The organism is Hymenobacter koreensis (assembly GCF_039541855.1).
Classification (GTDB): domain Bacteria; phylum Bacteroidota; class Bacteroidia; order Cytophagales; family Hymenobacteraceae; genus Solirubrum; species Solirubrum koreensis.
This window is the reverse complement of the sequence record NZ_BAABHA010000015.1, coordinates 729,079-840,352: the sequence shown is the minus strand read 5'-3', so window position 1 is coordinate 840,352 and position 111,274 is coordinate 729,079. Positions and strand designations below refer to the sequence as shown.

The window sequence follows — 111,274 nt, the reverse complement described above, 5'->3', positions numbered from 1 at the left end:
GAGAGTTGGCGGCATTTACGGCCGGGTTTAGCTGCCCGGATTTACCGGCCGCCATATTTCCTACTCGGTTTCCCCCCTACCGTAGGTAGATTTTTTTGCGGCCCTTTTGCCTGGTTCATTCAGCGACCAGCGTACCTGATTACGCCGCTTGGTTGGCCTCCGGTTCTTGCCGTTTCGCGTCGCATCTTGCGCTGTTTTCTCGCTCCTTTATGCCCACCGCCTTCCCTTCGGCGCGCCCCATGGCGTCGCGCATTCGCTCCATCGTCAGCGGCTCCATCGGCAACCTCGTGGAGTGGTACGACTGGTACGTGTACTCGGCGTTTGCCCTGTATTTTGCGCCGGCTTTTTTCCCGAAAGGCAACCTCACGGCGCAGCTGCTGAACTCGGCCGCCATTTTCGCGGTGGGCTTTTTGATGCGGCCCTTAGGCGGCTGGCTGATGGGCGTGTACGCCGACCGCCACGGCCGCAAAGCAGCGCTGCTGGCCTCCGTGCTGCTCATGTGCGCCGGCTCGCTGCTGATTGCCGTTACGCCCGGCTACGCCGAAATTGGGGTGGCGGCGCCGGTGCTGCTGGTACTGGCGCGGCTGCTGCAGGGCCTGAGCGTGGGCGGCGAGTACGGCACCTCGGCCACTTACCTGAGCGAAATGGCCGACCAGCGCAACCGCGGCTTTTTCTCCAGCTTCCAGTACGTTACGCTGCTGGCCGGGCAGTTGCTGGCCTTGCTGGTGCAGCTGGGCCTGCAGCGTGTGCTTACCGATGCCCAGCTCTATGCCTGGGGCTGGCGCATACCCTTCGCCATTGGGGCCGCGGCGGCGCTGTCGGCGCTGTACCTGCGCCGCAGCATGGCCGAAACCGAAGCTTTTACGCAGCAGCAATCCGCCGAACCGGCCGACGCCGTATTTGCCGGGGAAATGCCGCCGCCCGGCAAGCTGCGGCTGCTGTGGCAGCACCCGCGCGAGGTGCTGACCGTGGTAGGCCTCACGCTGGGCGGCACGCTGGTTTTCTACACGTTCACCACCTACACCCAAAAATTCCTCGTCAACACCACCGGCTTCAGCAAAGACCAGGCAACGCTGATTTCCTTTGGGGCGCTGGCCGTGGCCCTGCTAATGCAGCCGCTCATGGGCGCACTGTCCGACCGCGTGGGGCGCCGGCCGGTGCTGCTGTTCTTCGGGGTAGGCGCCACCCTGAGCACGGTGCCGCTGCTTACGCTGCTGGCCCGCGCACCCAGCCCGGCGGTGGCGTTTGGCTTGCTGCTGCTGGCGTTTTTCATCATGAGCGGCTACACGGCCATTAACGCCGTGGTGAAGGCCGAGCTGTTCCCCACCGAAATTCGGGCCTTGGGTGTGGGGCTACCGTACGCACTTACGGTGGCCGTCTTCGGCGGCTCGGCCGAGTACGTGGCGTTGCAGCTCAAAAGCTGGGGCATGGAATCGTCGTTTTACTGGTACGTAACGGTGTGCGCCGCCTGCTCCCTGCTGGTGTACTGGCGCATGCCCGATACCCAGCACACTTCCCGCATCGAAACCGACTGATGCTACCTGGCTGCCTGTGAGGGCCCCTAAAACCGCTGCCAGTAAACGCGAAAAAAGCCGCTGCCCAACGGGCCGCATCCCACCCTCCCTCATTGCCCCCTTTGCCGCTGGCACCGGCCTTTGCGTCGCGCAGGGGCCGGTTTTGGCCCTGTTGCGGCGCCGCAGGCGTGGTTACCCCCGTGGTTACCACGCGCTACGGCCGGGCTTATTTGCCCCGCGCTATACCAAACCCTTTGCTAATATCGTTGGTATACATCACCTTTGGTGTTACTAACATTATTAGCATGGTAACCTACACCGACTATTTGAAACACCCGTACCTCTGGCGCCGGGCCAGCCGCTCCCACCCCGAAACGGGCAAGGCACCCATCAGCCTGCGCATCGAAATCGAAGGCTTCGTCACCCGCACGGGCGCCCTGCAACGGGCCGAGCTGGCCGTGGGGGTGACGGCTACCGAAGCGGAGTGGAGCCAGGAGGCCCAGCGCAAAACGGCGCCGCGCGCAATGAGCAAAGCGGAGCGGGCGTTGCTCGACATGGACAACGACAAGCTGGCCGATTGGGTGAAGGCCGTCAAGCTGGCCTACCACAACCTGAAAAGCCAGACCGGCAACCCCTCCCCGGCCGATCTGCTGGCCGTGCTCCGGAGCGGGCACAGCAAGGACCGCCGCGACCGTTCGTTCGCGGCCGCGTTGGAGATGCACCGCCGCGACCGGGCCAAACCCACCTCCCAACGCCGGGCCAGCACCATCCGCCACGACCGGGAAAAGGTGTTGTGGGTGCTCATGTACATGGCCCACACCAAGCAACTGGACCTGCCGGCCGAGAGCGTGGACCGGGTGTGGTTGCGCGGCTTCGAGCGGTGGGCCGACAGCCGGGGGCAAGGGCCGCGCGGCATTCGCCACAGCATTCACTTTGCCTGCAACGCCATGCAGCTGGCCGAGGACGAAGGGCTGATCAAAACGAGCCGGGTGCAGGGCTACCGCTACCTGACGGATTTGCCCGTGCCCCAAAAGCGCCACCTCTCGGCCTTCGACCTGGAGCGGTTGGCCGTGTTCCCGTTCCCGCCCAAGCTGCAGCCCTTTGCCGACATCTTCGTGTTCATGGCCTACACGGGCTTGTCGTACAGCGACTACCACCGCTTTGCCCAAACCCCCGAACGGTTTCTCAAACGCGTGGGCGACACGCTGGGCATCGGCATGGTGCGGCAAAAGCTGGCCACGGACGCCGCCCCCTTCTGGGTGCCCTTGCTCGATCACGCCCTGCGGCTCTGGCACGAGTGGAGGTACGCCCCGCCGTCCTTTACGCTGCGCTACCTGAACGGGCGGCTCAAAACCGTGGGCGAAGCGGCGGGCCTGCCCTTGGAGGGGTTGAGCACGAAAGACGCCCGCTCTACCTTCTCGCAGTACATGCGCGACAAGGGACTGCCGGCCGAAATCGTAGCGGGCATGGCGGGCCACGACGAAGCCACCATGAACAAGCATTACAGCAGCGTCAGCCCCGACCGCATCGTGCGCGAAATCCTCGGCATGAAGCTCTCCGACCACTAACCACCCGAAACACTTACGCCTCCGACTGCCGCCACCGATGTCGACCACACCGCACGTCCTGCCCTTCGGCGGGATTTTGCTATTTATAGAGGGGTACCAGTCCCTCCCGTTCGTATGACGCCCTCCCGTACCCGTATGATGCTGCGCCGCTGGTGGCCGCTGTTTAGCAGGCAGATACCCCGTGGCCCCGATGCCCACGGCTTCAACCAAACGGCGGCCGATTGGGGGTTTGCTTCCTAGTCCTGTTGCGTTGCATTTGTGCTACACTGCTACACCATAAGGGAATTACAGTTGCCCGTTCCACCACAACACCAAGACCACCAGCCCCACCAGCACGGCGAAGGCGGCGGCTTTGGCCCAGAACGGGGGTTCGTCGGGATGGTTGTTGCCGAAGTTAGGCCGGATGCCGCCCATAGGGAGAGGAAGGGGTTAGGATTGTTGCCGGCGAAGTTCGGCGGTTTCCGTCTTTAGTTTGGCAATTTCTTCGTCTAACCACGCTTCAGTTTCGCGGCTCACTTCTTCCATGCGCCAAAAGGGCTTGCTGTGCCGGATAACAGCGGCTATTACGTCGCGCTCCCACCGGGCGAGGGTACGGTTACCCGAGTACATAGTAAGCAGCACCCGGCTCCCTTCGTAGGGAAGGCGCCACTTGATGCCGAACACAAAGACCCGAACCCACACCCACGCGTTGCCCAACTTGCGCGTGAGAGCGACAGGCAGGGCACGCCACAGCAGGTAGCCCGCTATGCCCACGGTCACGCCGATGAACACCCACACGAAGAAGAACCCGACCCAGTGATATACCTTATCCATAACTAGCGGCCTACTTGCAAGCTGGAGTTCTGAAGCTGGTAAAGGAACCAGCCGAACCACTTCACCACCATGCCTACTGTCAGCGGCTCCCACTCTTTGTAGTTGCGGTAGTACTCGGCTACGCGGTCAATCGTGTTGTGACTGAACGCTGGGGTGCCTTGGCAGTCGAGGCCCCACGCGCAACAACTGTAAGTGATGCGCTCTTCCCCGCACCAACGAACCGCATACCGGCCGGCGTTCTCTTTTCGGAATGCCTGGAAAGCTTCATCTGTAACCAGCCGGGAATGCTCCAAGACCGGAATATCAGCGGGGTTGAAATCACGCCAGAACAGCGGCTTGCCTTCGTGGTTGTAAACGTGCTCGTCTGCGGGCAGGCTGGCGTATTCGTTATCGACGGTTAGGCAGAATGCCGAATAGTCCGAGGTACGGACGCGGTTCCACTGCGAGTAAGATGCCACCACCACTTTGCCCGTCTTTTTGACCCTGCGCAAGGGCCGGAATACGACTGCTTTCATGCTTCAATTTACGCAATCAAAGCAGTGAAAGACAGTTATTTACCCTATATTTATCCACATTAAACTACTACTTTTCAACACCTTCCGCAGCCAAAAGGAGGTGCGCCGCACGCGGGTTTCGTGGAAGCGGAGTCGGCGGCTCATTGCTTCACGCGGTACCAACCGGGCCGGGTTCGACGTTTGTTCTTCATGGCTTGCGAAGGAAGAGCAGCGCGGCCGCACAGAGCAGCAGCCCCGCTAGTTTGAGGGCCGCGTACTGCCGGCCTGATAGGCCCCACCGGGCAACGGCTTTGTCGGCTTTGGCCGTGTTCGGGTCGGTGCCTACGTAATGCCTGCCGAGTTCCCGCCGCAGGTTCAAACGGGTGTCGAATCGAAGGGAGAACAGCAGCCCGCCCCCGATCAAGTACAGCGGGCTACTCAGCAGGGCTGCCGAGTAGTTGCCGAGTAGCGCATCACACAGGCAGGCCAGCACGGCGGCGGGGCCGATGCCCGCCAACCGTTCCCGCGTCTCCCATAAATGCGACACGTCATAACCACGGGCAATCTGGTACTCGTTGCTCCCAGCGGCTACACCAGCATACAGGAACACGGCGGCGAAGTAGGCCAGCGCCGGGGCGTAGGCGATCAGCAGCGCGTTCATCGGCACAGGGCGATGGGCGCCACCACGTAAAGCATGACCAACGCCCACGCCAGCGCCAACGCGCCCCAGCCCACGCAGTAGGCCAGGTGCGCACGGTCGAGCGGCTTCATTACTTCGTGTTGCGGTTGAAGCGCACCACCAACCACGTCACCACGGCCACCGCCCCGAAGGCAATGACGTACCCCAGCCAGTCCTCGCCAAGCGTGCCGTTCACGGCTGACGAAACGAGGAAGTAGGCGAACACCAGCGGCAGCACCACCAGGTAAAAGAATTTGAACAGGCCGGGCCAATTGAGTCTGGGCATTGCGGTAGGGTGAAAGGGTGAATGGGTTAGGCTGGGGTGGCGTACACACGCCAGTTCCGCAGTTGAAAGTGAGGGGCGTCGGGAAAATTCGGCCACGCGCCGCCCCATTCGATGCCCGCGTGCTTGGTCATGTAGGGGGCGAAGCGTTGGAAGTGAATCAGGCTCCAGTCCAGTGTCTTCCCGTCGGCTTTCACGAACGCCACATCCAAGGCGAGGGCCGGCAGGTAGTTGTGCGGGCTCTGCCCTCCTTTGGCGTTGGTGATGCGCCGCCCCGCTTCAGCCGCCCCGATAGCGGGCAAGCCGGCGGCTTTGCGCAGCAGGTTGACTTGCGCGGGCGTCATGCGGCCCTGCGCGAAGAAGGCGTTTTGCACGGCCGCGCTGCGGTGGGTGAAGGTCAGGCGCGGCCGGGGCTGGGTCGGGTGGTCGCGCAGGTATTCGGCTTTGGCATTCTCGTACGCCTTCTTCAGCGTCGGATGCAGTTGGTTGATGTCGACGGCCATGGGACTAAGCGAAGAGGCCACCCACCACCGGCAGGCGCTTGCGGTACACGTACACGGGGATGAGCAGCAGCAGCAACCACCACGGCGAAGGCCACGCGCTGGGCTTGGTCTGGGTGGCGGTGTTGCCTTCCCCGGCTTGGGCAATGCCGGTTTTGGAGGCGGCCACCTGCACCTGTGCGCCGGCTTCCGCTTGCGTGGTGGGGGCGTCGGGCTTGTAGGTGTTCTGCACCGGTGCGGAAGCGTTGGGGGCGTAGAGGCTGCCCTTGCCGAGCTTCCTGGGGCCGGCTACCGATTTGGCGTAGGCCACCTCTGCCGCTTCCCAGGCGTCTAGCTGCCGCTTGTGGGCCTTGTATTGGCGGCGGGTGGGGTTGCTGGGCAATACCGGCAACGGGTTTACTCTGACACCGGCCTGTCCTTCGGGGACATTTGCAGTAACATTTGCAGGGACATCCGGCGCGGTGCGGGTGCGCGGGGCGGGTTGCGCCGTGGCCGCTTCGGGTTCGGGCCGGGTGCTGCGGCAGCCGGTCAGGAAGCTAAAGCAGATGCTCACCACGCAGGCAAGCAGGAAGCCAACGAGAATCTTTTTCCAGGTAGCCATGCTATTCGGGGGTGTGGGGTGCGTTGGGGTTGGGCACTTGGTCCATGATGGGCGGCGTGTAGCCGGGCGGGTTCGGCACGGCCAACGGGTTGCCCTTGTCGTCGGCGGTCTTGCGGTCCTGGTACTTCTCGTACATCTTCAGGCCCTGCACCCCCAGGGCGTAGCCCAGTAGAAAAATGGCCGGCTCGGCACTCACGTCCCGGTTGGCGACCACGTCCGCCCCGGCCTTGATGAAGCACAAGGCGAGGCCCGCGTAAAAGGCTTGCGCCCGAAACAGGTCTTTGGCGACGGTGTGGCCGGGCGGGTTCTCGGTGATGTCGCGCCACCATTTGGGTATCAGGTTCATTACATTTGGTAGCTAAGCTCCAGGGCGAAATCGTGTAGCATCAGGCGCATTTCATCATCGAGCAGCCGGTCGCCCGTGTGCGGGGCGTGGTCGGCGCGGTACACTTCCTTGTCGCGCCAGCTGGCCTTGAACATGCCGATCACCCCGTTCGGGCGCCGGATGCAGACCGCCAAACAGGAGGCGTAGTCGCGTTCGGTCATCAGCTGGTTCATCTTCCAATCGTCGCACTTGCCCTGCCAGAGCAGCACGAAGGGCTCCATCACGGCCACCATCAGCAGGCGCGGAATGCTTTGGGCGTAGATGATGCGCTCCACTTCCATGTAGCGCGGGTCGCCCGGCCGCGACGCCTCGGCAATCATCACCAGCTTTTCCACCGAGTCGCCCGTGCGCAGGTACTCCCCGTTCTGCACTGCGTACACGCTCACATGGTCGCAGTCGAGTTCGATGCGCATGCGTTCGGCCGTTTGCTCCAGCAGGATGGCTTTGCGGGAGTTGTTGACCAGTTGCTGCGTGTTGGGTTCCTTGCGGGCCTGCAACAAGCGCCGGGTCAGGTGCTCGATGAATTGGGAGGCGGCTTTCTGCAGCGGTTCGCGCACCAGTTGGAAGACCATCCAGAGCACCAGCATACCCAAGCCGAGCCAGACGGGGAGCTTTTGCAGCCATTCGATTAGGGTTGGGGGTAGCACAAAGGCATGGCATCAGACGGTGGTGGAATGCGGTGTGGGTTGCGGGCGTGGCGGCCCTAGAAGCGGGTTACTTCAGCAAGCCGTCGATCACGATTTCGACGGTGCCCGAGGTGCATTTGGCCAGGATCGTGGCGGGCAGCACCACGTCGGCGGGCAGCGTTACCCCCGAGAGGCCGAGCAGCTCAATGGTGTTGCCCACGGCGGGCACGTTGGCCAGCGCCACCGTGCGGGAAAAGATGTTGTTGGCCGCCGCGTTGGTGCCGATCGAGACGGTGGTGGCCAGCGTCGGGGCCGTGAGCACCGTGACGGAAATCGAGCGGATGGCGTACTTGAGCGTTTCGCCCTCCACGTTGCGGATTTCGGGTTGGCCGGAACTCACCGGGTCGGGCGCCTTGGCCGTGGCCCCCACGCTTTTGAAAACCCGGTACGGGCGCCGCGCCCCGCCCTTGAGGCTTGAGGCCACCGACAGGACGTGCTGCTGCAGGCTTGAGGCGCTCGGCACCGTCTCGGCCCGCCGCACGCGGCTCAGGTGGGCCACGCGCACGCTGCCGTCCGGCCGGGTGTAGCACAGGCACCCGGCCGGCCATTCCCGGTCGGGGTAGAGGTAGCCGGTTTCGGTAACGCCGCCCAGCAGCCGCACGACCAACGGGTCGCCGCGCAGCGTGTTTTCGATCACAAAACGCTCGTTGTTCATGGCTAGGCCAGCAGTTTGATGGTGTCGAAGACGCCGAGCTTGTCGGCCAGTTGCACGGCGCGGATCAGGTAGACGCCGGGCGGCACGGCGCCGGGCGCCAGCGTGCCCACCTTCGTGTTCACCCCGCCGTACTGGTTGGTGTTGACGAGCACCGTGACGGTGGCCAGCAGCACGTCGTCGGGCGAGGAGCGGATGAGGTAGTCGAGCCCGATGGGGGCCGTGTCGCCGCAAAAGATTTCCAGCCCGTTGGCGCCGATGTAGCACAGGATTTCCCGCACCCCGCCGCCGGGCGAGGCGTTGAAGTAGCGGATGGGTTGCGAGAGGTACTCCGGCCCGTTGTAGAGGTCGGCTTCAAGCGCGCCCGCCGTGACGCTCCACCGGCTGTCGGTGGCCGTGATGTTCTGGCCCGGCACGGGGCCGGCGAACCCCGGCGGGGGGGTGTCGGTGCCGGCCGTGGGCCGCAGCAGCGAACGGGAGGCGGGCAGGAATTGGATGTTAGCCATAAAGAACGGTCACGATCAGGGTGGCGGGGTCGTTGGGCGCCACGGGGGCGGTGGCGATGAGCAGTTCGGCGCCGGCCGTGCGCTGGGCCTCGGTCACGGCGGCCAAATCGGCTTGCGCAGCCGGCACAGTCGTTCGCACGGCCCCGCCCGCCCACGCGCTGCCGGTGTAGGTGTTCACCTGGTAGGTGGCCCCGCCGGCGTTGTAGGCGGCCTTGGCTTCCACGCTCACCAGCGTCAGGGGTTTGTTGAGCTTGATTTCCGACACGCGCAGGGCCGAGGTGGTCAGGCACTGGATTTCGGTTTCGGCGTTGCTTTCGCCGCTCTCCCGCTCGTCCACCACCGTGCCGCCTTCGGGCGTGGTGTAGGTGCCGTCGTTGTTGTTGGTGAGCGTGGCCAAATAGCCGGCCGGAATCAGCGCACTGGGCTTGAAGACCAGCGTCACGCCCGCGTTGACCGCCCCGACGCCCCACCGGCCGAGCACGTTGACCGTGCCCGTGCCGCTGAAGGTGGCCGCCGTGCTGTTGGAAAAGAAGACCGTGGCCGCGTCCAACGTGAGCAGGCCGAGGCTGCTGTTGAAGTACGACGCCCCGCCCACCGCCCGCACGGGCGTGCTGCCCGCCACCAATTCGTGAACGGCGGCGTTGCTGCAGTCCACTTCTTCGCCGGGGTCGAGCAGGGCGCCTTGCCCGTAAACGGTGTTGCTCCCGAAGGAGCCCGGCACGGTGGCGCTCAGAAACTGTTGGTTGAGCACCACCGTGCCGTCGGAGTTGTTGGCGGCCACCGCCAACAGGTCATCGAGCGTGGCAAAGCCTTCGAGGCCCGCGCTGCCGAGGTAGTAGGCCGGGGATGTCAGGGCCGCCACGCGGGTTTGTTGGTCGGCCGTCAGCAGCCTCTCGCTCACCGCCTTCTGGCTCATCACCGCCGTGGTGCTTTGCCCGGTGGTTTGCACAACGGTTACCCCCGGGCCGCCGCCCGCAGGAGCGGGCATGAATAGGTTATTGGCCGCGTCGTAGCTGCCCATTTGCCACACCCCGTTGCTGAACAGCCACGCGTCGGGCGTGCCGGTGTCACTAGGCCGGAACCACCGCGTGTACACGTCGGCGTAATCCTGCCCGTCCACCACGTCGTTAGGATTCTGGGGGTAGCGGTCGGTAATGGTGTAGGTCGGGCCCACGCGCCAGCCCTTGCCCAAGTTGCTGGTAAACAACCCCGAAACCGCGGCCTGAGGCAAGATGATGTTGCTCTCGTAAGAGGAAACGGGCGGCGGTTCAGCCGTGTAGTTGTCGTCGCCGCCGATGGTCGGCTCGGGAATGGGCGTGATGCCGTCGTAGGGCAGCGGTACCCGGGTCGTGAAGAAGTACAGGTACCCCGACGAGGACAGCTTCAAGGAGGTACCCACAATGGGGTAGCCGCCTTGTTTGATGGGGTCGAATTCCTCAATGCCGGGCCCTTGGGCAGCGGGGCTCTCTACGGCTAACCAGGTGGCCTTCGCTTTCGCGCTGGTTCCTGCATTGGAGGCCCCGCCCCCGTTGCGCCACACGTTGAGCAAGCCGAAACGGGAGGCCGTCAGCACGTACTGCCCACCGGCCTTGAAGGTATTGGGGTTGGCTTGCAGATCCTCTTTGGCGGCCGTGTTGCGCACAGTGGCCGTTACCCCCAGGGACAACCCGTTCGGGAACAGGGTGTAGAGCTGATCCAACGCAATGGCCTGCGCGGGCATGCCCGTAAAAGCCTCCAGGTAGTCCACGATTTTGGGCACGCCGCGCAGCTGGTTGGCAAACGCGGTATCCAGCAACGCGCCGACCGGCGCCTCGTAGGTTTTGTCGTCGGTTTCGCTATAGACCGGAACTTTCCAATCCTGCGCCAGCGGCGTGGTGGCCGTGGTATGCGAATCCAGATCGGGAATGCGGTAGTTTCCGTTTTCGTCAGCCATAATTTAAACGCGCAGGAAGCCGCCGTTAACAATGATGAAGCCTTGTCCTTGGTTGATGTTGCCCAAATCGTCGCTGTTGCCCGCGCCCAGCCACTCGGCTTGCCAGAGCAGCACGCGCCCGTTCCAGAGCGGGTAGCGCTCCACGGGGGTGCGCTCGTACTTGCCGTTCTTGACCACCTCCAGCCCGTCGACCGTGACCAAGTCGTGCTTGAAGGCCAGCCCGAGCTTTTCGTGCACGTAGTTGGGCAGGGCAAACACATCCAGTTGCAGCACCCGCTTGGCCGTCGAGCGCAGCAGCAGCGTGCGCCCGTTGCTCTCGTCCAGCGTTTCGTCTTCCCCGTCCACGTCCCAATCCTGAAAGCGTCCCGTTACGCGCACCCGGTTCACCAACCCGGCGGTGTAGTTCAGGGCGTAGGCGTTGTCGAAGTTGCGCCAGGTGATTTCCACCGAATCGGGGTGGCTCGGTTGCACGTCCAAGGGTTCGGAGACGGCGCGGGCCGTGCCCAGCTCGGGGTCCGTGGCCGCAATGGTCGCCACGTAGCAGCCGTTGGCCACCGCCCCGAAGCTCAGCGTCACTTCGTAAGTGTCGAAGCGCTGCAGGTCGTAGGTGAGCGTAACCGAGGCGTCGAGGCGCTGCTGGGTGGTGGCTTGGGCATACGGGGCGTTGAGCAGCACGTAGGGCGCACCCGCCGCTACGTCTTCGCGCACGGCCACCACGGGGTACTCGCCGTCCAAGGCCGTGCCGGTGCCGCCGAGGCCCAGCCGCTGCCCTACTACAAAGGGATAGGGCAAGGTGGCGTACGCAAAGTAGAGACGGGCCTGGCTGGCGGACGTGTCGTGGGCCCGCAAGTAGCCAGCAAACGTGGCCGTGTTGCCCTGCCCCTGCACCAGCCGCCGCACCGGGAACGTGCGGGCTGGCCCGCCGTTGCACGGGCGCAGCTGCACGGTGTGGTTGGCGAAGTTGCTTTTGAACTGAATCGTGACGCTGTCGGCCTTGTTGACCTTTTGGCAGTAAGCTTTGGGGTTGATGCCCACTAGGTTACGGTCGGCAAACGCAACCCGGTCCAACGGATTGCGCGATTCGGGCAGGTAAAACCGCAACGAGCCGGACGGCGGCACCGAGAGCACGGCCGTTTGCGCAAGGGCTACCGGGTAGGTGCACGGCGCGTCCACGCTGGCCAGCGGGTCGTAGTTGAGGGCCGCGGGGTCGCGGCAGCCGACCTTGGCGAATTCGCCTACGGTCACGTCCATGTCGGCCAAACAGCCGCGGGGGTTGTCGTCGCGGGCCTGCACGTTGTATTCCCCGGCAATGAGGCCGGTGAAGACGAAAGCCCCCTGCGCGTCGGTGTTGACCCAGTCCTGTACCAACACCGCTGGGGTGGAGCTGCGGAACAAGCGCACCTGCAACCCGGCGGCGTTGTCCGTGGCCGCTTCCGCCGTAATGCTGCCCGTGGCGGTTAGCGGAGCCGTCGTGGGCGTGGCCTGCGAGGAAACCAGACGCACCGTGCAGGGCGCCGGCTCGGGGTCGGCGCTCAGGTCTATCGTGACGTAAGGGGCCGCGAAGCTGGCACGGAAGCGCACGCGCTGGCTGCCCTCGAACCGCTCGGAAATCAACTCGTCTTCGGCCCGGCCGCGCTGCGCTTCGGCCAAGGGCGAAGGCACCGGGAACTGGTTCGGGCTTTGCGTGAAGGCCAGCGTGCGGCCGGAAGCCGTGTAGCGCACGGTAACGGTTTCGCCGCCCGTCTCAAACGTATCGATGATCTCCCCGCCGGGCGGGTTGGGGTCGGCCAGCAGCGCATCCACCGGCACTTGGCAGCCCGCCGCGTCGCGCACGTAGAGCCGCTTGGACACGCCCGGCACCACCGGGTAGGTGGTTTGGTTGGCGGTGAAGGTGACGTTGTCGCTGCTGCTCTCCCACGGCGGGCTGCTGGTGGTGACGTTCAGCACGGCGAAGCTGTTGACCGTGTCGTAGCTCAGCGTCGCAATCAAGTCGCAGCCGGGCGGGTCGGTGCATTGCGGGGCATTGGGCACCAGCACCTGCTCGGCGTAGGGGTCGGCGTCGCGGGCCACCACCTGCAGCAGTTCCCCGGTGCGCTCCCCGTCCACGCCCAAGGCGCAGCTTTCGAGCAAGGCCTCCCCGTCGTTGATGCCGTCGTTGGGGCCGTTGAACTGGCCGGGGTCGGTGGGCTCTCCCGCGTCGATGGGCAGCAGGGCGAAGGCCACCACGCCGGTGGCCGGGTCGTAGGACACCACCCCGACGATGTTGCCGGCCGGGTACGGAAATTCGCGCAGGGTTTGAGCCATAGTTACGAAGCCCGTAAAAGGGTGAATTCCGCCAAGCGTTGAGCGGGGGAATAGTCCAGGCGCAGCAGGTAGCCGCTCAGGCGCTGGCCTTGGTTGTCGAGAAAGGAGATGCGGCCGTAGGGGGCGCGGCGCAGCGCTTGCACCTGGGCAAAGCGCAGGCGGGCGGTAAAGCGGTAGGTTTCGGCGTGGAAGTAGGGCCCGGGCAACTCGGCAGCCGGCACGTCCAGCGCTTCGTTGATCGGACGGGTTTCCGTTGTCAGGCGGGTCAGCAGCTGGTCGTTGGCTTCCACCACCCCGCGTTGCAGCACGGCGTTGGGTTCGCGGCGCAGGCCCGCCCGCAGCCACGCCCCGTGCCGCCGCAAACTCCGGCCGGGCGAGAGGCGCAGGTTGTAGGTGGTTTCGGGGCTCAGCACCCCTTGCGCCTGGGCAAAGGCTTCGTTGCGTTCCGTGGCCCACCCGCCCCCGGCCGTGCGGCGCAGGCAGATCAGGAAGTTCTGGCTGTCGTCTTTGCCTTCCGCGTCCGGGCTTTGGGCATACCGGTCGCGGCGGGTTTCTTCGATCAGGTACCCCGCGGCGGCAAGGGTTGAAATGGCCGTGTAGGCGTTTTTGTTTTGCGTCAGGGGCAAGACCCACGTGCGCGGAGCGTTGAATTCGCGCAAGCCGTTCTGGCTGCCCGACTTCCACTGCTGAAAGCCGAGTTGCACGGTGCTGTAGAGGTATTCGGGGGCCGCCACTTTCTTCAGCTCCGTTACGGGCCCGAGGGCAAGGGAAACGGACGCCGGGTAGAAATACGCCCGGGGCTCCACGCGAACCACGGTGCGGCCGTTGCGCTCTTCCAGGCCAACCCCGATGCAATCCACCGCGTCCAAGCTGTCGTAGAGGCTTCGAAACGAGAGGAACAGGCTTTTGCGGGCATCCATTTCGCCGGTGGCCGGAGCCGGGTCGGTGGGCAGCGGGAAGCCCCGCAACCAGTAGGCACAGGTCACCAGCCGCGCCGCGCCGGGTCCGTCCTGGGACGCCGCCGGAACCGCGTCGGGCCGGCCGTAGTAGTCGCTGTAAAAGGCGTTGGGCTGGTCGGTGGTGAGCGAGACGACCCGCGAAAAGGCTTCGTGCACGAGCAAGCCCGCGGCGGGGGTGGGGCTGGTGCTGGTGGCCGCTTCGAAGTTGAACACCCCGCCGGGCAGGATCTGGTCTTTTACCTCGAAGCGCACGCCTAAAATGCCGCCGTTGATGTCGTGCACGAACAAGTGGGCGTAGCAATACACCTTGCTGCCTTCCACCAAGTCGTAAGACTCGATGTGTTGTAGGGTCACGTAGCGGTTGTTGTAGCCGCCTTCCACGTTGGTGGCGCGCACGGAGGCCAGCAGCACCTGCGGGTAGCCTTCGGCGCGGAAGTAGTAGTCCACGTCTACCGCATCAAAGTCGCCGTTGCCGTTGCCGGTGCGGGCGATTTCCAGATCGTGCACCAAATCCACCTCAAACCGGTAGCGCCCCGACCCGGGAGAGGTGAAGAACGGCACGGCGGCGGTGGGTTGCTGGCCGATGAAAACCCCCGTGGGCAGTTGCCCCAGCTTGAACTCGTCCACGGCTTGCGGGTCGGTCAGGCCAAAGTAGATGACCGACGTGCGCTCGTCCGTTTGGTTGGTGATGAAGGTGGGCAGCGCCGGGGGCGCGGGGCTCGGCTGGGTGGTGCGGTAGCGCAGCAGCAGTTGCTGCGAGTGCATGAGCACCGACAACGGAAGCGTGGCCGACAGATTGCTACCTCCGAGCGTGGTGGTTTTGAGCACGTCCACGGCTACGTCGTCTAGTGACAATAGCTTTTGCGCCATGCCGCCTTCTCGCAACGGGGCCGATACGCCCACGGGCAAGCTCTGGTAGGCCGTTAGATCCAGCCGGCCGGTGTAGACCTCGTCCCAGCGCAGCTCGTTGTCGTTGTACTCGAACACGGTCAGGCGCACCAGTCCTTCGGCCCCGCGGGCTTCGTAGACGGTGCGCACGTACTCGGCCCCCTTCTTGACAAAGGTCAGATCCAGGCTCACTTCGAAGGCCACGCCGTGGTACTTGCTGTCTCGCACGAGGGCGTACTTGAGCGCCTCCCACCCGATGGGGTCGGTTTCCAGCAGGTAGGGCGCAAGGACGTCGGACGAGAGGTAGAAGCCGAACACGGGCAGCGGGACAACGCAGTGATTTACTTCCTGCAAGGATACGAAAACTAAAGTAATACTTTAACTTCGGGCAGCAAAAAAGGTGTGCCCATGAACCCGATCGATTTCCGCAAGTACCTCGTTGGCGACGAGGCCGTGAGTGAGGCTGCCAAAAGCGTGCGTGCCCTGAAAACCGGCGTTTCGGCCCTGGCCAAGGGCGTGGAAGAAGACGGCAAGCGCATCGAGGCCGGGTTGCAGCGGGTGAAAGACGCGGCCCGCGAAATCAGCGAGAAGCTGCCGCGGCTGCAGTTCGCCAACGAAGACGACCGCAAAGCCCTGCTGGCGTTGGGGTCGTCGTTGGAGGCGCTCAAAAAGCAGGGGCAAGACCTGAAGAAAGACGAAGAGGCCCGGGCCCGCACGCAGAAACAGTTGGCCGAAAGCACGGGCTTCTACACCAAGGAACTCAAAGCCCAGCGGGACGCGCTGAAAGCGGCCTACGATTCGGGGTCGGTGGAAGGCATCAAAACGGCGGCCAAGAACATTCAGGCCCTCAAGCAGGACGCCGAACAACTCACCAAAGCCGTGCGGGGTTCCGCCTCGGTGTTCAGCGCCGCTACCGGCTCCTACAACGAAGCCAATCAACGCTTGCAGTCACTCAGGGCCGAATACCGGGCGTTAGGTGACAACCTGGGTGCGGCCAATCCCAAGGCCGCCGAGTTGCGCCGGGAGATTCAGTTGCTCGACTCCGAACTGCGCATTCAAGACAAGATCATTGGGCAGACCTACCGAAACGTAGGCAATTACACCGCCTCAATTATCGAAGCGGTACAGGCTTTGGAAAAAGAAAAAGCCGTGCTGTTGCAGGCCTCTTCTGCCCTGCGCACCCAGGCCAACGCCACCGGACTAAGTGCCGAGGCGCAGGAGAAGCTGCAGCAGGAAATCAAGCAGACCGACCGGGCCCTAGGCGAGGTGAACGGCCAACTCAAGGGGTACGGCATATCAGCGGACCAAGGCGGGGCGAACACCGCTAGTTTCGCTGCCAAAGCCTTAGCGCTATACGGGGTGCTGATGCAACTCAAACAGGCCGGGGAACAAGTGTTCCGCTCCAATGTGCAGTACAGCGACCAACTGGCTGACGTTCGGAAGACCACCGGGCTTTCTGCTGACGAAGCCGAGCGCCTGGCCGATAGCCTCAAGCAGATTCCGACCCGCACCAGCCTAACCGGCTTGCTGGATATTGCCAAGGTGGGCGGCCAGATCGGCATTGCCAAGGACCAGATCGAAGGGTTTACAAAATCGGTTGACGTGGCCGTGCAAGCCCTCGGTGATGATTTCCAAGGCGGAGCCGAACAAATCGCCACCGAGCTGGGCAAGATTTCCAACGTCTTCAAGGCAGATTTGGGCCCCGACGTGGCGCAAAACCTGCTGGCCATCGGGTCGGCGGTCAATGAAATTGGGGCAGAAGGGGCCGCTACCGCTCCCTTCCTGACCACCGTCGCGTTGAAAGTGGGGCAAACCTCCGCCGCTTACGGCGTGGGGCTGAAAAACGTGCTCGCCTACGCGGCCGTGCTCGAAGAGTCGGGTACGCAGGCCGATGTGGCCGGCTCCTCCTTGAACCGGCTGTTTAGCACCATTGCCGGCAAAACCGAGGCCTCGTTTAAAATCGCTGCGCTTGGGGACTCCAACTTGACGCTGAAGCAGTTCACCAAGCTGGTGAACACCGACTTCAACGGGGCCATTCAGGCATTTCTAAAAGGCCTGAATGCCGGCGGCACCAGCACCACGCGCCTGAACAGCCTGCTCGAAACGCTCAAGTTGGAAAGCGGCGAAGCCAAAAGCACCATTTTGTCTTTGGCGCAGAACACGGACTTGTTTGCCGAGCGGCAGGCCGTGGCCAACCAACAGCTGACCAACGCTACTTCCTTGGCGGCGGAGGCCGAAATCAAGAACCAGAACCTAGCCGGCTCGTGGGAGCAGCTCAAGAACGTGATTCTGGCCAGCGTCACCAGCGGGGCGGTGGGCAACTTCTTCAAGTCCATCATCGACGGGGCCAACCAATTGCTTCGGGCCGGGGACAACGGCAAACTACAGGCGGCCAACCTGAACAGCATTCGTTCGTCGGGGGAATTGGCGCTGGCCAATCAACGCACGGCCAATTCGGCCAAAGACCTGTTGGCTACCTACGATGAGTTAACGGGGCAAATGGAGCAGCTGCAGGACCGTGGCCAGAAGCCCACCATTGCCCAAAAGCAGCAGCTCCAAACCGTCACGCTCAAGTTGCGGGATGCGCTCGGGGAAAACATCGGCAAGATCAACGCCGAAACCGGGGCGTTCGAACTCAACGCCGAGGCCGTGCGCGAAGCCATCAAGCAGCGCCTGCTGCTCTCCAACCAAGAAGCGAGCGGCCTAGCCCTGCGGCTGAGCAATCTTGATGCTGAAAAGAAAAAACAGGAGAACAACATTGTTCGACTGCGGGAGGAAACAGCCATTCGCGAACGCGCCCTTGCAGTAATCGGAAGAACGAAGCAGGATACGGAGTTCTTGCTTAAACAGCAATTAGAAGGGAAAAGAATTGGTCCTGGCTATTCCCCAAAGGAAATAGAGTCCATTTCACTCTTTGGCAAAAATCAAAGAGAGTTGGCCCAAGAGCAACAGAAGTTGTTTGACACCGAGGCGCAGCGGCGGTTGATTCTGCAGCAGTTGAACGAGCTTGGGTTCAAGGCCTCGGACGTAGCCAAGCTGTTCAGCGGGGCGCAAAAGGAGGCGGCCAAAGCCAGCAGCGACTTGGGAGACGAGTTGGACGACGAGAAAAAGAAGCTGGCGGATGTGGCACGGGCCCAATTCGAGCTGAACAAAGCCCGGTTGGAGGGCCGCATTGCCGACTTCGACCGGCAGGCGGGGAATGTAGCCAACAGCGAAGCCGTGCGCACCAGCGCCCTGCAAAAGGCCGCGGCCGACCGCATCGCATTGGCCGAGCTGGAAACCACGGAAACCATTCGGCAGGCTGTCGCTGCCAACAAAGACCTGGTCGGTGGCGATCAGGTGGTGGCGCTAACCCGCACCCGGTTGGCGGAGGAGTTCGGGCGCAAGAAGCTGGAGATCGGACGCACCTCCGACAAGGCGTTAATTGCGCTGCACAACGAACTGCTCAATGCGTTGGGCGAGGTAGATAAGCTGGTGCTCGAAAGTGAAATCGAGACGCTTGATCGTATTGCCGACAACGAGAACAACGGCGCGGCCGTGCGACAGCAGGCGCTGCTGGATGCCGCGGCCCGCCGCTTGGAGATTATCGAGTTGGAAGGGCTGGCTAAAATCCGTGCGGCCCAAGGCAATGCAGCCGAGCTGCTGCGCATTGAGAAGGAACTCGAAGTGAAGCGGGCCGCCGTGCTCAACGCGCCCGGCAAAGGCACGGCCTTCAAACTCTCCGATGCCGACAAAGCCAACTTAGACGAACAACTCAAGATTGAGGGCAAGCGCACGGCCGCCCGGGTGTTTGGGCTGGATTTCGAGCGGCAGTACCAAAAGGAGTTGTTCGACTCGGAACAGAACCGGCTGAAAGAACGGCTGGCCATCCTGCAGCAAGACCCCGAACGCGTGCGAGAAGCGCGGGAACTGGAGCTGGAAATAGAGCGCAACGCCAACAACCGCAGCCTGGAGATGGAGCGGGAGAAAGCGCGGGAGCGCGAAGCCATCATTCAGGAAAGCTTTGCGGCGATTGACACCATCGGCGGGGCGTTCTTTCAACTCCGTTCCGACCGTTTGCAGGAAGAATCGCGCCTTATCCGTCGGCAGTACGACTTGGAATTAGAGGGCGCAGGCGACAACGAAGCCCTGAAGGCGCAGGTACAGGAGAACTTTCGGCAAAAGGAACTTGCCAACCGGCGCAAGCAAGCCAAAGCCGAAAAGCAACAAGCCCTCTTTAGCATTGCACTGAACACGGCGCAGGCTGTTTTGGCTGTTAACTCCACAGGCGGCGGCACCTACTTTGCCGACTTCGGCATTTCGGCCGCGATTTTGACCGCATTGGTGTTGGCTCAAGGTGCCGCGCAGGCGGCCGTGGTGGCGTCTCGCCCTTTGCCGGCATTCTTCAAAGGAACCGACAACGCGCCCGAGGGCCCGGCTTGGGTAGCAGAACGCGGGCCGGAATTGATTGGCCGTAAGCGCGGTGGGTACGAGTACGTGGCCGAAAAAGGCATTGCTTACCTCGAAGCCGGGGATAAGGTGTTTACGGCCGATAAAACCACCGCTATCCTTCAAGCTGCTGCGAAAGCCGATGCCCTGCAACACGGGGCATTAGCTACCCAGCATAGCTTCAACGCCTCAACAGCAGCCATTAACGGTACCAGCGCAACGCGGGTGGCAGGCGGGTCAAATATTGAAAAGGCTCTGCAAAGCCAAACTGCGCAGATACTTCGCGGTTTGGACCGTAACGCCGAACGCACTGCGGAGGAAATTATGCGTCGGCGCCTGAAAATGGGCAACAGCAGCTTAGACGACCTCGTGAATGCACGGCAAGCACAACAACGCCGTGGGCCGTATTAGTTGTGCTCTTGTTGTACTAGACCCGAAGGGTAGACAACGAATGCTCCGTGTTGCGGAGCTGAACCGTCTTTGGGATAGTATTTGGCCTTCAACGACTGTCCTATAACCGACGAATCCTGCAGCTTTATCATTGCCATTCGGCGTTCATGCAGCCGCTGTTTAGCTGACTCTAGCCGGTCTGCACTATCATCCCATTGCTTAAGGCGTTGCACTTTTGCCATCGTTTGCCCTGATCCGTTGATGATACTGTCTTTGATAGCTGATATGGCTTCGGACCGCTGGTTGAGTGAATCTAACCGTATGCCATAACGCCAATCTTCCTCCCGGGCCGAATCGGTACGACTGAAGGCAATCGGCTTACCTAGTTCAACCACTTGCGAGTCACCGCGGGCCTGCAGGTACGCCAGCACTTGACGCTGCGGCTCGTTTTCGGGTACCGCAACCTTCCCTTTGCAACTCGCCGCAAGCAGACCACAGGCCAACACCAAGGCGTATATCTTTTTCATGGGGACCAATATAAACAAAAACCCCGCCGTGTTCGGGCAGGGCTTCGCGGGCTACAGGTTCTCGGTTTCCAGGGCTACGTACCCCTGCAGGTGCGGGTTGTAGCCCGACCCGGGCGCGGGCCCGGCGCCGGTAATCTGCCCGGTGCTGTGCACGCGTCCGTCAACGATAATCTCCATTTTCAGCACGGCCGTGGCGGGCGGGCGGGGCGTGGTGGTGGCGCGCACGTTGCGAAAGTTCACGTAGCCCTCTACCAAGTCTTCGGGTCCCAACCGGCCCAAGTCGAAGGTTTTGCTGGCGGTGGCGGCGAAGGCCTCGGTGCCGGTTGGTCCGGCGCCGTACGGCCCACGGATGTGGTTTTTAGCGGTGGCGTAGCTGATGTCGGCCCCGAGGCCCTGCAGGTTTTGCCCGGTTACCCGCAGGCTGACCGCGTACGATTTGGGCGCGGGCTTGGGTTCTTCTTTCTTGCCGCAACCCGCCAACGAGAGGCCAGCCATCAGATACAGGATAATGCGAAGGGTAGATAGTGTTTTCATGCCGACAAGGTAACCAAAAACCGCGCCGCCTTCCTACTCCCTCTCCGCCTGGGGCCGTTGGGACTCCAGGTAATCGACCCGGCTGTAAAACTGGTAGGCGGTTAGCTCCGATGGGTGGGCAATGCCCTTCAGCTCCAGGGCAATGCAGGTGCGCTCAAACGCTGCCCACACGGCCTGTCCGGTGTGCGCCGGGCCGGGGTTCATGCTCGGCGGGGCCAGCATCTGCAGCACCACGCGGTGGGCTTCCTGCGCCATGTCGGCATACGCCGGGCTGTCGTCGGCCAACGCCAGGGCTTCGTAGAGCAGCTGCTGGCGGACGCGTTCCGCTACGGGCTGGTCTTCGCGGGGGAACAGGCGGGGGAAGGCGGCTACGAGCGCCGCTGAAACTTTCCCCGCACGTGGGCGCAGGCCTCCTCTACCTGGGCTTGGGTAATGCCGGCCGCGTGCAATTGGGCGGCAATGCCGGTGTAGTCGTTGTCGGGCGGCACCGCTACGTCCACCCCGTTAATGCTCTTGACCACCGTGGCCAGCAGCAGCGTGCCCGTGTTGGCTTCCAGGTTCAGGCAGAGCAGGTAGTTGTTGAAGGCCGTGCGGCTGGCCTCTAATTCGCCGCCTTCCAGGAACAACTTGAGCCGGCCCAAGTGCTCGGTGGCGGCGTGCATGTCGGAGCCGACCGCCGAATGGTCGAGGCTGCGCACGTTGAAGGCGGTGTAGCGGTGGGCGGGCACGGTGTGGAGCGAGTCGTAGGCTTCCACTACGCCGCCGGGGGTGTTAATCGTGAGCATGCCGCGAGATAAGGTACTCAAACAGGTAGGCGCTGAACGGCGCTACCAACACGGCCCACCACCCCGCGGGCGTCAGCAGCCCGGTGGCTACAGCCGCGGGCAGACCGGGCACCCAGAAGGCCGTGCAGTAGGCACACGCGCCCGTGGGCTTGGCCGGCAGCCAACCGGGGCGGTACACCAGCCACCACTCCCAAGCAGGCAGCAGGAAGCCCAACAGGTGACCCGGCCGGGCGGCGCGCACCACACAGGCCAGCAACAGGGCTACGGAGCAGCTGATGAGCAGCACGGCGGTTAGGGCGTCCATCATGCGCGCAGGTTGGGGGCGCAGTCCAGCGGGCCGTTGAGCACCGCAAACGGGCCTTGGCAGGAGACGAGCCCGGGCGAATGGGCGAAGAACACCAGCCGGGCCGCCGCGTACGGATAGGTCATGAGTTGGTGTTGGGCCACGTCCCAGCCGTAGCGCCGGAACACTTCGTCGCTGCGCCGTTCGTCCGTCACCACTTCCGCGTTGGGGGCGGTTTGCGTGAGCACCCGCACCGCGTCCGATACCAACGCATCGGAGTAGTCGTAGCCGCGGTGGTCGATGGCGGGCAGGTTCGCCCACAATACCAAGGCCAGCGGGTGCGTCCAACTGCCGCTGATGCCGATGGCGCCTTCGTCCCACTCAAACGAGGAGGGGCCGTTGCGCTCAAAGAAGCACAGGGCTTGCATGCCCGCGTCGGGGCGGATGTCCAAGAGCCGGCCACTGCCGTCCTGCTGGTAGATCTGGGCGTAGCGTTCGGTACGGTTCTCGACTTTTCGCTGCCCGGTTTGCGCCAGCCCGTAGGCATGGGACAACCACGGCAATTCCGTAGCAAACGCAGCCAACAACTGGTGCACGGGCATTTGCGCCAGCATGGGGTCAGGAATCAGCAGGGGTTGGGGTTGGCACTCCATCGGCTTAGTTGGCTATGAGACGAATGTATTGCCCGCCGTAGCGCTGCTTGTAGCGGCGCCAGGCGGTAAGCACGGTTTGAAAGTCAGCTCGGATGTGCATGTGCCGCCCGCCCCATAGGACGCTGCACACCGGGCCGGTTACTTCGGGGAATTGCGGCGGCTCTACGGCCGTTACCACCCCCGAAGCCTGTTCCCACTCCCACGCACCGGCGCAGGACTCAATCAGGCCCGAGTCTTCGTTGCGCCATACCTGTTGCGCCATGAAGATTGTGCCGTTGTTGAGTTCCTTGAACTGGGCGGGGGCGTCGCTCATGCTTGATTCACATAAGACCGGCGCAGAACACCGGGTGTTTCTGTCGGTTTGTAGCCAAAGTTGGCGTACATCTTGGTCAGTTCCTCGTCTGTTTTAGGTTGTCCCGCATAGGCTTGCACCCATAAATACAGCACCTCGTTGGTGTAGGCTAAACCAACAGCGCGGAGCAGCTCACTCGCTAAGCGGTGCCCCCGGTAAGCGCTCTTTACCCACAGGTTTTTCACCCAGTACACCCCGTTTCGCTTTTCCACCGTGCATTCAGCCGCTGTTTCTCCGTCCGCATCGGTAATGCTGAATACATCTTGGCGAATGATGGCCGACAGTTCAACGGTCTTGCCTTCTTGGTTTGTATAGGTGCTCATGCGTTGAGGTACCGCCCCACAAAGGCGTCTAGTTCAGGTGTGAGAATGCTTTCCACGAAGTCGTTCAGGTCGGCTTCCCGAATACCCAGCAGTTCGCCGTACTTGGTCAGGAAGGCGTACTTCTCGTCCGTGGCAATCACGAGGAACTGCAACGTATCGACCTGATCCAGCTGCAGCGAGGCCAGAAAGGCGCCGGTTAGCTTCAAATCGACGTACGCGGTGTTCTTGAACGTGCCGTATTTGGCCTTGTACTTGGCGTAGGCGGGGCTGTAGCCGCTGGCCTGAATGGCTTGCGCGTCGACGGTTTGCCCGGCCTTTTCGATGTACTCCCGGTTAATATCCAGCAGCAGGCCCGACGCATCCACCACCAACCGCGATAGCTCCGCTCGCACGGCGGCGGGGAGGCGTTCGAGGCGCACGGCGAGGGCTTCGAGTTCTTCAACCATGTTACTTGGTTAAGTACCCCACGCTCACTCGGTCCCGCTTCGGGGCCTGGCACAGCACATCCAAGCCGGATAAGTCCAGCGTCAGGTTCTTGAGCAATGAGGGGTGGTAGTTGTCGGTGCCTTGTTCCTTGCCCCCGTACAGGCGGGCTTGGTAGTTCATCAGCAAGGCGTAGGCATCGGCCTGCACATCGGCCCGCTGCGTGAGCTGCGTCAGGCTCGGAGACGCCACGATGGCCGTCAGCACCCGAATACCCAAGGCCAGCTGCACGGCTTCGGCTACGCGCCGTTGGTTCTCGTCGGATTGCAGCGCGGTAACGATGTCGCAGTAGCTGGTGAGTTCCACGTTCAGCCCGAAGGTGCTGCCCTCGGTTACCACGGCGGCCGTATCAAACAGCGTGCGGTCGGCTTCCAAGGCACTCGCGGGCACGGATATGGCGCGGGGCCACAGGTGGTCTTTGAAGGACTGGTACGGGTCGTCCGTGCAGCCGCACGTGCCGCCGGTGAAGTCTTTGCGAATGGCCCGGGCCGTACCCAGATCATCCTCGTAATACCCGAGGTAGGCCGTAACCCCGGCTTGCGCGGCGAAGTCCACGTCCAGCGGTTCGCCTTCCACCGTTACCCAGGTCGGGAAGTTGGCCCGCGTGTTCTGCACCGGCAGGATGCGCACGGGGTCGGGCTCGTCGGAGCGGTAGAGGTACAGGTTCAGCGGCTCGGTGGTGACGCTGTCGAGTTGCAGGCTCAGGCGCTGCAGCAGCATCGTGACCCCGTCCCGGTCCCGCAAATCCAGCCGGAACCCCACGAAGCGCCCCAACGGGTTGACCGTGTGGGCGGCTTGGCCGGGGCCGTTGAGCAAGGCCGTGGGCTTGAGCAGCACCGGGCCCGTCAGGCTTTGTTCGGCCGCGAGGCGCACGGCGAATTTGCTCAGCGTGTCTTTGGTGATGCGCTCCAGCCACGCGTTCAGCAGTTCGCCGCGGGGCACGAGCTGCGCCACCACATCCAGGGCGCAGAGTTCGTTGAGGTCCGTGACGTAGAGGCCGGAGCGGCTCTCGGTTAGCTCGGTGGTTAGTTCGGGCAGGCAGGCATCTCCGGCCGGCAAGCGCCAGCCCACGAGGCCGTAGAGGGATTCCGCAAGGGCGTTGAGGCGCAGCATGGGCAGGGTCGGTAGCAAAACAGCCCACCACACCGGGCGGTGTAGTGGGCTGTAAGTTACACAGAAAGTTAAAGTATTGCTTTACTTTCTGGCTACGCCGTTAGGCTACCTCGTCCAGCACCTCGTACTTGTAGACGCCGGTGTCGCCGGTGGAGCTGTACGCCTCGGTGAAAGCGAATTCGGCCGAGAGCACGAAGCTCTCCACGTAGTCGGCTTCGCCGCCGGTTACGGTAGCCGAGGAATCGGCGCAACCTTTCTTCACTTTCAACTCCCACGTGATGCCCATTACCGGGTCGGTGAAGGTCGTCCACACGTCCGTGCCGATGTCCTTGCCGTCGCGGGCCAGTTGGTTGATCCACGGCATTACGCCGATGGTGCCGGGGGCAAAGACGTACGCGGTTGAATCCACGCCCGCACCGTCAGCGATGAAGCGGTCGAAGTACATGCGGTAGTCGTCCACTTGGAAGCCGAGGTTTTCGCCGTTGGCTTGCCCCTGGCGCTGCACGTAGTTCCACGCGTCGGCCAGGTTGGGCGAGGCCACGATGTCGGCCAGGCCGGCAAAGTCGTTGCCCATCATCTCCGTGGTCAGGCGACCGAAGAGGCGGTTGTAGTCGGCAAAGGGCACCCGTTTGGCGTTGGCCAGCGTGGTGCTGTAGCGCGTGCCGTTGTTGATGGTGGACTTGATGGTCTCCAAGTGCGCCACGGCCTGCACGTCCAAGCGGCTGTAGGCCGAACGCAGGCGCTCGGTCAACAGGAAGTTGAACTGGTTCTGGTAGTCCAGCGTGTTGGTGGCCGAGGAGAGGTACGAAACGGCAAACTCTTCCACGATGGTGGAGAAGGTCAGCGGCTTGAGGGCCGTGGTGCCCGTGCTGGTGCCGGCGCACTTGCGGGTGGTGCCCGAACCGTTGCTGCCTTTCACGCGCACCGGAATGCTGGTGGGCTGGCCGGTGTACTTGCGCAGGTCCGTGATGTCGAGGCCGGGAATCAGCAGGCCCGCGTTGTCGACGTGGGCGCGAAACGCGCCGAAGGTGGGCATGCGCAATTCGTTGCGGCCCATGGCGCCCGTGTTGGCGGCCTCAATGGCGGCGCGGGCTTCAAGCAGAGTGGTGGCGTCAAAAGCCATAAGAGTGGGTTATTTGAGGTCGGGGCGCTGCTTCTTGAATTCGCCGTAGAGCTTTGCGCCTTTCGGGGAGCCGGAGGGAATGCCCTGCTTGTTGAGGTCTTCCGCAAACTCTTTGAGGCTGCTGTACTTGCTGAAATCAAAGCCGCTGGCGTCGCCGTCGGTGTTGAAGTTGTTACCGGATCCTTTGTACCCACTTCCGGTTGTCGTGGACGCTTGTTTGAGACTCACCACTTGCGGGGCGAACTGCTCAATGAGGGCCTTTTCGGTGATGTAGTCCGCGGTTTTGGTGTCGCGCACTTCCTTGCCCGTGGCTTTCTCCTTGAAAATGGTTTTCCCCTCCACCACGTCGACGTCGTAGGCCTGCATCAGCTCCATCTTCACGAGCTTTCGGTGGCTGTCCAGGTACTTGTCTTCTACGTTGATGGGCAGGGCATTAATGGCGGCATCAAGCGCGGCGTTGATGCGGGCTTGCTTGGCATCGGTGGCGTACTTGACGTTCAACTGGTCCAGTTCCGTGGTTTTCTGGGTTAGCAGTTGGTCTTTGGCCGCAATGTCGGAGCGCAACCGCTTCAACTCTTCGCTTTCGTCGCCGGAAGGCTTGCCGAACTTCTCTTTGTAGGCGCGTTCTGAGTAGTCTGCCGTGCTCTCTCCCTCGGTCTTTGCAATGCCGGTGGCTTTCAGAATGCGCGTATCAATGGCGCCGTAGGTGTTGCCCGTTGCCGTGCGCGTGGCCTCCTGGGCAGCAATCTGCCGCTCGTTGGTCAGGCGCGTGTTAAAGTCGGTTTCGGAGAACACCTGCAAGGCGCTCAGTGAAGTGGCGAATGGTTTAACTTCTTCCGCCGCCGCAGCGTCGGTCAGAAACTTGGTGATGACTTCCGGCGTGGCGCCCAATTTGGTGGCCAGCGCGGAAACGTTTTCTTGAATGAGTTCCATGTAGGAGGCTCTGGTTTACTTGGTTTTAGCGGGCTTTTCACCGGCTGCTTTCTCTTCCTTGGCGGCCCCGCCATCGGCGGTTACCTTCTCCCACTGGCTACCGGGGTAGGCCAGCAGGCGCTCGGCGTGGTCGGGGGCGAACTTCTGCACCTTGTCAGAGTCCTTTGCCCGTAGCGTTACCGTGGCCATTACTTCACCTTGCCTTTGTGCAGCACGTCGGCTTTGAAGCCGGCCTGCTTGCTGATGGAGGTTTCGTACTGGTGCGGGTCGAAGGCTTTGATCTGCGGCTCTTCCAGCACTTGGCCGTTGAGTTGCGTGATGCGCACGTGGGTGTAGCCTTCTTCGCCTTCCGGCATCTTGAACTCGGCTTTGGCCTTCTTCAGGTCTTCGCTTTGGCCGGCCTTGGCTTGAGCCTTCTGTTCGGCTTCGATTTCCTTGCGCAGTTCCGCCTTAAGCTTTTCGCGTTCAGCATCCTGTGTCGCTTTGGCCTTAGCGGCGTCCGCTGCCTTTTGCTCAGACGACTGGTTGGGGTTCGGGTTGTCTGCCATTTTGCTTTTCGGTTAGGTACTCGGTGAATTGATCTTGAATGCGCTCAATCTTGGTGGCGTGCGGCAAGGCGCTGGCGAAGTCCAGGATGGAGCCGTTTTCGCGCTCGAACCGGGCCACGAAGTCGTTCAGGTACTGCTTGAGCAGCAAATCCTGCGGCGTGGCAATGCCGTTGTCTTTGGCTTCCTTGACGGTCTGCGTGGGAAACGGCGTTAACTCCAGCTTCAGCAGGTTGCGCTGCAGCTCCATTGGGTCGCCCGCGTATTTGGTGTAGATGATGTCTTCCAGGTAGCTGTAGAGCGTCGAATCGTCTAACCCGGCCGCTTTCGCTTTCTCGTAGGCGTATTCCAGGGCGGAGGCGTTGCGGACGTGGTAGCGGCGGCCGAAGTTGACTTGGGATTGCTTGTAGGAAGCGCGGTAGCGGTAGCGGGCGTGGGCGTCGATAACGAACTTCATGCAGAACTCCGCATTCTCCGACACGACGGCCAATCGGTCTTCTACCGGACCCAGATCCATTTCTTTACCCGCAGCGGTTTCCACCTTGGTCTGCATGGTCAGGATACCGTCCTTGCCCAGTACAGCCCGCTCAATCTTGGACTCGTTCACCTTCAGCTCATCGCCGAGGTACTTGAGGCTCTCCAAGTCGGGTATAACGTAACCAGCGGGCGGAGTGATTTGCGGTTCGCCTTGCTGAGGTGCTTCCACGATGTACCCCTCGTCCCGGTCGTAGGGGATGTAGCGGCCCTTGCCTTTGCAGCGCGGGCATCTAATCTTGCCGGTTGGGTAATACAACCAGCCGGCATTGCAGGCTGCGATGGGCGAATCGCCAACGGCTGGAGCCTCGTGAGTACATGCCACCCCGTAGCTCCACGGCTTGGGGTGGGCAAAGCGGGATTTACCCAGTTCGTGGTTGCAGAAGTCCCGCAGGTAAACATTAGCCAACCCCAGCGACTTGGCAATCACGGACGAGCGCAGCACCGGGCGCTGCAGGTTCGGCTTGATCGTGGTGATCGGACAGGCCGGCACATACCCTAGGGCGTGCTCGTTGTCGAGCGCAGGCAACCGGGTGTAGCTACCGTCGGCGTGACGCACGCGGAAGCAATAGCGGTCGTCCCAGACGTAAAAGTCGGTAAAGGTGTCGTAGCGCTCCTGCAGAATCAGGTACTCCACCTTGTTGCCTGTTACGGCCACGTCGTGGATCTCGGCCGAGGCCACGTAGCGAAAGAACGGACGGGGCAAGCCCTCTCCTGCTTCGTCGCTGGGTTCAGCAGGAAGATCCACCAACATCACACCTTGAAACCCAGTCAGGCTGGCCTTGAACCACGTCGCTTCGAAATCCCGGTAGAAGCTCGTGCCCGTGCGGGCCGTGTCCTTCAGATAGGCTTCGAAGTCCTGCGCCAGTTGCGGGTCGGTGAACTCGTGGTAGACCGTGGTGCCTGCGGCCGTGAAGACCTTGCTCAGGATGTTGGCAATGCCGTCATAGATGGGTGCCGTACCCGACTCGCGGGTCTTTTCCAACACCAGCTGCGACTCTTCGCTGGACATGGCCACGCGTTGGGCCCGCAGAAACTCCAGTACCAAGGCTGGTTCACCGTCGACGTGCAACTGGTGCTGACGCTCCAACGCCCGACCCGCCAGCAGGTCTTGCTGGTGGGCGGGCTTTTCACACAGGGCAAGTACCTGATCGGGAGTCAGTAGCACGGCGGGAGGCGTCAGGCAGGCTTAAGCGGCGTTAACCAAGCTCTTGATGTGCGGCAAGGCAGCGGCACTGATGGCGGGCTCGGCAATACTGTTGTAGGTGAGCGTAAGCGGGTAGTGCGCCGGAATAGCTTGGCCGATGCCGGGACGCTTGAAGACGCCGAACACCAGGGAAGCGTTTTCAATCGGGCCCTGCAGGTAGCCTTGGTCGTCCAGCAACCACGTGCGCAGGGTGCCGCCGCGGCTGTTGAGGGCGTTCACCGCCGTGTGGGTAGCGGCAGCGGGGTACTGCAGGCGCCCCGTTACGGTGCGGGTGCGGTCGGTCAGCTCCGAGGCACCGTAGGGCACGTCGTTGCCCGAGAGTAGCTGGTCCGAGGGGTCGGCCACATCGGAGGCCGCCACATTGTTGAGGATAAAAAGCTTATCCGCACCGACGGCTGTCATGGCTGCTTGGGCCGCTGATTCCGTGGTGAGCGTGGGCGCATCGCCAGCGCTGTCTTGGTAGAGGATGGCGACGATCTGCCGACCGTACGCCACTTTGGCGCAGGGGTCGTTGGAAACGGCTACCAGGGGAACGTTGCAAGCCATGATTCGGGAGGGTTGAAGCGTTGAAGTTGAACAACTTTGCAGCCGTAAATTAAAGCAATACTTTAACAACCACCAAGCGGTTTCTTTTTCAGCCGAGCAACCCGCGGCGGCGGGGGCTGGCGACCGGGGTGTAAACCGCGTAACGCATGGTATCCATGCCGTGGTCGTCCAGCTTCACCGGCACCTCTTTGTTGGGGCGTCCGTCCTTCTGCTGCTCCCACGTATAGCCGGGAAACTCTTCTTCGGTGCAGGCGGGTTTCTTCGCCTCCGTTAGGGCCCGGTCCCGCGTCTGCAGCGCCCCACGCATCACGTAGAGGCGGGCTTTGCCGTTGGCCTGCACGTTGAGCATGGATTGCACCTGCTGAATGCCGCTGCTCACGGCCTTGTTGGCGGCAATGGTCCGAATGCCGTAGCGCTCCAAGGTAGCGCGGTCTTCCGCGTCGTGGTCGGCGTAGGTGGCCTCAAACCGTTCGCCTTGGGAGAGGCGCAGAATATCTTTCGCGTGGTCTTCCACCAGCCGCTGCGTGTGGTAGATTTCCCGGTACAGGTACCAAATGTCATCGGGGCTGATGGCCCACCACTGGCACACGAACGGGTTGGTGTAGCCGAAGTCAATCGAGCGGATGCGGCGCCACTGCGGGGGGATCGGAAAGGCATCGATCACGTGCACGGCCGTGTCAAAGGTTTCGTAGATCAGCCCGTCGGCCGCGGCCCAAATGCCTTGTCGCAAGCGGGCATACCGAACCCCCGACAGGCGTTCGAGGGTTTCCATGTAAGCGCGGCCGGCCTGGGTCCACTCCCCGGTCGCGTGGTTGAACAGGCCGGGGTTGTCTTCGTGGCGGCTGACGTGCCGGTGGGTCTTGCCGCTGATGCAGCGCTGGTTCAGCCAGTGCGTGGGCGCGTCGGGGTTACAGTCGGCTAGTATTTGGTTGTAGGGAATGGCCGATACCTGCCCGGGGCGGTTGATGCGGCTGGCCAGCGACTCCCATTCCGCTTCCGTGAATTCGGTGGCTTCGGGAATGTAGATCAAGTCGAACTCGGTGGACATGAAGCGACTAGCCTTGTCCATGCCGCCCACCACGATGCTGCTGCCGTTGCGGTATTGGTAGCTGCGGCGGTTCTCCCGTTGCGCGCCGTCGGTTAGGTAACTTCCTTCCGGTAAAACCTTCTCTTCGAAAGTCACCAACACCGACTCGGTGCAACTGACGCGGGTCTTGCGCACGATCAACACCCGCGTATTTGGATATTTCTCACAGATCAGGTGCACCTTCTCTAAGTTTACCCGGCTTTTGCCCGTGCCCGCGGGTCCTTCCAATAGGACTTCTCCGTACTGGTCGTAGAGGTAGCCAATGGCGGCGCCGAACGGCTGGTAAGGCTTATGCTTCAGCTGCAGCTCCGGCGTCAGCGTTAAGCGCTGGCTCATACCTTGGCGGGGTCGAAGCCGGCGTACACCTTGAAGGGTTCGCCGTCGTTGGTGTGGTCGACCGCAATCTTCTCTCCGTACTTCTTTGGCGCCAACTTGCTCATGGCCCATTTGCGAGCGTCTACGCGCAGTTTGCTGCGGCCGATCCACTCGGTATCGGGGCGCGGCCCGAACTCGCCGTGAATGGTGTCGTGGGTCGTATCGTCGGCGATTTCGAAGATTTCATCCAGCAGCGTTTCGGCTTGGTCTTCGCGTGCCTGCGCGTATTGGGTGCGAAACTCTTCGTGAACTCGAAGCCAACGCAGCACGGTGGTCTTGTCCGGCATCTCCTCGTCCCGGCAGATAGCACGCAGGCTTTCCCCTTCGGTTATTCTCTCACAGATAAGCGTCGCCAATTCAGGCGAGTAGTCCGACGGGCGGCCGGTCTTGGGTTTTACTTCTTCTTGGGGACTGTCAAGCATGGCTGACAACGGGTTAATTACAGCCCCGAAGTTAAAGCATTACTTTAATTAACCGTGCAAAAGAAAGCCCCACCGGATTGGGCGGGGCGAATGTTGTGCTTACTTGATCTTTTGCTCACATAGGTCGGCAAAGGCCGGGCAGCATTCATTGAGCAGCTTGAGGTTGTACCCGCCGGGCCTGGGCTGCAACTCCAAGTGGGGCTGCGTTCCGTGAGCAGGGCATCTTACGCCCGCCAACTTCCGCCGGTAATCCTGTGTCAGGGAGTCTTCCAACTGGCGCATCATCTTTTGGGCAAGATCGGTCGGGTTGATCGAGCCCGTGCGTTTGATGGTCACTTTAATCATGGCGTCGGGAGCTTAGGAGGTACGGTGTTGCTTTTGGCTTCCGTTGCCAATCGTTGCACCGTTTGGTACAGCTGTTCTCCGTTGGCGCGGGCTACTTCTTTCAAGGCGCTGCGGGTTTCCTGCGGCACCCACATGATGACGGGCTTTTGGTTCTTCAGCATGGATGATATATTTTATCTATCATTGCGGCCCCAATATACGACTGCATTATGGTTCAGCTCGATACACCGCCAGAAATAAAGCCAGCCGTGAACGACTACCGCAGCCGCCTGGCGAAGGGCCGGGAACTAGCAGGCATGACGCTGAAGGATTTGGCGGAGGCGTTGGGTGTCTCGCTGCAGAACGTCTCGCAGGTGGAGCGGGGCAAGCAAAGCATGACGGTGGAGCGGCTGCTGCAGACCTGTGCGGTCCTGCGGCTGCGTACCGAGTGGGTGTTGCACGGCACGGGGCCTATGTTCGTGGGCGGCTCCGTGGGCAAGCGGCCGGCCAAACGAGCCTAACTCCCTTCCACCACGCGGGCCGGCTGGGCGCTTACCCGGTGGGGGTGCAGGGAGGGGGTGCCGTGGAAGGCGTTGGGGGTGTTCATCAGCGCTTGTTTTGGCGTAGGAAATAGGCTTCTATGGCGTCAAAATCGGCGTCTGTAATGGTGCCCAGCGACTTCCACGACAGTCCTTTGCTCAGGTCAGCAGGGTCAGCAGGTACCCCAAACTCAAAGGGGCCGCGCCGCATGCCGGCCTTTTCCATCATGAGGGTTGTTACTTCAATGCGTTCGTTGGTGACTATCATGGCGTCAGGACTGGGGAAGGATGCCCGCGGCTTCGGCGGCGTGGCAGAGGGTGGGTGAGTTCAGGCGCAAATAGCGCATGTGCTTTAGGCGGTTTCGGTAGGCGTAACGCGTATTCCGACTGCGCCAGCACTGGGTATTCAGGTAGCGTCGCTCGTCTTGTATGCACTCCCATTGGTGCCAATACACGAATAGCGGGGTTGCCGGACGGTGGTCGGCTTGCCGGAGCCAAAGCCGGCCGCGCTGGCGCAGCAGCTTGCGGTATTCCTTCGGGGTTAATTCAACCAGGACATTCATGGCTTGGGGCGAAAGGCTTCGATGTGGGTTTGGAGGTCTTCGGCGTGAGCTTCTGGGCAGAGCGTCACCACGCGCTTGGTCTGGTTGGCAAAGGTGAAGCCGGATATTTCCACCTTGAGCGGCTTCCATACAGGGGCGCTGCGGGCTTCTTGGGCTTCGGGGGTGTCGGTGGGCGGCTTTGGGGGCGTGGGCGCAATGGATGGCTTGCCAGGGGTCTTTGCGGGCTTCTTGCCGTGAAGGGCGCGGTACTCGGCGGCGCTCATCATGGCGTTAGGTCGATATCAAGGGCGCGGGCGGCGCGTTCTATTTCTTCGCTGGGCAAGCCGTCAAACCGCGTTTCGGCTTCCAGGGCTTTACCGTACATGTCCCGCAGCGCATCGGCCGTCTGCATCCGGTGCCGGCTCAGGGCTTCTTCGGCGGCGTCCCGCTCTTGGGTGAGGCGGGCGAGGGCGGATTGCAGTTCGTCGCCTTCGTCTAGCAGGTATTCGAGGCGGTAAAAGTTGTTGAACATTACTCGGCCGGATTCTACTGCATCCTGGTGTTTCCGGCGCACATCATCCCGTAGGGCTTGCATCCGGTTCAACTGTTCGGCGCTGATCGGGCCGGCTTCCTCCTGAATCGGCGCCTCCCCTTCCCGCAGCCGGGCAATGTTGGCCATGTTGTAGGCCAGGGAGGCGGCCGTTAGCTCGGCTTCGGTCGTGTTCGGGTTCCGGTGGGCGGCGGCCAACTGGGTGGCGGCGGTGCGGGTGTCTCTGGGCATGGGGAGGGCTCTGGTGCGCGGGGCGCGGTGTAGGGGAAGGGAGGGGTTAGGAAAGGATGGTTTTGGCCTGTTCCACTGCGGATTCCATGAAAATCGTTTCGCTGATCCCGGCTTGTAGCTTGTCCCGCACAAAGGCCGCTTCGTTCACGGTGCATTGGAAGGTGAGAGAGTGTCCTTCTTCGCTGAAGACGCCGAGGGCGTAGCGCGGGGCGTTCAGCAGGCGCCAGGCGTCAACCAGGCGGCGGTACCAAGGTAGTTTGTCGTAGTGGGGCATGAGACTAATCAGATTGGGTGCGACTGGCTAAGAGAGCCATCAGTTCTTCGGTCATTGGCGCCAACATCACATGCAGCTTGCTGCGAACGCGCGGGTCGCTGTATTCTTTGCGGTAGAGCTTTTTGCGGAGGCGCTTCTTCATCGTTCAGGCGGCTTGGTTTCGTATGGCGCGGATCAGGCGGTCAAAAAGGGGGTTCCACGGCTTCTTCTTTCGAGGCTTCCATCAGCACCACCAGCAGGGCGGCGGCTTGGAAGGCGAGGCGGGGCTGGTTGCGAATGACCGCTTCGTCGCATTGGAGGGCGGGGGCGGCGTTGCCCTCCTGAAGGGCCAACCAACGGATTATAGCCGCTTTTACTTTGGCCTCTTTGTCTGGATAGGACAGGCGGCAGAGGCAGACAGAGCAGAGGTTGGACATGGCTAGAAGGGAGCGGGTTCGTTGAACTTCGAAGCAGGCAAGGGCCCAAAGCCAGGCGCGGCTATTAAATCGAGGGCGGGGGTGATGATGCGCGGGCCTTCGGGCGGTTGGTTGGAGCCGGTTTGGCGGTAGCGTTGCACCAGCTTCGGATCGAGGGGCGACATGCCCAGCAGCGGGTCGATGTAGCGGAAGGCGCGGCGTTCGTAGTGCAGCCGCACCCCGAGCTTGGGCGTCTTGAAGCCGGATTCGGGTTCGTTGCGCATCTTCTTGACGTAGAAGTCCACGCTCGAATCGGTGGGGTCTTCGTCGGCCATCGGGCGGTGCCACACGCAAATCGAGTCCATCCGGTTCGGCCACATCCGGCCGCCTTCCATGCTGTACTGATCGGGAATCTTGAGTTCCATCGTTTTGGCGTTGCGGGCTTCGCCGGCCGGGTGCACGCAGATCAGGGTACACAGCTGCTCGTCCTTGGTGAAGTCCAGAATCAAGCTCAGTTGGGCCCGCAGCTGTTCGCTCATCATGCCGCTAAAGTCTCCGAGCTTGCTTTCCAAATCGTTGAAGGGGTCCAATAGCCAGCCCTTGATGCCGAACCGCTTGGCGGCTTTCACGGCGGGCAAGAGGGTTTTGAGGCTGTGAGCTTGGCGCGGATCGATGAAGGTAAAGTGCCCCGTTACCCACTTCACGGCGTCTTCGTATTGGGCCCGGCTCATGCGAAACGGGTGGTCGGGGTTCACCGATTGGCCGACGTAGGCCTGCACCAGGATGCCCACGGCCTTGCGCAGCGGCATGTTTTCGGGCACGAACAGGGCGAACTTCCATTCGTCGTACACGGCCTTGGTCACCATCTTGTTGAGTTCGGCCAAGCTCTTGCCCATGCCGGGCCACCCGGTAACGGCCGTGGTTTCGCCGGGCTGCCAGAGCCAATGCTTGTCGAGCGTCGGGTAGTGCGTGGGGCTGCCGTTGGGGTTGGTGTGGTCCCAGGCGTGCAAGGCTTCGCGCTGCACCTGATCGGCACTAACCAAGGGTGCGGCCGCGCTAACAGGCGCTTCCGTAGCCAATGCGGGCAACGGGGTGCGCAGTTGATCGAGAGTGGAGAGGCTGGCCATGCGTTAGGCGGCGTTGCGGCGTTCGATGAGCGCGTCGATGAAGCGGCGGGTCTTCGCAAGCCACGGGTAGCGCAGATTCATGGCCGCTTCGATCTCGGCATCGGTGGGCACCGGGCGGTGGTGCTGCTTGCTGCTTTGGGCCAGCACCATGCCGGCGAAATCGGCGGCTTGTCCCACCTCCTTCACGTACTGACCATGCCAATGGCGGGCGAGTTCGTTGGCGTCCTCAATGGCCGTGTCGGTTGCGGGCCCAACTTTCTCGCAGGCTTCGAGCAGTTCGGCCAACTCCAGCAGGCGCAGGCGGCGGGTTTCGAGCATCCGCAACCGGCCCTGGGCGGCTTCGTTGGTCAAGTCCAACGCGTCGAACTCTTTCTGCACCCACGCCCAATCGGCTTCGAGGCGGGCCTGTACCACGGCAGCGGCGCGGTGCAGCTCTTGTTGGGCGGCGGGCAAGGAACGGGTAATGTGCATGGCTAGCGGGGCGTGGTGCCGTTGAATTGACCGGAGGAAGCGTAAGCGGGGCGTGGTTCGTGGGTTCGGGCATCGTTGAAGCCCCAGAGGTCTTCTTTGCTCGTTTGCACGGGGCGGGCTTCGGGTGCCAGTTGAATGACGCGGGCCGTGCGGCCGTAGCCTTCCGTGGCCCACACCTGCTTTTTCAGGTTCAGGAACTTCTCGCAGTAGGGCATGAACTCCGGCCCGTTGCGGGTGCAATCGACGCGGTAGGCGTCCAAGCCGGCGAGGATGTGGCGGCGGGTGGATTCGGGCAAGGCCTCCCACCGGGCTTGGGCCGTGGCCTTGCTGCCGCGCTTCTCAATGCCGGGCCCGTTGTGGTACTGGTCCCAGAGGGCGGCAAACGCCAGCTCGGGATGCGCCGCCGCCACTTGATCGGTTTTGGGTTTGCTTTTAGTGGGCTTGGGTTCTTCCACCAAGGGAAGGGCAACCTCCGCCGGAGCCGGCGCAGCCGGTCCGGCAAGAGAAGTATTGTTCTCTTTACTTTCCTTTACTATAGCATTGCCATCGCATGCGTTTTGGGATGCGTTCGCATTCGGATTCGATGCGTTCGCATTGCGTTCGGATTGCGCGGGCATTGCGTTGGCATCCGGCTTGTTCTGCCAGCGCTTGTTGGCAGAAGCGGCAGCCTTCTCGCTGCGGGCTTGTTCTTTGGATGCTTCGGCAACCAGGCGCGGATTATAGCGATAGGTGCCGCACTCCGAAAGGGGAAACTTCTCCAGGATGGTTTCGCCGCTTTCGGCCCATTCTTCCAGGCTCATTTCCGCCAACCGGCGAACCTTATCCGCAACGGCGGGCAATGTGCCCGGGCGCTCCATGCCCCACGCTAGGGCAAGCAGCTGGATGTACACCCCGCGCTCCGCTTTGCTCATCAACTTGACCGCCGATGAAGCCAGCCAGTCGGACGCGTTGAAGTAAAACGAGTAGGCCTTCATACCGTGAACAGGTTAGGGTGCTTCAAAGCCTGAAGCGCGTAGTACTGCGGCTCCAGTTGTCGGATGGTGGCCAACTTGGCGGCGAAGGCTTCGGGGAAGCGCAGGGCATACCCGGCCTTGTTGTGCTCATACAGGGCATGGCACCCGATACACTCCAGCACCACGTTGGCCGGGTTGGCGGCGTGGCGAGGGAATTGCTTTTGGGTCAGCGTATGCGAGTGGGTCAGCTGAAACGAGCTGCCACAGGCAAAGCAGGCGCGCGGGCCGGCATCGACCACGCGGTAGGCGTTGCCCAGTCTTCCCTTCGCCCCCCGCTGCTTGGCGGATACGGGGCGTAAGGGAGTGGTGCGAGAGAGGGGAGTGCGGCGGTTCATGGCTTTAGTATGGTTCTCCATCGGAGGCGTAGGCGGGCTCTCCATCGGGTTCAGAAGTCGGGCAGATGCCAATGCAAGGCCGGGTGTAACAGTAGCTACAAGCGGGATCGCATTGGTAGCAGGAGCCATCGGGTGCCAATTCGTCGCCACACGTGACGCACTCGGCCGCGTCGGGCTCTTGGGTATGTAGGGTGCTCTCCATGTCAATCGGTGCAAAAACAACTGATGCTGGGCTCGTCTTGCGCCTCCCAGAACTCAATGGAGGTTTGGGTGTTGGCCCTCTGAGCGCGATCAACCAAGTCCTGCATGGCGTAGCGGGTGCTCCACGGGTGGCCCATTGCGTCTTCCGTGTCGAGGTAAAAGCCCGTGCGCAACTCGGGCCGGCGTTGGAGGATGGCTACCTTCTTGCCGGCTCCTTTTTGAAAGCACAGGACGCAGTTGCCATCTAGCGGGTGGATGTCCAAGTCAAAGGGCTGTGCTTTCCAGAAGTCCAGCACATCGGGTTTGGTAATGCCTCCATGGTAGAGCGGGTGGGCAACGTGATGCCATTTGTCTGCCGACTCTTTGCCCGTGAAGTGCCGCGTGGGCTCGTCAGCTCGGATGCCGATTACCGCTTCGAAGTAGCGGTGCCCCTGGCTGCGCATGAAGGCTATCTTGGTCTTTATCTTCAGCTCGGTGGTGCAGAAGCGGCCCATGTGCCCGGAAGGGACGGCTTGCTTGGCTAGCATCATCATGATGAAGGGCTCCGCGTTGCGGCTGGCTGTTTCGTAGGTGACTTCCTTCCACTTGTGAAAGCGGCAGTACTCTATCCAGCGCAGCGGGACACCCAGAATGGTTTGCTGCTGGTGAAGGAACTTGAGCGTTCCCTCGTCCTCTAGGCCCGTGTTGCAGAAAATCACGAAGTCGTCAGGCCCTAACCCCTTCTCCATTTCCAGCAGCGTCATCATGCCAGAGGTGCGACCGCCGCTATTTGATATGACTCTTGGAGTGCTCATAGTGGAGCTTGATTGCTTAAGCCAAAGATAACGTAACGCATTAACATTACAATGCTTTACGCTATCTTCTTTCTGACTATATTTGCGTTACACAACCTACTTTTGCCCGCCTCACCATGTGCGTCCAGACATTGCCCCGCCCCAAGCCAGCCGAGAAGAAGGTGAATGCCAATTACCGCGTGTCGGAGACGCTGCGGGAGAAGTTTGCCTATGCCTGTGAGAAGCAGCGCACCGACGCCACGAAGCAGGTAGTGGGCTTCATGGAGGACTTTGTGGCGTCCTACGAGGCAGCCCACGGCCCCATCACCCTCCCACCCCTCCCCCCTTCCCCGTAGCGGCTAGGCGGGGAGAGCGGCAGCCAAGGATTTCAGGGCCTGCACCGTGCGCGGATACCCCGCTTTGGGCTGTCCCGGTGCCGTGGCGGCGTTGTAGGCGGCGCGTTCGGCGGGCGTGGCGGAGCGGCGCAGGTAGTCGGTGAGCGTGTCGGGCCGCAGCTGGTAGTCGAGCACGGCGGTGTAGATGGTGCGGGGGATCATTACCGGATGGGGTTGGAATAGACCGTGGCGGGGCGTCCGCACTGGTCGATGATGGTGGTGCGTTGCTTGCCGGCGAAGTATTGGGCCTCCCCGGCTTTGTAGGCCGGGCTGCCCATCGGTTCCTTGTACCAAGGCGTTACTGTCGCTACCGGCGCCACCGGCTTGCGGCTGCCTGCGGTCTTCTCTTTGCCGCAGGGCTTGCGCTTGTGGGCAATGACGGCGGGCTTCGGGGAAGCGCAGGGCATACCCGGCCTTGTTGTGCTCATACAGGGCATGGCACCCGATACACTCCAGCACCACGTTGGCCGGGTTGGCGGCGTGGCGAGGGAATTGCTTTTGGGTCAGCGTATGCGAGTGGGTCAGCTGAAACGAGCTGCCACAGGCAAAGCAGGCGCGCGGGCCGGCATCGACCACGCGGTAGGCGTTGCCCAGTCTTCCCTTCGCCCCCCGCTGCTTGGCGGATACGGGGCGTAAGGGAGTGGTGCGGGCTAGTCGTTGGGTGGGGCGGGGAAGAGGGGCGCGGCGGTTCATCGGGCTGTTTGCTTAGCGTAAATGGCTTGGCAGCGTTTGCAATCGACATGGTGCAGACAGCCAAACCGATCATGACAGTATTCCAGCCGGCCTCCCTTTCGCACCACGGCTATGAGGCAATAGGAAGGGTAAAGACCGGGGTCCGCCCCGCATAGCGCTTTGGTGATATGCTTTCCAACGAGTTGTAAGTGCGTAGCCAATTCGGCTTTTTGCACAACGAAGAGGCGGGTTCCGGCCGTTATCATGATGGGTTGTTGTTTAGTCCGCAGGCGTGGCAGTGCATGTTGTGGGCTAGTTCTTCTCCGCACCGTTCGCAATCGGGCATGTAGTTGGCCCCGTAGTAAGCATCAGCCTCGTCTTCGTCGCAGTCCGGACAACCGCCGCACTGCAAGCCGCCGTTTAGGGCGCAGCAGCAGAAGTCGCCACCGCATTCGCACGTCAGAAAGCCCGTGCCACCGCATCGGGTGTCTAAGCTTCGCAGGTCAAGGGGCTTGCTCATGAGTTGACCGGTGCGTGTTGATTAGTGCAGAACTTCAATGGGTTGGACAATTCGCCCGGCTTCCTTGCAGGCTTGAAGGAGGTATTGTTTCACCTCGTCATTCAGCCGGATAACCTTCTCGTGCAGCTTGCCTTCGGGAAGGGAGACGAAGGCCAACGTGTCGCCAGCAAGCCGCACATCGGCCCCGTAGACTTCGCCGTTGTCGCTGAACTTGACTTTGATGGACGCCACCGGGTGCTTTTTGCGCGGGTGGTCCTGTTGAATAAGTTGAAGGATGTGGGGCAACAGGATGTGCGTGAACTTGATGTGCTTGATCCGCATAAAAGCGGTGGCAGTCTGTTGTTGGCTCATGTCTGAAGGTCTTTCTCAAAGATAACGTATATACAGTATGTATGCAAGATATACGCGTATCTATTTTATGCGTATCTTGTGCATACATTAGCGCCCTACACCATGCGAACCCTAGCTTTGCCCCGCCGTCCCAAACTGGTCAACCAGGTTACCTACCCGCTGCGGGTAGACTATGACTTAAAGGAGAAAGCCATGATTGCGGCCGACCGCAAAGGCACTGACCTAGCGGCTATTCTGCGGGGTGCGATGTTGGATTTGGTCGATGAACACGAAGCCAAGCACGGCCCCATCGCCCTCCCCCCTTCCCCGTAGCGGCTAGGAGGGGAGAGCAGGGCTGTTACTTGAACCAAGCCAGCACCATGGCCGGCGTAACCTCTATGTGCAGGTGGTAGGTGTTCAGGATGGCAAACAGCAGCAGCGCGGCCGATACCAGCCCGTCGATGATGCGGTACCCCCACGTAAAGCGCACGGCTTTGGGAATGAGCATGGCCCCCACCATAATGGCGACCAAGCCCGTAAACACCATGTAGTTGTAGCTGGTAAGCCCCAACAGCACCCACACCAGATACACCAGGCCAAAACAGCCGAGCATGAGCTTATTGCGCTCGTCCTCGGGGCGGTCTGCCCACTCGGCATCCTTGGTTATCTCGGTTTTCAAGACCCGGTTGTACTTGCCGGCGTTGCGGGCAATGGCCAACTCCATGATGAAGAACACCCCGATACCGAGGTAGTAAGCGCCTTTGAAAAATTCGTGCATGGTGGTACTATTAAAAGAGTTGGGTTTGGCGGCGTTCTACTTCGTTCTGCACCCGCGTATGCAGCAGGCGCACGGCCAAGGGAGCGGTGGCGTCGGGCGAAAACCGCTGCACTTTCTGTTGTAGGGTCCGAAACTCGTCGGCTTCCATCAGTTGCAGGTTGCGGTCGTGGTAATTGCGCAGGGTGCTGCGCAGGCTGTAAGTGGGCGTGCTCATCTGATTAAGCGGCTAAGGGTTCGGTTTCTTCTTCGATGCGGGCCACCCCGCTTGCAATCAGCTTCATCATGGCGACGAAGCGCACCGGATCATCCGAGCCCAGCAGCGTATCGCACAGCTCCCAGATCAGCACCCGAAAGGATTCCAGGTAGTGTTTGGTGGCTTCCTGGTCGGTTAGCTCCCCGTGGCTGTCTTTGATCCGCAGCATGGGGGTCAGCACATCCACCAGGTAGTTGAAGTGGTTGAGCGTGCTCTGTTTGATTTGCCCGATGCGCAGCTTGTCGGAGTGCCGCAGGTCGGGGTGGTACCATTCCGCGTGCAGGTACTGCGTGTTGAGCAGCAGGGCGTGCAGCATGATGTTGCGCTGCAGTTCGGGCAAGGCGGCCGGGCTCATCACAGCTGGGCTGGGCTTGCTGAGCAGCTTCAGGCCGGCTTCGTTCTCGCCCAACGCGTAGGCTTTATCGAGCAGGTGTCGTTTGGCGGCGGGTAAGTAGGCTTTGAGGTCGTCTAGGTTCATGGCGGGGCGAGAGAAAGGCGGTTTGCAGTCGAGCGCGGCGCCCGTAGGCGGTGACCGCGTGTATCCAGTCGGGGCAACCCGGCACACAGGCGCGGATGGCGGCGCGGAGCTGGGCTTTCATCGTTAGCGGTGGCAAAAGGCCCCGCAGGACGGGGCGGCTTTGACTTGTTTGTAGACCAAGGCCATTTCGGCGGCGTCGAAGAGGCTGTTTTCGCATTCCTCGGCAATGCTTTGAAAGGAGCGGCCCGAGGAACTGATGGCGAAGAACTTGGCGCGGCGGTCTTGTATCCGTTCTTCCATCGCCCGGCCTTCGTTGAAGGTGTTGCGGTCCAGAAAGTACATGGCCTTGTATTCGCGGATGCTCTTGAAGGGGCACCACTTGCACCCGCCCCGCGCCATGTAGACCGGGTAGTCGGGTTCGAGCCCGTGCTGGGCAAGCAAGGCTTTGCAGTCGGCGCGGGTGTAGCCGTCTTCGTAGAGCGGGTAGCGGTACTGCACGTTCTTGCAGCGCATCAGATTGCCCGTGCGGTCTTGGCCGGGTTCTTCGTCGGCGTTGAAGCCGATGAGCAGTTCGCACGGCCCTTGGCTTTTGAGGAAGGCGTCCATCGGCTTGATCTTCCACTCGACGGTGCAGAAGCGTTGCTGGCCCGAGGGCATGAACTTCTTGGCTTCAATGGCCTCCCCGAGCGAGTGGCACAGCACCCCGTTCACCACCTTGGCCGGCTTAAGGACTTGCAGCTCGAAGTCGCCGCCGTGGTGGGCTTTCAGGGCGGCTTCCACGAACTGCAGCCGGGCGTAGAGTTCCTGGTGTTCGGAACCCGTGTCGGTGAAAATGGCCGTGGCCCCCTTGCCGTAGAGCAAGCACATGGTGGTCGATTCGACCCCGAGCGAGAAAGCAATGAAGCGCTTCATGGCTACCGGGGGTGCGGGGCTTCCACTTGGGAGAGGCTCAGGCTGTGGGGGTTGCCCTCGGGCACCACGTAGCCGAGCAAATAGAGCAGGGCGGCAATGCCGAGAGCTAAGAGGCTGGCTTGCACACCCCGGCGGTGCTTGGCTTTCTTGCTGCGTTTGGGGCGGCTCAGGTAGCGGTTATCGACGGCGGGCGGCAGCGTGGGCCGGGTCGCGTCGTAGAAGAATTCACTGTCGTAGGCGTGGCGTTCCATGGCTAAGAGCGTTGTTCGTGAAGGGAGAGGATGCAGGGCCGGGCAATGCCGGGGCGGGGTTTGGGGCGGTATCTCACGCGGCAAAGAGTTGTTGTTGAATGCCCAGGCGGGCGAGTCGTTCGGGGTCTCCCCATTGGGCAGCCATGGCGGCGGCAATGCCGGGGAAGAACTTAGAGCGGGCTTTTCGACGGTCCTGTAAGGTTTTTCCAGGGCCTGTAAAGTGTGTTTTAGGCTCCCGGCCCGGCACGATGTCAGTGGCCAGTAATCCAGGAAGATTCTTCAGCCACAGGCAGGTGCCTTTCGTTTCGCCGTGGCCGAACTGCCAGGGCTGAATAATCTGACTGGGCGGCTGGTAGAGGGTGCTCATAATGCCTATCGGGTTTTCCACCGCAATGCGGGGAACCGGGGCGTTAATCATTTCCATGAAGAACGCCGCGGCCTCTTCCTGGGCAGCCAGCCGGGCGGCCCCCACCAGTGCCCCCGACTTGCGCGGTGGCTGCTCTTTCAGCCAGCCGTTTGCGCTTATGGTCAGGTAAGTGCATTCCGGGTGGGCAATGAGCAGGTCCCAGCCGTTGTGCAGAATATCGCGCACGTCGCCCTGGTAGTGCGGGCCGGGGCTTTCCGTGGGCAGCAGGTCGCAGCTCATGGCATCATGCCCGGCCGCCAGGAACGCATCGCGCACAATGCCGGAGTACTCGCAGGCTACTAGGACCTTCATGTTATGCGGCGTCCTGTTGGTTGTGGTAGAGTTCTTTCGGGTCGCGCATCTGCTCCCGAATGGCGATGAATTCCTGCGTCTTGCGAATGGCTTCCACGCATTGGCGGCGCGTCATGCGGCCGGCGGAGAGGAAGTAGCTCGTCTTGAAGTGCCGGTCGATCAGCGGGTGGTTGAGCAGGTCGGTCAGCTCCTTGTATTGGGCCTGGGTGCGCGGGGCGGCTTCAATCTTGGCCATGGCTTGTTCAGCACGGGCGTTGTCGAAGCCGGCGAGGGCGGCCATCATCTTCTCGCACTCCTCTTGCGTGACCAGCGCGCGGTTGTTCAAGAGTGTGGCGAGGCGCAGCAGGGTTTCGGCGTCCATCATGGCTAGGCGGCGGGCTTGAACTGGTGGCGAAGGGTCGAAAGGGTGGCTTGGAAGCGGCCGGTGGGCACTTTGGGCCTGGGCTCCAGCTCGGCTTGCTGCTGGTCGATCAAAGCCTGCAGGGCGCAGCGTTCGTAGGGCGTGCCCTGCGCTTGCCGGTAGGCGGCGCGGGCTTGGTGTTCGGCGGGGCTTTCCATCACGACTCGGGTTGGTGAGCCACGTAGGCCACGGCGTAGGTGCCTTTCGGGTCTTCCGTGCGGCCCCCGAAGGCAGCCGTAGCGACTTTGTAAGCGTCCCACATGGCGGTGTGGGCTTCCACTTCCAAGGCCAGCAGCACGCTTTTGGCGCGGTCGGGGTTGGCTTCCACGGCTTTGAGGGCGGCGGTCACGCCGTCGTGGTAGGCGCGGGCGGCGGCGAAGCTATCGGGGGTCTGCATGGCGGTAAGGGCTTAGGCGACTTGCATGGGGTTTTTGCGGGCCTTGCGCACCTCTTCCAGCACCACGGGCACCTCTTGGACGTACTTGTCGTCTTCGGCTGCCACGCCCCAGAACAGGGCTTCCACGGTGTGCCACGGCATGCGCACCAGCGCTTTCCAAGAGAAGCGGCGGCGCACTTCCTCCGTTTCCACGGGGCAGGCGGCCTCTTCGCTGGTGTTGAGGTAGAGGGGTGAAGGCGTTTCGATGTAGTGGTGTTGCTGAATCATGGTAGCTTTGCGGTTGAAGTGATTTGTATTGGGCGGCGCTGGGTGTAGGAGCCCGGCGCCGCTGTGTGTTTGGGGGTGTTAGCGGTCTGCGTAGTGCTCCAGCAGTTCGTCAATGTCTTCGTTGACTTCGCGCATGTGCTCGACCACGCCACGCAGGGCATTAGGGAGTGAGAAGTCGGGGCTTACGCTTCCCTTAGCGCGGACCTTGGCCGATTCGCGGTCCGCCATGTCATCCAAGTGCAGGATGTACTCTTCGTTGGCGGTCCGCGTCAGGCGCAGCGCTTCGATTTCAGATTCGGTAAGTGGCATGGCTGGACGTGTAGGAGGTGAGAAAAAAGAGCGGGCGCGCCGCTGTGTGTTTGGGGGTGTTAGGCAGTCAGGCGGATAAGCAGCGTGCTTACTTGGGTGCCGCTCTCCTTGAATGAGCCAGCGGGAAAGCGCTCCACAACGGCGCCGTGCTCCGCTACAAAGGCCTGGAAATCTTGTCGGCGCTTGCTGCTGGCGTTTTCCCAGCCCGTGCCCGTAATAGCCAGCAGCACCCCGCCGGGCTTTAGAAACCGGAAGGCATGTAGCACATGCTGCATATCTTGGTCTTTCGCGAAGGGCGGGTTCATCACAATCGCATCGTAGCCCGCAGGCGATACTTTGCACCCCAGAAAGTCTCCGGTAATTACCGTGTGGCCTTTCCGGATCAATACCGAAGCGCTCTCAGGGTCTATTTCACAACACACCACATCGGCCCCTTCGGCCCGTATGGCATCGGCAAAGGCACCCTCTCCAGCGGACGGCTCCAGCACCACCATCCCCTTTAGAGCAGGTAGGTAGCCAAGCGTTTTCGCCACCACAGCCGCCGGGGTGTAAAAGGCTTGTGTGTCTTTCTTGGTGCTGACAACCTTGCCGGTTGCCAGCGCTAAGCCAAGTTGCGGGCGCGGATCGCGGGGAAACACATGGGCCTTTGCCTTCCGGTCCCACTTGCCTCCGGCGGCGGCAATAACCTTGTTGACGGCGGTATATAGATCACGGCTCAAGTCACCAACCGGAAGCACAAGGCGGCAGTCGGTAATGGTGCTGGCTCGGAGGATACTTAAAACTTCAGGTGGGATCTGGCTCATGGCTGGACGTGTAGGAGGTGAGGGTGTGGGGGTGTTGCTGTTGGTGAATCAAATGTAACAGAGTTCTATTGAATACGCAAGTATTATTAATAGAGTTCTGTTGAAAGCAGACAAAAAAATTTAGGCTGCCGACTGGAAAGGGTTGCCCGGCCGCTGGAACCACATCTTGCGCAAGGCATTTAGGGCATTGTCTTCCGATTGGATGAAGCCCATTCGAATGGAGAAAGCCATTTTATCTTCTAGGTCTGCCAGCTGCTTAAGTTGCTCTGCTGTGGCCAGATTCCGCATGCCGTTCTGGTGGCTGCCGAATACGACCCAGTTCAAGGCCTGGGCAAACTTGCTGAAGTCGGAAACACCAATGGACTTCAGTGCCTCGGAAAACATCTTGTAGTTATTGCCCGCCACCACGCGGTTAACCAACAACTGGTCTCGCAGCCACAGCACCGTCTTCGCGTAAAGCATTGGGTTCAGCTCCATAGCTACCAGCATCCAAATAGAAGACTCGCACCAGGTGGCTTTGTTGCCGCCGCGTCCTTTGGTCTGGTATACACCCAGTCCTTTCAACACCTTGACAACGCCCTTGCTATCAGCCGTTTCCATAAATGTATGAAAGTCTACTTTTATGAAATCTTGGCTGATGAGCAGGTAATAGATGCGTTCGGCATTCTCTTTCTGGTTCAGCACGTGGTCGATCCGCTTCTCCGACCAGCCGTACTGGGTGCGGCCTACCTCATAGGCTGATTGCAGATCGGTCAGGCTCATGCGTTCGGTCTTCGATTCCTGACGCACTTTGATGCCGAACAACTCGCGGTCCGGCGAAAGCATTACTACGTTGGTCTTCATGGTTAAAAGGGTAAGTCTTGGATTTCCTGTTGAAGGCGTTCGGTTTCGGTGCGGGTGCTTTGAATGTTGTTGTGCATCCACTGCATCAGGTGTTGATGTGCGGCCGGCGGCAGGCTCTCGGCAATGACGCCGGCCAATTCAGGATGCAGCCCGTCGATAGCCTCCCATACCCACGGGTCGGCTTGGTCGCGGTGCAGCTGCCTAAACTCCAAGTACATGGAAGTCATGTCGCGGCACATCTTCAGGCGCCGTTCCACCGAGGCAGTAGACCATTCACCGAACCAGATGGAGGTGTTCCAGCACAGCCGTTGCAGGTGCTCGAACGGGGTTAGCTGGGCTATCATGCGGCTTGGAGTTGCGCAGTACCGGCCAGCCGTTCGATCAGGTTCAGCGCCTTCTCGTTCATGACCCCGCCGTTCATCACGTTGCGCAGTTGCTGGGCATCTACGGTTTCATCCAGAGCCATGGCCGCCGGCACGTAATACTTAATGCCTTTCTTCTTGAGGCCCTTTTTGGCCTGTTTCAGACGGTATTCAAAGACCGCCTTTTGCTCCATTGTGTACGCCATGAGGTGTGGATTTAAAGGAGTGTTGTTTATTTAAGCAGAACTTTTGTAGTTTTGGTGCGTTAAGCAGCACCGCAGCGTTTAAACTACGCTTCAAAGATAACAATAGTTCTGCTTAAATAAACAAAGTTTGCTTAACCTTTTCACCACACAGCCATGGACACAACCTTTGCTTCCCGCGTGAAGCAGTTTCGGGAGTTCAAAGGGTTGGCTCAGCAAGCCTTTGCCGAGCGGTGCCAGCTAACGCAGGGCAACGTCTCGCAGATGGAGCAGGGGACCGAACCCAAACAGAGCAACGTCGCCAAGATCATTAGCGGCTTTCCCGACCTCAACCCCGATTGGTTGCTGCTGGGCAAAGGCAACATGCTACGCGACGGCCGCAACCTCTCCGTTGCGGAAGAACCCAAAGCGGGCTTCAGCGCCCGCGCCGTGTCGCCGGCCGAACTCGAAAGCCTCTACCCGGCCGAGCTGTTCGGGCAACGGGACGTGGCCGGGGCCGAACCCGCCCGCAGCCACGGGGCCACGGTGGCCCAGCTCCAGCAGACGCTGCGCATTCAGGCCCAGGAAAGCGCCCGCCTCATTGCCCGCCTGGAGAAAGACAACGACCGGCTCATGACGCTGGTGGAATCGTTGAACAACCAACTGGCGGAACTGCGCCTGCAGGGAAAGACCGACGGTAACCAAGTAGACGCCCCCGGAACGGACGCGCTGCCGCGCAACGAGATCAAAGGCTTCACCAGCGTGCGGGCCATGTGGCCCAACGGGGTGCCCCGCGAATCGAGCGCCCAGGCCGCGTAGGTTACCGGATTGGTTACCACGGGCAACGGAAAGCCGTTGCCGGGCAATGAGAGGGGATAAAACGAAAAAAGCCGCTGCCCAACGGACTGCGGCTTTCTGCGCTATTTCAAACTAAAGGCCCCAAGGCCTTCGGGGCAGTAAACTCCGGATGGAAATAATAAGTGCCCGACCGAAGAAAAGTATTCCAATTTCTTTGCCCACAACCTATTGACCAGCAAGGCAAAGAAAACAGATACCCTAAGCAAAACAGCATTTAGAGCAGCGTCAAACCCGTACGCTACGCGCTATGCGGCGGCGCGGCGTTTGCCTTCCTCACATGAAATCCGTTGATTACCTCTAGGGTTGCCCTCCACCGAACCGAATGCCCATGCGCTTCGCTCGCTTTGCCGGCCGTTTGGCCCGCGGCTGGTACTACTGCCGAAAGTAGGCCGCCGTTCCTGCGCACTACCCGTAGCGCCCCGTTTGCAGCGGGAGCCAGGTGCTTGTCTCCCCTATTCGAGAAGCTCAGTAACAGCACCAAAAAGCTTGTTTACAGAATTTCAGCCCAGGTTTACAAAGCCGGGCAGAACGCGCTACTGCTTCTCAACCGGAAATTTATCGAGGATGTCGCGGGCCGCTTCGGCAAACTGTTTGCCCAGCCGGGCAGGGTCGTTTAGCGGATCGATAATGGTGCCGCGCCACACCAGGTTGTTGGTTTTGGCGTCGATGATGTCGAGCACCATGGTACCCTCTTGGTAGGTTTCAGTGCGGGTGCTGGTGTAGGCAGGCGTGTACCAGTAGCTGTAGTTCACAGGAATCAGTACGCCGCGGTAGCGCACCAAGTACGGGTAGTTCACCAGCTGGGACGGCCCCGGCGGATTGGCCACCACGCGTTCGGCATCTTCCACATACAAGTGGGTGGAAACGAAAAAATCGGGCTGGCCGTCGGTGCGGGTAATGCCGCGCTTGGCCATTTCGCTTTCAATGGCTTGCTGAATGGTGGCTTGGGTAATGGGGCTGGTTAGCACCTGCCGCTGGGTGCCCTTGGTTTGCACTTCCGTATCGGCCATGGCAAAGGTGCGGTACTGGCTAAAATCGATGCCGGCGCGTTGCTCTACGTTGACGGCGGGCGAACAGCCCACGAGCCACAAAGTAGCCGCCCAAAGCAGGGCAGCGCTTACGTACTGTTTCATAAACAACAGGCTTTAAGATGAACGACATCCTATAGCATACTGCTTATTGGCTAGCGGGTTACCTAACCGGGCGTGCTGCACGGCCAGCGCGCCGCGTTTGTTTCGCTACATCTGCCGCAGCCAGGACGACGCCGTTTCGAGGTTATCGAACGTTACAACCACGGGCTTAGTCGTGTGCTGCAGGGTAAGATCGGTGCTGAGGCGGCTGTAGATGTTGGGCGAGTACACCCAGGCAAAATACTCCAGCCCGCCGGCAGCCATGGCCGGAAACCACACCGTACCGCCCCACTCCGCCGCCTCCGACCAAATGGTTTGCACCCGCCGATTATCGTTGAGCACCTTGCGGCACCGCTCCGAAACGAGCAGCTCCAGCATCTTTTCGCACCCGGTCTGCACCGACGCCAGGTCCTGATCCGGCTGCCAATCGGCGTACAGCCACTCGTTCAGGTAATCGTAAGAAATAGACAGAGCGAAATCTTCGTGCAGGAGGCGCAGAGCCATGTGGTATCGAAAAAAGGCAATCTGCCTTTAACGACGCTGGGTTGAGTTGGGTTACAGCTCCACTGTTTAACTGATTTTCAGGGTAATTCAGCTGCTTTCGCCCTTTCCGTTTAACGGGTAGCGGCCGCTTCGACTGGGCGGTTATATTTGATCGAGTTCGGCCGGTTACCTTCCGCCGGCCCCTGCCCGCCGATGTCCGATTCGCTGCCCCCGGCCGATTTTGAATTGGTCTTTCAAGCGCTGGTTACTCCGCACGCGGTGGTCAGTCCCGAGCTGGTGATTCTGGCGGCTAACGATGCACTGGTCCGTACCATGGGCCGCGCTACCCAAGGCCTCGTCGGTTGCTCGGTATACGATGCTTTTCCGCCCAACCCCGACCCCGGCGGGAGGCAGCGCATGGCGCCCTGGCTGCACGGGCTGGAGCACGCCCGGCAGCATCTGCGGCCGCATACCATCGAGCCCCAACGCTACGACGTGCTGCGCCCCGACGGCCGCTACGAAGTGCGCTACTGGCAGGGCTCTGTGCGGCCCTTGCTAGCCCCCGACGGCACCTTGCGGCACCTGCTGGTGCGGGCCGAAGACGTTACCCGCCGCCTGCAGGCCGAGCACCAAGGCAGCCTTAATCACGAATCGTTTCAGCTGCTGACCCGCGCTACCCACGACGTGGTGTGGGAGATGGACGTAGTTACCGGCCAGGTGCGCTACAATCAGGCGTTTTATCAGCAGTTCGGCTATACCCCCGCCGATGGAGTGGGCGGCCCCGATTTCTGGCGCGACAGCCTGCACCCCGACGACGCCGAGCGCCTCGTTTCGCTTTTTCAGGAGTGCGTATACGGCACCGCCGAGGCGCTGCGGGCCGAGTACAGAATGCGCCGTGCCGACGGTTCCTGGGCCGACGTACGCGACTGCGCTTACATTGTGCGCAACGCCGCCGGGGAACCGCTGCGGCTGATTGGCGCCATGCAGGACGTAACCCTGCAGCGCACCGCCGAGCGTGCCCTGCAGCAAAGCGAGGCCAGTTTCCGCCTGCTGGCCGACGCCCAGTTGCAAATGGGCTGGTCGGCCCGGCCCGATGGCGTATTCGACTACGTGACGCCGTACTGGTCGACGTACACGGGGCAGCCCATTACCGACGCATTGCACGAAAACTGGCTGGCCACCATTCACCCCGACGACCTGGAAACCGTGGGGCAGCGCTGGCAACAAAGCCTGAGCACCGGCGCCGTTTTTGAAGCCGACCTGCGCATGCGCCGCCACGACGGCGAGTACCGCTGGTTTTCGGCCCGCGGCTCGGCCTTGTACGACGACAGCGGAACCCTGCTGAAATGGATTGGGGCCACCACCGACGTGCACGACCGCCGCACCCGCACCGAGCAGCAACGCCAGCACGACCGCCGCCTGCTGCAGCAGCTCGACCAGCTTCCGCTGCACCTGGTAGTGCTGCAGGGCCCCGACCACGTGGTGGAATATGCCTCGTCGCAGGCGCGGGCTTTTTTGACGGCCGAGTCGCTTGGCAAGCCCGCCCGCGATGCGCAGCCCAGCCCTGGCCCGGCCCTGCTGGCCCGTTTTGGGGAGGTGTACCGCACCGGCCAGACTCGCTACGTGAACGGCGTACCGGCGCTGCCACTGCACGCAGACTCCTCCGAAACCCGGATTCTAAACCTGTCGCTCCAACCCCTGCTCGACGACGAAGGCCGCATCAGCGGGGTAATTATGGCGGGCCTCGATGTGACCGACCAGTTGCAGAACCGCCGCACGGCCGCGGCTGCCATGGCCGAAACCCAACGGCAGCAGGAGCAATTTCACTTCCTCACCGAGTTCATTCCCCAGTTGGTGTGGTCGGCCGATGAAACCGGCCGCTTCGACTACTTTAACCAGCGCTGGACCACCTACACCGGCTACCCCAGCGCGGCCACCGATGTGTGGGCGCAAGTGGTGCACCCCGACGACTGGCCCAATTGGCAGCAGCGCTGGGCCCAATCGTTGAACACCGGCGAGTATTTTTCGATGGAAGTTCGGCTGTTGTCGCGGCACGGCACCTACCGCTGGTTTCTGGGGCAGGCCTTGCCCCTGCGCAACGCGGCCGGCACCATTACCAAGTGGTTTGGCACCGGCACCGACATCGACGACTCCAAGCATGCCCAGCATCAATTGGTAGAGAAAGACCGGCAGCTGCAGCAAATTCTGGGGCAGGTACCGGCGCACCTCTGCACCCTGCTCGGGCCCGAGCACGTGTGCGGGTTTGCCACGCCCGGCCTGCTCGATTTGTTTGGCGGCCGGCTGCGCGTGGGCTGGCCCATTGCCGAAACCCTAACCGAAGTGCGCGAACAGGGCCTGCTCACCATGTTCAACCGCGTGTTTCACACCGGCTTTACGGCCCTGGAGGAAGAATACCCGCTGGCGGTGTTCGATGGCCCGAACCGGCCCGCCCGCCACTTTTATTTCGACCTCACCATTCAGGCCCTGCTCGATGAGCAAAGCCACACCCAGGGCCTGCTGTTTTTTGCCGTAGACGTGACCGAGCGCGTGCTCACGCGGCAGCGCAACGAGGCCCTGACCGAGGAAGTGTACCGCCGCGACGAGGAGTTTCGGGTGATGGTGGAAGCCCTGCCCAACATCGTATACATTGTGCACCCCAATGGCAGCACCGCTTACCTGAGCCCCCAGTGGTACGCCTACACGGGCCACACGCCCTCGGCCAACCCTACCGAAAGCTGGGCCGATGCCGTGCACCCCGACGACTTGCGCGCCATTACGCCGTTGTGGCAGCATGCCCAAACGCAGCGCCAGCCGTGGTCGGGTGAAATACGCCTGCGCCGCCACGACGGGCAATGGCGCTGGCACCTGGCCCGCACCGTCCCCGCCTTCGACGCCGACGGGCAGATAGTGCGCTGGTACGGCGCCAGCGTCGACCACCACGAGCAACGGGAGCTGCAGGAGCTGCTGGGGCGCCGCGAGGCCGAGTTTCGCCTGCTGGCCGAAAGCATTCCGCAGCTGGTGTGGGTGGCAGATGCGCACGCGCGCCCCACCTATTTTAACCAGCGCTGGGTGGAGTACACCGGCTTCGGGCTAAACGAGTTTCGGGAAGAAGCCGACTACCGCCACATTGTACATCCCCACGACCTGGAGAACTGTTTGCAAGCCTTGCAAACGGCGCGGCAAGCCGGTGAACCATCGCGCGTGGAATACCGCCTGCGCGAACGAGGCAGTGGTAATTACCGTTGGTTTATTGGGCAATCGGTACCCCTACGCGACGCTGCCGGCCAGGTGGTGCAATGGTTTGGCACCTGCACCGACATTCACGAGCAGAAAGAACTGACTACTACTCTGGCCGAGCAAAACACCGAGCTGCGCCGCATCAACCAGGACCTCGACGGCTTCGTGTACACGGCCTCGCACGACTTGAAGCAACCCATCAACAACATGGCCGGCATCTTCCAGGAACTCACCCGCTCGGCCCAGCTCCATGACCCCGATACCGCCCAGCTCACGGCCATGTTCGAGCGCGCCCTGCACCAGATTCACGGCACCATTGAGGACCTCACGGAGCTGGTACAGGTGCAGAAAATCCGCCAGCAAGTAGCGCCCGAAACGGTTCATTTACAGAAGCTGACCACCGAGGTTCTGGTGAGTTTGCGTGAGCAGCTAACGGCGGCGGGCGCGCTGGTGGAGCTGAATTTTGAAGCGGCTCCCACGGTCCAGTTCGTGCGCCCAAACCTGCAAAGCGTGCTGTTCAACCTGCTCAGCAACGCCATCCGCTATGCCAGCCCGCAGCGCCCGCCCCGCATTCGCGTGTGGTCGGAGAGTGCGCCGGGCCAGGTGGCGCTGCACGTGCAGGACAACGGCCTCGGCATCGATATGGAACGGTACGGCCCGCAACTGTTCCAGATGTTCCGTCGGTTTCATCCCCACATCGAGGGCTCGGGCATGGGCCTGTACCTGGTGCAGCGCATCGTGCACGGCCACGGCGGGCAGCTGGAGGTGCAAAGCCGCGTGGGCGAAGGCACCACGTTCAGCATTAAGCTGCGCTGTTAGAAAGTACAAGCCCCGGCCGTGCAGCGCACAACCAGGGCTTCTATCAACCCGAAACGGTGTTGGCACTTACTCGCGAAGCACGCGGGCCACGTAGCGCAGGCCGGTGGCGTCGGTAGCGGTGAGCAGGTACAAGCCGGGCGGCACGCCGGCCAGCGAGAGGCGTTGCTCGGCGGCGGGGGGGGCGGGCCACTGGCGCACCAGCCGGCCGGCCGCGTCGTGCAGGGCGAGATGGCCGCGCAGGGGACGGCCGGGGCGCAGCACCAGCTCGTGGCGGCCGGCGGGCAGCGGGTTGGGCCAGGCGGCCAGCGCGGCGGGCCGCTCCCGGGCCGGGCGGGTGGAGAGCACGCGCCAGTCGGCGTGGATGCCCAGGAACAGGTCGGCGCCGCCGCGCGGGCCGCTGGTGGTATAGCCGCTGAACACGTAGCGGTTGGTGCCGGGCTCTACGGCCAGCCCGGCCACGGTTTCCGTGCCCGCACCGCGGAAGAGCACCGTGTCGCGCAACGTTTGCCCGGCCGCGCTGAGCTTGGCCAGGTACACGCGCCCGCCGCCGGAGAAGAAGAACTGGCCGGCCACCACCAGCGTGCCGTCGGGTAGGGGCTGCACCTGCCGGGCCGAGGCAAAGCCGCGCACCGTGCCGTTGTCGAAGCGCAACTGCCGGGTCCAGAGCGTGTCCAGGGCGGGCGTGAAACGCACCAGCCGGCCCGTGCTGCCTTCGCAGGCCACATAGCCCCCGTTATTGGGCAGCGAAGCTACGCTTTGCAGGTTGTCGTAGCTTCTGCCGTAGAGTGGCTTGGTTTGATCTACCACGCCGGCCTCGGTCAGGTGCAGCAACTTGCGGGCGCCGGCAGCAGTTCCGCCGGTGGCGTTTTCCACCCAGTACCCGCCCCGGCTGGAGGCGTCCTTAAACAGGCCGCTCAGGTAGCCGACGTCGCCGGCGTCGTAGTTGATGGTGGTGCGGGCCAGCACCTGCCCGGCGGCGCTGACTTTGAGCCACTGCGGGAACGTGCCCAGAGAGCCCGTCAGCACAAAGTTCCCGTCGTGGCCCAGTACCAGGCCTGTGTATCCGTCGATGGTGGGCCCGCCCGTTTTGCGGGTCCAGAGCGTGTCGCCCTGGGCGTTAAAGAGTACCAGCATGGCCGCGTCGTCGATGGGCACCGCATTTGTATTCGCGCCGCTAATGGCTACCAGTATCTGGCCTGCCGCGTTTTCGCACACGCCAGATACATTAATACCATTAAAGCCCAATCTTTGGCGCCGGGTCCAGAGCGTGTCGCCTTGTGAGTTTACGCGCACCAGGTAGAGGCGCTCATTGAAGTTCGATGAAGGTCGTGGCTGATGGTCGCCCACCAGCAGGTAGCCGCCGCCCCGCACGGGCGTCAGCAAGCCGTACGATTCCTCGCCAGTGGTGCCGTACACGTGCTGCCGCAGCAGTTGCGCCTGGGCCGGCAGCCCCAGCAGGGCGGCCAGCCACAAAATGCATACACAGAAAAAACGCATACCCGAAGGATTAAGGGTTGATTTGCACGCGGCGGGTGAGGCGCTGGCCCTGGGGGCCGGTGAGTTCCAGCAGGTAGGCTCCGGCCGGCAGGCCCGCCAGGGAAACGGGCGCCTGCGTGCCCTGGCCCTGGCGCACGGCCCGGCCGTAGGGCGTAAGCAGGCGGTAGGTATAGCGGGTGGCCTCGGCGGCGGGCACGCGTTCCAGCGCAAAGCGCAGCTGCTGGTCGGTAGCCGGGTTGGGGAACACCGCCAGGCCGGCGGCGCTGCGGCCCACCACTACGGTGCCGGTTTCGCGGATTTCCAATGCCATAAAAAATAAAAAAGGTAAAGAAGACGCTCGACCAAGCGCCAGCAAATTCAGGTTAACAGCGTGTACAATAACAAAAAGTGTGTGACAGTAGGGCCGTAAGGGCGTGGAGCTTGGGCAGAAAGAAAGAGTTTATTTCCGGCTTACCAACCAGGGCATTGCTATTTTTTCGTGTGCAAACGTACGCAGCCACGCCATCGGCAGGAGCGCGGGCCGCAATACTTCGCACCGCAATATCTTCGTGCTGTAACTCACCCGTTGGCCATGCTCACCTCCAAACTGCCCGACGTGGGCACCAGCATTTTCGCCGTCATGTCGCAGTTGGCTGCCGAGCACGGCGCCATCAACCTCGCCCAGGGCTTCCCCGATTTCAACCCGCCCGCGGCCCTCACCGAGGCCTTGGTGGAATTTGCCCGCGGCAGCCAGCACCAGTACGCGCCCATGCCCGGCCTGCCGCTGCTGCGCGAACGAATAGCCGCCAAAACTGCCCGGGTGTACCACGTGCCCGCCCCCGATCCGGCCACCGACATAACCATCACGAGCGGGGCCACCGAGGCGCTGTACGCCGTGCTGGCCGCCGTGGTACAGCCCGGCGACGAAGTGCTGGTATTGGAACCCGCTTACGACCTGTACGGGCCTGCCATCCGGTTGCAGGGCGGTGTGCCGGTATACGTGCCCCTCACCGCGCCCACGTTCCGGCCCGACTGGCAGCGCGTGGCCGATGCCATTACCCCGCGCACCCGGCTGGTTATGGCAAACACCCCCCATAACCCCAGCGGCGCCGTTTTCTCCGACGACGACTGGCAGCAGCTGGCCGCCATTCTGGCCCCCACGCACGCCTTGCTGCTCTCCGACGAGGTGTACGAGCACATGACCTTCGACGAGCAGCCGCACCGCTCGGCGCTGCAGTACCCCAGCTTGCGCGAGCGGGCGTTTGTGCTGTCGTCGTTCGGCAAAACGTACCACGCCACCGGATGGAAAGTGGGCTACTGCGTGGCGCCACCGCAGCTGAGCGCCGAGGTGCGCCGGGTACACCAGTTCGTGACCTTTAGCGTAAGCACGCTGGCCCAACTGGCCATTACCGCTGTTATCGAGGACTCCGCGCACTACCAGGAGCTGCCGGCCTTTATGCAGGCCAAGCGGGACTTGTTTGGCGAGTTGATGCAGCACACGCGGTTTGAGCTGCTGCCCACCTCCGGCTCCTATTTCCAGCTCGCCCGCTACGACCGGATTGCCCCCGGTGTCGACGATGTAACGTTTGCGCGCCGCCTTACCACCGAGCATGGCGTGGCGGTAGTTCCCGTATCGGCGTTCTACCACAATCAAACCGACCACGGCCTGGTGCGCTTCTGCTTTGCCAAACAGGACAGCACCCTGCGCGCCGCCGCCCAGCGTTTACACAACCTGTAACGCTTACTTGCTCACCTCCAAGCCTGTATGCCCGGCTGCCCCGTTCGGGAAACGTAACTACAGCTTGAACTGGTTGTTGACTTTCCTGACCTGCGCGTTACTGAAAAGCGCTTGCAGAGGCAGTTTCTTATTGACTTTTGTTAGATAATTGGGTTTATTCAGGAAAACTTTCTCTTCACCGCGGATTGCCCTTCTGTGTCTGACCTCACTGTTTCGTTCGTGCAAGCCAGCCTGCAATGGCACAACCCCGACGCTAACCGCGCCATGCTAGCCCGCCATGTAGGGGAAATTTCCATTGCCACCGACCTGGTGGTGCTGCCCGAAATGTTCCCGACCGGCTTCAGCATGGATGCCCCTGCCCAGGCCGAGCCGGCCGACGGCCCCACCCTGGACTGGATGCGCAAGCTGGCCGCCGCCCGCGACGCCGTGGTTACCGGCAGCGTAATGGTAACCGAGGACGGCCACTACTACAACCGCCTTTTCTGGGTCCGCCCCGACGGCTCGTATAGCCACTACGACAAGCGTCACCTGTTTCGCATGGCCGGTGAGCATGAGGTATACACGCCCGGTCAACACCGGCTGGTAGAAGAATGGCGCGGCTGGCGCATTTGCCCGCTTATCTGTTACGACCTGCGTTTTCCCGTGTGGAGCCGCAACGACGCCCAAAACCCCTACGACCTGCTGCTGTACGTAGCTAATTGGCCCGCCGTGCGCCGCACCGCCTGGATGACCCTGCTGCGCGCCCGCGCCATGGAAAATCTGGCCTACACTTTAGGCGTGAACTGCGTGGGTATCGACGGCAACAGCCACACCTACGACGGCGACTCGGCTTTGCTGGATATGAAAGGCGAGTACCTCGTGGAGGTGGGCAACCAGGAAACGGGCATTACGCGTACCCTGCGCCGCGCCGACCTCGCCGCGTACCGCAAGCGGTTCGCAGCCCTGCAAGACGCCGATTCGTTTGAGATAAACGTGGGAGAATTGCAGAGCTGATTTTCCCGCCTTTTACTGCACCACCAAACGCTGTACGCTGCTGCTGCCGTCGGTGGCGCTGGTTACCCGCAACAGGTAAACGCCCGCGGCCAGGCCGCGCAAATCAAGCTGGTGCCGGCGCTGAGCCAGGTCCACGCTCCGAACGTAGCGGCCGGTTAAATCGAGCAGCGCCAGGCGCGTGGGTACGCCGGTTTCCACGGTAGCCGCGGCGGTAGCGGGATTTGGGTACACTTGCAGCGGCCAGGTAGCTTTAGCCGCCGTGCGAACAGGCAACACCCGGTTGCGGGTGCCGAATACTTGTACACCGCCGGTTTGCAAACCAATGAACATTTCCGGGGCAGCGTCGCCGTTTACGTCGGCCAGGGCCAAACCGTGGCGCAGCACGAAACCACGGTCGAGCCGAGCCACGTCGTTCTGGCCCGTGAGCGAATTATAGAACACATCGGTGCGGGCCGAGAACGGGCCCGTTTGCGCCCGGAAGTTGGCGTACAGACGCACACTACCGCTGCCATCTACCGTTACCAGATCGAGGGTGCCGTCGCCGTCTACGTCGGCCACGGCGGGCGCCAGGTTCTCGGGTTTGCGGTTGTTACCGTCCCGAATCATGCCGTAATCGGGGTTCAGCAGCTGAAATGCGGTTCGAAAGGGCTGGCCCGGCACGCGACGGTAGTATCGCAAAGCCCCGCCGGGGTTGGGGTCGCGGGTGCCCATGAGCAGGTCCACGAACCCGTCGCCGTCCACGTCGGTAAAGCAGGGAATGTCTTCGCGGCCCGACCAGTTGTACTGCAGATCAAGGTGGTCGAACTGGCTGGCGTTAAAGCTTACCGGCTGGCCCGCCGCGGCCGTGTTTAGGTGGTAAAACACCTGCGTGGCCTGCGAATACTCAGCCGTGTAGGCCAAATCGGCGGCACCGTCGCGGTTCAGGTCGGTCAGCACCGGGTGAATGTTCCAGTAGCGCCGCGCCGACAGGCCGAGGTAATCGTTGGTAACGAGCCGGAAAACGGGACGGGTAGCGGTTCCCACGTTCTGGTAGTAAGCCAGCGTGGCGTAATAGGTAGTTTGGCTGCCGGCGTTTCCGTTCTGGTCGGCAAAGTTGCCCAGCAGCATGTCCACCAGTCCGTCGCCGTTCAGGTCGCCGAAAGCTGGGTTTGCCCCCTCGCTGCGGTCAATCATCTGGTCTTGCAAAAACCCGCCGGCCCGGGGCGTATAGCTAAGGCTGGTGCCCGCACTGGTATTTTCGAACAGCCGCGTGGTTTGCCGCATGCTTGTTTGGTCGAGGTTATCGACGAGGGCCGGTGCCACCACCAGGTCGGGGCGCCCATCGAAGGTGACATCGACGGAGAAGCCGGCCGGGAAGTTGGGCACCGAAACCGACCCAATGCCGTTGGGCAGCGGATTTAGCAAGCTGGTGCTGCTGGTAGCCGCTAACTGGCGGGTGCCGGTATTGCGAATTCCAACCCATTCGGAGCACCCGTCGCGGCCCGCCAGCACGTCCAGGTCCTGGTCGCCGTCGAGGTCTTGCAGCAGCAGCGCGAAACCGCCGGTGTGGGTTGGTTTCCGGCAAAAATCCCCGGCAAAGGCATACGACGTGCAGGTGGTACCGCAGAAGGTAATGTCGCCCCAAAAAATGGTGGGGCGGTCGAACTGCAGCCCGCTGCCGCAGCTGCCGCCCACGTTGCGGTAGAATTCAATGTTGGCTCCGCTCGCGCCGTCGAAGGCAATGATGTCCAGGTCGCCGTCGCCGTCTACGTCCTGAATAGCCGGTAAATTGTAGGCGCTGAGGAAAATAGGCGTGGAGAAAGTAGGCGAAAGGGCGTAGATCAGTTCGTTGCTGGCCAGCTGAAATGCGGGACGACTATTGGCGCCGGCCACGCTCACGTTGCGGTACACGCGCACGTTGCCGGTACCGGCACGGGTAAACAAATCGGGGCGGCCGTCGCAGTCGTAGTCGCGCAGCAGGGCCCACCCTTCGAGGTCGGTGGGGAAGGCGCTTTCGTAGTCGGGGGCGTAGTGCCAGCGACGTCCGCCGCCGGCCGCGGCCACGTTCAGGTACGTGGTTACGCGGGAGCTGATGCGGTCGAACACCATCAGGTCCTGCTGCCCGTCGCTGTTGAGGTCGATGTTGGAAAACTCGGGGCTGTTTAGGCCACCAGCCCACGCGTGCTGTAGCGTATCGGTACCCACCACCACGGAAGCCAGCTGGGGGCGGGCTTCAAAGGCAAACAACGATTGGGCGGGGGCCGCAAACGGCAGGCCCAGTACTGCTAACAGCAGAAAACGGGTACGCATGGGCATGAAGCAAACAGGTGGTGGGTGGATAACAATACGCGGCGGTTTTGTGGCGACTGAAAAACCCCGAATTTGCGCCGCGGTTCGGCCCAAACCCGCCGCCGGATTTGCATTCCAAGTTACGCCAAACGCGCCGGTATGTCGCTACCCGATTACTCTGACCTCTACGCCCGGTTCCGGCAGTGCAGTGCTGCAAGCACCGATTCGCGCCAACCGCAGTCGAATACCCTCTTTTTTGCCCTCAACGGTCCGTCGTTCCGCGGCGCCACCTTTGCTCCGCAGGCCCTGGCCCAGGGCGCCCGCTACGCCGTGGTAGACGATGCCGCCGTGGCCGCCCTAGACCCCGCCCGCTACGTGCTGGTGCCCGATACCCTGGAGGCCCTGCAGCAGCTGGCGCTGCACCACCGACGGCAGCTAACGATGCCGGTAGTAGCCATAACCGGCTCGAATGGCAAAACCACCACCAAAGAGCTGGTATACGCCGTACTCAGCCGCCGCTTCCGCGTGCAATACACCCGTGGCAACCTCAACAACCACATCGGCGTGCCGCTCACCCTGCTCTCCATTGATGCCGCCCAGCACGATATAGCGGTGGTGGAAATGGGCGCCAACCACCAGGGCGAAATTGCCTTCCTCTGCGGCCTGGCCGAGCCCTCGCACGGCCTGATTACCAACATTGGCAAAGCGCACCTGGAAGGGTTTGGGGGCGCCGAGGGCGTGGCCAAGGGCAAGGGCGAAATGTTCCGCTACCTGGCTGCCAGCGGTGGTACGGCCTTCGTAAACACCGCCGACGCGCGCATTCCGGGCATTGCCGAGGCGGTAGCCCAGCGCGTGAGCTACCCCAACCCCACCGATACCTACCCGGCGGCACTGCTGGCCGCCGACCCCCACGTCAGCCTGCAACTCTTCGACGGTACCCAGGTGGAGGCCCGCATAACCGGGGCGTACAATTTCCCGAACCTGGCCGCCGCCGCCGCCGTGGGCGCCCACTTTGGGGTACCCACGGCCGATATTGCCGCTGGCCTGGCCGGCTACGACCCCACCAACAACCGTTCGCAGCTGGTGCGCACGTCCCGCAACGAAGTTATTCTGGATGCTTACAATGCGAATCCGTCGTCGATGGCGGCGGCCGTTACCAGCTTAGCAGCCCGCCCCGGCGACAACGCCCGCAAAGCCGTGCTGCTGGCCGATATGTTTGAGCTAGGCGAGGAAAGCGCCGCCGAACACCAAGCCCTGGGCGAGTTGATAGCGGAACAGGGTTTCGGTACCGTGGTGCTCATTGGCCCGGAAATGCAGCGCGCCGTGCAACCGGGCTTTCAGCACTTCATCACCAAAGACGAGGCGGCCGCGTGGCTCCAAGCGCACCCCTTGCAAAATCAGCAGGTGCTGGTGAAAGGCTCCCGCGGCATGGGCTTGGAAACCCTTATGCAGCTGCTGTAACAAGAAAAACAGCCCGGGAAAGTGGTGAAGTGCGGTTTTGCCGTCACCACTTTCCCGGGCTGTTTTTGAGTTATCTGCCTGCCTAAAACGGAGAATTGAAATCGGCCAGCCGGGGCAGCACGGCGTCTTTCGGCGACACGTTCGGGTTTTCCACACCCCAGTCGATGTTTAGCGCCGGGTCGTTCCAGCACAGCCCGCCTTCCGACTCGGGATGGTAGTAGTCGGTGCACTTGTAGAGAAACACGTTGTTGTCTTCGAGGGCTAGAAAGCCGTGAGCGAAGCCACGAGGCACATAAAGCATGTTGTAGTTTTCGGCATCGAGCATCACCTTCACGTGCTGCCCGTAGGTGGGCGAGTCGCGGCGAATGTCCACCACCACGTCGAGGGAGCGGCCGAAGGCAACGCGCACCAGCTTGGCCTGCGCGTGGGGAGGAAGCTGGAAGTGCAGTCCCCGCAGCACGCCTTTGGTCGAAATCGAATGGTTGTCCTGCACCCAGTTTTCTTCAATGCCAGTGAGTTCGGCGAAGCGCTGGGCATTAAATGACTCAAAAAAAGCGCCGCGGGCATCAGTAAACACGCGGGGAATCATCTCGACCACGCCGGCCAGGGCATGTTGCTTGATATTCATCGGGGACGGAAGGAGTGATAAGGGAGCTGCTGCGTTACGGCGAAGCGGCGGAAAAGTTAGTGCGTTAACGGCGTATTGCCTGCTTACGGCCAATTTCTTCCACCGTACGCAGGTATTTTTGTAGCACCAGTTGCTCGTCGAATTTCTCCACGGCTAACTGGCGGCTGGCCTGGCCCATGCGGCGCAAATCTGCTTCGGGCAGGCGCAGTACTTGCAATAGCTTGGCCGCCAGGTCATCGGCCGAGCGAACCTGACAGAGGTAGCCGTTCTGCCCGTCAATCACGGTTTCGCGGCAGCCGGGCACGTCGGTAGTTACCAGGGGCTTGCCCAAGGCAGCGGCTTCGAGCAGGGTTTTGGGGGTGCCTTCGCGGTACGAGGGCAGCACCACGCTGTTGGCCTGGTGAATGTGGCCGGGCACGTCGTCGGAGGTGCCGAGGTACTCCACGTGGCCTTCCTTCAGCCACTCCTCGAACACGGCGCGCTTCACGCCCACCCCACCCGATTCGTCGATGCCGCCCAGCAATTGAAAGCGCGTGCCGGGTACCTGCGCACGCACGGCTTTGGCGGCTTCGAAGTATTCCTGCACTCCTTTTTCGTAGAGCACGCGGGCAATCATGAGGAACACAAACGGCTCGTGGCGCACGGGGGCATCGGGGTTCGGGCGGTACGTGGCGGTGTCGATGCCAGAGCCGGGCACGAGGTCGGTTACGGCTTCGCGCACGAGGCCGTGCTGCAAAAACAGCTGCCGGTCGTCGTCGTTCTGAAAAAACACCCGGTACGGAAACTGGAACGCGAACTTGTACAGCGCCAGGGCCACGCGGCTTACAAAATTCTGCACGATGAACACCGTACCCAGGCCCGACACGTTGTTCACGCTGGGCACACCAGCGAGTTTAGCGGCCAGCGTACCGTAGATGTTGGGTTTGATGGTGTATTGCAGCACTACATCGGGCCGGTGGCGGCGGTAGGCGTCGTAAAAGCGTTTGGTCAGCAGGGCATCCTGTACGGGGTTGGTGCCTTTGTTTTCCATTTCCACGGGCACAAACTCGCAGCCCAACTCGGTTACCAACCGCTGGGAATACGCATCGGGCGGGGCAATGGCCAGTACTTGGTGGCCGGCGCCCTGCAGGGCACGCACCAGGTTGCGGCGGAAGTTCCAGATGTTCCAGCTGGTATTGATGACGATAGCAACGCGCATAAAAAAACGGCGCGGGTAAAGCAGCGCCGGGCGGCAAAGGTATAACGGATGCGCTTGGGCAAAGCGGTTCCGCGGAAAGCGCCTGTTGAGCCGCTTCATTCTGCGTGTTTAGCTGCGGGGTTGAAGTAGGTCGTATCTAGTTTTTAATTACCTGCCCTAGGGCCGTTACCTACCTTTGCAAAAGCATGAACATTACACCCACCACGTCGCGCAACCGCAGACGGCACGGAACTTCCTTTTTGTCCTGCGCTGCTGCTGCGGCAGGGCTCATTTACCTGACCTTGCTAGCTGGCTGCAACAGCGCTGGCTCCGAAACCGCACCCCCTACAACTACCGAAACCGCACCCACGGAATTACCCGGCAAGGCGCTTTACACCCAGAACTGCGCCATTTGCCACGGTGCAAACGGCAAACTGGGCGTAAACGGCGCCCACGACCTGACCAAGAGCAACCTCAACCAAATGGGCCGCACGTACATCGTAACCAATGGGCTGGGGAAGATGCCGTCGTTTAAAGACCAACTCACGCCCGAGCAGATTCAGGAGGTAGTGGCGTATTCGCTCACGTTGCGCTAAACCCACTACCGGCCAATGGATTTGACGGCGGCGCGCACGTTCCGGCATCCTGCTGATACCGCTGCGGCCCCGTTTACCAACCACTTTATTGGCGTCGCCCAAGCCGTTTTGGCATCGGGGTACGGCTGGGTTACGTAAGTTGGGGCGGCGCGGCCTTCTGAAACGCCTGCTGCGCTAAGCTCCTTCCCCCGATTTTTCAGCTCTCCTTCTCTCATGGCCAAAAAACCCGCCTCCAAAGGCCGCCCCCAAACAAACAGCACCCGCCACCCCGGCGCCGTAGACAGCGTTAAAGGTCGGGCCGGGCGCATCCTGAACCGCGCTGCCCGTAACGGCGCCTACGATACCGCCGCCGAGCAGGAAACCGCCGTGCTGGTGGCCGTGCCCGACAAACGCCAGGACGATGCCCTCACCACCGAGTACCTCGATGAGCTGGCGTTTCTGACCGAAACCGCCGGCACTGTGCCCGTGAAGCGCTTTATTCAAAAGCTCGAAAAGCCGGACCTGCGCACCTACGTGGGCTCGGGCAAGCTGGAGGAAATCCGAGCTTGGGTAGAGCACAACGACGCCAGCACGGTTATTTTCGACGACGACCTCTCGCCTTCGCAGCTGCGCAACCTGGAAAAGGAGCTGAAGGTGAAAATCCTCGACCGCACGCTGCTCATCCTCGATATTTTTGCCTTGCGCGCCAAGTCGGCTACGGCCCGTACGCAGGTGGAACTGGCCCAGTATCAATACCTGCTGCCCCGCCTCACCGGCCTCTGGACTCACTTAGACAAGCAGCGCGGCGGCGTGGGGATGCGCGGCCCGGGTGAACGGGAAATTGAAACTGACCGCCGCGTGGTACGCGACCGAATTTCGCTGCTCAAGGAACAACTCAAGGACTTCGACAAGCAAAGCGCCACCCAGCGCAAGTCGCGTACCGGCCTAATTCGGGTGGCACTGGTAGGTTACACCAACGTGGGCAAAAGCACGCTCATGAACTTGCTAAGCCGCGCCGACGTGTTTGCCGAAAACAAGCTTTTCGCCACCGTAGACTCCACGGTGCGCAAGGTGGTGCTGGAAACCATGCCCTTCCTGCTTTCCGATACCGTAGGGTTTATCCGTAAGCTGCCCACTCGTCTGATTGAAAGCTTCAAGTCCACGCTCGATGAAATTCGAGAGGCCGATCTGCTGCTGCACGTCGTAGACATTTCGCACCCCTCGTTCGAGGACCAGATTCAGGTGGTGAACGACACGCTAAAGGATATTGGCGCGGCGGAAAAGCCGGTTATTCTGGTCTTCAACAAAATCGATCAGTACCAGACTGACGTGGACCCGGCCTCCCATTTGCACAACGTAGAGCCCGACCGCGACGAAGACCTGATTCACGACGACGAAGTATTGATCCGGCCCACGCTTGAGCAGCTGGAAGCCAGCTACATGGCCCGCCTCCACGACCCGGTCATTTTCATTTCGGCGCAGGAACGCCTGAATATCGACGAGCTGCGCGCCATGCTCACCCGCCACGTGCGCAACCTATACGCCAAACAGTACCCCGGTCAAGCCGGCTTTGGCGACCCTAATGACTACGCCACAAACGGCGAGCCAACTGAATTATAGCAACATAGCGCTATTTGGCGTACCCCCGGCCTAATTGATTCGCTTTCAATTAGGTCGGGGGCTTTTTGTTTTTCCCATTTCAGAAATAAAAAAAATATCTGCTCTAGGGGCCAACTTTTTTACAACTACTGCACGTAACAGCCGAAAACGTTGCAAAACCCGCAAGGAAAACGCGGGATAATGCCGCAAAATCAGTATCTTACCAAACCAACCTCGTTCCCCTCACTCTCTTTTCCACCACCAAACCTTTCTCACACTGTATGAAGCAACATTTTTACGCTCTTGCACTCGGTCTTTTGACCGTTGCGCTACCTGCCGCCGCTCAGAACAACGCCAGCTTCCTGGAAAAAGAAGCGGCCGCCAAGCGCCAGTGTGCCGCCATGGACGTGTTGGAAGCTCAGATAGCCGCCGACCCTTCCCGGGCCAAGCGCATGGCCGACATTGAGGCCCATACTCGTGCTTTTGAATCCACGCCGGTAGCCCAGCGTGGCACAGGGGTAACCATTACCATTCCGGTGGTGGTGCACGTGGTGTACAACACCGCCGCTCAAAATGTGTCGCAGGCTCAAATTGATGCCCAGATTCGGGTGTTGAACGAGGACTTCGCCAAAACCAACGCCGACATCAGCAACCTGCCAGCGGGCTTCCTCGACGAGGCCGGCTCTACCAACGTGCAGTTTGTACTGGCTAAGCGCAGCCCCACGGGTGCCGCTACTACCGGTGTAATCCGCCGTCAAACCAAAACCCGCTCGTTCAGCAGCAACGATTTTGTGAAGTACACGAGCCGCGGCGGCAGCGACGCCTGGCCCGCCGATAAGTACCTGAACCTATGGCTCTGCAACCTGGGCAACGGCCTGCTGGGCTACGCGCAGTTTCCCGGTGGCCCCGCCGCTACCGACGGCGTTGTTTGCTTGTACTCCTCGGTACCCGGTGGTACGGCCAGCAACTACAACAAAGGCCGTACAGCCACGCACGAAGTGGGCCACTGGCTGAACCTGCGCCACATTTGGGGCGATGCTACCTGCGGCAACGACTTCGTAGCCGACACCCCCACTCAGCAAACCTCTAACGGCGGCTGCCCCAGCTACCCGAAAGTGACCTGCTCGAACGGCCCCGACGGCGACATGTTCATGAACTACATGGACTACACCTACGACGCCTGCATGTACATGTTCACCAACGGTCAGTCGGCCCGCATGGATGCGCTGTTCACTACCGGCGGCGCCCGCGCCTCCCTCATCACCTCGAACGGTGGCATTGCGCCCCGCACGGCCATGGCTGCTGCCCCGGCTTACTCGCTGTACCCGAACCCCGCTACCGACGTGCTGAACCTGCGCAACGGTGCAGCTACGCCAGCTGAATTGAGCGTGACTGTGTACGACATTCACGGCCTGCAGCTCAAAGGAGCTCGTTACGACGCCGCCACCGGCCAGCTCGACGTACGCAACCTGCCCAAGGGCATGTACCGCCTCACCATCAAAAACGGTGACCAGGTAACCCAGCAGAGCTTCATCAAGGAGTAACTCTTGCGGCATCAGAAAAAGCCCGGCCGATGCGGCCGGGCTTTTTTACTGTGGTTTTCATGCCGTTTTGCCGCTTTACAAAAACGAAGTTCGGGCGCATTTCAGGCCGGTTTTTTTGATAAGTTTTCAATAAAAATTGGTTTTGATAAATGGATTTTTAAAATTGTCCGCCTCAATCCCCTTTTCCACCACCACAACACCGTCCCTTTTCATGAAAAAAACGCTTTACGCCATTGCCCTGATGGGCTTGAGCATGCTGGTTTCGCCGACCCAGGCGCAGGAATTGCTCCAGCGTGGCCGTCAGTGCTCCACCATGGACAACCTGGCCGCCCAACTGGCTGCCGACCCTGCCATGGCCCAGCGCATGGCCGGCATCGAAGCCCAGACCCGGACCTTCGAAACCAACCCCGATCAGCAGCGCACCGGCGCCGTGATTACCATTCCGGTAGTGGTGCACGTGATTTATAATACGGCGGCCCAAAACGTCTCCGACGCCCAAATCAATTCGCAGATTGCCGTTCTCAACGAGGACTTCCGCAACCTGAATGCCGACGGCGCCAATGTTCCTTCGGCTTTCCAGGGCTTGCGCGCCGATGTGAACGTGCAGTTTGTGCTGGCCAAGCGCAGCCCCACGGGCACGGCTACCACCGGCATTACGCGTAAGAGCACCACCCGCACCTCCTGGGGCACCGACGATGCCATGAAGCGCGCCTCTACCGGTGGCACCGATGCGTGGCCAACCAACCAGTACCTTAACATTTGGGTGTGCAACCTGTCGGGCGGTGTGCTCGGCTACGCTCAGTTCCCCGGCGGCGCTGCCGCTACCGACGGTGTAGTTATCCTGACCACGGGCTTCGGCAAAGGCGGCTCGGCCGTGGCGCCCTTCAACCTGGGCCGCACGGCCACGCACGAGGTGGGCCACTGGCTGAACCTGCGCCACATTTGGGGCGACGCCTCCTGCGGCAACGACTTCGTAGCTGATACCCCCACCCAGCAAACCTCCAACACCGGCTGCCCCAGCTTCCCCAAGCGCACCTGCGGCAACACCAGCAGCGGCGACATGTTCATGAACTACATGGACTACACCGATGACCGTTGCATGTACATGTTCTCGACCGGCCAAAGCAGCCGCATGAACGCGCTGTTCGCTGCAGGCGGTGCTCGCGCTTCGTTGGTTACCTCTACCGGTGGCACGGCTCCCGGCGGCACCACGCCCACCACGCCTACCTACTGCGCCAGCAAAGGCACGAACGTAACCTACGAGTGGATTGACCTCGTTCAGCTGGGTTCGATTAACCGCGCCTCGGGCAAAGATGCCGGCTACTTCAACGGCACGGCCCTGAGCACCACGCTGCCTGCCGGCTCCTCGCAGACCATCTTCTACTCGGCGGCTTTCGCCAGCACGGCTTACACCGAGTACTTCAAGATCTACATCGACTACAACCAGGACGGCGACTTCATCGACGCCGGTGAGCTGGTAGCCAGCCGCGCAGGCTCTACTGCCGCCACCCAAAGCAGCGTGTTTACGGTGCCGGCCACGGCCAAGAGCGGTGCCACCCGCCTGCGCGTGGTGATGAGCGACAACTCGGCCACCACCAGCTGCAACAGCTACACCTACGGCGAAACCGAGGACTACACCGTCAACATTACCGGCGGCCTGCGTACCTCCGCTTCCGAGAAAGCAGCCCTGGCTGAATACAAGCTGTTCCCGAACCCCACGTCGGACGTGCTGAACCTGGTACTGCCCGCCGACCGCGACCAAAGCGCCGTACAGGTGCAGGTGTTTGACGCCCGCGGCGCCGAACTCAAGCAAGTGCGTTACGACGGCAGCGGCATGCTGAACGTGTCCACGCTGGCTCCCGGTCTGTACACCCTGCGTGTTACCGACGGTGGCGAAGTGGTGCACCAGCGTTTCGTGAAAAACTAACCACAACCCAGCACCGGCGGGCCCGCCCCGCCGGCGTACCACCGTTCACCATTACTCCAAGGGCCGAAGCCCGTTCCGCCAGCGGCGGGGCGGGCTTCTGGTTTAGTAACCCAGCCGATAACTATTTTCGGTGGGCAGAGTAAAGAAGTGCGCCCTCTTCACCATTTGTCCGTTGCCGATGAAAACCTTGTATTTAATGCGCCACGCGAAATCAAGCTGGAGCTTCGATGACTTGTCAGACAAAGAGCGGCCGCTTAACGACCGGGGCCGCACCGACGCGCCCCGCATGGGCCAGGCCCTGGCCCAGCGCGGCATTTGTCCCGATTTGCTGGTGAGCAGCTCGGCCGTGCGGGCCCTGAGCACGGCGGCCCTAGTAGCCCACGAAGTAAACTACCCGGCCGACCGCGTCCACGTTATCGATGCCATTTACGGTGCCGATGTAAACCAGCTGGTGCAAATCATCCGGGACCTGCCCGACTCTACCCAGTCGGTGCTGCTGGTGGGCCACAACCCCACCATTACCGACGCCGTGAATGTTCTCTCGCCTTCCTCGGTAAACGATATGCCCACGGCAGCGGTGGTATGCCTGCACTTTCAGGCTGCTAGTTGGGCCGTGGTTCAGCGCGAAAACGCCGAGCTCTACTTTTTTGATGGCCCCAAAAACCACGACTAGTGAAAGGCTGAGTACCTGGGGTGGTCCCGGCCGCCCCGTTTTTTCGCCGCCTTCCCTTCCTCCTTCCTTGCCGTATGCCGCACACCTCCATTACTGCCCCCGCCTCCTCGCCCCTGTTGCAGAACCGCGAGCTAAGCTGGCTGGCGTTTAACGCCCGCGTGTTGCAGGAGGCGCAAACGCCCACCGTACCGCTGCTGGAACGGCTGAAGTTCCTGGCTATTTTCTCCTCGAACCTCGACGAGTATTTTAAAGTGCGCGTGGCCACGCTGCGGCGCCTGCGCAACCTCAAAAAGAAAACCCGCGCCAAGCTGGGCGGCGACGACCCCGGCGTGCAGCTGGAGCAAATTCTGGCCGAGGTCAAACGGCAGCAGGAAGCCTTCGGCGAAACCTTTCGGGAGCAGCTATTACCCGAGTTGCAGCAGCGCGGCATTCACCTGCTGGCCGACCGCGACCTAAGCAACGCGCAACGCGAGTGGGTGCAGCAGTATTTCCGCGAACGGGTGCAGGACCACCTCTCGCCCATGGTGCTCGACGATAACCTGCACCACCTGTTTCTGAAAGACCAAACGGTGTACCTAACGGTACTGCTAACCGACCCGGTGAAGGGCAAAAAGGCCACCGACGAGGAACGCGTGCTGGTGCTGGAACTGCCCACCAAGCGCCACGGTGGTCGGTTTGTGGAGCTACCCTCCCAAGGCGACCAGCACTACGTGATGTTCCTCGACGACGTAATCCGGTGCTGCGCAGCCGAGCTGTTTCCCAAGTACCAAAGCGTGCAGGTGAACAGCATCAAAATGTCGCGCGATGCGGAGCTGGATATTCAGGAGGAGGTATCGGGCAACCTGCTGGCCAAAATCAAGAGCAGCCTGCAGAAACGCGAAACCGGCTACCCTGCCCGCCTTCTCTACGACCCCACCATGCCCAAGGCCGTGCTGCGGGCCGTAATGCAGAAAACCGGCATCGGGCAGGAAGAATTGGTGGAGGGCAGCCGCTACCACAACTTCCGCGACTTTTTTGGGTTCCCGGGCTTTGGCCTGAAAGAGCTGGAATACGAGCCGCAGCCAGCCCTGCCCCACCCCACGCTGCCCCGCACCAAAACCGAAAGCCTGCTGGACGCCATTGGGCAGCACGACCACCTGGTGCACTTCCCCTATCAGTCGTTCGAGTACGTGACGCGCCTGATTAAGGAAGCCGGCAAAGACCCCAAGGTGACGGATATTCACATTACGCTGTACCGGGTGGGCTCTAAAAGCGAAGTGGCCAAAGCCCTGCTGAAAGCCGTGAAGAACAGCAAGCACGTAACGGTGGTGGTGGAGCTGAAAGCCCGCTTCGACGAAGAATCCAACATTCAGTGGGCCGAGAAACTGGAGCAGGCCGGTGCCACCGTTATTTATGGCGTACCCGAGCTGAAAGTACACGCCAAGCTGCTGCTCGTTACCCGGCGCGAAGGCCTGGAGGAGCAGCCCCAGCGCTACGCCTACCTGAGCACCGGCAACTTCAACGAATCGACCTCGGCCGTATACGCCGACCACGGCTTGTTTACGGCCGACGAGCGGTTGACCCGCGAAGTAGCCCGCATCTTCGAGTTCTTCCTGACGCGCAAACCGCCCAAGCCCTTCGAGCACCTGATGGTAGCGCCGTTTGAGCTGCGCCAGCGCCTGAACGCGCTCATCGATTCGGAAATCGACAACGCCATTAACGGCCGTGAGGCGTACATCATTCTTAAGCTGAACGCGCTCCAGGACGACGGCATGATTCACAAGCTCTACGAAGCCAGCCGGGCCGGCGTGCGCGTAGAGCTGCTTATTCGCGGCATTTCCTGCCTGGTGCCGGGCCAGAAAGGCCAAAGCGAAACCATTACCCAGCGCGGCATTGTGGACCGCTACCTGGAGCACGCCCGGGTATACGTTTTTGCAAACGGCGGCCAGGAGAAAGTATACATCGCGTCGTCGGACTGGATGGCCCGCAACCTCGACCGCCGCGTGGAAGTGGCCTTTCCGCTTTACGACGAAGCCGTGCGGGCCGAAGTACGTCACCTGCTGGATTTGCAGCGCGAGGACAACACCAAGTCGCGCGACTGGCAAAACCAATTCCTGCGCGAAGGCGCCGAGCAAAAGCCCGTGCACGCTCAAAAAGCCACGTACGAGTACTTGCGCAAGAAAAAGCGCAGCCAGCACTAGCCCGGCCACAACCCCACGCCGTAACGGTCCGCGCCGTGCCCCCAATGTCGCCTGGCGCTTATCGGCCGGGGCAGTGTTGGGGCACGGCGCGGACTGTTTAGCGCTTAAAGGCCTTCACAATGGCTGGGGTGATGAACAGCTCTAGGCTGGCATAGGGCGCGCCGGCAAACTTGGAATCGATGATTTTCTCGCGGTCGGCGTTGGTGCGGTCGAATGCATCGAAGGCGTAATTATAGCGGTAGCCAACTTCGGCGCCCAGCCACAGGAAATCGAGCAGGTCACGCTCCCAGCGGCCCCGAAACTTCACTTCGGTTTCGCGTAGCTCCAGGGTGCGCAGGGCCACGGTACCCGGCTCGGGCTGGCCGTTTTGCCCCACCCGCATCAGTTCCCGGCGCAGCTTGATGATGTAGTTAAAGCCGTCGACGGAGTAGCCGACGTAAAACAACGACTTGGGCGAGGCATTGTAGCGCATGGTTACGCGCGCCGGAAACAAGGCCTCCACGCCCCAGCGCGAGTTAAAGGTGCGGTTGTAGAGCAAAGCCGGGTATATGCTTTGCCGCCCGAAGGTGTAGCCCAGCTGCAAACCCAAGCCCCAGGAAAACTGCGGGCTGCGCTTCCAGCCGTACAAAAACTCCGACGATACGCGCACATAGTCGCGCAGGCCGAGGGCCGAGGAGGTGTAGTCGCCGCTTAGCTCGCCCTTCACCCGGAAGATGTACCAGTTCACTTCGTTAACGGGCCGGATAACGGCCAGCTGTGCGCCCAGGGTTTTCAGGCCCTTGTCTTCGATGTTTTCGTAGAGTTCGTAATCGATGGGCCGCGTCCGGAATTGAAATTCTTCCCGCTCGTAGTTGATGCCCATCACCAGTTTCAGGTGGGGGTTATTGAGCAGCGGCACGTAGCCCTTGATGATGAGGCGGGCATTCTTGTCGGCGTCGGAGGCGTAGTTGCGCACTCCTGAAACCTGCGCTTCTGATGTTACCCGGAAGCGCGGCATCCGTTCGTAGTGCAACACCAAGCCTTTACTAGGGCCCATGCCTATCACCGACGGAGTGGCAAATTCCTGCTCGTCGGCCGAGGCAGCGGTAGTATCGGTGGGGGTAGCGGCGGGCGCTGGAAACACCTGGCCGGGTGGCGTAACCTGGGCGTGCGCCAGCAGGGTTGGCCAAGCCAGCAGGTTTACCAGCGCAAAGCGCCGCAACGGGGTGAAGAACGTAGCAAATAAAGCAGTCATGCAGCCTGCGGCGTAAACACGTGAGAAAAGCTGCCAGCACGCGGCCGGCTTGCCTGTAACGTTCCCCGCTGAAAAAAGGGTAGGCTGCCCGGCCCAATTTCGCGGGCTCCGGCTGCTCACCTAACCCGCGAACAGCATAAAATAGGCCCATTGTTTATGTGCCGCGGCGCTACGGCTGGTTATTGGTTGCGGCTATCTCCGGCCTGTTTTCGGTACAGCACTAGTAAAGCCACAACCACAACGGGGCCGGCAAGCAACTGCTTACCGGCCCCGTTGTGGTTGTGGCTCGTCGGCCTGCTCAAGCCCTACCTGTTAGAACAAAAAGTCGAACCCGACATTCACTAGGTTTTCTTCGCCCACCGAGTACGTGGCGTTGATAACGGCCTGCTTGAGAATGTCAACCCAAACACCGCCGCCTACGCCCGTGTGGAAGGCTTTGAGGCCCGTGCGCACATCCTGCGAGCTGTACACACGCGCCGCGTCGGCTAGGCCCAGAATACCGAATTTGCCCGGCACGATGTAGGCATTAAACGTGAACAGCTGCAGGCGGGCTTCGGCGTTAGCGTACACCATGCTGCGGCCCGAGTAACGCGTGCGGCGGTAACCGCGCAGGTTAGAGGTGCCGCCCAGGGTGTTGGCTTGGTAGAAGCGGTAGTCGCCAATGTTACGGGCACCGCCGATGCGGCCGGCCCAGGTGAGCTGGAAGGGGAAGTTGGGCGAGAGGTAGAAACGCACTTCCGAGGCCAGGCGGGTGAAGTTCAGGGCTTCGCCGTTGATCTGGCGGTTGTGCTCGATGGAGTTGGCCCAGCGCAGGCCAATGCGCGGGTTAATGGGCGACGAGCTGGCGTCGAGGTTCAGGTAGGCGCGGCCACCAATGTAGCGGTTCACGCCAAAATCGGAAGCCCGAATGCCGGTGGCGGCCCCGCTTACGCCGTTGCCGCTGGCATCAAGACCGGCGAGGATTTCGCTGCCCAGGTCTTCGCGGCTAATGCGCCATTGGTCGTATTGCGGGCCGAAACCGAATTTCAGGAAGCTGAAGATGTTCGTTTCCAGTGCCGGCGCAAAGGAGAAGCGCGAGAAGCGGATGCGGTACGTGTCGGTAATGTCGCGGTTGGTGGGGCGGTCTTCCCGGTCGAGCAGCACGTTGCGCGTGTCGTTGCCGTTGCCGAAATAGTTGTAGAGCAGCTGCGGGCCGTAGAGCTGGGAGGTGATGTTCAGGTCGTACTTACCCAGCACGTCGGTAAAGGTGCCGCGGTAGCGCACGTTATAAGCCGAGCGGCCGGGGGCGTAATTGGCCACCAGGTTTTGCTCGGTAGCAAACGGCTCGCGCCGGAACCCGAAGGTGCGCAGCGTGGCGCCGCCGCCCACAAAAATGCCGTCGTCGATGTTGTAGCCGAAGTACACAGCCGGGCCGAAGTAGGGCAGCTTGTAATCGAGCTTGTTGGTACGGGTAGGGTAATCGTAGCGGCTTACCTCGGCGCCGGGCTGCAGCCGCAGGCGGGTTTCGTCGCCGGGCGTAATCACGTTGCCCGAATCGGCGTCGTACACCTGGGTGTAGTGGCGGAACAAACTGCCGCGTACCCGCGACAAATCGGTAATGGAGTCGCGGTTAATGCCGCCGATGATGCGCACAATAGTACCCTTGCTCACGTCGCCGGTTATGCGGTAGCTGTCGTTGCCGGCAAAGCCGTAGAGGCGAATTTCCTTGGTTACGTTGCCGTCGTAGGTTTGCTCCCAGAGGGTTTTGGTAGTTTGGCCCTCCTTGTTCACCTTTTTCACCGTCACGCGGGTTTTGTCGTCGGGCAGGCGCTCCACAAAGAAGCGTTCCTGCTTGGTGCTGCCTTTCACCTCCACTTTGTGGTTTACCACTTCGTAGTAGTCGGCGGCTAGCTGCGGCAGCAGGTCGCGGCGGCTTTTGAGCTTGGCGGCTATTTCGGGGCCGCTGAGCTTGTAGATGTTCTCGGGCCACGTACGCAGGGCGCGGTCAATTACCTCGTCGGTGAGGGAAGCTTTCAGGTCTTCGGCGTGCTTCACCCAATCGGCTTTCGATACTTCCCCCAGGAACACGCGGTCGTTCGACAGCGCGGTTAGGTTCAGGCCCTTCCAGTCGGCGTAGTCGTAGCCGAAGTTCTGGAAGTTGCGGATGGCCCACTTGCGGCTGGCAATCCAGGGGAAGAACCCGTCGCCTTTGAAGAAGGCAATGTCGCGGTCTTCGGGCACGGCCTCAAACGTCCGGTCGCCGTCTTCGTCCTTGAACTCGGCCCAGCGCCACTGGTCCTCGTGCCGGTCCCAGTCGCCAATCCACATATCGAACAAGCGCGAGCGGGCAAAGGCCTTGGCCTTGATCTTGTTGTCGTTGTCGTCGCGCAGGCGCTCCAGCACCTTCTCGGTGCCCACCAGGTTTTTGGCATTGCCGAGCGAGGCTACGTTGCTTTGGTCGTCTTTGGCATCTTCCTCCAAAAACACCGGCTTATCGGCAAAGGTAGACAGGTACTGGCCCAGCAATGGGTCGCGCGGAATAAAGCGGGTTACGGGGTTGGTGTGCAGGATTTTGGCGGCATCGGCCAGCGGGGCCACGGCTATGGCACTATAGGGGTGCTGGGCCGAAATCTGGTCCTGCAGGATGTCTTTCGCCGCGGTTTGCTGCAAGGCTTCGGGCAGCACGGCCGAGGGGTCTTTGTTGATGCCGCGCAGGGTAAAGTTCTGGCCGGCCTCGTTGCGCACTTTCAGCGAAGCCGTTTGCTTGCCGCCACCAATTTTGTACGGCTCCAGCCCGCCTTTTTCGGTGGCCATGTCCAGCACCTGAAACTTCACGGGTGCGGCCCACTCGGCGCGGTAATGGTCGCCGAACAAAGCGCGGTGGAAGCCACCGCGCTCGGCGTAACGCGGATTTACGGCCAGCGTAACGGTGCTGTCTTTGAAATTTGGCCGGCCGGGAATTTCCCGGCCCAGTGCCGGGGCCGCGGGGGCGTCGCCGGCGGTGGCCACCTTGGCGTACATCGGCTGGCGGAACACCAGGCGGCCGGTGTCGCCTTTGTCGTTCGGCACCCAGTACTCTACCCAGGTTTCGCCGTTGCGGTAGTAGTTCACGCGGGCCCAGCCTTTCTCTTTATCCGAGAACATGGCGGCCCCGCCCGAGCCCGTTTTCACGTGCTGGGTTTTGCAGCCCGAGCCGCTCACGATGTGGTGCAGGTCGCCAATTTTCTGGTACTGCAGGTTATGCTCGTGGCCGGCGGCGTAAATCGTGTTCGGGTACTTGGCAAAAATCTCCATCAGCCCCTTTTTGTACTGCTGGTACAAGGGGTGCGGAATATCCTGGGAGATGCCGCCGTACTTGCGCGCAAACGGGTAAATAGAGCCGATGATGGGCAGCGGAATAAACGCGTACTTATACACGATGCTGACCGGAAAGAGGTGGTCGGCGAGGGTGAAGTAACCGCCGTGCACGCCGTCGGAAAACAAGGGGTGGTGGCCAATGACCACCACGTTCTTGTTGCGGTGCTTGGCCATCAGGTCTTCGAGCTGCGCGAAGAAATCGGCTTCGTTGCCCACGCCGCAGCCGCCCACGGCGCCGTAGGGCCGCTCCGAGGTTTGCAGGAACCACTGCGAGTTGATGGCAATGATGGCCAGGTTGTCCTGCACCAGAATTTCGTAGGGTCCGGGGCAGCCGTTGGCCGGCACGTAAAACGCGCCGGTGCGGTTAAAGCTGGCCGAGTCGCGGGCCATGTAGTCTTCAATGAAGTTCTGCGCCCGCACTACCTGCTCCAGGGAGCCGGGCAGGCCCTGCTTCCAGTCGTGGTTACCGGGCACCATGTACTTCTCGCCTTTGTAGCCGCGCAGCACTTCAATCTGGTCGATGAGGCGCTGCTCCGATACTTTGCGGTCGTACGCGCCCTCGGGCGGCAGACCGTACTCGTAAATGTTGTCGCCGAGGTAAATGGTGCTGCTGCGGTCCTGCATGCGCAGAATTTCGCGGCGCAAGAAATTCAGCGACGGTTCGCCGCCCTGGTCGGCGGGCGCGGGCTTGCCCACGTCGCCAATCAGAAACACCGAATAATTGAGCTGAGACGAATCGGGCGGTGTGTTTTTCTCCCAGTTTTCCCCTCCGCCTCGGTAATTAGGACGCTCTAGGTGGGCAGTTTGCGACTTTTCACCTTGCGCGGCGGCGGGCCCGTGCAAAGCTAGACTACCCGTTAGCACCAGAAGCCAACGGGTCAGAATACGAATGTTCATACGAAAATTGGTGCGGAAAGCGTGCGCCATGAAAACGGCCAGCCAGGAGCGGAGTTAGGAAAAGTATCTTCGATTACTACCCAATACGCGCCCGACGGGCTTGGCGTTGGCTGCGTTGCCTACGCAATGCGCCACAAGGTGGTTAACTTCCCGATAACCCCGCGGCTGAACTTGCGTTGTTAAGCCGATTGGGGCAGGTGTTTTCGCACCTCTCTCCGCCGCATCCTTCTCTCAATGGAACCGACTACCACCCTCATCAAGCCCGCCAAGTCTGAACTCGTTAAGCAGGCGAAAGCGCACATTGAACAGCTTTTCGATCAGCAGTTGCCCAAGCAGCTGGTTTACCACAGCTACAAACACACGAACGGCGTAGCCAAAGAAGCCGCTGCCCTGGCCGAAGCCTCCGGCCTGACCCCCGCCGACCAGGAGGTGCTGCTGCTGGCCGCGTGGTTTCACGACGCGGGCTTTATCGAACGCACCGAAGGCCACGAGTTCCGGTCGGCGGAGCTGGCCGAGCAATGGCTGCTGGAACGCAACTACCCTCCCGAGCGCATTGCGCTGGTGAAGCAACTCATCGAAGCCACCCACCGCGACGGCAAGCGCGACACGCCCTTGGCCGAACTCCTGGTGGATGCCGACATGAGCAACCTGGGCAAGGAAGAGTTCATGGCCAACGCCGAGCTGCTGCGCGCCGAGTGGGAGGCTACCGGCGGCCGGGTGTTTTCGAACGTCGACTGGGCCGAGTACCAACTCGATTTCCTGCTCACGCACAAGTTTCGCTCCGATGCCGCCAAAGAGCGGTACAAGGATCAGCTGAAGGAAAACATCAAGGACCAGCGCAAGCAGCTCAAAAAGCTGGAGAAAAAGCAGAAGGAGCGCGAAAACGCCAAAGACGAAACCTTCGCCGAGGGCAAGCGCGGCGTGGAAACCATGTTTCGGGCCACTTACAGCCAGCACATTCAGCTCTCGGGCATGGCCGACCAAAAGGCCAACATGATGATCAGCCTGAACGCGGTATTGCTCTCTATTATCATCACGTATTTAGGCGCTAAAACCTCCACGCTGGGGCCTGCCTTCACCAAAAACCCCGTTCTGGCCATTCCCATGGGCTTGTTGGTGGCCACGTCGCTGGGGTCGGTGGTTACGGCCATCCTCTCGGCCCAGCCCGATGTTACCAGCTTTAAATGGCTGCGCCGCTCGCCCCAAATTGCCACCAACCGCCGCGTGAACCTGCTGTTCTTTGGCAACTTCACCAAGCTTAGCCTCGACCACTTTCAGGACGGCATGACGGAGCTTATGCGCAACAAAGACCTGCTGTACACCAACATGGTCACCGACATTTACTACCTGGGCGAAGTACTCTCGCGCAAGTACCGGCTGCTGCGCATCAGCTACACCATTTTCATGGTGGGCCTGATTCTAACAGCCATTTCCTTTGCCATTGTGCTGCTCTACAAAGCCTAGTGCCTACGGCTGGCCGAAACCCGAAGCGGGCCTGTTCTTCTGGTTAGAACAGGCCCGCTTCGGGTTTCGGCCAACTAAACTTCCGGCACCGGCGCCCCCAGCTGCGAGAGGTTCCGCAACGAGTGGCCCAGCCAGCGACGTACGCGGCGCAGCTGCCCCCGCCTAATCAGGCGGGTAGGACTGGCAATGTGTCCGTAGCGAAACTCTACCGTTATCAGGCAGTTTTGTGTGTCCACGGCTTCCAGGTAGTAAAAAAGCAGGGCGTTCGGGAACAGGCGAAAGTGCGAGACTTTCTCCACGTGCTCGATGTGGTCTTGGGCCACAATGCTTTGCACGGCCTGCAAATCAATCTGCCCGTTGTAGAGGTCCAGCTTGTAGCTGGTGCCGGGCCGGGCGGCCTTGGTTACGTCGTAATACGCGGCCGTTACGCCCTGCATCCAGCGGGGCCGCAACCGAAAATTGCTGATGAGGCGCAAGGCAGCGGCAGCCGATACCGGCAGCATCCGCCGCACCTTTACGGCGCAACGCCGAGCCAGGCCGTTCTGGTCGGCGGCGGCCGAGGTTTCGTCGAGCAGCAGGCGCAGGGGCGTGAGGTAGGCGTACCGGTAGCGCACTTCGCCGATGTATTCGTAGGTGGCGACGCTGTCTTGCAGGCGCGTCCAGGAGAAGCAGCTGGTTACTTCGGCGGGGTCCTGGGTACGCAGGTACCCCTCGGTCATGAGCACGTACTCCGAGCCGCTAATGGTGTTTTTGAGCAGCCGGTGCACCACAATCACGTCGTGGCCCAGCAGGCGGGTGAACTGCCGAATCTGGGCCACGCTTACCCGGCCGTAATGGGTTACAATCTTGAGTGTCATGCCCGAGTCGAGCAGCGCCGCGCTCAGCTCCGAGTCGCTGTCGCGCGCTACCAGGCGCAGGTAGTTCTGAAAATCGAGAAAGATGCGGCGGCATTGCTCCACCAGCTCCTTCACCGACGGCGGCTCGCCCAAGCGGTAAAACAGCACGGCGTCGCCCTGAATTTCGGCTACCTCCAGGTCCATGATGTTAGCCTCCACCAGAATTTCCAACAAATCGGCCACCAAATGCGGGGCCTGCGGGTGCTCGGCTTCTTCAATGAAGCGCGTAAAGCCGCTGATATCGGGAATAAAGAGCAGCGCGGGCTGAGTGTCGTCGGTAGCCGCCGAAGTATCGGGCGAAACCTGCCCGGCCACCCGGTAGCCGGTGCGGCGGCGCGAGGTGCGTAAGTCGTCGAGCAGGCCCATGCGGGAAGGAAAGGAGGAGAATGGCTGTTGGCTAGCCTGTCGCCTATACGCGTTTGACGCCGCGGCGGGTTTGGGGCCGGTCCAGGTTTCGCCTTACCTTTGGGTTACGTTTACTGGCTGCGTAGTTCAACGGATAGAATAGGCGTTTCCTAAACGCTTGATATGGGTTCGATTCCCGTCGCGGCTACTAAAAGCCCCTTTTACATGCGGTAAAAGGGGTTCTTTATTTTAACTGTTACGCGCAGGGGCACACGGCCATACTTGGTCGCACCGTTGCTGGCACCTTCCTGACGGGTTATTTATCTATTGTCGTAGCCCACAGGCTGTAGTTGCCAGCTCTACCAAAGGGCAAAAGCCCTGCCTTCCTCAATCGGGAGCGTGGGGCTTTTTCATAGGTTGACGACTTGTCGAGGACGCTGACAGTTTAAGCCACTGTGTGGGTGAACGAAATACCTGGCTCTATCCACTTGGTAACTCTGACTCACTATCGTATGCTATGTCTAGTTGGTTTGGGGAGTGCGCCCTCAGTAGGTAATGAAGTAAGTGCGCGTAGTGCCAGCCGGCACGAAGAGCGAATCCAGTTGCCGTACCCCCGCGCTGTTGCCGTGAATGAACGGCTCGAGCATCATGGGCTGGTCGCCCGGCAGCGGCAGCGTGGTTTCGGCGGCTGAGCGGTTCCAGCCCACGCAAGCCCCGCCGCCCAGGATCGTGCGGCTGAATACTAGGTTGGTGCCGTAACAGGAATAGAAGCACGTCATCAGGTAGCTCGGCCCGGCCGGCAGCTGGTCCGGGTTGGTGAGCACCAGGCGCACGAATGCCTTGCGCGGGATGAGGTAGTCCGGCACCTGCACCGTCGTGTCGCGGCCCAGGTCGTGGAACCCGAAGCCCGGCTCGCCGATGGAATAGTACGTGGCGGGGTCTGCGGCGAAGTTCAGTTGGCAAAACCCGTCGGCCAGTTCCGCGTCACTGATGGCAAAGGACAGCGAGTAGAACCCGTTGGCGTCGGTTTCGGTGCGGGCCTTGCGCGTGGCACTGCCTCGCAAGCCGCGGACCGTGCGCCACGAGGCCGTCACCTCGGCCCTCGGGAGCGGGCGCTGCCCCCCGGCCGTGAGCAGGCGGCCTGTCAGCGTGGTGCACGCCCGGGTGCAGACCGGCAGCGCGTCCTCTTTCTGACACGCGCCGCCCCACAACAAGCAGGCGAAGGCGAAAGCAATTCGGTGGTTCATCAAGGGGAGAGGTATAGAAACGGAAAAAGGGGCACGGGGCGGGCCGACAAGTGTTGCAGGTTGGTGCGACGGGTCGAATGGGCCGGGGCGCAGGCTTGCGACTCGCCTACCCTGGGCAAAATTGGTCGTCACCAGGGACCCTAGTTGCGATGATACGGCGTCCGCGCGACACGCCCCAACCGGTTTGCGCGGGCTTCTGACTTTTGGGGGGACGCAGAAACCGCGAGGGCGTGTGCCTAGGCCTGAAAACGCCACCGATGGGAGGATTTTACACCGGGCCATTGTCGGCCGCTTCAGTCCGTGGAAGCCCGCTTTGCCGCCCTCGCCGGGCTGCTGGCTCGTTCGCAAATATGCTCCTCACTTTGAACAGAGTGCCTTTACGGCACGACCATTTCAATGAACGCGTCTATCTTGTTGACCTATGCTCAAGCCAACGATTGGTAACGTGGCCCTGTCCTTCTTGGTGAAGTACCCGCTCTTCTACGCCGGCAACATCGTGTACCAAAGCAGTTACCAGTGGTTGGGTCTTTCCGCCCTGAAATCGGGGCAAGATGTGTTGTACTGGTTGTGGATGTTCGGCTTCCTGCCAGTGGTGAGTATTCTCCTGTTTGCCGTGCCGCTTTCGCTCATCTTACGCTTGTCGCGGCCCGTTACATTCAGTTGTGCCTTGGCGGGGTTTGTCGTGGTGGATTATGCTTTTTACGTCTTTTTCACTTCGCAAAAGCTCATTGACTCCCATGGTTTCTACCACGAAACCGTAGGCTTGTCGGTGCTTGCCTTCCTATTTCACAGACGTATTCGCGCGATTTTTACGAGCGTAGCCTAAACCTCTCCTGGCCAATAGAATACCCTCCTCTTGCCAAACTACTAGCAGCGGCCTGAAACCACGTGCCGGCAGGCTACTGCAGTATCTGGTGAGTTTACGAAACCTGTCTGCGAATCAAAGCTTACGAAATGCTTCAAGTATAAGAATTTCGCAAACCTCATTAAGCGGGGTTTTAGTCGTTCAGCATCCACTTTTCATCCTTCGCGCCTAGCTGAAAGCATACGGTCTAATAACGTCAGCCGGACGTCGCATAGATTCATCGGCACCTGAATCCCAACCGCACAGCGCACCGTGCGCTTGGAGGTGGCCGGCTCGATGTATTCGTCATCAATGCTCTGGGTACATCTTTAGCAACGAAAAAGGCAGCCTCTGGTCAGAGGCTGCCTTTTAGCATTGTGCCAGCTTTCGGCGGCGAGACGTTTAGGCCAGATCGAAGCGACCGAGGTTCATCACCTTGGTCCACACGGCCACGAAGTCGCGCACGAACTTCTCCTGAACATCGGAGCAGCCGTACACCTCGGCCAAAGCCCGCAGCTCGGAGTTCGAGCCGAAGATCAGATCTACGCGGGTGCCGGTCCACTTCACTTCGCCGGTTTTCCGGTCGCGGCCCTGGAACAGGTTTTGCGCTTCCGAGGTGGCCTTCCAGGTAATACCCATGTCGAGCAGGTTTACGAAGAAGTCGTTGGTTAGGGCACCGGGGCGGCTGGTAAACACGCCGTGCTGCGACTGGTCGTAGTTGATGTTAATAGCCCGCAAACCGCCGAAGAGCACGGTCAGCTCGGGCGCGGTCAGCGTCAGCAGCTGGGCTTTGTCGATCAGCAGCTCCTCGGCTGCAGCTTGGTGATGGGGCTTGAGGTAGTTGCGGAAGCCATCGGCGGCAGGTTCCAGAGCGGCAAACGACATAACATCGGTTTGCTCCTGCGTGGCATCGGCGCGGCCCGGGGTGAAAGGCACCGTTACGGACTGTCCGGCCTGCAGCGCGGCTTGCTCCACGCCTACGCAGCCAGCAAGCACCATCAAATCGGCCAGCGACACTTGCTTGCCGTCGGTTTGCGCGCTGTTGAACTCCTGCTGAATGCCTTTCAGCACCTGCAGCACCAGCGCCAGCTCAGCGGGGTTGTTTACTTCCCAGTGCTTCTGCGGAGCCAGGCTTAGGCGGCCGCCGTTGGTGCCACCGCGCTTGTCGGAGTCGCGGTAGGTAAAGGCCGAGGCCCAGGCCGTGGCCACGAGGCGCGACACGGACAGGCCCGAAGCCAGAATTTTTGCTTTCAGGACCGTCACGTCCTGCTCATCCACCAGCGGGTGGGTTACGGCCGGAATTGGGTCTTGCCAGAGCAGTTCTTCGGTGGGCACTTCGGGGCCCAGGTACCGCTCTTTGGGGCCCATGTCGCGGTGCGTGAGCTTAAACCAGGCGCGGGCAAAGGCATCGGCAAACTGGTCGGGGTTTTCGTGGAAGCGGCGCGAAATTTTCTCGTAGGCCGGGTCCACGCGCAGGGCGAGGTCGGTGGTGAGCATGAAGGGCGCGTGCTTCTTGGCGGGGTCGTGGGCATCGGGAATCGTGCCTTCGCCGCCGCCGTTTACCGGGCGCCACTGGTGGGCACCGGCCGGGCTTTTGGTCAGCTCCCACTCAAAGCCGAAGAGGTGGTCAAAGTAGTCGTTGCTCCACTGCGCCGGTGTTTTGGTCCAGGCGCCTTCTAGGCCGCTGGTGATGGTATCGGCGCCATTACCCTGCCCAAACTGGTTGCGCCAGCCCAGGCCCATGTCTTCCATGCTGGCACCGGCGGGCTCGGGACCCACGTACTTGCTAGGATCAGCAGCGCCGTGGGTTTTGCCGAAGGTGTGGCCGCCGGCAATCAGGGCCACGGTTTCTTCGTCGTTCATGGCCATACGGCCGAAGGTTTCGCGGATGTCGTGGGCCGACAGCGCGGGGTCGGGGTTGCTGTTCGGGCCTTCGGGGTTCACGTAAATCAGGCCCATTTGCACGGCGGCCAGCGGGTTGTCCAGCTCGCGCTTGTCGGTGTAGCGCTTATCGCCGAGCCACTCGGTTTCGGGGCCCCAGTAAATGTCCTGCTCCGGCTCCCACACGTCTTCGCGGCCACCGGCAAAACCGAAGGTCTTGAAGCCCATGGACTCCATGGCGCAGTTGCCGGCCAAAACCATCAGGTCGCCCCAGGAAATTTTGCGGCCGTATTTCTGCTTGATGGGCCACAGCAGCAGGCGGGCCTTGTCGAGGTTGGCATTGTCGGGCCAGCTGTTGAGGGGCGCGAAGCGCTGCGCACCCGAGCCACTGCCGCCGCGGCCGTCGCCGATGCGGTAAGTGCCGGCGCTGTGCCAGGCTAGGCGCACGAACAGCGGCCCGTAGTGCCCGTAGTCGGCCGGCCACCAATCCTGCGACGTCGTCATGAGCTCGTACAGATCCTGCTTCACTGCGGCCAGGTCGAGCGTTTTGAACTCTTCTGCGTAGTTGAAATCCTCGCCCATGGGGTTCGAGAAAGCCGCGTGCTGGCGCAGAATATTCAGCTTGAGCTGGTTGGGCCACCAGTCGCGGTTTTGGCGTCCGCCGCCGGCCGCTTGCTTTAATGCACCGCTGCTGAACGGGCACATGGCCGCCGCCGAGTTGACGTCGTAGAGAATAGAGTTTTCCGGGGAAGCGCTGCTCTGATGAGGGTTCATGTTGCAATGAGGTTTTTCGTTGGCTCTACAATTCAAATCGGCGCAAAAGGTTTGCTCACACTTCGCGGATAATATCTATGCCGCCCCATCGTGCAGCCTAAGGTTGGGCGTTTTGGCCAAAACCGCATTGTCAACCTAATTACTAACAGCCAAGGTTTTGCGGCACATAATACCAATAGCGGCGAAACAATGAGTTCATTTTACTTTGAAAAACAAAGTTCTTTTACTTTGTTTGTAGCACTGCTCTTCTGCTTCTAGTTCCATCCAGGATTTGACCATCGATTCGTGACGCCAATTCTGTTTCCGCTGAATTGCCTTTTAAAAGGCCCTTCCCTCCTGAGCGCCTTCCCAAAACTGTAAACCAGGCTTTAGAAGCAGTAATCTTTTGCGCCTAAACTTTGAATTTCAAAGCACTTTCATTCACCCACATGACCCAGTTTACCTCACCCCCTTTGTCTCTACACGGGAGGCCTACCGGTTTGCCACACCCCGTTCGCACGAAACCGCACCTTCCTAGAAATGCAGGCCCTGTCGCCGGCCTGATGGTGCTGAAGCAACTTTGCCGCCCTCTTGCTTTCGTAGCTCTGCTTTTGGCAGCGGAGGCGCCGGCTTTAGCGCAGGAGAAGTCGGGTGAAATGGATAAGCTTTTTACCTGGGCCACGCCGGAAACGCCTGGCTGCGCTTGCTCCGTTTCACAAAACGGGAAGGTGGTTGCAAACCGCGCTTACGGCTTGGCCGACCTGGAGCGGAATGTGCCGATGACTTCACAAACGGTCTTCGACATCGGCTCGACCAGAAAGCAGTTTATTGCCGCGGCGGTGCTGCTGCTGGTCGAAGAAAAGCGCGTTTCGCTGTCCGACGACATCCGCAAATACCTGCCGGAGCTGCCCGATTACGGCCACAAGATTACCCTGGACCACTTGCTGACCCACACCTCGGGCCTGCGCGACTGGACCGGAATGCTACCGCTGGCCAACGGCAACCCCGATGCCCTGACGCTTATTATGCGGCAGCGTGGCCTGAATTTCGTGCCCGGCGAGGAGTGGTCTTACTCGAACAGTGGCTACGTGCTGCTCACCGAAATGGTAGCGCGCACGAGCGGAATGCCGTTTGCCGATTTCGCCCGCAAGCGCCTGTTCGAGCCGCTTGGAATGAAGGCCACCACCTACGTGGTGGATATGAAGGCGGTAGTGAAGAACCGTGCCCTGGGGTATGAGAAGGAGAAGGACCGGTGGAAGCTGGACATGTATTTGGGCAACGACCGGGGAGGCGGGGCCTTGCTCAGCACCGCCGGCGACCTGCTGATTTGGAATGACGCCCTTACGAACGCCCGGCTGGGGGCCTTCGTCAGCGAAAAGTTGCAGGAACCCGCAAAGCTCAACAACGGCCGCAAACTCAGCTATGCCCGAGGGCTGTTCCTGGAAACGTACCGCGGCACCCGTGAAGTAGCACATTCCGGCGGCGCGGCTGGCTACCACTCCTGGCTGGGCCGATTTCCGGAGCAGAACCTTTCCATTGCGGTACTTTGCAACTCCGACGCCGTGGACGCTACAACGCTAGCCCACCGGGTGGCCGAGCAATTTTTGTCCTCCCCGGGGGCGCCGGAACCTGGAGCCGGTCCGCCGCCGGCGCTAACCGCGGAGGCCCTGCTCGATGCAAACGGCAAAGCAGGCCTGTTCGTGAACGAGCGCACCGGCGAGCTGCTGCGCCTGGTTGTGGACCGCGGCCGTTTCCGCATTGCCGGCGGCCCCGGACTGGTGCCGGTTACCAAGGACCGTTTCCGCCGTTTTGGCGCCTTTGTGCAGTTCATGTCGCAGGACGAATTTGAACTGCATTTTCTCTCGCCCGATCAACTCGAGCTCAAGTCGATGGAAGGGCAGACAACCCGTTACCGCCGCGTACAGCCTTACACGCTTGTTCCCGCCGACCTACAAGCGCTTGCGGGCCGTTACAGCAGCGAAGAATTGGGTTCGTTTTTCGACCTATCTGCTGGCAAAGACGGTTTGGTGGGGCACCTTAACGATTCGGGAGGCAAGGGGCTTAAGCTGAAACCACTTGAGCGCGACACGTACCAGCTGGCCGGCGTAACGCTGCGTTTCCGGCGCGACAAAGCGGGGGAAGTAGTGGGCCTTGACTACAGCAATCCGGTGGTTCGCAACATCAGGTTCACCCGCTTGAGCGCTCCTACCACCCGTCGTTGAGTACGGAGGGATTATTCACCGCGCGGCTACTGCGGTTTGGGGGCTCTGTTTCCATTGAAAACAGAGCCCCCAAACCGCAGTAGCTGTGTTTACCCGCTGGCGTTGTAACTGAATGGTATGCCCCTGAAAGGCTACTCTTTCGACTTCACCACTTGGTGATTGTCTTCTACATTCCAATCAATCAACAGCTGGCGAGGATCCAGCGCGACGTTAGCGGGCTTGGTAGGCAGCGTTAGCACAATGGTTTGCTGGCCCGATCTGATGCGGTGTTTTTGCTGGTAGAGCTGCGGGCCTGCTTCCTTGCCCGCATCGGCGGGGCCAAAAACGCCAATTTCCACCCAATCGTGCATTGGCAGCTTGGTCTCGGTGCCGGCGCTGTCCACTACCAGCTTGCTGGCCTGCAGGGTGAGTTTCACTTGCCAAGTGCCTGCTTTGAGTTGTTTGGCGGTGGCGGTTTTCATTTCCAGCTCCCAAAAGGTATTGGCCTCGAACAGGTCATGCAGCAGCGGTTGGAGCGAGTCCGGCGTGGCCGCCTTCAGCTCCCGGTAAAGGTCCAGCGAAGTAGGGCGCGGAACAGTTCCCGGGCGGTGCTTCGCCAGCAACTGCCGAAGCGCGCCGTTTACCCGGTCCCGACCGATGTACTGGCTCAGGCTGTACAGCGCGAAAGGACCTTTGCGGTAGTTCTGGTAGAAGCCGTCGGCCTGCAGCAGCGGTTTGGCGGCGCGAGTGCGCGGATTCTCGTTTTCTTCCCGCAGAAAGTTCAAGAGCGCCTGCAGATGCTCCGGGCCGTATTTGTCCTCCACCACGCCCATGGCTGAGTACCACGCCAGGCTTTCGGTAATTAGGCCGGCGCCCTCCACGTAGGCTTGCTTGAGCTGATTGCCCCACCACTGGTGCGCCACTTCGTGCGCCACCACGGCCGTTACCAGGTCAAAACCCCGCTTGTCGGCTTTCGGATTCAGCAGGAAAAAGCCTTCCTCGGCCGTAATGTTAATGGGCGCGGCGTGGTGGCCGAAGGCGTAACTGGCGTGGGTAACGAAGCGCAGCTGCCGGTGCGGATAGGGGCCAAACTGCTGGGTGAAATAATCCAGGGAAGCCCGGGCGCTACGGATCATACGCGCCGGATTTTCCGTCATCCCCGGAGGATAGTAAATTTGGATGGCAACCTCCTGGTTTGGGCCGGCCGATGGGCTGCGCCATTTCCCTTCCTGCAGGGCGTAGTTAGCCGAGAAAAAGGCGTATTCGTTGCGAATGGGTGCATCGGTGGCGTAGTGGAAGTAGCGGCGGCCTTTTTTGGTCCAGCTTCGGCGCAACGTGCCCGGCGCTACCACCGTCTGGCCCGCATCCGTGCCCACGACGGCCTCAAAGCTGATTTGCTCGGGAAACGGAGCGTACCGGCGCGCCGCCGTATCGTAGAGCGAGTAGGTGGCGGGCCGGGCAACCAGGCCATGCGCTTTGCGGGCGCCGGCCTCGTCCAGCTCCCGGTACGGCTGGTACCCGATGACCGGCAGCCACTCCAGGTTGCGGAAGAAGCTTCCGTTTTCCATCACGTGCGCGTCGGCGCCGTTGTTGGAAAAGCCCTGCGCCTGGTGCGTTACCTGAAAGCGCAGGCGCAGTGAGTCGCCGGGGCGCAGCGGCTTGGCGAGGGCATACATGTGGTACCCGTGCACCTCATCCGCCAGCACTTGCTTGGATGGTTGGTTGAGGCTGATTTCCGCAGTTTCCACGCCCGCCCCTGTTGCCAGATGAACCGAGTCGATGGGTACCGGGGTGTTGTTCACCAGCAGGTAGGTGCCTTGTATTTCCACCGCCCGCTGCCGGGGGTAAATTTCCACCTGCAGGTTTACGCCGGTAAGCACAGGCTGGGGCGCGTTCAGGTAGCGGCGGTAGCGCTGCTCGTAGTCTGCACTTTGGGCCGTTGCGGCGGAGGCGCTGGTGTAGTCATGCAGCACGTTGGTGTTGTAGAAGATGAAGCCGCCAAACAAGAGGATGCCCGCTACAGCCGCCACCGAAACCATTCCGGTGGAACGGGTGAAGCGTGCACGGGCCAATTGCAGCCGCGCGGCAATGTTATTTTCCCGGCCCCGCACCCAGAACAGCCGCGCTACCACCGCCAGCAACAGCGCCCACGCCACCCAGTACCCTTTGAACCACAGCCACGGCGCCAGCGTCGGACCAAAACCAGCCATATCGGTATAGGTCCAAGGCGAACTGGCGCCAAAAATGAGGAGCTTGTGTTCGATGCCCAAGGTGGGGGCGAAGGCGACAGCGCCGTAAGCCAGCAGCGCCACCAGATGCCCCACAAATTTCTGATTGACCAGCACCTGCACCAGAAGGGCCAGCAGGGCAAAAAGCAGGCAATCCACCAGTTGCAGGCCGAAAACGGCTTGCAGGTAAAGCCCAATTTCCGGCGTAGCGCCACCAATGGCCACTTGCGCCGCCAGTCCGGCTGTCATTAGGAACGCCAGCCACACCATCAGCACCAGGCTCAGGGCCAGAAAACGGCTCACGAACTGCACCCATTCCGGCACGGGTGCCGCGTTGGCAATGTCGCTCAGGCCCGCTTCCCGTTCCCGCCACACCAGCTCGCCGGCGTAGAAAATGATGAGCAAGGCAATGAGTATCCAGAAACGCTCCGGCTGCGCTAAGGGCCCGGTCAGGTAATCCAGGAGAAAGTCGGTGCGGGGCAGCAGGGGCGTGCCCCGGCCTTTCAGGTTGCCTTGCACGGTTAACCCCACAACCAAAGCTATAATGGCCAGCAGGGGGAGACCGGCCTTGCTTGTGGCTAATTGCAGAAAGCCTTTCCAGGCGATGAGGCGCAGCTGATGCAAATGCGTGGCCAGCCCGTATGTTCCCCGGCCAGTCGGCAGCGCTCCTTCGGCTCCCCAGTTAAGCTTTTCCCAAGCCGCCAGGGGTTTTGCGGGTTGGCTGGGCTTCCGGTTTGAGCCGGTTTCGGGCAACACCAGCTGAAACCGCGAATAAGTAAACGCCAGCAGGCCCAGCGAGATGCCTAGCCACAGAAGGCGGTTGGCCAGAAAAGAGCCCTCCAGCAGCAAAAAACGCGTGCTTTTCTCTAGAGGGGTCCAATCAATGGACAGATGGCTCAGCACCGGACCGAAACTCATCGGATCGGCTAGATTTCCCCATTCTCCCCCTTTTTCCAGCAGCGGCCATATCGTGTAGGACGCCGCAAACAGGGCCGCTCCCACCAGATAACTGGCCAGGGCCCGGCGGCTGAGCGCCGCCGCCGAAAATTGCATGGCCGTTGCGAAAAAAGCGTTGGGCAGCGCGATAAAGAAAAAGGTAGTCAGGTAGGGCGCCACCCGGAACGGACCCAGAATCTCGGCTTCTACCCCGGCAAAGTGCATGGCCAGCAGCATACCCACCGGAATGGCCAGCAGAATGAGCAGATTCAGGGCAAAGGCAGCCAGGTACCGCCCGCCCAGGTAGGCCGCTTTGCTGGTGGGGGCCGCATAGGTGAGCAAATGCATGCGGGTATGCACATCGCGGGCGGCCGCCTCGCCGGCCACGGAGGCGCCTATCACCAGCCAAAACACGCAGCAGATAACCGTTACGGCTGCCATGACGATGGGCGCATTCAGTACAATGTACCCGTCCCGCGCATCGGAGGCGTAGTTGGCAATGACCACCAGAAAGGTGATGACCAAGATGACCCCGAAATATAGCCAGGTGGTGACCCGGCGCAGCTGGTAGCTGAATTCCAGCGCGAAAATCCGTTGCAACTTCATATCCCTACCGCCTCCGCTTGCTGCTGCTCAATGGCCTTGCCGAAGCAGCCCGCCATGGCGCTGAAGTAAACATCTTCCAGATCCGGCTCCACCAACTCAAAACCGTTGCCGGGCGCCTCCAGGCTGTACACGTGCACCATGGTACGGCCACTTAGCAGTTTGGCCGAAACAACTTGGTGTTGCTGCTCTAACGCCGGCAAGGCGTGTTTATCGGTTAGTTTGCGCCAGATGCGGCCTTTCAGCGAGGCTACGGCCTCCAGCGGCTCGGCTTCCAGCAGAATCTGGCCCTGGTTGATGATGGCCATGTTGGTGCACAGTTCCGAGACGTCCTCTACGATGTGGGTGGAGAGAATCACCACGCTGTTTTCTCCCAATTCGCTGAGCAGGTTCAGGAAGCGTACCCGCTCGGTGGGGTCTAGGCCCGCCGTGGGTTCGTCTACTATCAGCAGGCCGGGGTTGCCCAGCAAGGCTACTGCCACGCCAAAGCGCTGTTTCATGCCACCGGAAAAGCCGCCTAGCTTTTGCTTGCGCTTCTCCCAGAGGTTGGTTTGCCGGAGCAAAGCCTCGGTGGTTTCGCGGCGCTGGGCCCGGTTGGTAATGCCCTTCAGCACCGCGAAGTAGTCGAGCAGCTCCTCGGCGCTGGCTTTGGGGTACACGCCGAACTCCTGGGGCAGGTAGCCCAGGGTTTCACGCACCGCTTCCTTTTGGCGCACCACGTCGATGTCGCCCAGGAATATTTGCCCTTCATCCGGCACCTGTAGCGTGGCAATGGTGCGCATAAGCGTGGACTTGCCGGCGCCGTTCGGGCCGAGCAGCCCGTACATGCCCGGCGGAATATTCAGCGTCACGTTCTGCAAGGCCTGCACGCCATTCGCATATCGTTTGGAAACGTTGCGGATGCTCAGGCCATTTGGGTGCTTTTCCATTATGTCGGATTTGCTTCGGTTCATCTTTATGAAAAGAGAGCAGGAAAGCACCTGGGCTGTGCTTTTGTCTCTATTTCAGCACGAAGCAATTATGACCGCACCGGATAGCGAAACCCGATATGCTGACGCGGTGAAGTAATCGACTAAAGCCGGCTTTGCTTCCACCAAAGCACTTACCGGCGCCTTTTCCCCGCTCGTAGATTCGGAGGGGCAGCTGGTCGAGGGAAGTGTGCTGGGCCGGGCCGGAAAAACCACCTTTGTGCTATGGAGCGCGTCAAGAGAATTTTCTGGCTAATTCACCTGGTTGTCTGGGTCTTGTTCACCTTACTGGCCGTGTTGCAGCTGAGCAATGATAACGATGCTCACTGGCGTGGCACTACCACAGGCTTTATAGCCACCTGTTTGTATGTTTTTTACACGCATTTCTACCTGTTAACCCAGCACGCAGGTAAGAGAAAAGGGAAAGACTACCGGCTTCAGTTCGCGGTAATTGCGCTGACCGGCCCCCTGCCCTTTGTGTTATTTTACCACAAAACGCTGGATTTTGGGCAGTACAGCATGCACCTGGTTACTACGGTGCCCATCTTTCTCTTTCTGAGCTGGCTGGCCCGGGTCACCGAGAACTTAGTGCTCAATACCATTCGGAAGGAGCAGCTGGAAAAGCAGGCCGTACAGGCCGAGCTGTACTACCTGAAGTCGCAGATCAACCCGCACTTTTTGTTCAATACCCTGAACAACATCCACACGCTGGTGTACAAGCAGGCGGCCACGGCCCCGGAGGCGGTACTGCGCCTGGCCTCGCTCATGCGCTACATGATTTACGAGTCGAACTCGCCCACGGTGCCGCTTTCCCGCGAGATGGACTACCTGCAGGACTACATTGGCCTGCAACAGCTGCGCTACAAGCAGGCCCCGGTGGTGGATTTGCAGATTCAGGGCGACCCGGCGGCCTGCCACATTGCCCCGCTGCTGTTTGTGCACCTGCTGGAAAACGCCTACAAGCACAGTCCGGCCCGGCTTGAACCCGGTGCCATTCGGGTGAGCGTGGAAGTTGCCGCCGACAGCCTCCACTTTCGTGTTGAAAATCCCGTGGCCCCGAATCCAGCCCGTACTTTAGAGGAGCCGGGCGGCATTGGCTTGCCCAATATTCGGAAGCGGCTGCAGCTGCTGTACCCGGAGCAGCACCAGCTGGATGTCAGCCGCACGGGCGACACGTTTACCGTTCTGCTGATAATTTACGCGCTTCACTTACCGGTGCATGAAAGAGAATATCACCTGTTACATCATTGACGACGAACACCTGGCCCAGGAAATACTGGAGGTATATATTGCAAAAGTGCCCTTTCTGGAGCTCAAAGGCACGTTTACCAGCCCTCTGGAAGCAGCCGCGCAGTTGGAAGTCGATAAACCCGACCTGCTGTTTCTGGACATCAACATGCCCGACCTGGACGGGCTCAGCTTTATTCCGCTGCTGAATCCGAAACCCATGATTATCCTCACCACGGCCTACGACCAGTACGCCCTGAAAGCCTTCGAGCTGGAAGTGAAGGATTACCTGGTCAAGCCGTTTTCTTTCGAGCGGTTTTACAAAAGCGTATTCCGCCTTTACCAACAGCACAGCACCAGGCCGCTTCAAGCCCGGCCTGAAACCCCGCCTCCTTCTCCACCCGAACCCGACTACATCTTCGTGAAAGTGGGCCACATCATTCAGAAGATTCCGGCCCGCGACATTCTCTTCGTGGAGGGCATGAAGGACTACCTGCGCATTCACACCGCGAAGGAAAAAGTAATGACCCTGCTCAGCTTCGCTAGGCTGGAAGAGCTGCTGCCCGCGGCCAATTTTGCACGCGTACACCGCTCGTTCATGGTCGCCATCAACAAAATCGACCATATCGAGAAAAACCGCATCCGCATAGCCGACCAGATCATTCCCATCGGCGACACCTACGCCGAGGCTTTTTTCAAGCGGCTGCGGGGTATTTAGGCAGGCCTGATGGTTACGACACCCGGTTTTGTAACCGCGAAACCGGCATAATTGCCCAAGCCGCCCGTAAGAACGAAGAGCACTCAGCTGCCAAAGCACACGGTAAATGCCCTTCAATACACCCCAACAAAAAGCCCCACCGGAACACCGGTGGGGCTTTTTTGGGAAGAGCGAGCGGCGGTTACTGCCTAACCACGCGCACGGTGCGGGTTTGGCCGTTGGCCGTGAGGCGCAGCACGTACGTGCCGGTCGGCAGTTGGGCTGCACCCCGCAGCTGAAGCTGCTGCACGCCCGCCGTGAGTTCGGCCGGCTGGCGCAGCAGCACGCGGCCCACGGCATCGAGCAGTTGCACCTCGGTCGTGGCTGCCGCCGGGCTGCTTACTTCCACCGTCAGCTGCTCGCCGAACAGGGTGGGGAAAGCGGCTACGCCCAACTGCGCCGTGGCTTCAAAGGTGAGCGTGCGCGGGCCGAAGAAGGCTTCGGAGCCGTCGAGGTCGAGCTGGCGCAGGCGGTAGTAGCGCCGGCCCTGCTTGCCGGCTTCCCGATCCAGGAAGCGGTAGGATTGCGGGCTGGCAGCGTTCGGATTCTCGCTGGCCACGAAGCCCAGGGTGCGGTAGTGCACCCCGTCGGAGGACACCTGCACCTCGAAACCGCGGTTGTTTTTCTCCTGCGCCGTGGTCCAGGTCAGCAGACCGTTGGCGCCGTCGTGCTTGGCCTCGAACGCGGTGAGGCTGACGGGCAGCGGCGCGGCTTGGTCGGAACCGGTGAATTCGCCGAACTGCGTCAGGCCCGTTTGCGTCAGCGTATTGGCCAGTGCATCCACCACCGCGCTTTCAAAGAAGAAGTTCAAACCCGTAACCGGGTCGCGGCGGGTCAGGCGCAGCGCGGTTTCGGGCGTTACGGTGCCCAGCAGCGCGTCGTCGTAGTGCAGCGTCAGGTCGTAGGTAAAGCCCGTGCCATCGTTAGACGCCACCAGCTCCAGGAAGCTGTTCATGTACCGAGCCGCGGAGCGCGGGCTGCGCGGGTTGGTGCCGGGGTAGTAGCGGGCCGTAAGCGTGGTGGGCAGCGTGCCCGTGGTGCCGTAGGTGATGCTGGCTACCCGGCGGCCGGCGAAGAAGAACTCCTGGGTGCCCCCCAGGGCGTAGGTGCCCGTGGTGGTCAGCACGTTCGGCTGGGCTGTGGGGGTAAACTCGTAGGCCCCCAAATCCGGCGCACCGGCGGCCACCGTGGTGGGACGCGGGTTGCCGGCAAAGTCCTGGTTGACCAAGGCCAGCTGCACACCGGTGCCGTTCAGGTGGTAGCTGTTCGGGTCGGCCGGGTTGGGCATCAGGTTCGTGGCCGAGGTGAAGCCGGGGTTGCCCTGAATGGAGTTAGCATCCTGTGCGGGTGCGGCCGCTTTCCAATCAGCCAGCGTGGCGTAGTTAATGCCCGTGGTGCTGCTGCTGCCGAACCGGGCGGTGAAGTACAGGCTACCGCTGCCAACGTACAGGTCGTTGTAGTTAGAGGTGATGCCCGAAGTCGTGGTAGACCAATACACGGCGTACTTGCTGCCCGTGCCGCCCGTTCGGGTTACCGACACCACGTTGTTGCGGAAGTCGATGCCCGTCGCGGCGGTGGTTTGGTAGAAGCCGTAGGTCGACTGCGTTGCGCCCGTAGCGCTTGGGTTGTCCAGCGAAACGGAGTTGAAGTAGTAGCGGGCGAAGGCCGAGCCGGAGTTGTAGATGCCGTACTCCGTGCCCGAGCCGTTGAAGTTGTAGACCAGGTTGTTGACGAAGTCATTTTCCTGCCCGGCTACCCCGTCGGACGACGAGATGTACAAGCCGTAGGCAGTGCTGGTGGAGGCTGTGTTCCCGCTAAAGGGCGAGTGCACGCGGTTGCGGGCCACAGTGGTGGCGCGCGTGCTGCCTTCGATGGCAATACCCGTAAAGGTCGATACCGCCGTCCGGTTCGGGCGACTCACTTCGTTGCCCAGCACCTGCGCGCCGCTCTGGCCGTAGAGTTGGATGCCGTCGGTGTAGAACTCCCGCACCTGGTTGTTTTCCACAATGTTGCCAGTATTAAGCGTTGTGGTGCTGCCATAGAGCACAATACCACGGTAGCCGCCGACAACGGTATTGCCCCGGATCAGGGTGCTGTTGGCCGCGTTGCCAGTCGCGGTAAGGGAGCTGGTAGAATTCACGGCTACAATGCCCACGAAGTTGCTCGTGGAGGTACTCGCCGCGTCTGTCGTGATGGTGGAGTTGAGAACCTGGTTGTGGTCGGCTTCATTAGCCAGGTGAATACCCCAGCCATAAGTAGCGCCGGTGGGGTTGGCCACCACGTTCAGGTTATTGAGCGTCACGTAATCGGCCCCGTCCAGCTTGATGACGGCGCGCTGCGCACTGGTGGTCGAGCCAAACTGCAGGGTGCGCCCGTTGCCGTTGAAGGTAATGGTATTTGTGGCGCTGGCTCCCGCAATGGTGGTAAGCGTAATCTGCTCGGTGTAGGGGCCGCTGCTCGCGTCTACGTTGAGCGTAACGGCGCCGGCTACCCCGGCGGTGTTCAGAGCCGCAGCTGCATCGGTGAAGGACACAAAGTTGCGGTTGCCACCGCCCGTGGGCAGAGCGCTGTTAATGGTGAACGTGCCGGTCAGCGACGGAATTACCGTGCGCGTGAAAGCATCGTTGGCGGCGTTCTGGTCGGCATTGCCGTTGGGCTGGCTGGCGGTGGCCACCACCACAAAGCGCGGGCCCGGAACGCTGAAATCAAACGTGCCCAGCGTCAGGTTGCCGGAGGTAGCGCCCGGGGCCAGGTTCAGGCCGGTAAACGTCTGCGGGGTTTGGGCCACGCCGTTCACCGTCCAGTTAACCGTTACCGAGTTCAGCGTTGCCGAACCCGAGTTCTGCACCTGAGCCGACACGGTTTGCGTGGTCGGGGCAAACGGCATCACCGGGTCGATGATGGCCACTACGCCCGCGTCGTCGGCCAGGGGGCTGCGCAGGGTGATATTGTCGAGGAAGAGCTCCACAATGGTCGAGCCGGTAGCGCCTTCGGTGGCGAAGAAACCCAGAATCACTTCCTGGCCGGCGTAAGCGGCGCCCAGGTTGATGGTTTCCGTCTGGCCCGTGTTGGAAATTGCCGTACCGGCGCCGAAGGTGCGCAGGGGCACGTAGGTTACGCCGCAGTCGGTGGAAATGCGCACTTCAAACACATCATCGGCGTCGAAGGCCGTGGCCGTGGTGGCGCTGGAGGCGGTCAGGGCCAGGTCAAACGACAGCTCGGTGGTAGCCGTTACGGCAAAGCGCGGGCTGACAATCCAGCCGTCCTCGTTGGCCGCGTCCAAGGCAATCTTGGCCGCCGTGCCGTTGGCACCGCCGCTCACGTTGGCAAAGGCGTCGCTGGTCCAGTTGGAGGCCGTACCGACGGGCAGGGTCGTGCCTTCGGCTTCGCGCCAGCCCGGGAATACGGTGCTGAGGTTAGCGCCGGTGTAGCCGGTGAAGTTGACCGTGGTGGGCTGGGCCGTTAGGGTTACTGTGCCGTTCTGCGTCCGCGAGGTGGTAGCCAAGGCGTTGTTGCTGGTGTTGGTTTCGCCTGCTACGCCGGCCGTGGCCTCAAACGTGTAGGTGCCGGCCGTGGTCATGTCCAGCGTGCCGATCTGCACGTCGCGGGTGGCGTTGGCCGCGAGCGTGCCGGTGCTCAGCGTTACCGGAGCAAACGTTTGGGTGGCCGCGCCCGATACCGAGCCCGACACGGTGGCGTTGTTCAGGCTAAAGTCGATAGCAGTGCCGCCCAGGTTCTGGATGCGTACCACCACCGGCTGCGTGGCCGAGTAGCAACCGGCGGGAGCGGGACTCACCAGGGCCACGGCGCCCAGGTCGAGGGCGGCGGGGGTGAATTCCACAGCGCCCATGTCGGGCGGGCTGGTGCGGGTGGTGCCGGCAAAGTCGGTGGTAATACCGCTGATAGCCGTGCCGCGGCCGTCAAGCGCGCCGCTGGTAGGCGTCAGCGGGGTGGCCGCCATCGTGTCAAACAGCGGGTCAGCCTGCACGGAGTTGTCGTCGTGAGGCGTGGCATTGCGCCAGTCGGCCAGGGTCGCGTGGCTGTTGGTGCCGTCGAAGCCGGTAAAGAACAGGCTGCCGCTGCCCACGTACAGGTCGTTGTAGTCTGACGTGATGGCCGAACCTGCCGTGTTGTGGTACAGCGCGTGCTTCAGGCCCGAGCCGCCCGTTCGGGTTACCGACACCACGTTGTTGCGGAAGTCGATGTCCGTTGCGGCTAGGGTTTGGTAGAAGCCGTAGGTCAACTGCGTTGCGCCCGTAGCCGCTTGGTTGTCCAGCGAAACGGAGTTGAAGTAGTAGCGGGCGAAGGCCGAGCCGGAGTTGTAGATGCCGTACTCCGTGCCCGAGCCGTTGAAGTTGTAGACCAGGTTGTTGACGAAGTCGTTTTCCTGACCAGCCACCCCGTCGGCCGACGAGATGTAGAGCCCGTAGGCGGTGCTGGTGGAGGCTGTGTTCCCGCTAAAGGGCGAGTGCACGCGGTTGCGCTCTACCCGGGCGTTTTTCACGCCAGCAGATAAATAGATGCCGTAGAACGTCGAAACGTTGGCGCGGGAGGTGCGGTGCACGTTGTTGCCGCGAATCTGCGGTCCATCGTTGCTTTCCACGTCGATGCCATACAGGTAAAAGTCCCGCACTTCGTTGTTGACGATGGTATGACCTGTGGTTAAGCTCGTGCTGCTCGTTCCGTTCAGGATGATGCCGTAAAAGCCCCCGATAATGGTATTGCCCTGCAGCGTCAGTGCATTGGCCGCGTTACCGGCCGTGGTTGCCGTGGTGGCCGAGCCGCTGGCCACAATGCCCGCGTAGTTGCTTAACGTGGACGTGCTGCTGCTCGTAATGGTGGAGTTGCGGATGGTGTTGAAGTCGGCCCCGTCGGTCAGGTGATAGGCCCAGCCGTAGGTGCTGCCGGCCACGTCGGCGTTGATGCTCAGGTTGTCGAAGATGATGTAGTCGGCTCCGTTCAACTGTACCACGGCGCGCAGGGCCGAAGTGCCTGTGCTGTACTGAAGGGTGCGCCCGTTGCCGTTGAACGTCACGGTGTTGGTGGCGCTGGCACCCGGAATGGCCGTCAGCACCACGCGTTCGGTGTACGGGCCGTTAAGCACGTTAAACGTTACCGCCGACAGCACCCCGCCGTTGATTAGCGCCGTGGCCGCATCATTGAAGGACGCAAACCTGCGGCTGTTGATGTCGGTAGCCTGCGTGTTGTCGATGGTGTACTGTCCGCTCAGTCCTGCCGTGTAGCTGCCGCTCAGCGTGTTGTTGGCGGGCGAGGGGTCCGCCACGCCGTTGGGGTTGCTGATGGTCACGCTCAGCGTATTCACCCCGGCCAGAAAGGTCAGGGAGCCCAGCGAAACGGTTCCGGTGCTGTTGGCCGCAACGGGCGAGGCACTCAAGTCGAGCACAAGCGGGCCAGTGGTGGTGCCGTTCAGGGTGTAGCTGACGGTCAGCGAAGTAAGCGCCGACGTACCGGTGTTGGCCACGCTCAGGGTCACGGGCACGGGCCCGGCGGCAAACGGGGCCGTCAGGCCGTTGATGGCCACCAGCGAGACTTCGACCGCCGCTGCCGGGGTTTCGTCGCCGCCGATGTCCGGCAGGGTTTTGCGCGGGTCGCCGTCGATGTCGGTCGTCACGGCCACCGGGGCGCTAACAGGTACCCCGGCGCTACGCAGCGGAGACGCGGTTTGCAGGTGTAGGTCGGTGGCGGAGGTGAAGAGCGGATCAACATTTTTGGAGTTGGCGTCGATGTTGGCGCCCCCAGCACCATAGCCCGGGTAGGCATTCTGCCAGGCCGTAAGCGTGGCGTAGTCCGTAGAGCTGCCGCGGCCCACCATGCCGTTGGGCGCGTACAGGTCGTTGTAGTCGGAGGTAGAGCCGGCGTTGCCAAACGCGCTGGCGCTGCTCGATACGATGGCGAAGCGCCGGGGCGTGGTCGAAGTTGTGGCCGCCGAGAAGTTAGCGAAGACGTTGTTGCGCAGCGTCAGCACCGGCCCGGTACCGGAAGTAAGGCTTTCAAAGGCCGTGCTGGAGGCCGTGTAGGTGCTCGGTGTCTCGATACGCACCGAGTTGAAGAGTACATCGATGAAGTGGTTAGCACCCGTACCACCTACCTGGGTAGCAATACCGATGATGCGCCGGGTAGCCGTAGCCGTACTGGTGAAATTGTGCAGCAGGTTCCAGACGAAGTTGTTGTAAGCCGTGATGCGGTGGCCCGTCACGGTACCGGCCACGTCCACGTCGAGGCGTAGGCCGTACACCACGCCGGTGGCCGAGGTAGAGGTGCCCTGAATGCGGATGTCGGAAATGCGGTTACTGTACACTTGGGCCGGCCCGTAAGCGCCCTCTATCCAGATGCCGTATACCGAAAACGATGTGCTGGTGACGGTGACGTTGCGCACCGTGTTGCCGTACACTTTCAGGTTGTTCTGGCGCGTAGCCCGAATACCAGCCGTCAGGTTAGTGCCGTTGCCGATGTCGCCCGCCGTGGTACCGCCGACGATGTTGTTGTACACCTCGGTGTTGTCGTCGTAGCCCTGGGCGCCGGTGTTGCCGGTAAGTAGGTAAATGCCCCCGTAGCTGTTCTCAATCGTGAGGTTGTGAAACTTGTTGAAGCGGTTGGTGCTCACGGTGGAGTTGCTGGTGTTGGCACTGGCGCCGCCGCCGGTGACGCTGGAGGTTTGCATCACCCCAAACGAGGCCGTGTTGGCCCGGTTCAGCACGATGCGGGCGTTGCGCACCGTGTTGTTCTGCGCCCCGTTAGCCCCGTCACTGGTGTTGCGCACCAAGTAGCCGTACTCGGCCGTGGTGCTGCCCGTTGCTGCGGCCACGTTGATACCGTCGAACACCAGGTAGTCAGCACCTGTGATGGTAATGCCCGCGTCGGTGGCGGCCGCGGTGCCGGTCACAACGATGGTCGGGTTGTCCGTTAGGTTACCGGCCGACAGCGTCGCCTCTCGAAACGTAATGAGGTTGCCGGTGCTGCCGCTGGTCGTAATGGCCGGCGGAATTTCAGTGAAGGTCTGGCTGTTGGCTACTTCGAACGTTACCGCTCCGCCCACACCCTGGGCGTTAAGGGCGTTGATGGCCGCCGTAAACGAGGCAAAGTTGCGGGCACCGGTCGGCAGCGTGTTGTTGATGGTGTAGGTACCCAGCAGCTGCGTGCTCACGGTAAACGTGGCCTTGTAATTAGCGCCGCCGTCGCTGTAGAAACGGGCTCCGGAGTTGGTACTGATTTCCCCGTAAACCTCCAGGGTGTAAGTGCCGCTGGGCAAGCCGGCGAGCAGGTTAACAGTCGCGGCGCTCTGCTGCCACTGCTGGTCGCCGTTCGCGGGCAGGTTCTGGTCGAAGGGCAAATTAATGGCCGTGAAGCTCCCGGTGCCGCTGCTGCCCGGGTAAATACGGTACTGCAATTGGGCCCCCGTAACGTCGTCGCCGCTGTTCTTAAAGGTTTTCAGTTGGGCACCGCGGAGCGTCAGCGTCTCACCAAACACGAACGTGCCCAGGTTGCCGCCGTTGAAATCCGGGTTGGCCGTTTGCGTGTTCTGAGTGGTACCGTTGAGGTCGTAGTACGTATTGGTGCCGCCGTTGGCACTTACTATGACGTAGCCCTCAAAAATGCCACTGGTTTGTGCCCAGGCACCTGTACTACTGCCGAGTAGCACCAGTAAGCTTAGCAGCGTCAGAAGCCCCCGCAAGGGTGAAGGCTTCTGAAATGCAGGATGAAATGAAAGTAAAGGTGTGTGCATGTATAGAGGGGTTGGGTGAAGCAAGAGCGGAGTTCAGAGGTGCAAAACCTATTCTGCGGGGGCAGGCACAACAGGCTTAGGCGCATGGCAAAGCCAGCACCGGATTGCACGGTGCGCAAAAGCGCGGAGCCACCAACGAAAATCCCGAAACGGGTTCGTTGGTGGCTCTATCGTTGGCTCATTGGCCGGATAACCAGGGTGTAGCGTTGCATCATGGGCTGGGTGGAACCGGGAAGCAATCAGAAGCGCTGTGGGTGACAGCACACGCTTAAAACTAAGACTTTTTTATTGAACAATATCCTGATGATAGATTTATAATCTTGCCCGGACGTTTTACGATTCGGCCGGCATCGGCACTGGTTACCCGTGCGTTCTTGCCCCCGAAACGGCGTGATTCCGCCCATGGCATACCGCCATATCAACGGTGCGCCAGCCAAAACCCGGCGCAGGCAGGTGCCAGGGCAATTAATATAAACATATAATTATATTAATAAGCAACAACCCTTTCGTGAACAGCTGGCAGGGAAAGCACACAAAATCGAGCTTGCGGTTTCCGGCTGGCCCCTGGAAACCGCAAGCTCGACCTAACCCCCTGCCCCCGGCTGTCGTTAGCAGTGGCATTGTCCCACACTTCATTTCACAGAGCCATGACGCAACCTCAGCAACCGACCGGCAGCAACTATTCGTCTACGTCTTCCACACAGTCTACCAGCGCGGGCGGCGGCTCCGTACTCGACCAGGCTAGCCAGTGGCTGGGCCAAGGCCGCGTTTCGGACTTACTCAACCAGTTGCCACAGTCGTTTAAAGACACCGGCAACCAAGCCTTAACGAGCTTCAACAAGCTTAGCACCACCCAAAAAGTGGTGGGCGGCGCCCTCATTGCCTTGGGCGTGGGCTACCTGGCTACCAGCGGAAAGTCGCGCAAGAACGGCAGCCAGGCCGCTACCCTACACGAGCTGCTGCTGTTCGTAAACGACCGGATTGAGGGCTACCAGCGCGCCGTAGACGAAAGCCAGGATCCGCAGCTGCGCGGCTACTACAAGCAACTGGTGAGCCAGAGCCAGCGCTTCGCCAACGAGTTGAACCAATACCTGCGCCAGCAGGGCGGCCACCGGGAAACCGGCACCACGCTAAAAGGCAAGCTGTACCGCGGCTGGATGGAAACCAAAGCCGCTCTCACCGGCTACAGCGAGCAGGCCATTCTGGGCTCGAATGTGTACGGCGAGGAGTGGGCCCTGAAAGCCTACGAGGATGCCCTCAACGACCACACCCTCACCGGCCACTTGCGTCAGGTTGTGGAGCAACAGTATGCGCAGTCGCAGAAAACCTACTACGAGCTGAAAAAGCTGGAAGCCAAGCACCAGTCCTTGTAAGCGCCAACCGGCCACAAAAAAAGCCCGCATCGGTGATACGGGCTTTTTTTATGCGCTGCTGAATGCGGGTTACTTCACGTTAATCAGCAAGCCCACGTAGGCCAGGCGGCCAATTTGCGGTCCGCCGATAATCTGCACGTTGTTGGCATCGAACACGTTCGAAACACCGGTTTGAATGGTGGTAGCCAGCTTGGGCAGCGTGTAGCCTAAGTAGGCGTCGGTGGTGCTGTAGGTGTTTACCCGGCCGGTAGCGAAGGGCATTTCCTGCTGGTGGCCTTCTATCCAGCGGTAGTTCAGCGAGTAAGTAAGGTTGCGCAGCACGGTGCCGCTGGCCAGCAGGTTGTACTTGTGCTTGGGCGTGTTAAAGAACGTGCGGAAACCAGCCGGCAGGTTGCTCTTGTCGAGCACGTTCAGCGAGTAGTTGCCGCCAATGTTCAGGGCCTTGTTCAGGTAGTACGTGAGGCCGAATGTGGCACCTTGGGTGCGCACCTCCTGGCTGTTGTTGAACGAGGCAAAAATTACGCGGGCCGGGGAGGCGTTGGCATCGGTAAAGCTGGAGGCCAGGCCGGCGTTAACCTGCTGCTGCGTGGGGCGGGTGCCGTCCACGTTGCCCACGAAAGCCGTGCCGCCGATGAAGTCGTTGTACCGCGAGCGGAAGTAGCTGGCATCTACATACACGTTTGGAATAATAGCGCCTTTGTAGCCTACTTCCACGGTGCTTACGCGCTCCAGCTTCAGCTTGGGCAAGGTAACCTGGAAGCCATCCAGCGACATACCCGGCATGTAGGGCTGGCCCTCCTTGTTGGTGAAATTGTAGCCTTCAAACCCACTGCCCACGTTGCCCAGCAGGATAAACGAGCCCACGTCGGAGCGCAGGTACTGATCGGGCTGCGACGGACTGCGGAATGCCTGGCCGTAGCTGGCGCGGAAGTTATGCTGCTTGGTTTCGCCGAGCGAGTACACCGCCGCGGCGCGGGGCGAAAACGCCGGCCCAAAGTTCTTGAAGTCGTCGACGCGGCCGGCCAAGGCCAGCTTCAGCCGCTCGTTCAGCAGGGTTTGCGTCAGCTGCGAATACACGCCCATTTCGCGGTTGCGAATGCGCTTGCCGTCGGTATCGGCAAACAGCTTGCCGCCCGAGCCCAAACGGTACTCACGGTAGGCGGCGCCCACAATCATGTCGGTACCGAAGTCCGACAAGTTGAAGCCGCGCTGGGCGCTGATGTCGTTCAGAAAGGAGTTGAAGTTTTGCTGGGCACCGCGGCCCGGCTGGTCGTCGTTAATGATCTGCTCGCGCAGGGTGGCGTAGCGCGGGTCGGTGCTTTTCAGCTGCGTGCCGTCGGCGGCCTTTTGGGCGGCGGCCTGGGCATCGGCGGGACTCGCGTTCAGGGCGCGGGCGCGGCTGTACACGTCGTTGTACACGAAGAAGTACTGCTGGTAGTACCGCACGTTGCTGCCTTCGGCCGTGGGCGAGTTCAGCAGCAGGGCGCTGAGCTGGGAAAGTTCGTAGCTGTTACCGGTAAAGTCTTCGGTGGAATACGCCCGGATAAAGCCCTTTGAGTTTTTCAGCTCGGCGCGGTACTGGTTTGTGCCCAGGCCCTTGATGCGGAAACGGCTTAGGTTTTGGTAGGTAGAGGTACCCACGCCGCGCTTGGCTTCCAGGGTCAGCTTCAGGTCGTCCTTAATGAGGTACGATACGGCGCCCTGCACGCGGTACGACTTGGTTTTTTGATCGTTGCCAATCAGCTCCTGCTCGTTAAAGCCGGGCATGTACACCGTTTTGCCGTACAGCTCGGGGTGCACGCGGTATTCGGGCGTGGTGGGCGTGGCGGGGCGGTTCTGGAAGGGCGAGTACACGTTGCTCAGCTCGCCGTGGCGGCTTACGGCATCGTAGCCCAGGGCAGAACCGGCCGGGTTAGCCGAGGAGCCGGTGGCGGCAAAGTTGTCGGCCAGCCAGTCGTCGGCCTGAAAGGCACTGGCGTTTAGCTTAATGGCAAACTTTTTTCCGATTTTCTGGGCGTAGCGCAGCTGGCCGTCGAGCAGGTTGCGCTGGCCGCCGCGCAGGCGCACGCTCAGCCCGTCGTACACGAAGGGGTCTTTGGAGTTGAACAGGATAACCCCGCTCAGCGCGTTAGCACCGTACAGCGCCGACGCCGGTCCGTGAATGATTTCGATGCTCTCCATGTCGAGCTCCGGAATACCCACCAGGTTGCCGGGGCTCAGGTTCAGCGAGGGCAGCGCCGTGTCCATGTAGTCGACCAGCTGAATTACGCGCTCCGATTTGGCCGTGTTAAAGCCGCGGGTGCTGATGCTGGTAAACAACATCGAAGCCGAGTTAACATCGACCCCAGGCAGCTGGCCCAGGCCGGCCAGAACCTCCGGCGTGCTAATGCGCTCAATCTGCCGGCCCGATACTTTATCGATGGTTACGGGCGCGCGCAGAATGTTTTCCTCCACGCGCGAAGCCGATACCACCAAATCGTTGAGCAGGTTTACGCTGGGCTCCAGCTTAATGGAAAGCAGGTTGTTGGCCTGCGTAAGCTGCACCAGCTGCGACTCGTAGCCCACGTAGGCCACAATAAGCTCGATGGGTCCGTTTTCAAACGTGGCATCGAGGCCAAACTTGCCTACCTGGTTAGTGCTGGTACCAATGAAGGTACCCTTGATGAATACCGTGGCACCGGGCAGCGGCTCGCCGGTATTGGTGAGTACCACCCCACCAACCACCCGTTCGGTGGGGTCGGGGTTGTTGGCGGCTGCTTTGCGTTTGGCAACGGCTCGGTGGGGGTTTCCTCCGCCTCCCCCAGCTGGGGCGGCGAGGAGCGGTTGGGCTTGCAGAAGGGCAGCTACAAGCAGGGCAGAATACGCGTGTTGCACGTGGTTATGATGGTTTTATAAAGCAGAAAGCCCAAAACTACCGGTGCCCCTACCCCACCGTGGTCCGTAATTCGTGAACTGGCCGAAACCCTGTCTCAAATTGGGACATTACTGTCCGAACGTATTGCTCCAGCCTGTTTCCGTTTTCCCACCCGGATAGCGCCTTCCTCACGGGCTCCTCATGCGCCCCGAGCGCGGCAACTGCTTGCGCTAAAAGCCCGAACTTTGGTTTCTGCCCAACTACCTGCTTATGCACCTGCCTTTTTTCCGCACCGCTCTTGCCGTTCTGCTAACTGCCTCGCTTGCTGCCTGCGAGCAAGAAGAAGCCGGCCCATCGGGCCCGGCGCCCACTACTCCGCAAACCGCCACCCGCGACGCCCACTTGGCCCTGGGCAACCCCAGCGGCGCCACCGCCGACGTTAACCGCCCCACCAACTACCTGCTCGAAAAAGCCCAGTATAGCCTCTCCTACCACCGCGACCGGGGCATTCCCAACTGGGTATCGTGGCACCTGAGCACGGCCTGGCTGGCTACCGCGGCTCGCCAAGACGATTTCCGGCCCGATGCCACCCTGCCCGCGGGCTGGTACCGCGTGGGGGCCGGCAGCTACACCGGCTCGGGCTTCGACCGCGGCCACAACTGCCCCTCCGCCGACCGCACGGCCTCGGTAGCCGATAACTCGGCCACCTTCCTGATGACCAACATGATTCCGCAGGCCCCGCGCAACAACCAACAGGTGTGGGCCAACCTGGAAAGCTACTGCCGCTCGCTTGCCGGCCAGGGGAACGAGCTCTACATTATCATGGGAAATTACGGCACCGGCGGCACTGGCTCAAACGGCCTGCTGAACACCCTCGACGCCGGCCGCGTGACCGTGCCGCGGCGCGTTTGGAAGGTAATTGTGGTGCTGCCCAACGGCACCGATGACGCGACCCGGGTAAGTAGCAGCACCCGCGTTATTGCCGTAGACACCCCTAACGATAATGCCCTCGGTGGTAACTGGGCCGATTACCGTACCAGCGTAGATGCCATAGAAAGCGCCACCGGCTACGATTTGCTTTCGGCGGTGGCACCGGCAGTGCAAACCGTGGTGGAAGCCCGCGTGGATACCGGGCCGGTGCAATAAGTGGTTTCTCTGGTCCTTGCGGCATCAGCTGCTTCCCATACCACGAATAGCGTCGGCATATACCCTTAAAACCGCTCCGTATTCAGCTATTACAGGCGTTTAACGGCCAGCGCGTAGTTCTACTTGCTCCATTAGCAGGTAGAACTACGCGCTGGCCGTTTCCCATTTTAGGAATATTTATCTTTTTTTAATCCAACATATAACACGGCTGTGAAAAATTCAGAAAAACTAGAAGAAAACGGGGTTTATACGGGAGCTTTTCTCACTTTAGCCTCAAGAATTGGCTGTAGAAGCCAATCTTGGTCGCCTTGCTAGAATGGCTAAAAAGCTGAATTACTTACCAGCCGGCCACTTATTCCTACTGTTACGCTTTCCCGATCGGCTTTGCCGACCACATGGTTTGCTTTTGCCACATCCTTTCTCTTTCTCTCCTTAACCTTTCTCTCTATGGACCCATACGTCGGAGAAATCCGGGCAGTCGGTTTCAACTTCGCTCCCGTAGGCTGGGCGCTCTGTGATGGTTCGCTGGTACAGATCCGCACAAACACGGCGCTGTTTTCCCTTCTCGGCACCCAGTACGGGGGCGACGGCAAAAGCACCTTCGGGCTGCCCGACCTGCGTGGCCGCGCCATCGTTAATGCCGGTCAGGGCCCGGGCCTGAGCCCCTACCCGATTGGGACCAAAGTTGGGACGGAATCCGAGACGCTGAGCTTGACCCAGATGCCGGCGCACACACACGGCTTCGGCGGCCAGTTCAACGTCAACACCTCGCCAGGCACCATCAACGAGGCCGCCAACAATTTTCTGAGTGCTTCCCCTCAGCTGCAGTTCGCGGAGGAAGCGGGGACCGGTACCATGGCGACCAGCATCGTATCGGGCACCGGGGAGCCTGCCGGCGGTGGCCAGGCGCACGACAACCGCCAACCCTACCTGGCGCTCTACTACATCATCGCCACGCAGGGCATTTTCCCGCAACGGGCCTAACCCGGGTTTCTCCACTTCTCGTCTTCCCCACCTATGGAACCATACCTCGGTGAAATCCGCATTTTCGGCGGCAACTTCGCTCCCCTCGGCTGGCTGTACTGCCAGGGCCAGCTATTAAGCATTAGCGAGTACGACTCCCTTTATGCCCTTATCGGTACCACCTACGGGGGCGATGGGCAAACCACCTTCGCCCTGCCCAACTTGTCGAGCCGGGTGGTGGTGGGCCAGGGCCAACTGCCCGGCGGCTCCAATTACCTCATGGCCCAGCAGCTGGGCGTAGAAAATGTGACCCTAAACGGCACCCAGCTGCCGGCTCACGCGCACCCGTTTACCGGCACCATCGGCGTGGTGACATCAAGCGACAGGGACCAGCCCAATCCCACGGGCGCAACCTTCGGCAGCAACGGCACCTCGGCATATAGCGCCGGGCTGGGCGACAAGCCGGGCACGCTGGGCGCCGGCTCGGTTACCGGCCAGGCAAGCGTGGTGGGCGCCGGCCAGCCGCACCCGAACATTCAGCCGGTCCTGGCTACCAGCTACATCATCTGCACGTCGGGCATCTGGCCTTCGCAGTCGTAACCCCAGCCCCAGAGGCTCCACCATTCACTTTCTCCTGCTTTTTATGGATCCGTTTCTCGGCGAAATCCGCCTAATGAGCTTTCCTTTCGCGCCCCAGGGCTGGATGTACTGCCAGGGCCAGCTGCTGAACATCATGCAGAACCAGCCGCTGTTTGCGCTGCTGGGTACCACGTACGGGGGCGACGGGCGAACTACCTTCGCCCTGCCCGACCTGCGCGGCCGCGCCATCGTGGGCGTAGGCAGCGGCCCCGGCCTGTCGCCTTACGTTCAGGGCCAGCAAGGCGGCACCGAAATGGTGACGCTGCAGCCCACCCAGATTCCGCAGCACTCCCACACGTTTACGGGAACCGTCAAGACCGGCGCCGCGGCCGATCTTAAATCACCGAGCCAGGCCTTTCCGGCTACGGGCCCCATCGCGCAGTACTCGGGCGGCACGCCTACCGCACCGCTGAACCCGGGCACCCTCACGGGCACGCTGGCCAACACCGGGGGCAGCGCCCCGCACGAAAACCGCCAGCCGCTGCTGGTGCTGAATTACGCCATTGCCACCACTGGCGTATTCCCGAGCCGCCAGTAAGCTATCCGCCGTTTCGGCCGGCTACCGCGCCAGCGCCCGGGCTATTGGCCCAGGAGCTGGCGCGGCTTAGCTGCCATCCTTCGTTATGCAAGTTGCCCTCCTCCTCAGCAGCGCACTGGGCTTGCCCGCACTACATGCCCTGGCCGCCCAGGGCGCCGTGGCGGGTGTGGCCGTACCCCGACTACCCCAGGCCCCCGAAGAGGCCGACCAGCTGGCCCAGACCGCCGCTGGCCTGGGGCTGCCGGTAGTGCGCCTGGAGCGGGCGGGCCTTGCCGCCGCCCTTACCGAGTGGCTGACTTCGCTGGCCCCGGCGGCGGTGCTGGTATTCACGTTTCCGTGGCGCGTGCCGGCGGCCGTACTGGCGCTGCCGCCCCACGGTTTTCTCAACTTTCACTTCGCCGCCCTGCCGGGCTACCGCGGCCCCGAGCCGCTGTTCTGGCAGCTGCGTAACGGCGAAACGGCTGGCGCCGTGACGGTTCACCGCATGGACGCCGATTTCGACACGGGCCCGGTGTTCCTGGCCGAGGCCGTGCCCATCAGTGCGGCCGATACGCACGGCCTGCACCGCGCCCAGCTGGCCGGCCGGAGCGCCGCCGTGGCGCTGAACCTGCTGGCCAGCCTGCGCGGCGAGGCCCCTGCCCTGACGCCGCAACCCCAAGACCCCGCACTGGCCCGCTACTGGCCCCGCGCTACCCTGGCCGATGTGTGCGTGCGCTGGCACGAGCCGGCGCTGGCCATCGACCGCCTGGTGCGGGCCACCAACCCCTGGAACCGCGGCGCCCTAACGGCGCTGCGCGGCCAACCCCTGCGCCTGCTGGGCACCACGCCCCACCCCGCCGCCAACACCGGTCCGGTACTTCCCGGTACGGTGCTGCAGGCCGACGCGGCCACGGGCCTGTGGGTGGCCTGCGGACAGGGCGAGGCCATTCGACTTGACATCCTGGCCCTCAACGAGGGCTATTTTTCTGGAGCCCAACTGGTAGCATTGGGCGTGAGGACCGGTGAGGTACTTACCCAGCTGCCCGCCCCCACGCCATCGGGACCCGTTCCCGACCTATCTTTGTAGTCCTCCTATCTGCTCTTGTACTTTTTTCAGCTTATGAACAAACATATACTGTGGGTCTTGCTTTGCTGGCTCAGCCTGCTCGCCGTGGGGGCGCAGGCACAGACCACCCTAGCCCAGGAAACCTTTGAGGCAGTTCCTGCTGACTTCGGATACTCGTCTAATGCATTCAGCCTCGACATAGCCGAGTATTTCCAGCGTCGGGCATTTAATACCACGGGCACAGTAGGAGCCTACCCGGGTACGACTCAGGTACTGAATAACCGGCAAGGCAGCAATACGTGGACGGGGGAGGGCGTAATGGGCATTGCTACCAACGTCCGCCCTCCTGGTTACGTGGCACTGAATCCGATTACCAACTCTCAGAATTACAAGGATTTCGTCATCACCGTGGCCTTCGCGGCGCCGCGTGGTGGGTCGTTCACGGGGGCAGGGGCTGATCAGGCGTTTCCCGCTGACCGGATTCGTATTCAATACTCGTTTAACGGCGGGCCCTGGACGACGGCGGCCATGCTGATGGGCAACGCAAACTCTGGCGGTGACCTTCAGCGGCTGGTGTCTCTGGCGGATAGCACCACTACTCCTACCCCAGGCAACGGCACGGTACTCGACCAAACATTCCGCGACATTACGGCCACGCTGCCCAGTACTGCCCTCGGCAGCAACCTGCGTGTGCGCGTGGTGTTGGCCATCAGGTCGGTAGAGGTAGCCTTTGATAACATTCGGGTGACGGGCGTGCTGGACAACGCGGCCAGGCCCACGCTTACCAACCTCGAAACGACGCCGGCCAGCTACACCGAAGGCGGCAGCGCCGTGCTGCTCACTAGCCTGCTGACCGTCGGCTACTCCGATAACTCGGCTACCAACCTTACGGGCGGGACCGTGTCGATTGGCGGCTACGTGTCGGGGCAGGACGTGCTGAGCTTCACCAACCAGAACGGCATTGTAGGCTCTTTCAGCCCGGTATCTGGGGTACTGACGCTGAGCGGCACCGCCAGCCAGGCGGCCTACCAGGCGGCGCTGCGTTCGGTTAGATACTCCAACAGCAATACGACCACCGCCACCGGCGGCACGCGCGTCATTACATTTCAGGTATATACCGGCGGCGCGCTTAGTAGCGCCGCCTCGCGCAACCTCACGGTAACGGCCATACTCAACACCCCGGCCGCGCTGAACTACACCGAGGATTTTACCACCGACGGGGAGGGCACGCGCTACTCCGGCAACTCCTTCGTCAGCGTCGCGCAGCAAACGGGGTTCTTCCGTGCCACCAACAGCCCCGCCACCTCCGGCGGCAACCCGGTGGGCACCGCCACGT

The 111,274-nt window shown here is 61.4% G+C and carries 111 protein-coding genes and 1 tRNA gene (1 of these 112 cut by a window edge); 31 read left to right on the top strand and 81 right to left on the bottom strand.

Annotated features, from left to right (window positions below):
* The first annotated feature begins 209 nt into the window (after positions 1-209).
* The 3 genes from ABD903_RS22680 to ABD903_RS22670 all read left to right on the top strand — a co-directional run bounded on the left by ABD903_RS22680 (position 210) and on the right by ABD903_RS22670 (position 3,322).
* On the top strand, positions 210-1,535 hold the full coding sequence (locus ABD903_RS22680) for an MFS transporter (protein WP_345228051.1): 1,326 nt from the start codon (positions 210-212) through the stop codon (positions 1,533-1,535).
* A gap of 284 nt (positions 1,536-1,819) precedes the next feature.
* Positions 1,820-3,082 (top strand): site-specific integrase, encoded by a 1,263-nt coding sequence (locus ABD903_RS22675; RefSeq protein WP_345228048.1) that lies wholly within the window; start codon positions 1,820-1,822, stop codon positions 3,080-3,082.
* A 114-nt stretch (positions 3,083-3,196) separates the two neighbouring features.
* Entirely contained in the window at positions 3,197-3,322 is a 126-nt protein-coding gene (locus tag ABD903_RS22670) for a hypothetical protein (protein ID WP_345228046.1), read from the top strand.
* Positions 3,323-3,367: 45 nt separating this feature from the next.
* On the opposite strand, the gene ABD903_RS22665 is transcribed toward ABD903_RS22670, so the two are convergent.
* The 14 genes from ABD903_RS22665 to ABD903_RS22600 form a co-directional block, all read right to left on the bottom strand.
* The gene (locus ABD903_RS22665) at positions 3,368-3,496 is read right to left on the bottom strand and encodes a hypothetical protein (protein WP_345228044.1); all 129 of its coding nucleotides are present in this window, start codon (positions 3,494-3,496) and stop codon (positions 3,368-3,370) included.
* 15 nt (positions 3,497-3,511) lie between these two features.
* Positions 3,512-3,895 carry a hypothetical protein gene (locus ABD903_RS22660; protein ID WP_345228043.1) on the bottom strand — a complete coding sequence of 128 codons (384 nt, stop codon included), beginning with the start codon at positions 3,893-3,895 and terminating at the stop codon, positions 3,512-3,514.
* Positions 3,896-3,897: 2 nt separating this feature from the next.
* Positions 3,898-4,410 carry a hypothetical protein gene (locus ABD903_RS22655; RefSeq protein WP_345228042.1) on the bottom strand — a complete coding sequence of 171 codons (513 nt, stop codon included), beginning with the start codon at positions 4,408-4,410 and terminating at the stop codon, positions 3,898-3,900.
* A gap of 187 nt (positions 4,411-4,597) precedes the next feature.
* The gene (locus ABD903_RS22650) at positions 4,598-5,050 is read right to left on the bottom strand and encodes a hypothetical protein (protein ID WP_345228041.1); all 453 of its coding nucleotides are present in this window, start codon (positions 5,048-5,050) and stop codon (positions 4,598-4,600) included.
* Positions 5,051-5,159: 109 nt separating this feature from the next.
* Positions 5,160-5,354 carry a hypothetical protein gene (locus ABD903_RS22645; protein ID WP_345228040.1) on the bottom strand — a complete coding sequence of 65 codons (195 nt, stop codon included), beginning with the start codon at positions 5,352-5,354 and terminating at the stop codon, positions 5,160-5,162.
* Between the two features lie 26 nt (positions 5,355-5,380).
* Complete coding sequence (locus ABD903_RS22640; RefSeq protein ID WP_345228039.1) at positions 5,381-5,854, bottom strand: M15 family metallopeptidase; 474 nt, start codon at positions 5,852-5,854, stop codon at positions 5,381-5,383.
* A 4-nt stretch (positions 5,855-5,858) separates the two neighbouring features.
* Entirely contained in the window at positions 5,859-6,452 is a 594-nt protein-coding gene (locus tag ABD903_RS22635) for a hypothetical protein (protein WP_345228038.1), read from the bottom strand.
* 1 nt (position 6,453) lies between these two features.
* On the bottom strand, positions 6,454-6,798 hold the full coding sequence (locus tag ABD903_RS22630; RefSeq protein WP_345228037.1) for a hypothetical protein: 345 nt from the start codon (positions 6,796-6,798) through the stop codon (positions 6,454-6,456).
* On the bottom strand, positions 6,798-7,484 hold the full coding sequence (locus ABD903_RS22625) for a hypothetical protein (protein WP_345228036.1): 687 nt from the start codon (positions 7,482-7,484) through the stop codon (positions 6,798-6,800). The genes ABD903_RS22630 and ABD903_RS22625 overlap by 1 nt, the downstream gene beginning before the upstream one ends.
* A 67-nt stretch (positions 7,485-7,551) precedes the next feature.
* Entirely contained in the window at positions 7,552-8,178 is a 627-nt protein-coding gene (locus ABD903_RS22620) for a hypothetical protein (protein WP_345228035.1), read from the bottom strand.
* Between the two features lie 2 nt (positions 8,179-8,180).
* Complete coding sequence (locus ABD903_RS22615) at positions 8,181-8,681, bottom strand: hypothetical protein (protein ID WP_345228034.1); 501 nt, start codon at positions 8,679-8,681, stop codon at positions 8,181-8,183.
* Positions 8,674-10,614 carry a hypothetical protein gene (locus ABD903_RS22610; protein ID WP_345228033.1) on the bottom strand — a complete coding sequence of 647 codons (1,941 nt, stop codon included), beginning with the start codon at positions 10,612-10,614 and terminating at the stop codon, positions 8,674-8,676. Before ABD903_RS22610 ends, ABD903_RS22615 begins: the two co-directional genes overlap by 8 nt.
* Positions 10,615-10,617: 3 nt before the next feature.
* Entirely contained in the window at positions 10,618-12,918 is a 2,301-nt protein-coding gene (locus tag ABD903_RS22605) for a hypothetical protein (RefSeq protein WP_345228032.1), read from the bottom strand.
* A gap of 2 nt (positions 12,919-12,920) precedes the next feature.
* Complete coding sequence (locus tag ABD903_RS22600; protein ID WP_345228031.1) at positions 12,921-15,119, bottom strand: hypothetical protein; 2,199 nt, start codon at positions 15,117-15,119, stop codon at positions 12,921-12,923.
* 54 nt (positions 15,120-15,173) lie between these two features.
* On the opposite strand from ABD903_RS22600, the gene ABD903_RS22595 reads away from it, so the two are divergent.
* Positions 15,174-19,604 carry a phage tail tape measure protein gene (locus tag ABD903_RS22595; protein WP_345228030.1) on the top strand — a complete coding sequence of 1,477 codons (4,431 nt, stop codon included), beginning with the start codon at positions 15,174-15,176 and terminating at the stop codon, positions 19,602-19,604.
* Here the strand turns inward: ABD903_RS22595 and ABD903_RS22590 are convergent.
* The 20 genes from ABD903_RS22590 to ABD903_RS22495 form a co-directional block, all read right to left on the bottom strand.
* Positions 19,601-20,110: a hypothetical protein gene (locus ABD903_RS22590; RefSeq protein WP_345228029.1), complete on the bottom strand. Its 510-nt coding sequence runs from the start codon at positions 20,108-20,110 to the stop codon at positions 19,601-19,603. The two genes, ABD903_RS22595 and ABD903_RS22590, sit on opposite strands and share 4 nt — an antisense overlap.
* A 51-nt stretch (positions 20,111-20,161) precedes the next feature.
* Positions 20,162-20,644 carry a hypothetical protein gene (locus tag ABD903_RS22585; RefSeq protein ID WP_345228028.1) on the bottom strand — a complete coding sequence of 161 codons (483 nt, stop codon included), beginning with the start codon at positions 20,642-20,644 and terminating at the stop codon, positions 20,162-20,164.
* 33 nt (positions 20,645-20,677) lie between these two features.
* The gene (locus ABD903_RS22580) at positions 20,678-20,929 is read right to left on the bottom strand and encodes a hypothetical protein (RefSeq protein WP_345228026.1); all 252 of its coding nucleotides are present in this window, start codon (positions 20,927-20,929) and stop codon (positions 20,678-20,680) included.
* An 83-nt stretch (positions 20,930-21,012) separates the two neighbouring features.
* Positions 21,013-21,450 carry a hypothetical protein gene (locus tag ABD903_RS22575; protein WP_345228024.1) on the bottom strand — a complete coding sequence of 146 codons (438 nt, stop codon included), beginning with the start codon at positions 21,448-21,450 and terminating at the stop codon, positions 21,013-21,015.
* Positions 21,416-21,736 (bottom strand): hypothetical protein, encoded by a 321-nt coding sequence (locus ABD903_RS22570; protein WP_345228022.1) that lies wholly within the window; start codon positions 21,734-21,736, stop codon positions 21,416-21,418. The genes ABD903_RS22575 and ABD903_RS22570 overlap by 35 nt, the downstream gene beginning before the upstream one ends.
* Positions 21,733-22,365 carry a hypothetical protein gene (locus tag ABD903_RS22565; protein WP_345228021.1) on the bottom strand — a complete coding sequence of 211 codons (633 nt, stop codon included), beginning with the start codon at positions 22,363-22,365 and terminating at the stop codon, positions 21,733-21,735. The genes ABD903_RS22570 and ABD903_RS22565 overlap by 4 nt, the downstream gene beginning before the upstream one ends.
* Positions 22,366-22,369: 4 nt before the next feature.
* Entirely contained in the window at positions 22,370-22,678 is a 309-nt protein-coding gene (locus ABD903_RS22560; RefSeq protein WP_345228019.1) for a hypothetical protein, read from the bottom strand.
* Complete coding sequence (locus tag ABD903_RS22555; RefSeq protein ID WP_345228017.1) at positions 22,675-23,040, bottom strand: GNAT family N-acetyltransferase; 366 nt, start codon at positions 23,038-23,040, stop codon at positions 22,675-22,677. The genes ABD903_RS22560 and ABD903_RS22555 overlap by 4 nt, the downstream gene beginning before the upstream one ends.
* Positions 23,037-23,486: a hypothetical protein gene (locus ABD903_RS22550; RefSeq protein ID WP_345228016.1), complete on the bottom strand. Its 450-nt coding sequence runs from the start codon at positions 23,484-23,486 to the stop codon at positions 23,037-23,039. Before ABD903_RS22550 ends, ABD903_RS22555 begins: the two co-directional genes overlap by 4 nt.
* 1 nt (position 23,487) lies before the next feature.
* On the bottom strand, positions 23,488-24,636 hold the full coding sequence (locus ABD903_RS22545; protein ID WP_345228014.1) for a hypothetical protein: 1,149 nt from the start codon (positions 24,634-24,636) through the stop codon (positions 23,488-23,490).
* A 100-nt stretch (positions 24,637-24,736) separates the two neighbouring features.
* Complete coding sequence (locus ABD903_RS22540; protein ID WP_345228012.1) at positions 24,737-25,759, bottom strand: hypothetical protein; 1,023 nt, start codon at positions 25,757-25,759, stop codon at positions 24,737-24,739.
* Positions 25,760-25,768: 9 nt separating this feature from the next.
* Complete coding sequence (locus tag ABD903_RS22535; RefSeq protein WP_345228010.1) at positions 25,769-26,692, bottom strand: hypothetical protein; 924 nt, start codon at positions 26,690-26,692, stop codon at positions 25,769-25,771.
* Positions 26,693-26,707: 15 nt separating this feature from the next.
* The gene (locus ABD903_RS22530) at positions 26,708-26,881 is read right to left on the bottom strand and encodes a hypothetical protein (RefSeq protein ID WP_345228008.1); all 174 of its coding nucleotides are present in this window, start codon (positions 26,879-26,881) and stop codon (positions 26,708-26,710) included.
* Positions 26,881-27,240 carry a hypothetical protein gene (locus ABD903_RS22525; protein ID WP_345228007.1) on the bottom strand — a complete coding sequence of 120 codons (360 nt, stop codon included), beginning with the start codon at positions 27,238-27,240 and terminating at the stop codon, positions 26,881-26,883. Before ABD903_RS22525 ends, ABD903_RS22530 begins: the two co-directional genes overlap by 1 nt.
* Complete coding sequence (locus tag ABD903_RS22520; RefSeq protein WP_345228005.1) at positions 27,206-28,939, bottom strand: hypothetical protein; 1,734 nt, start codon at positions 28,937-28,939, stop codon at positions 27,206-27,208. Before ABD903_RS22520 ends, ABD903_RS22525 begins: the two co-directional genes overlap by 35 nt.
* A gap of 21 nt (positions 28,940-28,960) precedes the next feature.
* Complete coding sequence (locus tag ABD903_RS22515) at positions 28,961-29,524, bottom strand: hypothetical protein (protein WP_345228003.1); 564 nt, start codon at positions 29,522-29,524, stop codon at positions 28,961-28,963.
* 88 nt (positions 29,525-29,612) lie between these two features.
* Positions 29,613-30,947 carry a PBSX family phage terminase large subunit gene (locus ABD903_RS22510; protein WP_345228001.1) on the bottom strand — a complete coding sequence of 445 codons (1,335 nt, stop codon included), beginning with the start codon at positions 30,945-30,947 and terminating at the stop codon, positions 29,613-29,615.
* Complete coding sequence (locus tag ABD903_RS22505; protein ID WP_345228000.1) at positions 30,944-31,408, bottom strand: terminase small subunit-like protein; 465 nt, start codon at positions 31,406-31,408, stop codon at positions 30,944-30,946. The genes ABD903_RS22510 and ABD903_RS22505 overlap by 4 nt, the downstream gene beginning before the upstream one ends.
* Positions 31,409-31,507: 99 nt before the next feature.
* The gene (locus ABD903_RS22500) at positions 31,508-31,753 is read right to left on the bottom strand and encodes a hypothetical protein (protein WP_345227998.1); all 246 of its coding nucleotides are present in this window, start codon (positions 31,751-31,753) and stop codon (positions 31,508-31,510) included.
* Positions 31,750-31,914 carry a hypothetical protein gene (locus tag ABD903_RS22495; RefSeq protein WP_345227996.1) on the bottom strand — a complete coding sequence of 55 codons (165 nt, stop codon included), beginning with the start codon at positions 31,912-31,914 and terminating at the stop codon, positions 31,750-31,752. The genes ABD903_RS22500 and ABD903_RS22495 overlap by 4 nt, the downstream gene beginning before the upstream one ends.
* 87 nt (positions 31,915-32,001) lie before the next feature.
* On the opposite strand from ABD903_RS22495, the gene ABD903_RS22490 reads away from it, so the two are divergent.
* Entirely contained in the window at positions 32,002-32,253 is a 252-nt protein-coding gene (locus ABD903_RS22490; RefSeq protein ID WP_345227993.1) for a helix-turn-helix domain-containing protein, read from the top strand.
* Positions 32,254-32,338: 85 nt separating this feature from the next.
* Here the strand turns inward: ABD903_RS22490 and ABD903_RS22485 are convergent, their stop codons facing one another.
* The 12 genes from ABD903_RS22485 to ABD903_RS22430 all read right to left on the bottom strand — a co-directional run bounded on the left by ABD903_RS22485 (position 32,339) and on the right by ABD903_RS22430 (position 38,204).
* Entirely contained in the window at positions 32,339-32,539 is a 201-nt protein-coding gene (locus tag ABD903_RS22485; protein WP_345227991.1) for a hypothetical protein, read from the bottom strand.
* Positions 32,540-32,543: 4 nt separating this feature from the next.
* Positions 32,544-32,834: a hypothetical protein gene (locus ABD903_RS22480; protein ID WP_345227990.1), complete on the bottom strand. Its 291-nt coding sequence runs from the start codon at positions 32,832-32,834 to the stop codon at positions 32,544-32,546.
* Complete coding sequence (locus ABD903_RS22475; protein WP_345227988.1) at positions 32,831-33,100, bottom strand: hypothetical protein; 270 nt, start codon at positions 33,098-33,100, stop codon at positions 32,831-32,833. Before ABD903_RS22475 ends, ABD903_RS22480 begins: the two co-directional genes overlap by 4 nt.
* Positions 33,097-33,594: a hypothetical protein gene (locus ABD903_RS22470; RefSeq protein ID WP_345227986.1), complete on the bottom strand. Its 498-nt coding sequence runs from the start codon at positions 33,592-33,594 to the stop codon at positions 33,097-33,099. The genes ABD903_RS22475 and ABD903_RS22470 overlap by 4 nt, the downstream gene beginning before the upstream one ends.
* Before the next feature lie 46 nt (positions 33,595-33,640).
* A complete protein-coding gene (locus ABD903_RS22465) occupies positions 33,641-33,868 on the bottom strand; it encodes a hypothetical protein (protein ID WP_345227985.1) in 228 nt (75 codons plus the stop codon).
* A 4-nt stretch (positions 33,869-33,872) separates the two neighbouring features.
* Complete coding sequence (locus ABD903_RS22460) at positions 33,873-34,010, bottom strand: hypothetical protein (protein WP_345227983.1); 138 nt, start codon at positions 34,008-34,010, stop codon at positions 33,873-33,875.
* Between the two features lie 40 nt (positions 34,011-34,050).
* Positions 34,051-34,284: a hypothetical protein gene (locus ABD903_RS22455; RefSeq protein ID WP_345227982.1), complete on the bottom strand. Its 234-nt coding sequence runs from the start codon at positions 34,282-34,284 to the stop codon at positions 34,051-34,053.
* Between the two features lie 2 nt (positions 34,285-34,286).
* Positions 34,287-35,390: a hypothetical protein gene (locus ABD903_RS22450; RefSeq protein WP_345227980.1), complete on the bottom strand. Its 1,104-nt coding sequence runs from the start codon at positions 35,388-35,390 to the stop codon at positions 34,287-34,289.
* Positions 35,391-35,393: 3 nt separating this feature from the next.
* Positions 35,394-35,861 carry a hypothetical protein gene (locus ABD903_RS22445; RefSeq protein ID WP_345227978.1) on the bottom strand — a complete coding sequence of 156 codons (468 nt, stop codon included), beginning with the start codon at positions 35,859-35,861 and terminating at the stop codon, positions 35,394-35,396.
* A gap of 2 nt (positions 35,862-35,863) precedes the next feature.
* Positions 35,864-36,835 (bottom strand): DUF1376 domain-containing protein, encoded by a 972-nt coding sequence (locus tag ABD903_RS22440; RefSeq protein WP_345227976.1) that lies wholly within the window; start codon positions 36,833-36,835, stop codon positions 35,864-35,866.
* Positions 36,832-37,230, bottom strand: a complete 399-nt coding sequence (locus ABD903_RS22435) for a hypothetical protein (protein WP_345227974.1) — start codon at positions 37,228-37,230, stop codon at positions 36,832-36,834. Before ABD903_RS22435 ends, ABD903_RS22440 begins: the two co-directional genes overlap by 4 nt.
* Before the next feature lie 182 nt (positions 37,231-37,412).
* Positions 37,413-38,204 carry an adenine nucleotide alpha hydrolase family protein gene (locus ABD903_RS22430; protein WP_345227973.1) on the bottom strand — a complete coding sequence of 264 codons (792 nt, stop codon included), beginning with the start codon at positions 38,202-38,204 and terminating at the stop codon, positions 37,413-37,415.
* A 116-nt stretch (positions 38,205-38,320) separates the two neighbouring features.
* Between ABD903_RS22430 and ABD903_RS22425 the strand changes: the two genes are divergently transcribed.
* Positions 38,321-38,539 (top strand): hypothetical protein, encoded by a 219-nt coding sequence (locus ABD903_RS22425; RefSeq protein ID WP_345227971.1) that lies wholly within the window; start codon positions 38,321-38,323, stop codon positions 38,537-38,539.
* A 3-nt stretch (positions 38,540-38,542) separates the two neighbouring features.
* Here the strand turns inward: ABD903_RS22425 and ABD903_RS22420 are convergent, their stop codons facing one another.
* The 4 genes from ABD903_RS22420 to ABD903_RS22405 all read right to left on the bottom strand — a co-directional run bounded on the left by ABD903_RS22420 (position 38,543) and on the right by ABD903_RS22405 (position 40,121).
* Positions 38,543-38,740, bottom strand: a complete 198-nt coding sequence (locus ABD903_RS22420; RefSeq protein WP_345227969.1) for a hypothetical protein — start codon at positions 38,738-38,740, stop codon at positions 38,543-38,545.
* On the bottom strand, positions 38,740-38,985 hold the full coding sequence (locus tag ABD903_RS22415; RefSeq protein ID WP_345227968.1) for a hypothetical protein: 246 nt from the start codon (positions 38,983-38,985) through the stop codon (positions 38,740-38,742). The genes ABD903_RS22420 and ABD903_RS22415 overlap by 1 nt, the downstream gene beginning before the upstream one ends.
* 527 nt (positions 38,986-39,512) lie before the next feature.
* The gene (locus tag ABD903_RS22410; protein WP_345227966.1) at positions 39,513-39,770 is read right to left on the bottom strand and encodes a hypothetical protein; all 258 of its coding nucleotides are present in this window, start codon (positions 39,768-39,770) and stop codon (positions 39,513-39,515) included.
* 21 nt (positions 39,771-39,791) lie between these two features.
* Complete coding sequence (locus ABD903_RS22405; RefSeq protein ID WP_345227964.1) at positions 39,792-40,121, bottom strand: hypothetical protein; 330 nt, start codon at positions 40,119-40,121, stop codon at positions 39,792-39,794.
* A 102-nt stretch (positions 40,122-40,223) separates the two neighbouring features.
* Between ABD903_RS22405 and ABD903_RS22400 the strand changes: the two genes are divergently transcribed.
* The gene (locus tag ABD903_RS22400; protein ID WP_345227962.1) at positions 40,224-40,433 is read left to right on the top strand and encodes a hypothetical protein; all 210 of its coding nucleotides are present in this window, start codon (positions 40,224-40,226) and stop codon (positions 40,431-40,433) included.
* Positions 40,434-40,458: 25 nt separating this feature from the next.
* Here the strand turns inward: ABD903_RS22400 and ABD903_RS22395 are convergent, their stop codons facing one another.
* From ABD903_RS22395 to ABD903_RS22325, 15 genes are all read right to left on the bottom strand, one after another.
* Positions 40,459-40,878, bottom strand: coding sequence for a hypothetical protein (locus ABD903_RS22395; RefSeq protein WP_345227960.1), 420 nt, complete (start codon positions 40,876-40,878; stop codon positions 40,459-40,461).
* Positions 40,879-40,888: 10 nt separating this feature from the next.
* Positions 40,889-41,092, bottom strand: a complete 204-nt coding sequence (locus ABD903_RS22390; protein ID WP_345227958.1) for a hypothetical protein — start codon at positions 41,090-41,092, stop codon at positions 40,889-40,891.
* 4 nt (positions 41,093-41,096) lie between these two features.
* Positions 41,097-41,609: a hypothetical protein gene (locus tag ABD903_RS22385; protein WP_345227956.1), complete on the bottom strand. Its 513-nt coding sequence runs from the start codon at positions 41,607-41,609 to the stop codon at positions 41,097-41,099.
* Between the two features lie 123 nt (positions 41,610-41,732).
* Positions 41,733-42,521: an adenine nucleotide alpha hydrolase family protein gene (locus tag ABD903_RS22380; protein WP_345227955.1), complete on the bottom strand. Its 789-nt coding sequence runs from the start codon at positions 42,519-42,521 to the stop codon at positions 41,733-41,735.
* Positions 42,522-42,523: 2 nt separating this feature from the next.
* Positions 42,524-42,772 carry a hypothetical protein gene (locus ABD903_RS22375; protein ID WP_345227953.1) on the bottom strand — a complete coding sequence of 83 codons (249 nt, stop codon included), beginning with the start codon at positions 42,770-42,772 and terminating at the stop codon, positions 42,524-42,526.
* Between the two features lie 73 nt (positions 42,773-42,845).
* A complete protein-coding gene (locus tag ABD903_RS22370; RefSeq protein WP_345227951.1) occupies positions 42,846-43,490 on the bottom strand; it encodes a hypothetical protein in 645 nt (214 codons plus the stop codon).
* A gap of 1 nt (position 43,491) precedes the next feature.
* Complete coding sequence (locus ABD903_RS22365) at positions 43,492-43,854, bottom strand: hypothetical protein (protein WP_345227949.1); 363 nt, start codon at positions 43,852-43,854, stop codon at positions 43,492-43,494.
* A 2-nt stretch (positions 43,855-43,856) separates the two neighbouring features.
* The gene (locus ABD903_RS22360) at positions 43,857-44,048 is read right to left on the bottom strand and encodes a hypothetical protein (protein WP_345227947.1); all 192 of its coding nucleotides are present in this window, start codon (positions 44,046-44,048) and stop codon (positions 43,857-43,859) included.
* The gene (locus ABD903_RS22355) at positions 44,048-44,287 is read right to left on the bottom strand and encodes a hypothetical protein (RefSeq protein ID WP_345227944.1); all 240 of its coding nucleotides are present in this window, start codon (positions 44,285-44,287) and stop codon (positions 44,048-44,050) included. The genes ABD903_RS22360 and ABD903_RS22355 overlap by 1 nt, the downstream gene beginning before the upstream one ends.
* A 12-nt stretch (positions 44,288-44,299) precedes the next feature.
* Entirely contained in the window at positions 44,300-44,554 is a 255-nt protein-coding gene (locus tag ABD903_RS22350) for a hypothetical protein (RefSeq protein WP_345227943.1), read from the bottom strand.
* A gap of 78 nt (positions 44,555-44,632) precedes the next feature.
* Positions 44,633-44,863, bottom strand: a complete 231-nt coding sequence (locus ABD903_RS22345; protein ID WP_345227941.1) for a hypothetical protein — start codon at positions 44,861-44,863, stop codon at positions 44,633-44,635.
* Between the two features lie 59 nt (positions 44,864-44,922).
* Positions 44,923-45,666 carry a methyltransferase domain-containing protein gene (locus tag ABD903_RS22340; RefSeq protein ID WP_345227939.1) on the bottom strand — a complete coding sequence of 248 codons (744 nt, stop codon included), beginning with the start codon at positions 45,664-45,666 and terminating at the stop codon, positions 44,923-44,925.
* Between the two features lie 120 nt (positions 45,667-45,786).
* The gene (locus tag ABD903_RS22335; protein ID WP_345227937.1) at positions 45,787-46,509 is read right to left on the bottom strand and encodes a hypothetical protein; all 723 of its coding nucleotides are present in this window, start codon (positions 46,507-46,509) and stop codon (positions 45,787-45,789) included.
* Positions 46,510-46,511: 2 nt separating this feature from the next.
* Positions 46,512-46,853, bottom strand: coding sequence for a hypothetical protein (locus ABD903_RS22330; RefSeq protein WP_345227935.1), 342 nt, complete (start codon positions 46,851-46,853; stop codon positions 46,512-46,514).
* On the bottom strand, positions 46,850-47,077 hold the full coding sequence (locus tag ABD903_RS22325) for a hypothetical protein (RefSeq protein WP_345227934.1): 228 nt from the start codon (positions 47,075-47,077) through the stop codon (positions 46,850-46,852). The genes ABD903_RS22330 and ABD903_RS22325 overlap by 4 nt, the downstream gene beginning before the upstream one ends.
* Before the next feature lie 153 nt (positions 47,078-47,230).
* On the opposite strand from ABD903_RS22325, the gene ABD903_RS22320 reads away from it, so the two are divergent.
* Entirely contained in the window at positions 47,231-47,872 is a 642-nt protein-coding gene (locus ABD903_RS22320) for a helix-turn-helix domain-containing protein (protein WP_345227933.1), read from the top strand.
* Positions 47,873-48,444: 572 nt separating this feature from the next.
* Here the strand turns inward: ABD903_RS22320 and ABD903_RS22315 are convergent.
* Both ABD903_RS22315 and ABD903_RS22310 read right to left on the bottom strand, forming a co-directional pair.
* Positions 48,445-49,044 carry a DUF4136 domain-containing protein gene (locus ABD903_RS22315; protein WP_345227931.1) on the bottom strand — a complete coding sequence of 200 codons (600 nt, stop codon included), beginning with the start codon at positions 49,042-49,044 and terminating at the stop codon, positions 48,445-48,447.
* 105 nt (positions 49,045-49,149) lie between these two features.
* Entirely contained in the window at positions 49,150-49,545 is a 396-nt protein-coding gene (locus ABD903_RS22310; RefSeq protein WP_345227930.1) for a hypothetical protein, read from the bottom strand.
* 192 nt (positions 49,546-49,737) lie between these two features.
* Here ABD903_RS22310 and ABD903_RS22305 point away from each other — a divergent pair, with 192 nt between their 5' ends.
* Positions 49,738-53,580 (top strand): PAS domain-containing protein, encoded by a 3,843-nt coding sequence (locus ABD903_RS22305; protein WP_345227928.1) that lies wholly within the window; start codon positions 49,738-49,740, stop codon positions 53,578-53,580.
* Positions 53,581-53,646: 66 nt separating this feature from the next.
* Here ABD903_RS22305 and ABD903_RS22300 read toward each other — a convergent pair whose 3' ends face one another.
* Positions 53,647-55,077 (bottom strand): hypothetical protein, encoded by a 1,431-nt coding sequence (locus ABD903_RS22300; RefSeq protein WP_345227926.1) that lies wholly within the window; start codon positions 55,075-55,077, stop codon positions 53,647-53,649.
* A gap of 10 nt (positions 55,078-55,087) precedes the next feature.
* Entirely contained in the window at positions 55,088-55,387 is a 300-nt protein-coding gene (locus ABD903_RS22295) for a T9SS type A sorting domain-containing protein (RefSeq protein ID WP_345227924.1), read from the bottom strand.
* A 261-nt stretch (positions 55,388-55,648) separates the two neighbouring features.
* On the opposite strand from ABD903_RS22295, the gene ABD903_RS22290 reads away from it, so the two are divergent.
* Together ABD903_RS22290 and ABD903_RS22285 are read left to right on the top strand one after the other, a co-directional pair.
* Positions 55,649-56,794, top strand: coding sequence for a methionine aminotransferase (locus ABD903_RS22290; protein WP_345227922.1), 1,146 nt, complete (start codon positions 55,649-55,651; stop codon positions 56,792-56,794).
* Positions 56,795-56,989: 195 nt separating this feature from the next.
* Positions 56,990-57,787 carry an amidohydrolase gene (locus tag ABD903_RS22285; RefSeq protein ID WP_345227921.1) on the top strand — a complete coding sequence of 266 codons (798 nt, stop codon included), beginning with the start codon at positions 56,990-56,992 and terminating at the stop codon, positions 57,785-57,787.
* A 12-nt stretch (positions 57,788-57,799) separates the two neighbouring features.
* On the opposite strand, the gene ABD903_RS22280 is transcribed toward ABD903_RS22285, so the two are convergent.
* Positions 57,800-60,076, bottom strand: coding sequence for a T9SS type A sorting domain-containing protein (locus ABD903_RS22280; RefSeq protein ID WP_345227919.1), 2,277 nt, complete (start codon positions 60,074-60,076; stop codon positions 57,800-57,802).
* A 138-nt stretch (positions 60,077-60,214) separates the two neighbouring features.
* On the opposite strand from ABD903_RS22280, the gene ABD903_RS22275 reads away from it, so the two are divergent.
* Positions 60,215-61,516: a UDP-N-acetylmuramoyl-tripeptide--D-alanyl-D-alanine ligase gene (locus ABD903_RS22275; RefSeq protein WP_345227917.1), complete on the top strand. Its 1,302-nt coding sequence runs from the start codon at positions 60,215-60,217 to the stop codon at positions 61,514-61,516.
* 82 nt (positions 61,517-61,598) lie between these two features.
* On the opposite strand, the gene rfbC is transcribed toward ABD903_RS22275, so the two are convergent.
* Both rfbC and ABD903_RS22265 read right to left on the bottom strand, forming a co-directional pair.
* The gene (gene rfbC, locus ABD903_RS22270; protein ID WP_345227915.1) at positions 61,599-62,144 is read right to left on the bottom strand and encodes a dTDP-4-dehydrorhamnose 3,5-epimerase; all 546 of its coding nucleotides are present in this window, start codon (positions 62,142-62,144) and stop codon (positions 61,599-61,601) included.
* Between the two features lie 64 nt (positions 62,145-62,208).
* On the bottom strand, positions 62,209-63,342 hold the full coding sequence (locus tag ABD903_RS22265; RefSeq protein WP_345227914.1) for a glycosyltransferase family 4 protein: 1,134 nt from the start codon (positions 63,340-63,342) through the stop codon (positions 62,209-62,211).
* Positions 63,343-63,527: 185 nt separating this feature from the next.
* On the opposite strand from ABD903_RS22265, the gene ABD903_RS22260 reads away from it, so the two are divergent.
* From ABD903_RS22260 to ppk1, 6 genes are all read left to right on the top strand, one after another.
* On the top strand, positions 63,528-63,917 hold the full coding sequence (locus ABD903_RS22260; protein WP_345227911.1) for a c-type cytochrome: 390 nt from the start codon (positions 63,528-63,530) through the stop codon (positions 63,915-63,917).
* Between the two features lie 213 nt (positions 63,918-64,130).
* Positions 64,131-65,516, top strand: a complete 1,386-nt coding sequence (hflX, locus tag ABD903_RS22255) for a GTPase HflX (RefSeq protein WP_345227909.1) — start codon at positions 64,131-64,133, stop codon at positions 65,514-65,516.
* 260 nt (positions 65,517-65,776) lie between these two features.
* Positions 65,777-67,039 carry a M43 family zinc metalloprotease gene (locus ABD903_RS22250; protein ID WP_345227908.1) on the top strand — a complete coding sequence of 421 codons (1,263 nt, stop codon included), beginning with the start codon at positions 65,777-65,779 and terminating at the stop codon, positions 67,037-67,039.
* Between the two features lie 211 nt (positions 67,040-67,250).
* The gene (locus ABD903_RS22245) at positions 67,251-68,966 is read left to right on the top strand and encodes a GEVED domain-containing protein (RefSeq protein WP_345227906.1); all 1,716 of its coding nucleotides are present in this window, start codon (positions 67,251-67,253) and stop codon (positions 68,964-68,966) included.
* 178 nt (positions 68,967-69,144) lie between these two features.
* Positions 69,145-69,639: a SixA phosphatase family protein gene (locus ABD903_RS22240; RefSeq protein ID WP_345227904.1), complete on the top strand. Its 495-nt coding sequence runs from the start codon at positions 69,145-69,147 to the stop codon at positions 69,637-69,639.
* A 74-nt stretch (positions 69,640-69,713) separates the two neighbouring features.
* On the top strand, positions 69,714-71,819 hold the full coding sequence (gene ppk1, locus ABD903_RS22235) for a polyphosphate kinase 1 (RefSeq protein ID WP_345227902.1): 2,106 nt from the start codon (positions 69,714-69,716) through the stop codon (positions 71,817-71,819).
* Between the two features lie 97 nt (positions 71,820-71,916).
* Here ppk1 and ABD903_RS22230 read toward each other — a convergent pair whose 3' ends face one another.
* Both ABD903_RS22230 and ABD903_RS22225 read right to left on the bottom strand, forming a co-directional pair.
* Positions 71,917-73,053 carry a DUF6268 family outer membrane beta-barrel protein gene (locus tag ABD903_RS22230; RefSeq protein WP_345227900.1) on the bottom strand — a complete coding sequence of 379 codons (1,137 nt, stop codon included), beginning with the start codon at positions 73,051-73,053 and terminating at the stop codon, positions 71,917-71,919.
* Between the two features lie 312 nt (positions 73,054-73,365).
* Positions 73,366-77,286, bottom strand: coding sequence for a metallophosphoesterase (locus ABD903_RS22225; RefSeq protein WP_345227898.1), 3,921 nt, complete (start codon positions 77,284-77,286; stop codon positions 73,366-73,368).
* A gap of 234 nt (positions 77,287-77,520) precedes the next feature.
* On the opposite strand from ABD903_RS22225, the gene ABD903_RS22220 reads away from it, so the two are divergent.
* On the top strand, positions 77,521-78,750 hold the full coding sequence (locus ABD903_RS22220; protein ID WP_345227896.1) for a Pycsar system effector family protein: 1,230 nt from the start codon (positions 77,521-77,523) through the stop codon (positions 78,748-78,750).
* 74 nt (positions 78,751-78,824) lie between these two features.
* Here ABD903_RS22220 and ABD903_RS22215 read toward each other — a convergent pair whose 3' ends face one another.
* Positions 78,825-80,012: a DUF2652 domain-containing protein gene (locus tag ABD903_RS22215; RefSeq protein WP_345227894.1), complete on the bottom strand. Its 1,188-nt coding sequence runs from the start codon at positions 80,010-80,012 to the stop codon at positions 78,825-78,827.
* A 115-nt stretch (positions 80,013-80,127) separates the two neighbouring features.
* On the opposite strand from ABD903_RS22215, the gene ABD903_RS22210 reads away from it, so the two are divergent.
* Positions 80,128-80,199, top strand: a tRNA-Arg gene (locus ABD903_RS22210).
* A 337-nt stretch (positions 80,200-80,536) separates the two neighbouring features.
* Here ABD903_RS22210 and ABD903_RS22205 read toward each other — a convergent pair.
* Entirely contained in the window at positions 80,537-81,238 is a 702-nt protein-coding gene (locus ABD903_RS22205) for a hypothetical protein (RefSeq protein WP_345227892.1), read from the bottom strand.
* Between the two features lie 421 nt (positions 81,239-81,659).
* On the opposite strand from ABD903_RS22205, the gene ABD903_RS22200 reads away from it, so the two are divergent.
* Complete coding sequence (locus ABD903_RS22200; RefSeq protein ID WP_345227890.1) at positions 81,660-82,064, top strand: hypothetical protein; 405 nt, start codon at positions 81,660-81,662, stop codon at positions 82,062-82,064.
* Positions 82,065-82,484: 420 nt separating this feature from the next.
* Here the strand turns inward: ABD903_RS22200 and katG are convergent, their stop codons facing one another.
* Positions 82,485-84,668 (bottom strand): catalase/peroxidase HPI, encoded by a 2,184-nt coding sequence (gene katG, locus ABD903_RS22195; protein ID WP_425555560.1) that lies wholly within the window; start codon positions 84,666-84,668, stop codon positions 82,485-82,487.
* 497 nt (positions 84,669-85,165) lie between these two features.
* On the opposite strand from katG, the gene ABD903_RS22190 reads away from it, so the two are divergent.
* Entirely contained in the window at positions 85,166-86,938 is a 1,773-nt protein-coding gene (locus tag ABD903_RS22190) for a serine hydrolase domain-containing protein (RefSeq protein ID WP_345227886.1), read from the top strand.
* Positions 86,939-87,069: 131 nt separating this feature from the next.
* On the opposite strand, the gene ABD903_RS22185 is transcribed toward ABD903_RS22190, so the two are convergent.
* Both ABD903_RS22185 and ABD903_RS22180 read right to left on the bottom strand, forming a co-directional pair.
* Positions 87,070-90,687 carry an ABC transporter permease/M1 family aminopeptidase gene (locus tag ABD903_RS22185; RefSeq protein ID WP_345227884.1) on the bottom strand — a complete coding sequence of 1,206 codons (3,618 nt, stop codon included), beginning with the start codon at positions 90,685-90,687 and terminating at the stop codon, positions 87,070-87,072.
* Entirely contained in the window at positions 90,684-91,637 is a 954-nt protein-coding gene (locus ABD903_RS22180; RefSeq protein WP_345227882.1) for an ABC transporter ATP-binding protein, read from the bottom strand. Before ABD903_RS22180 ends, ABD903_RS22185 begins: the two co-directional genes overlap by 4 nt.
* A 291-nt stretch (positions 91,638-91,928) precedes the next feature.
* Between ABD903_RS22180 and ABD903_RS22175 the strand changes: the two genes are divergently transcribed.
* Both ABD903_RS22175 and ABD903_RS22170 read left to right on the top strand, forming a co-directional pair.
* Positions 91,929-92,903, top strand: a complete 975-nt coding sequence (locus tag ABD903_RS22175) for a sensor histidine kinase (RefSeq protein WP_345227880.1) — start codon at positions 91,929-91,931, stop codon at positions 92,901-92,903.
* Positions 92,872-93,597 (top strand): LytR/AlgR family response regulator transcription factor, encoded by a 726-nt coding sequence (locus tag ABD903_RS22170; RefSeq protein ID WP_345227878.1) that lies wholly within the window; start codon positions 92,872-92,874, stop codon positions 93,595-93,597. Before ABD903_RS22175 ends, ABD903_RS22170 begins: the two co-directional genes overlap by 32 nt.
* Before the next feature lie 181 nt (positions 93,598-93,778).
* On the opposite strand, the gene ABD903_RS22165 is transcribed toward ABD903_RS22170, so the two are convergent.
* Positions 93,779-101,380, bottom strand: coding sequence for a T9SS type A sorting domain-containing protein (locus tag ABD903_RS22165; RefSeq protein ID WP_345227876.1), 7,602 nt, complete (start codon positions 101,378-101,380; stop codon positions 93,779-93,781).
* Positions 101,381-102,027: 647 nt separating this feature from the next.
* Between ABD903_RS22165 and ABD903_RS22160 the strand changes: the two genes are divergently transcribed.
* Positions 102,028-102,753 carry a ferritin-like domain-containing protein gene (locus ABD903_RS22160; protein WP_345227874.1) on the top strand — a complete coding sequence of 242 codons (726 nt, stop codon included), beginning with the start codon at positions 102,028-102,030 and terminating at the stop codon, positions 102,751-102,753.
* Between the two features lie 69 nt (positions 102,754-102,822).
* Here ABD903_RS22160 and ABD903_RS22155 read toward each other — a convergent pair whose 3' ends face one another.
* Positions 102,823-105,627, bottom strand: a complete 2,805-nt coding sequence (locus tag ABD903_RS22155; protein WP_345227872.1) for a TonB-dependent receptor — start codon at positions 105,625-105,627, stop codon at positions 102,823-102,825.
* 250 nt (positions 105,628-105,877) lie between these two features.
* Here ABD903_RS22155 and ABD903_RS22150 point away from each other — a divergent pair, with 250 nt between their 5' ends.
* The 6 genes from ABD903_RS22150 to ABD903_RS22125 all read left to right on the top strand — a co-directional run.
* On the top strand, positions 105,878-106,753 hold the full coding sequence (locus tag ABD903_RS22150) for a DNA/RNA non-specific endonuclease (RefSeq protein ID WP_345227870.1): 876 nt from the start codon (positions 105,878-105,880) through the stop codon (positions 106,751-106,753).
* A gap of 447 nt (positions 106,754-107,200) precedes the next feature.
* On the top strand, positions 107,201-107,737 hold the full coding sequence (locus ABD903_RS22145; RefSeq protein ID WP_345227868.1) for a phage tail protein: 537 nt from the start codon (positions 107,201-107,203) through the stop codon (positions 107,735-107,737).
* A gap of 33 nt (positions 107,738-107,770) precedes the next feature.
* Positions 107,771-108,316, top strand: coding sequence for a phage tail protein (locus ABD903_RS22140; RefSeq protein WP_345227866.1), 546 nt, complete (start codon positions 107,771-107,773; stop codon positions 108,314-108,316).
* 43 nt (positions 108,317-108,359) lie between these two features.
* Positions 108,360-108,893 carry a phage tail protein gene (locus ABD903_RS22135; RefSeq protein WP_345227864.1) on the top strand — a complete coding sequence of 178 codons (534 nt, stop codon included), beginning with the start codon at positions 108,360-108,362 and terminating at the stop codon, positions 108,891-108,893.
* Positions 108,894-108,978: 85 nt separating this feature from the next.
* Positions 108,979-109,959 (top strand): methionyl-tRNA formyltransferase, encoded by a 981-nt coding sequence (locus tag ABD903_RS22130; RefSeq protein WP_345227862.1) that lies wholly within the window; start codon positions 108,979-108,981, stop codon positions 109,957-109,959.
* 33 nt (positions 109,960-109,992) lie between these two features.
* Positions 109,993-111,274, top strand: the 5' portion of a protein-coding gene (locus ABD903_RS22125) for a T9SS type A sorting domain-containing protein (protein WP_345227860.1). The gene runs 5,480 nt beyond the window's last position; the window shows 1,282 of its 6,762 coding nt (coding positions 1-1,282); it begins with the start codon at positions 109,993-109,995; the stop codon falls past the right edge of the window.

Excerpts from the sequence above, each read along its gene's own strand:
- ABD903_RS22680 (WP_345228051.1), top strand. The coding sequence starts at position 210 with ATGCCCACCGCCTTCCCTTCGGCGCGCCCCATGGCGTCGCGCATTCGC.
- ABD903_RS22675 (WP_345228048.1), top strand. The coding sequence starts at position 1,820 with ATGGTAACCTACACCGACTATTTGAAACACCCGTACCTCTGGCGCCGG.
- ABD903_RS22670 (WP_345228046.1), top strand. The coding sequence starts at position 3,197 with ATGACGCCCTCCCGTACCCGTATGATGCTGCGCCGCTGGTGGCCGCTG.
- ABD903_RS22665 (WP_345228044.1), bottom strand. The coding sequence starts at position 3,496 with ATGGGCGGCATCCGGCCTAACTTCGGCAACAACCATCCCGACGAACCC.
- ABD903_RS22660 (WP_345228043.1), bottom strand. The coding sequence starts at position 3,895 with ATGGATAAGGTATATCACTGGGTCGGGTTCTTCTTCGTGTGGGTGTTC.
- ABD903_RS22655 (WP_345228042.1), bottom strand. The coding sequence starts at position 4,410 with ATGAAAGCAGTCGTATTCCGGCCCTTGCGCAGGGTCAAAAAGACGGGC.
- ABD903_RS22650 (WP_345228041.1), bottom strand. The coding sequence starts at position 5,050 with ATGAACGCGCTGCTGATCGCCTACGCCCCGGCGCTGGCCTACTTCGCC.
- ABD903_RS22645 (WP_345228040.1), bottom strand. The coding sequence starts at position 5,354 with ATGCCCAGACTCAATTGGCCCGGCCTGTTCAAATTCTTTTACCTGGTG.
- ABD903_RS22640 (WP_345228039.1), bottom strand. The coding sequence starts at position 5,854 with ATGGCCGTCGACATCAACCAACTGCATCCGACGCTGAAGAAGGCGTAC.
- ABD903_RS22635 (WP_345228038.1), bottom strand. The coding sequence starts at position 6,452 with ATGGCTACCTGGAAAAAGATTCTCGTTGGCTTCCTGCTTGCCTGCGTG.
- ABD903_RS22630 (WP_345228037.1), bottom strand. The coding sequence starts at position 6,798 with ATGAACCTGATACCCAAATGGTGGCGCGACATCACCGAGAACCCGCCC.
- ABD903_RS22620 (WP_345228035.1), bottom strand. The coding sequence starts at position 8,178 with ATGAACAACGAGCGTTTTGTGATCGAAAACACGCTGCGCGGCGACCCG.
- ABD903_RS22615 (WP_345228034.1), bottom strand. The coding sequence starts at position 8,681 with ATGGCTAACATCCAATTCCTGCCCGCCTCCCGTTCGCTGCTGCGGCCC.
- ABD903_RS22610 (WP_345228033.1), bottom strand. The coding sequence starts at position 10,614 with ATGGCTGACGAAAACGGAAACTACCGCATTCCCGATCTGGATTCGCAT.
- ABD903_RS22605 (WP_345228032.1), bottom strand. The coding sequence starts at position 12,918 with ATGGCTCAAACCCTGCGCGAATTTCCGTACCCGGCCGGCAACATCGTC.
- ABD903_RS22595 (WP_345228030.1), top strand. The coding sequence starts at position 15,174 with ATGAACCCGATCGATTTCCGCAAGTACCTCGTTGGCGACGAGGCCGTG.
- ABD903_RS22590 (WP_345228029.1), bottom strand. The coding sequence starts at position 20,110 with ATGAAAAAGATATACGCCTTGGTGTTGGCCTGTGGTCTGCTTGCGGCG.
- ABD903_RS22585 (WP_345228028.1), bottom strand. The coding sequence starts at position 20,644 with ATGAAAACACTATCTACCCTTCGCATTATCCTGTATCTGATGGCTGGC.
- ABD903_RS22570 (WP_345228022.1), bottom strand. The coding sequence starts at position 21,736 with ATGATGGACGCCCTAACCGCCGTGCTGCTCATCAGCTGCTCCGTAGCC.
- ABD903_RS22565 (WP_345228021.1), bottom strand. The coding sequence starts at position 22,365 with ATGGAGTGCCAACCCCAACCCCTGCTGATTCCTGACCCCATGCTGGCG.
- ABD903_RS22560 (WP_345228019.1), bottom strand. The coding sequence starts at position 22,678 with ATGAGCGACGCCCCCGCCCAGTTCAAGGAACTCAACAACGGCACAATC.
- ABD903_RS22555 (WP_345228017.1), bottom strand. The coding sequence starts at position 23,040 with ATGAGCACCTATACAAACCAAGAAGGCAAGACCGTTGAACTGTCGGCC.
- ABD903_RS22550 (WP_345228016.1), bottom strand. The coding sequence starts at position 23,486 with ATGGTTGAAGAACTCGAAGCCCTCGCCGTGCGCCTCGAACGCCTCCCC.
- ABD903_RS22545 (WP_345228014.1), bottom strand. The coding sequence starts at position 24,636 with ATGCTGCGCCTCAACGCCCTTGCGGAATCCCTCTACGGCCTCGTGGGC.
- ABD903_RS22540 (WP_345228012.1), bottom strand. The coding sequence starts at position 25,759 with ATGGCTTTTGACGCCACCACTCTGCTTGAAGCCCGCGCCGCCATTGAG.
- ABD903_RS22535 (WP_345228010.1), bottom strand. The coding sequence starts at position 26,692 with ATGGAACTCATTCAAGAAAACGTTTCCGCGCTGGCCACCAAATTGGGC.
- ABD903_RS22530 (WP_345228008.1), bottom strand. The coding sequence starts at position 26,881 with ATGGCCACGGTAACGCTACGGGCAAAGGACTCTGACAAGGTGCAGAAG.
- ABD903_RS22525 (WP_345228007.1), bottom strand. The coding sequence starts at position 27,240 with ATGGCAGACAACCCGAACCCCAACCAGTCGTCTGAGCAAAAGGCAGCG.
- ABD903_RS22515 (WP_345228003.1), bottom strand. The coding sequence starts at position 29,524 with ATGGCTTGCAACGTTCCCCTGGTAGCCGTTTCCAACGACCCCTGCGCC.
- ABD903_RS22510 (WP_345228001.1), bottom strand. The coding sequence starts at position 30,947 with ATGAGCCAGCGCTTAACGCTGACGCCGGAGCTGCAGCTGAAGCATAAG.
- ABD903_RS22505 (WP_345228000.1), bottom strand. The coding sequence starts at position 31,408 with ATGCTTGACAGTCCCCAAGAAGAAGTAAAACCCAAGACCGGCCGCCCG.
- ABD903_RS22500 (WP_345227998.1), bottom strand. The coding sequence starts at position 31,753 with ATGATTAAAGTGACCATCAAACGCACGGGCTCGATCAACCCGACCGAT.
- ABD903_RS22495 (WP_345227996.1), bottom strand. The coding sequence starts at position 31,914 with ATGCTGAAGAACCAAAAGCCCGTCATCATGTGGGTGCCGCAGGAAACC.
- ABD903_RS22485 (WP_345227991.1), bottom strand. The coding sequence starts at position 32,539 with ATGATAGTCACCAACGAACGCATTGAAGTAACAACCCTCATGATGGAA.
- ABD903_RS22480 (WP_345227990.1), bottom strand. The coding sequence starts at position 32,834 with ATGAATGTCCTGGTTGAATTAACCCCGAAGGAATACCGCAAGCTGCTG.
- ABD903_RS22475 (WP_345227988.1), bottom strand. The coding sequence starts at position 33,100 with ATGATGAGCGCCGCCGAGTACCGCGCCCTTCACGGCAAGAAGCCCGCA.
- ABD903_RS22470 (WP_345227986.1), bottom strand. The coding sequence starts at position 33,594 with ATGCCCAGAGACACCCGCACCGCCGCCACCCAGTTGGCCGCCGCCCAC.
- ABD903_RS22465 (WP_345227985.1), bottom strand. The coding sequence starts at position 33,868 with ATGCCCCACTACGACAAACTACCTTGGTACCGCCGCCTGGTTGACGCC.
- ABD903_RS22460 (WP_345227983.1), bottom strand. The coding sequence starts at position 34,010 with ATGAAGAAGCGCCTCCGCAAAAAGCTCTACCGCAAAGAATACAGCGAC.
- ABD903_RS22455 (WP_345227982.1), bottom strand. The coding sequence starts at position 34,284 with ATGTCCAACCTCTGCTCTGTCTGCCTCTGCCGCCTGTCCTATCCAGAC.
- ABD903_RS22450 (WP_345227980.1), bottom strand. The coding sequence starts at position 35,390 with ATGGCCAGCCTCTCCACTCTCGATCAACTGCGCACCCCGTTGCCCGCA.
- ABD903_RS22445 (WP_345227978.1), bottom strand. The coding sequence starts at position 35,861 with ATGCACATTACCCGTTCCTTGCCCGCCGCCCAACAAGAGCTGCACCGC.
- ABD903_RS22440 (WP_345227976.1), bottom strand. The coding sequence starts at position 36,835 with ATGAAGGCCTACTCGTTTTACTTCAACGCGTCCGACTGGCTGGCTTCA.
- ABD903_RS22435 (WP_345227974.1), bottom strand. The coding sequence starts at position 37,230 with ATGGAGAACCATACTAAAGCCATGAACCGCCGCACTCCCCTCTCTCGC.
- ABD903_RS22430 (WP_345227973.1), bottom strand. The coding sequence starts at position 38,204 with ATGAGCACTCCAAGAGTCATATCAAATAGCGGCGGTCGCACCTCTGGC.
- ABD903_RS22425 (WP_345227971.1), top strand. The coding sequence starts at position 38,321 with ATGTGCGTCCAGACATTGCCCCGCCCCAAGCCAGCCGAGAAGAAGGTG.
- ABD903_RS22420 (WP_345227969.1), bottom strand. The coding sequence starts at position 38,740 with ATGATCCCCCGCACCATCTACACCGCCGTGCTCGACTACCAGCTGCGG.
- ABD903_RS22415 (WP_345227968.1), bottom strand. The coding sequence starts at position 38,985 with ATGCCCTGCGCTTCCCCGAAGCCCGCCGTCATTGCCCACAAGCGCAAG.
- ABD903_RS22410 (WP_345227966.1), bottom strand. The coding sequence starts at position 39,770 with ATGAGCAAGCCCCTTGACCTGCGAAGCTTAGACACCCGATGCGGTGGC.
- ABD903_RS22405 (WP_345227964.1), bottom strand. The coding sequence starts at position 40,121 with ATGAGCCAACAACAGACTGCCACCGCTTTTATGCGGATCAAGCACATC.
- ABD903_RS22400 (WP_345227962.1), top strand. The coding sequence starts at position 40,224 with ATGCGAACCCTAGCTTTGCCCCGCCGTCCCAAACTGGTCAACCAGGTT.
- ABD903_RS22395 (WP_345227960.1), bottom strand. The coding sequence starts at position 40,878 with ATGCACGAATTTTTCAAAGGCGCTTACTACCTCGGTATCGGGGTGTTC.
- ABD903_RS22390 (WP_345227958.1), bottom strand. The coding sequence starts at position 41,092 with ATGAGCACGCCCACTTACAGCCTGCGCAGCACCCTGCGCAATTACCAC.
- ABD903_RS22385 (WP_345227956.1), bottom strand. The coding sequence starts at position 41,609 with ATGAACCTAGACGACCTCAAAGCCTACTTACCCGCCGCCAAACGACAC.
- ABD903_RS22380 (WP_345227955.1), bottom strand. The coding sequence starts at position 42,521 with ATGAAGCGCTTCATTGCTTTCTCGCTCGGGGTCGAATCGACCACCATG.
- ABD903_RS22375 (WP_345227953.1), bottom strand. The coding sequence starts at position 42,772 with ATGGAACGCCACGCCTACGACAGTGAATTCTTCTACGACGCGACCCGG.
- ABD903_RS22370 (WP_345227951.1), bottom strand. The coding sequence starts at position 43,490 with ATGAAGGTCCTAGTAGCCTGCGAGTACTCCGGCATTGTGCGCGATGCG.
- ABD903_RS22365 (WP_345227949.1), bottom strand. The coding sequence starts at position 43,854 with ATGATGGACGCCGAAACCCTGCTGCGCCTCGCCACACTCTTGAACAAC.
- ABD903_RS22360 (WP_345227947.1), bottom strand. The coding sequence starts at position 44,048 with ATGGAAAGCCCCGCCGAACACCAAGCCCGCGCCGCCTACCGGCAAGCG.
- ABD903_RS22355 (WP_345227944.1), bottom strand. The coding sequence starts at position 44,287 with ATGCAGACCCCCGATAGCTTCGCCGCCGCCCGCGCCTACCACGACGGC.
- ABD903_RS22350 (WP_345227943.1), bottom strand. The coding sequence starts at position 44,554 with ATGATTCAGCAACACCACTACATCGAAACGCCTTCACCCCTCTACCTC.
- ABD903_RS22345 (WP_345227941.1), bottom strand. The coding sequence starts at position 44,863 with ATGCCACTTACCGAATCTGAAATCGAAGCGCTGCGCCTGACGCGGACC.
- ABD903_RS22340 (WP_345227939.1), bottom strand. The coding sequence starts at position 45,666 with ATGAGCCAGATCCCACCTGAAGTTTTAAGTATCCTCCGAGCCAGCACC.
- ABD903_RS22335 (WP_345227937.1), bottom strand. The coding sequence starts at position 46,509 with ATGAAGACCAACGTAGTAATGCTTTCGCCGGACCGCGAGTTGTTCGGC.
- ABD903_RS22330 (WP_345227935.1), bottom strand. The coding sequence starts at position 46,853 with ATGATAGCCCAGCTAACCCCGTTCGAGCACCTGCAACGGCTGTGCTGG.
- ABD903_RS22325 (WP_345227934.1), bottom strand. The coding sequence starts at position 47,077 with ATGGCGTACACAATGGAGCAAAAGGCGGTCTTTGAATACCGTCTGAAA.
- ABD903_RS22320 (WP_345227933.1), top strand. The coding sequence starts at position 47,231 with ATGGACACAACCTTTGCTTCCCGCGTGAAGCAGTTTCGGGAGTTCAAA.
- ABD903_RS22315 (WP_345227931.1), bottom strand. The coding sequence starts at position 49,044 with ATGAAACAGTACGTAAGCGCTGCCCTGCTTTGGGCGGCTACTTTGTGG.
- ABD903_RS22310 (WP_345227930.1), bottom strand. The coding sequence starts at position 49,545 with ATGGCTCTGCGCCTCCTGCACGAAGATTTCGCTCTGTCTATTTCTTAC.
- ABD903_RS22305 (WP_345227928.1), top strand. The coding sequence starts at position 49,738 with ATGTCCGATTCGCTGCCCCCGGCCGATTTTGAATTGGTCTTTCAAGCG.
- ABD903_RS22300 (WP_345227926.1), bottom strand. The coding sequence starts at position 55,077 with ATGCGTTTTTTCTGTGTATGCATTTTGTGGCTGGCCGCCCTGCTGGGG.
- ABD903_RS22295 (WP_345227924.1), bottom strand. The coding sequence starts at position 55,387 with ATGGCATTGGAAATCCGCGAAACCGGCACCGTAGTGGTGGGCCGCAGC.
- ABD903_RS22290 (WP_345227922.1), top strand. The coding sequence starts at position 55,649 with ATGCTCACCTCCAAACTGCCCGACGTGGGCACCAGCATTTTCGCCGTC.
- ABD903_RS22280 (WP_345227919.1), bottom strand. The coding sequence starts at position 60,076 with ATGCGTACCCGTTTTCTGCTGTTAGCAGTACTGGGCCTGCCGTTTGCG.
- ABD903_RS22275 (WP_345227917.1), top strand. The coding sequence starts at position 60,215 with ATGTCGCTACCCGATTACTCTGACCTCTACGCCCGGTTCCGGCAGTGC.
- rfbC (WP_345227915.1), bottom strand. The coding sequence starts at position 62,144 with ATGAATATCAAGCAACATGCCCTGGCCGGCGTGGTCGAGATGATTCCC.
- ABD903_RS22265 (WP_345227914.1), bottom strand. The coding sequence starts at position 63,342 with ATGCGCGTTGCTATCGTCATCAATACCAGCTGGAACATCTGGAACTTC.
- ABD903_RS22260 (WP_345227911.1), top strand. The coding sequence starts at position 63,528 with ATGAACATTACACCCACCACGTCGCGCAACCGCAGACGGCACGGAACT.
- hflX (WP_345227909.1), top strand. The coding sequence starts at position 64,131 with ATGGCCAAAAAACCCGCCTCCAAAGGCCGCCCCCAAACAAACAGCACC.
- ABD903_RS22250 (WP_345227908.1), top strand. The coding sequence starts at position 65,777 with ATGAAGCAACATTTTTACGCTCTTGCACTCGGTCTTTTGACCGTTGCG.
- ABD903_RS22245 (WP_345227906.1), top strand. The coding sequence starts at position 67,251 with ATGAAAAAAACGCTTTACGCCATTGCCCTGATGGGCTTGAGCATGCTG.
- ABD903_RS22240 (WP_345227904.1), top strand. The coding sequence starts at position 69,145 with ATGAAAACCTTGTATTTAATGCGCCACGCGAAATCAAGCTGGAGCTTC.
- ppk1 (WP_345227902.1), top strand. The coding sequence starts at position 69,714 with ATGCCGCACACCTCCATTACTGCCCCCGCCTCCTCGCCCCTGTTGCAG.
- ABD903_RS22230 (WP_345227900.1), bottom strand. The coding sequence starts at position 73,053 with ATGACTGCTTTATTTGCTACGTTCTTCACCCCGTTGCGGCGCTTTGCG.
- ABD903_RS22225 (WP_345227898.1), bottom strand. The coding sequence starts at position 77,286 with ATGAACATTCGTATTCTGACCCGTTGGCTTCTGGTGCTAACGGGTAGT.
- ABD903_RS22220 (WP_345227896.1), top strand. The coding sequence starts at position 77,521 with ATGGAACCGACTACCACCCTCATCAAGCCCGCCAAGTCTGAACTCGTT.
- ABD903_RS22215 (WP_345227894.1), bottom strand. The coding sequence starts at position 80,012 with ATGGGCCTGCTCGACGACTTACGCACCTCGCGCCGCCGCACCGGCTAC.
- ABD903_RS22205 (WP_345227892.1), bottom strand. The coding sequence starts at position 81,238 with ATGAACCACCGAATTGCTTTCGCCTTCGCCTGCTTGTTGTGGGGCGGC.
- ABD903_RS22200 (WP_345227890.1), top strand. The coding sequence starts at position 81,660 with ATGCTCAAGCCAACGATTGGTAACGTGGCCCTGTCCTTCTTGGTGAAG.
- katG (WP_425555560.1), bottom strand. The coding sequence starts at position 84,668 with ATGTGCCCGTTCAGCAGCGGTGCATTAAAGCAAGCGGCCGGCGGCGGA.
- ABD903_RS22190 (WP_345227886.1), top strand. The coding sequence starts at position 85,166 with ATGACCCAGTTTACCTCACCCCCTTTGTCTCTACACGGGAGGCCTACC.
- ABD903_RS22185 (WP_345227884.1), bottom strand. The coding sequence starts at position 90,687 with ATGAAGTTGCAACGGATTTTCGCGCTGGAATTCAGCTACCAGCTGCGC.
- ABD903_RS22180 (WP_345227882.1), bottom strand. The coding sequence starts at position 91,637 with ATGAACCGAAGCAAATCCGACATAATGGAAAAGCACCCAAATGGCCTG.
- ABD903_RS22170 (WP_345227878.1), top strand. The coding sequence starts at position 92,872 with ATGAAAGAGAATATCACCTGTTACATCATTGACGACGAACACCTGGCC.
- ABD903_RS22165 (WP_345227876.1), bottom strand. The coding sequence starts at position 101,380 with ATGCACACACCTTTACTTTCATTTCATCCTGCATTTCAGAAGCCTTCA.
- ABD903_RS22160 (WP_345227874.1), top strand. The coding sequence starts at position 102,028 with ATGACGCAACCTCAGCAACCGACCGGCAGCAACTATTCGTCTACGTCT.
- ABD903_RS22150 (WP_345227870.1), top strand. The coding sequence starts at position 105,878 with ATGCACCTGCCTTTTTTCCGCACCGCTCTTGCCGTTCTGCTAACTGCC.
- ABD903_RS22145 (WP_345227868.1), top strand. The coding sequence starts at position 107,201 with ATGGACCCATACGTCGGAGAAATCCGGGCAGTCGGTTTCAACTTCGCT.
- ABD903_RS22140 (WP_345227866.1), top strand. The coding sequence starts at position 107,771 with ATGGAACCATACCTCGGTGAAATCCGCATTTTCGGCGGCAACTTCGCT.
- ABD903_RS22135 (WP_345227864.1), top strand. The coding sequence starts at position 108,360 with ATGGATCCGTTTCTCGGCGAAATCCGCCTAATGAGCTTTCCTTTCGCG.
- ABD903_RS22130 (WP_345227862.1), top strand. The coding sequence starts at position 108,979 with ATGCAAGTTGCCCTCCTCCTCAGCAGCGCACTGGGCTTGCCCGCACTA.